Raw genomic sequence first — 113,451 nt, 5'->3', positions numbered from 1 at the left:
CCAAGAGCCACTGGGCCAACTCGGTCGAGAACCAGGAGCACGTCCGCACGTACGTCAAGGTCGAGGTCCGCGACAACAAGCTCGTCGTCGAGAACCTCCGCAGCGGCACGTGCGCCGCGCCCAACGCCGCCGTCGAGCTGAACAAGGTCTCGTGGTGCGGCCCGGACAGCGGCGCCACCCCGGCTCAGCCGGTCGGCTCCGCCGTCGACAAGGTGGTCATCCACCCCTACCGCGGCAACGGCTGGGACAACCGCGCCGACGTGGCCACGACCACGGCGGCCGAGTCCGACTGGCTCCAGTAGCCGGCCGAGGGTGACGCCGGAACGCTCGTGCCGACCGCGCCGAGTTGATCCGGCCCGCTCCACCGGTGGGGTGGGTACCACCAGGTGCCCACCCCACCCCCCGTTCCGCTCCCGCCGCTCCCACTCCGCCCGAGGACCCTCAGATGCGCCCGCCCAGAACGCGTACCACCACCGCCACAGCCCTCGCCCGCTCGGCCGTGGTGGCCCTGCTCGCCGTGCTCGCCTTCCTCGCCACGGGGGCCGGACCCGCGGTGGCGGCGGGCGGCGACGCCTCCTGGACCATCAGCACCGCCTCCAACGACTTCGGGTCCGACCGGCAGAACTACAGCTACACCGTCAACCCCGGCGGGCACGTCGACGACGCCCTCGTCGTCGTCAACCACGGCACCGCGCCGCTCCATCTGGCCGTGTACGCGGCGGACGCGTTCACCGACGAGGCGGGCCGGCTCGACCTGGTCGCCCAGGACGCGAAGTCGACACGCGTGGGTGCCTGGGTCCGTACGGACCGATCCGGCATCACGGTCCAGCCCGGACGGTCGACAGAGGTGCCCTTCACGCTCACGGTCCCGCAAGACGCCGCGCCCGGCGACTACATGGGCGGCGTCGTCACGTCGCCGGCCGAGGCCGGATCGGCAGGCGGGCGTCTCGGCATCCGGATCCGGCTGCGGGTGGGCGGAGCGCTCGAGCCGAAGCTGTCGGTGCAGGACCTGCGCCTGCGGTACTCGGGTACGGCGAACCCCTTCGGCAAGGGGGACGCCACCGTCACCTACACGATCCACAACACGGGCAACGCCATTCTGGCGGCACGTCAGTCGGTGTCCCTGTCCGGCCCCTTCGGGCTCGTGGATGCCCGTGCGGGCCACATCGGCGACTCGCCCGCGCTGCTCCCCGGCGAGACCTGGAAGGTCACCGTGCCGGTCCACGGAGTTGCTCCCGCACTGCGAGCCACGGCTACGGCAGCCCTCGTTCCGCTCCTGACCGACGCGTCGGGCTCGGTCGCGCCGCTCGCCACCGTGAAGACCGCGACCTCAGCCTGGGCCGTTCCCTGGACGCTGCTGCTCTGCCTCGTCGTCCTGTGCGGAATGGCGGCCGCCGGATCGGTCACCTGGAGCCGCCGTCGCCGTCGCCGTCGGGCCAAGGGATCAACCGCGGAAGCCTCAGCCGAGGCTGAAAGCGATCACGGCCCGGGCCGGGACGCGGAAGACGCCCCCGGGCACGTCGGAGCATTCGACCATGACGCCGAGACCGGAGCCCGTGCCCGTGGAACCCTGTGAGCCGTAGATCCTGACAGGGCCCCGCAGGGCGGATCCGCACAGGCCGTCCGGCAGCGGGATCTCGGGGCCGGCGACCGCCTTGGTGCCGTACCGCTGGTCGAACGGGTCCGCGCCGTCGGGCAGCAGGCCCGTGCGGTGCAGATACTCCGGGACCAGGCCGCTCACGAAGGTCACCTCGGCGGTGCCGTTCCGGGTGAGGTAGTGAACGTCCTCGGCGTCGGCGGGAATCGGCACGCCTCCGGCACGGATCGCGTCCGGCAACCGCAGATCGCTGCCCCGGCATGCCCGGTCGTCGCCGAACGGCTGGAACAGATCGTCCCGGAACACCCAGGCGCTGCCTCCGGCCGACACCGCGAGGACGAGGACGGCGATCCCGAGACAGGACAGCCGACGCCGCGCCCTGGACGCAGTTTCGGCGACGGTGAGCAAGCGTCGGTGGCGTCGAACCAGGAACCGCCGAACGAAGTACCCGCCGCTTTGCGGGTCTTGGTGTCCACGGCCGTCTGCCCGGCGCTCTTCGGCGGGCCGCGCCCCGGCCTCCGTCTTCGGCAGGTGCAGCTCCCGCTGCGTCGCGGAGAGCAGACTGGCGCTTGTGGGATGTGACGCGTCGGGTCGGCCAGGTGCCGCAGGCCCCACAAGGCGGCCCGAGCGGCACACCTCCCGTCGTGGTCCCCCCTGTCGTCCCGTCCGGATGTCGTCGTACGGATCCCGTACGACCAAGGAGGCCGTGCCCTGCCCGAACCACCACGAAGTCAGGCGTGAGCCCCCAACTCGGCCCAGACAACGTTGCCCTGGGCTCGTGTCGAGCGGGCGCTGCCCCAGCGCTCCGCGATCTGCTGGACGAGGAACAGGCCCCGCCCGCTCTCCTCGCCCGGCCCGGGCCGGCGCTCCGACGGACGCAGCGGGGCGTGGTCGTCGTCGTGCACCTCGATACGCAGGTGCTCTTCACCGGTCAGGGTGAGGCCGCACAGGACATGACCGCTGCGCGTGTGGATCACGACGTTCGTCGACAACTCGGAGACGAGCAGCACGGCGTCGCAGCAGAGATCGCCGGGCACCTCCCAGGCGCACAGCCGGTCGCGCACGATGTCGCGGGCGGCCTTCACGCTGGTGCGCAGGGCGGGCAGGCCGAACCAGTACTCCCGGTGCGGCGCGGCAGTGACTAAGGCCTGGGCGGAGGTCGTGTGGGGGGTCACGGTGGTCGCCTTCCAAGGGGGACGGGCGCGGGGAGAGGGCGGGGGGCCACCAGAAGCCCTGGTGGGAGAGGCGCGTTCGCGGGCGGCCCGTGGGATGGAACCGTCGGCGGCACCAACCTCACTCGTGTCAAGCAGAGTTGATGCTGCGTCATGGCTGCGGCGTGATCGCTCACGGGGTCAACTATGCTCGTGATCGTGTTCATGCTGCAACCGGCTCCCTGATAATTTCAGCAGGACGGTATCGGCCTGGCGCGTTCATCAAGTCGCTGTCAGACTCGGGTTGGTGACAGTCCCTCAGGAGGTTGGGCGTGAGTGAAGCCCGTTCCGGCACCAGCGCACCCACGGTTCTGCGCATGATCCTCGGCCGCCGGTTGCAGGACATGCGGCAGAACGCGGGTGCCTCGCTGGAGGACGCGGCCAAGGCACTGCGCGTGAAGGTCCTGACGATCCGCCGGCTGGAGAAGGCCGAGGTCGCGCTGAAGCCTCTCTACGTCGAGAAGCTTCTGGAGACCTACGGTGCGGACCAGCAGGAGATCGACGAGTTCGTCGCCCTGGCCGAGCGGGCCAACGAGCCCGGCTGGTGGCACGCCTACCGCGACGTCGTCCCGGGCTGGTTCACCGCGTACGTGAGCCTGGAGACCGGCGCCAAGACCCTGCGCACCTACGAGCCCCACTACGTCACGGGCCTCCTGCAGACCCACGACTACGCGCGCGGTGTGCTGTGCGGCGGCTTCCCGAACGGCAGCGAGGAGGAGCTGGAGCGGCGCGTGGAGCTGCGGCTGCGTCGCCAGAGCCTGTTGGAGAGAGCGGACGCCCCCACGTTATGGGTCGTCATGGAGGAAGCCGTACTGCACCGGGCGGTGGGCGGCCCCCAAGTGATGCGGGAGCAGATCGACCGGCTCCTGGAGGCGTCCGAGCTCGAGCACGTCAGCCTCGACATCGTGCCCTTCTCCGCGGGCGCCCATGTCGGGGCGTGTGCCCCCTTCACCTATTTCCGGTTCGAGGAACCGGAGCTGCCCGACATCGTCTACAGCGAACTCCTGTCCGCCTCGGTCTACCTGGACGAGCGTGCGGACGTGGCCGCCCATCTCGAGGCGCACTCCCGCATGGCGCTGCTGACGTCGTCCCAGGACAGCAAGGTGCTCTTGAACCGCATGCGCAAGGAGTACTCATGACCACCACCGACGAGAGCGTCTACAACGGGATGCCCGCCTCGGAGCTCGGGGAGCAGGGCTGGGAGTGCCCGTGGAGCGGGCCGAACGGCGGTCAGTGCGTGGAGACGAAGCAGCTCGCCGACGGCCGCGTGGCCGTACGGCAGTCGACGGACCCGGCCGGACCCGCGCTGATCTACACGCCCGAGGAGATCACCGCTTTCGTCCGTGGGGTCAAACAAGGACTGGCCGACCATCTCACGGCCGGATGAACCGACGGCGAGCGGGAGGGACCGCACCGGTCCCGTACCCGGCCTGCGGGCAGACAGATGAACACCTCTGAAGGGGAAAGAATGACCAACAGCCAGGCCGGCCGGGACCTCGACACGAGCAGGCCGCACTCGGCCCGGATGTACGACTACTACCTCGGCGGCAAGGACCACTTCGAAGTCGACAAGCAGGCGGCCGAGGCCGTCGCCGGCGCCTACCCCGGCATCTTCGTGTGCGCCCGCGAGAACCGGGCGTTCATGCACCGGGCCACCCGGATCCTGGCGCAGGAGTACGGCATCCGGCAGTGGCTCGACGTCGGCACCGGCATCCCGACCGAGCCCAACCTGCATCAGGTCGCCCAGTCCGTGGTGCCCGAGGCGCGGGTCGTCTACGCCGACAACGACCCGCTCGTCCTCAAGTACGCCGAGCGCCTCATGCGCAGCACGCCGCAGGGGCGTACGACGTACATCGAGGCCGACGTCAACGACCCCGAGTCGCTCCTGACCGCCGTGGCGGCGTCCGAGGTCCTCGACTTCGACCGCCCGGTCGCCCTGTCCCTGAACGCGCTCATGCACTTCATCACCGACGCGCAGGACCCGTACGGCATCGTCGGCCGGCTCCTCGACGCCCTCCCCACCGGCAGCGCCCTCGCCCTGAGCCACTGCACGCCCGACTTCGACCCCGCGACCTGGGACAAGGTCACCGCGATCTACACCGACGCCGGGACTCCGGTGCAGTTCCGCGCGCAGAAGGACGTCGCTCGGTTCTTCGCCGGGCTCGACCTGATCGACCCGGGCGTCTCCGTCGGCCACCGCTGGCGGCCGGCCGCTCACGGCAGCGACGGGGCGGAGCCCACGGACGCCCAGGTCAGCCTGTGGACGGGCGTGGGCATCAAGCGGTAGCCCGCCCCGGCAGACCGGTGCCCCTACGACCGCCACGGGTGATCGCCGTCGATCCGTGGCGGCAGGGGACGCCGGTCGTGAGGCATGGTGGAGGGGTGATCGTCCTCGCCGTCCTCTGCGCCGTTCTGGGAGCCGCCAGCAATGCCGTGGGCACGGCGTTCCAGCGCAAGGCCGCCTCGACGGTCGCGCGGGGCGGTGGTCTGCGCCTGCTGGCCGCTCTCGTACGGCGGCCCGCCTGGGTGATCGGCATCCTGGGTGTCATGGGCGCCGCCCTGTTCCAGGCGCTGGCCCTGGTGAACGGGCCCATGGCGCTGGTCCAGCCGCTGTTCATCCTGGAGCTGCCGTTCGCCCTGCTCATCGCCGCACCCCTGCTGCACCGCCGGATGCCCACGGAGGCCTGGTGGGCGGTCGCGGGAGTGGTCACCGGACTCGCCATGGTGCTTGCCGCGGCGGCCCCCTCCGGAACCCGGAACCAGGCGAGCATGGAGCGCTGGGTGCCGGTGCTCGCGATCTCGCTGGGCGCGATGGCCGTGGCCGTCGTCCTCGCCCACCCCGCTCGCTCTGCCCCGTTCCGCGCTGCCGCGCTCGCCGCCGCCGCCGCGCTGGGCAACGCCCTGACCGCGGCCCTCATGAAGTCGGCCACGGGGCGGCTCGCCGACGCCGGCCTTCCCGCGTTCCTCACCGCGTGGCAGACGTACGGATTCGCCGCCGTCGGTGTCGGGGCGCTCCTGCTGCTCGAGAACGCCCTGCAGGCCGGCCCGCTGGTCGCGTCGCAGCCCGCGCTGACCATCGGCGACGCCTCCGCGAGCCTGCTGCTGGGCGTGGCCCTGTTCGGCGAGGAGATCCGCACCGGCTGGTGGCTGCTGCCGGAGCTGGCCGGTGCGCTGCTGATCCTGTGGGGCGTCCTGCGGCTGACCCGCGTGGTGCCCCACATCATCAAGCCCGGTCAGCAGGGCGCGCGTTCGGGGCGTGCCGGCGGCGCGTGCCAGTAACGGGTGGGAGTGGCCTGGAGCAGAGTAGAGACCACGGTCCGCCGTCCGTCCACCGTCGCCCCGGCGAACGCGAGCATCGGCGCGAGCGTCCTGTTGTTCTCGGCGGGGAAGTCCAGAGCGGGCGCGGACACCGCGTCGAGCCTCGCCCGCTGGGCGTCGGTCAGGGTGACGGAGAAGGCCTCCAGGTTGGCCTCCAGCTGAGCGAGCCGCCGCGCACCCACCAGCGTCGAGGTGATGCCGGGGCGGTGGGCCACCCGGTTCAGAGCCACCGCGTCCGGACTGGCGCCGACCTCGCCGGCGATGTCGTTCAGCGCGTCGATGACGACGTAGTCGCTCTCGCTCGGCGCACCGACCAGGGCCGTGCGCGTGGTGTCGACCGGTCCGGTGCGGGCGCTGGAGTACTTGGCCGGGAGAAAGCCGCTCTTGAGCGGGCTCCACGGCAGGACGCCCATACCCTTGGCCCGGGCCAGCGGGATCAGTTCGCCCTCCGAGGAGCGCTCCAGCGGCGAGTACTCCAGCTGGAGGCCGACGACGGGCGCCCAGCCGCGGAACTCGGCGACGGTGGCCGCCTCGGCCGTCCGCCACGCCGGTACGTCGGAGAAGCCGACGTAGTGGATCTTGCCCGCGGCGACCAGGTCGTCCAGGGTCCGCAGGGTCTCCTCGACCGGTGTGGTGGGCTCGAAGTTGTGCAGCCAGTAGAGGTCGACGTAGTCCGTCCGCAGCCGTCGCAGCGAGTTCTCCAGCTGCTGCACGATCGCCTTGCGGCCGGGTAGCCGTGGCCGTCCGCGTCCGGGTCGCCGGTGGTCCGGCAGTCGACCTCCAGCCACTGGCCGTTGCCGTGGCGGGCCACCGCCGCCGCGCCGTACCGGGGTGCCGTACGCATGACCGGGGCGGGGCCCGGGTCGATGCCGATCACCTGGGCGCAGCGCGCCCGGTCGCCGGGCCCCGCACCGGGACACGGGCGTGGGGCGGCCTGGGCGGGGGTCGCCGAGAACAGCCCGGCCCCGGCCGGCAGGGCGGCGGCCGTTCCCGCGGTGGCCGCCGTCCGCCGGGACCTGAGCGGTCGTGACATCGGTTCCTCCGTTCGCCTGCCGATCGTCATCGACCCTGGCAGCGAACGGAGTCGGGCACATCCTGTGATGTGTCAGGGTGCCGCCCGGTGTTGAGCGTCTCGAGACCGCAACGGACCCAGCCACAGGGGCCGTTGATGATCGCTTGGTGAGCTAATGTGCAGCCATCGGCACACTCGAGTGACTAGGACCCAGCGATGAGCGAGCGATCGATCGGCGGCACGGCTTCCTTCAACTCCTCCGTGGCACACCCCGCCCGGGTCTACAACGCGTGGCTCGGCGGCAAGGACAACTACCCGGTCGACGAGGAGGCGGCCCGCCTCGCGTCCTCGGTGAACCCGCAGATCATCCCCGCCGTACGCGCCAACCGCGCTTTCCTCGGCCGGGCCGTGCGCGAGCTGAGCCGCGCCGGCATCCGCCAGTTCCTGGACATCGGCACCGGCATACCCGCCGCCGACAACACCCACGAGGTGGCGCAGCGGGCCGATCCCGGCGCGCGCGTGGTGTACGTCGACAACGACCCGGTCGTGCTCGCCCACGCCCAGGCCCTGCTCGTCAGCACACCCGAGGGTGCGACCGACTATCTGCAGGCGGACCTGCGGGACGTCGACCGCATCCTGGAGCAGGCGAGCACGACGCTCGATCTGTCCCAGCCGGTGGGCCTGATGCTCGTCGCGATCCTCCAGTACATCCCGGACGCCGACGACCCGTACGGGATCGCCCGTCGCCTCGTCGACGGGCTCGCGCCCGGCAGTTACCTGGTGCTGTCGCATCCGGCGTCGGACATCGGCGCGGAGAAGGTCTCGGAGTCCATGCGGGTCTACAACGAGCGCGCCGCGGAGCAGGCGACGCCGCGCCTGCACGACGAGGTCGTCCGCTTCTTCGACGGAACGCGCATCCTCGAGCCGGGTGTTGTGGAACTGCCTCAGTGGCGCCCCGACATGGAGGACGTCCCCGTGGGCGATCCGCTGCCGATGTGGTGCGGTGTGGGGCAGAAGGAGCCGGTGAGCCAGTAGCCGGTCCGCCGCCTACGGTGACGGCATCCGGGCGGAGCTGCCCGCTTCGGCCGACCGGGGCGGCGGCACGGGTGACGACCGGTGAGCAGGGCGCGGTGTGTCGGCATGGCCGTCCCGCACCGCGCCCGCCGTTCCGCGTGGCTTCCCGAGTGTGTCCAGGGCGTGTTGCAGCGCCAGCTCCACGGCGGCGGGCACGAACAGGGAGCCGCGGCCGTCGGGCGGCACCAGCCAGCACAGCGGGCCCGCCGAGCGGTACGGCGGGGGCAGGGCTATGCGTGCGCCGGTGGTGAGGTACTCGATGTCCGAGCCGATCCAGCGGCTCGTGGGATCGGGCGGCAGGAAGAAACTCACGCTGCGCGAGGCGACGTTGGCCAGCGCGGGGCCCGGCGGCTGCGGAATGCACAGGAGCATGTCGAGCGCGGGCACGCCCAAGGATTCAGGGACGCTGAGCACGTCCCAGAACCGGCCGCATGTCAACTCGGCTATCCCTGTGGGTCCATGCCACTGTCGCTTGCAGGCGCGCGGATCCGTCGCCGCCGCGGCCAGCCATTCGGTCGCCTGCCTCGGAGTGCTCCGCATGCCGACCCTCTTCCTCCGGAACCCACCCACCCCGTGTGCCCGCCAGACAAGCCGCGCTTGGCATATTCATGGTGATGGATATTTCTATGAGAGGGAAGAGGGGCGAACAATGCCGCTCGAATCCGAACACTTGGCCCCTGAACGGACGTGTCCTCGAAGCGAGTTGAGCTGAGGGGGCGTTCTGCTCAGATCCTGCTCAGGGAGGCCGCGTCGGCGCTCTCCGCCGTGATCCGCTCGGCCGCGCGTCGCGCGCGTCCGCTGATCCGCCAGGCGGCCATGCGCAGGGCGGTGGCGGGGGCCGGCGGGAACACGCCGAGCTGGCCGAGCATGGCGACGTCGTCGCGTACCGCCTCATGTCGCACGACCTTCCCGTCGGCGAGGGAGAGGACATGGATCTGCTCGAAGTCGATCTCGCGCCCGGTCGGGGGGACGGCCTGATCCAGGGCGCCGTCGCGGAAGCGGACGAAGGGGCCCGTGTGGCGGCCCTGCATGCGCAGCCGTATCCAGACCTGGTCGTGGCCCACGGCGGTCGCGAGGACGGGGAAGCGCAGATCGCTGAACGCAGACCGCATCCAGACGCCGGAGGCGAGGACCCCGGCCGGTCCCGGCGTGGAGCACGCCGGAGGCGAGACGGCCGCCTCACGATTGCGGAAGCCGGGGCCGATGACCTCGGCGGCCAGTTCCGGGTCCCCCGTCTCCAGTACCTGAAAGAGCCCGCGTGCAAGTTCCGTGGCGTCCATGGTGCGCTGCCTGTCGAAGTCGGTGATCGTGAGTGTGAGGAGTTGAGGTTATAGCGCGCCTAATGAATAGTTCAACCATGGACTGAAGTCGCCTAGGATGGTGCCGTGTCCACCAAACGCTCGTACGTCTCGCCCCTGCGTGAACAGGCCGCCGCACGGACGCGTGCGGCGATCCTGCTGGCGGCGACGGAGCTGTTCGCCGCGCGTGGCTACGGGCGGGTGACCGTGGCCGACGTCGCGGCGGCGGCCGGCGTCTCCCCGAAGACCGTCTTCGCGAGCGTCGGCAGCAAGAGCGACATCCTCGACCGGATCGTGGACGAGGCCGTCACGGCGTCCGGCTACGCCGCGGTCATGCGCCAGGTGCTCGCCCTGCGCACACCGCGCGAGGTCCTGGAAGCGCTCGCGCGCGGCACGCGGGCGGGCAACGAGGGCCTGTTCACCGTGCACGAGGCCATCCACAAGGCCCTGCCCGTCCACGAGAACGGCGAGGCACTGCGGGAACGCGCCACCGCGGCCTACCGCGACGCGCTGCGCGCCGCCGCTCGTCATCTGCACGCCCTGCCCGCACCGCCCTCCCTCACGCAGGAGGAGACGGCCGACGCGCTCTGGTTCTGGTTCGGCCCCACGAGCTGGCGCACGCTGGTCGTCGACAACGGCTGGTCGTGGGACCGGGCCCAGGACTTCCTGCGCCGCACGGCGGTCGCCACGCTCGCGTGACGGGCCCCGGCGCCGGTGGCGCCGGGGCCCGCACACATGTACTGCGGGATCAGGACCGCGGACTCACCTCGGCCATCTCCGACCAGCCGTTCGCGCCCGGGATCTCCACGTTGACGATCTGCGGCGTCGCCGCGACGTAGTCCGGCATCCACTCCATGGCGGATTTGAAGTGCGCGGACTGCACATGCGCGGCCCCCGCGTCGGCGTCGGCGAACGCCTCGACGAGCGTGTAGACCGTCGGGTCGTCCGCGTTGCGGTTCCATTCGAAGAAGAGGTTCCCCGCCTCGGCGCGGGTGGCCTGCGTGAAGTCCGCAGCGAGCGACAGCCAGTTGTCGCTGTGCTCGGGGCGGATCTTCCACTTGACGACGATGAAGATCATCGAGTTCCTCGCTCTTGTCGGTCAGGGAATCAGGATCGCCCGCCCGCGGACCCGGCCTGCGGAGAGGTCGTCGAGGGCGGTCTGGAAGTCGCCGAGGGCGTACTTCTCGGTGTGCAGCCGCACGTGCCCCTGCGCGGCCAGCACCATCAGCTCACTGAGGTCCGTGTACGAACCGACCAGGTTGCCGATGAAGTTGATCTCGGTGGAGATGATGTCGATGGTGGGCACGTCGATGTTCTCGCCGTAACCGACGACGTGGTAGTCCCCGGCGCGGCGCAGCATCCGCACGCCGTCGTGGGTCGCGCCGCCCTCGCCGACGAAGTCGATGACCGTCTCGGCGCCCTTCCCGTCGGTCAGGTCCAGCACGGCGTCCACGTGCCCGCCGTCGGCCACGATCCCGTGGTGGGCGCCGATGTCGGAGGCGAGCTTGACCGCGTCCGGGTTGCGGTCGACGACGACGATCTCGGCCGCCGTGAGCGCGCGCAGCACCTGCACGCCGATGTGGCCGAGCCCGCCCGCGCCGATGACGACGCACCGATGGCCGGGCCGCAGCCTGCGCGCCGCCTTCGCGGCCGCGTGGTACGCGGTCAGACCGGCGTCGGCCAGCGCGGCCACGTCGGACGGCTCGAGCGAGTCGTCGATGCGCACCACACTGCGCGCCGAGGTCTTCAGGTACTCGGCATAGCCGCCGGCCGTGTCGATCCCGGGGAACCGGCTCTGCTCGCAGTGGACGTCGTCGCCCGCCCGGCAGGCCCGGCACAGCCCGCAGGTGACCAGCGGATGCACGATGACCTTGTCGCCCTCCGACACGTTCGTGACGGCGCTGCCGACGGCGTGCACCCAGCCGGCGTTCTCGTGCCCGATGGTGTACGGCAACGTGACCCCGCTCTTCTCGGCCCACTGCCCCTCGAGGATGTGGATGTCGGTACGGCACACTCCGGCGCCGCCGATCCTGACGATCACGTCGAACGGGCCGGTCACCTCGGGGGCCGGCACGTCGGTCATCTCGAGGTTCTGGTGGTAGCCGACGACCTGGACTGCTTTCACGAGACGTTCTCCTTCAGCGAGTTGACTGGGTCGACGGGACGGGTGGCGTCCCAGGGGCGGGGCGCCTGGTCGGTCGTCGAGTCCGGATAGCGTGTGCGCAGCAGGCCCCGGCAGAAGTGCGCGTTGCCGTCGATGGAGATGCGGACGGCACGGGCGAAGCGCAGCCGAACCGGGATGTCCTCGGGCGGGAGGGGACGCCCGTCGTCGTCCACGAGGACGGGGTCCGTCGGGGCGAGGCCGAGACCGTACGCCGCGCGTCGGCGCAGGAGCGCGCGCGTCGCGTCGTCGTCGGGCAGATCGGCAAGGACGACGTCGTGCAGGGCCACCTCCGGCAGGTCGGGGCGGGCCCGCAGCAGCCGGGTCAGGGCCCGCTCCATCGCGGCGGCGTGCGCCTTGCGCCGGAACGTGCGGCGCAGCTCCTCCAGATCACGCTCGGCCTCGGCGCCGAACGTGCCGCGGTACCCGGCGTCCGCGGCCAGGCCGCGGTTGATGATCTCCGAGTCGTGATGGTCGTCGAGCACCACCACGACCGCCGTCGCACCCGGCAGGGACGACAGCGCGTCCTTGGCGTCCGACGCCATCAGATAGGCGAAGTTGGGCGAGCAGAACGAGGTCGGCAGCCGCAGATGGACGGTCAACCGCCGTGCCGCGTCGGCCTCGACGCTGCGTACGAACCCCAAGTCGGTGATGGGTTCGTCGAGTTCGGGGTCGTACACACCGTCCAGGGCCCGGCGTGCGGCGTCCGTCAGCGGGTCGGGGGTCATGTCAGGCCGCCGCGGGCTCGGTGACGGCGCACCGGGCCGGCACCGGGATGTCGTACATGGCTGCCGCGTTCAGCCCGAGGATCTTCTTCTTCTGCGCGACGGTGAGCGGTGCGTACTCCGTCATGTCCTCGGGGATCTGGAAGTCGACGAACCGCTCCACCAGCCACCGTGGTGTCCACAGCGCGTAGTCGCTGGAGAACTGGATGCGGTTCTCGTCCAGCCAGTACAGCAACTCGCCGATGATCTGGGCGAAGTAGCGCGGCCGGGTGTGGATGAAGGGCATGGCGACGGCCAGTCCCGCGTGCACGTTCGGCTCCTGCGTGGCGATCCAGCAGAAGTCCTCGAGCCGGGGCAGCCCGCAGTGCTCCACCACGAAGTTCAGGTCGGTGAAGTCGGTCGCCACCTTGTCGACGTCGGCCACGTCGAACGCGTCCCGGTCCAGCGGGCGGATCGTCGGGCCCTTGTGGATGTGGATGTTCTTGATGCCCAGCTCCTGCGCGGCCTCCAGATAGCGGTACGACCACGGGTCGTCGAGCTTGTAACCGCGGGAGTCGCCGTGCCACTCCGCGGTGTAGAGCTTGACGCCCTTGAGCTGGAACCGCTCGGCGTCCCGGCGCAGTCGGTCCAGGCCCGCCTGCTCGAAGCGCGGGTCCCAGCAGTGGTTGTAGGTGAGCTTGTCGGGGTGCTTCGACGCGAGCGCGAAGGCCTCCTCCGTCTGCCCGAAGCCGTTGCGGTAGAAGGCGCCGAGCCGGGCGGGCTGGAAGATCGCGTGATCGACGTGTCCCTCGTCGAACAGGTCCTTCATCAGTCGCTCGCCGCCGTAGTACAAATATTCCTCGTAGGACCACAGCTCCGACTCGGGACTGAGGTTGCGGTGGTAGTCGTAGAAGCAGTCGATGAACTGCTTGCCGTGGATGTTGAGCTGGTTCTCCGGCCGGGCGTCCCAGAGCGCGATGTGCGCGTCGACGATGAAGTACGACTCGCCGTCCTTGGTGTACATGTGCGGCCTCCATGTCCGTCACCGACGAGGTGTCTGTCCTCGGACGGTAGGCAGCGGGCGCGTCCACGGGGAGTCACCGGGTGTCTCACTTTGAGACACCCCTGCTGTGGCGCCCCGGCTCGGCGGACTTACGCTGACCCGGTCGGCGCAATGACGCGTCCCCTGGGAGGCCACGGTGGACAACGATCAGAACCCGCCACACCTCGACGGCGCCCGCCCCCGCGACGACGGCGCGATCACCACCTTCGCCCCACGGCTGCGGGCCTCCTGGCAGCGCAGCCGCGGCTACGGCGTGGCCCCCGACCACGTCGAGCCCGTCTTCACGGGCGCCGTCGACCGCGAGTCGCTGCTGTACGAGTGCGGCCGCGAGGTCCTCCAGGGCCTGCGCTCGACGCTCGCCAACGAACCGGTCAGCATGATGATCACCGGTAGTGACGGACTGGTGTTGTGCCGGATGTCGGACGACGCCTCGGTCGACCGCGCGCTGGACCGTGTCCATCTGGCCCCGGGTTTCTACTTCGCCGAGCAGAACGTGGGCACCAACGGCCTCGGGCTCGCCCTCGCGGATCGCGCCCCCTCCCTCGTACGGGCCGACGAGCATTACTGCTCCGACCTGCGCGGATTCACCTGCGCCGCTGTCCCCGTACTCGACCCGGTCACCAGCGGCCTCGCGGGCAGCGTCAATCTGACCACCTGGTCCGACGCCTCCTCGTCCCTGTTGCTGGCCCTCGCCCAGGCCGCGGCGGGCAACACCAGCGCCCTCATGCTGGCCCGGGGTCACGGCGGCCGGATGTCACCCTCCGTGCCCAGGGGTGAGGTGTTCCGGGTCCAGGCCGGGAGCCTCGCGGACCAGGACCTGCCCGAGCCGCTCTCCCCGCGCTGGACCCAGGCCCTCGACCGGGCCCACACCGCGATGCTCCACGGTGACGTCCTGGCCGTCGTGGGCGAACCCGGAGCGGGCAAGACCGCCCTGGCCTGCCTCGCCCGCCGCGCGGCACGCCCCCGGGTACGGCTCCTCGGCGCCCGCCCGCCGAGCGACACCGACGTCGGGCCCTGGCTCAGCCTGTGGAGTCCCGAGCTGGCCAAGGACGACACGTGCGTGGTGCTGGAGACGATGGACGCGCTCTCCACGCGGGTGGCCGCCCGCCTCGCCGAGGTGCTGTCCGCCGCGCGCCGCCCGGTGCGGCCCTGGGCTCCGCCCCCGCTCCAGCCGTTCGTCATCACCGCGGAACGCTACGACGCGCTGCCCGAGGCGCTGCGCGCGCAGGTGGACGCGGTGGTGGAGGTACCGCCATTGCGTCTGCGCCCCGACGACATCCTCCCGCTGGCCGACCTGTTCGCCCGCCGCCACCGTGGCCGGCCCATCACCTTCACACCGCCCGCGGCACGCGCCCTGACCGACCACGCCTGGCCGGAGAACGCCCGCCAGCTGGAGCGCGTCGTTCGTGAGGCGGCTTCCCGGACGGACACGATCGACGTCCAGCACCTCCCGGCGGAGGTCTTCACGGACACCACACGCCGCCTGACCCGCATCGAGCAACTGGAACGGGACGAGATAGTCCGCTGCCTGACCGAACCCGCCACCACGATGACCCGAGCAGCGGAACGCCTCGGCATGAGCCGCGCCACGATCTACCGCAAGATCGCCCATTACGGCATCCGGACACCGGGGCGCGGACGCGGACGCGAGTGAACGCGCCCGCGCCGGGTCTCGGACAGCGTCAGCGTGTCCGACGTCGTCGTAGCCGCTCGGCACACCGCCGCATCTGAAGACGGTCCTCAGCGAACCAGCCCTGCCAAGCCCGGTCCAGTCTCCACCACAGAGCCGGCTGCTCCGCCTCGGGCGCCAACCGCGTCCGCTGACCGATGACCGCCACATAGGAAATCCCCACGGTGGCCGCCAGTCGGGGCGGTAGGAACGTACGGTGGCGGCCGCCGGGGTGCCACGGACTTCGCTCCGCACCCCGGTCTCTTGGAACAGCTCCCGCCGGGCCGCCTCGCGAGGGGTCTCGCCGGGGTCCACCTTGCCGCTCGGAGCCACCCATCCTCGCCAGCGGTGGCGCACCAGCAGGACGTGGGTGAAAGTCAGGTCGAAGACCCACACCTCGGCTGCGAGCGGCCCGTCGAGGGACGCCTCCGGGCGGCTCAGCCACTGCACGGCGGTGTCGTGTCCGGCCGGCGCCCGACGCGCATCGCGGATCGTGGCCTCGAGGGTGCGTCGTTCCATCGGACGGTGCGTCATACGCCGGACGTTACGGCGGACCACTGACAGCCGGGATGCCACGCCTTCCACGGGGCAGGCCCGCGCGAACCCGCGCGTGAGACATGAGTCGAACAGCTTCCGCCGGGGCCGTTCGGCCCTTGTTGGGGGTCGGGCGTGCTGACTTCACTGATCACGCGGGGCGGCGTTCGTGCGCCCGCGTCACCCACGTCCACCACCGGCTAGGCGGATTCCGTTCGATGAGCGACACGACCTCCACCGTGCATGACCTCACCTCCCAGTCCCGGGTGGGCCGGCGTGAGCGGGTGATCACGGCGACGGGCGCGACCGGTGCCTCCCGTGCCTTCGCCTGGCTGCTGATCGTGACCGGTGCACTCGGGAGCCTGGCGTCGTTCGTGATCACCGTCGACAAGTTCGAACTGCTCGTGAACCCCCGCTTCAGCCCGTCGTGCAATCTGAGCCCGGTGCTGTCCTGTTCGAACGTGATGCTCAGCGACCAGGCATCCGTGTTCGGCTTCCCCAACCCGCTGATCGGCCTCCTCGCCTATCCGGTCGTCGTCGCGGCCGGCTTCGCCCTGCTCGCCGGGGCCCGCTTCCGCCGCTGATTCTGGCTCGGGCTCAACGCGGGCACGTTGCTCGGCGTGGGCTTCTGCATGTGGCTGATGAGCCAGGCGCTGTACGAGATCGGTGCCCTGTGCCTGTGGTGCAGCCTGGCCTGGGCGGCCACCATCGCGATGTTCTGGTACACGACCGCGCACAACCTGAGGCACGGCGTGCTCCGAGCCCCGGACGCCCTGGTGGCCGGGGTGCGGGAGTTCCACTGGGTGGTCCCGGTCACCTGGTATCTGAGCATCGTGATGCTGATCGCCACCCGCTGGTGGGCCTACTGGCAGACGCTGCTCTGAGCGCGCCCGTCCGGCGGCCGAGGGGGGATGAGGGCCGTTGGGCCCCAGCCTGCGGGACCCACAGGGCTGTTCGGCCCTATCGGGACCAGGTACCCCTCCGACGATCATGTGGCGACGACCGGGAGGGTCACGGGTGTCCGTTTCCCCCCACCTCACCCATGCCACTTCCCGGTCCGTCGGACGACATGAGCACAGGGGAAGGACGCGGTCCGGTGGACCAGGCGCAGGAACAGCAGACAGACAACATACGGCCGTGGGCCGCCGCCGACGCGGTAGCGGGACCGGATACGGCACCGCCTGCGGCACGCAGGGCGAGCAGGCCGGCGTGGGTGGAGTGGCTGACGACCACCGACCACAAGAAGATCGGGACGATGTACCTGGTCAGCGCGTTCGTGTTCTTCATCGTCGGTGGCCTGATGGCGCTGATGATGCGCGCCGAACTCGCCCGCCCGGGACTGCAGATCATGTCGAACGAGCAGTTCAACCAGGCTTTCACGATGCACGGTTCGATCATGCTGCTGATGTTCGCGATGCCGTTGTTCACCGGCTTCGCCAACTGGATCATGCCGCTGCAGATCGGCGCCCCGGACGTCGCCTTCCCCCGCCTGAACATGCTGGCCTTCTGGCTGTTCCTGTTCGGCTCCTCGATCGCCGCGTTCGGCTTCCTCACCCCGGACGGGGCCGCGGACTTCGGCTGGTTCCTGTACGCGCCGCTCTCGGACGCGGTGCACTCGCCGGGCCTCGGCGCCGACCTGTGGATCATGGGCGTCGCCCTGTCCGGCTTCGGCTCCATCCTGGGCGCCGTCAACTTCATCACCACGATCGTCTGCATGCGCGCCCCCGGCATGACCATGTTCCGTATGCCGATCTTCGTGTGGAACGTGCTGCTGACCGCGCTGCTGGTGCTGATCGTCTTCCCGGTGCTGGCCGCCGCGCTGTTCGCGCTCGAGTGCGACCGCAAGTTCGGCAGCCACATCTTCGACGCCGCCAACGGTGGGGCCCTGTTGTGGCAGCACCTGTTCTGGTTCTTCGGCCATCCCGAGGTGTACATCCTGGCGCTGCCGTTCTTCGGGATCGTCTCCGAGGTGATCCCGGTCTTCAGCCGTAAGCCGATGTTCGGCTACATGGGCCTGATCGCGGCCACCGTTGCCATCGCGGGCCTGTCCGTGACGGTGTGGGCGCACCATATGTACGTCACCGGCGGGGTGTTGCTCCCCTTCTTCTCCTTCATGACCTTCCTCATAGCGGTGCCGACCGGCGTGAAGTTCTTCAACTGGATCGGCACCATGTGGAAGGGCTCGCTGTCCTTCGAGACACCGATGCTGTGGACCGTCGGCTTCCTCATCACCTTCGTCTTCGGCGGCCTGACCGGCGTGATCCTGGCCTCCCCGCCGATGGACTTCCACCTGTCCGACTCGTACTTCGTCGTCGCGCACTTCCACTACACGGTCTTCGGCACGGTCGTGTACGCGATGTTCGCCGGATTCCACTTCTGGTGGCCGAAGTTCACCGGCAAGATGCTCGACGAGCGCCTCGGCAAGATCACCTTCTGGACGCTCACGGTCGGCTTCCATCTCACCTTCCTGGTCCAGCACTGGCTCGGCGTCGAGGGCATGCCCCGCCGCTACGCCGACTACCTGGCCGCCGACGGCTTCACCGCACTCAACACCCTGTCCACCATCGGGGCGTTCCTGCTGGGCCTGTCGATCCTGCCGTTCTTCTACAACGTCTGGAAGACCGCCAAGTACGGCAAGCCCGTCGAGACCGACGACCCGTGGGGCTACGGCCGTTCGCTCGAGTGGGCCACCTCCTGCCCGCCCCCGCGGCACAACTTCGCACGTCTACCGCTGATCCGGTCCGAGTCCCCGGCGTTCGACCTGCACCACCCGGAGATCGCCGAGCTCGAGGCCGCGGCGAGGTAGTCGATGTCGCAACCCGTCCTCGCCCTGGGAGCCGCGGCGGTCACGGTGGCCGGCGGCGTCTGGTACCTGCCCGCCCTGGCCGACCTGCGCGCCGGAGCCGACCGCCCTCTCTCCCGTCGTACGGCGGCCGCGGCCTGCCTCAGCGGCTGGGGCACCGCCGGAGTCGTCGCCGTACTGCTGCTCGTGACCGGGCCATGGTGGATACCGGTGGCCACCGCGGCGGCCGGAGCGGTGCTCGCGGCGGGCCTCCGGATCGGCGCGACGGTGCAGCACCGCCGCGAGGTCCGCGAAACGGCCCGCCACTGGGCGGAGTTGCGCCGCGGCTCGAGCCAGGCCGGCACGGGCCGCACGCGCAACGTCGTCGCCGTCCTCGTCGGTGCCGGACTCTTCACCGCCGTGGCCACGGCGATCCTCAAGCTGGCCGCGGGCCCCGGGGACGGCGAAGACTGGCTGGCGGCAGCCGCCGCACCCGCCCTGATCGTCGCCGTGTTCGTCACCCTCGCGCTCACACACTCGCGCGCGGTCCGTCGCCGTGCGGGATGGAACAGCCCACGGCCCCCGCGATAGGGGGATTTCGCCCGAGTGACAGGGCCATGGTCCCCACCGGCACCGGGCCGTGCGCCCCACCGGCCCAGATCCTCCACCGCCTATTGGAGATCGCTGTCGCGGGGGGCCTGCCCGGCGGGCGCGGTGGTACGGCCGTGGGGTGGCCGGAGCGTGTCCGGTCGCCCCGGTCGTGGAGCCGGTGTCAGGCCTTCGCGGGCCGTACGTCCAGGAGGTCGGCGAGGTCGACTCGGGTCAAGAAGTCGCGGCGGATGCGGTCGGCGACGTTCGAGACCTCTTCCGAGCCGTCGTCGGCCGGGTCGATGTGGACGCGATAGGGGCGCTCACCGGCGGGGAGGGCGACGATGCGGGCGATCTCGTCGGAGACGAGGGAGGCGTCCGCGCCCTCCGGTGCCAGCGCGGCCAGCTTCTGCCCGACCTGGTCCATGAGACCGGGGTACTTCGACTCGTACTCAGCCTCCACGGCCGTGCCGGCCGGGTGGCCGGAGTGGGCGAAGTGGTTGGTGCCTCTGGTGAAGGAGCCCGGGACCACGATCGACGTCTTGACGCCCCAACGGGCCAGCTCAGCTGCGTAACTGACGGCCAGTGAGTCCATGGCGGCCTTGGCGGCGAAGTACGGCGCCAGATAGGGCGGGGTGCCGCCCTTGACGCTGGAACTCGACACCCAGATCACCAGGCCACGGCCGGCCTTGCGCAGATGCGGGAGCGCGGCGCGGTTGACCCGCTGCGTGGAGAGGACGTTGACGTTGTACAGCTCGGCGAGCTGCTCGGGGGTGAACGCCTCCGCCGGGCCGGTGACCATGTGACCGGCGTTGTGGACCAGTACGTCGATCCTGCCGTGCTCCGCCATGACGCGGTCGATCGCGGCGTCGACCGATGCCTGGTCGTTGACGTCCAGTTCGACGGAGCGCAGGTCGACACCGTGCTCCGTGCCGTAGTCGGCGGCAGCCCGGACCTGCGGGGCGTTGCGGGTGGCCGTCTGGCGCATGCCCGCGTAGACGGTGTGCCCGGCGTCGGCGAGGGTGCGGGCGGTGAGGGCTCCGAAACCGCTGGAGGCGCCCGTGATCACGACGATGCTGCTCATGGCTTCTTCTCCTTGTGTACGAGGCCGGTACGAGGCCGGTGCGTGAGGTCGTCTCGGGAAGTGAAGGCAGGCGCGGGGGTCAGGCGACGCCGCCGTTGGTGTAGAGGACCTGGCCGTTGACCCAGCGCGCCGGGCCGGCGAGGAAGGCGACCGACTCGGCGACGTCCTCCGGCGTGCCCAGCCGCTCCAGCGGGGCGGCCTTGGCGAGGGTGTCGATGGCCGCCTGGTCCTTGCCGTCGAGGAACAGCTCCGTGGCGGTGGGGCCGGGGGCCACGGCGTTCACGGTGATGTCCTTGCCGCGCAGCTCGCGGGCCAGAATCAGCGTCATCGCCTCGACCGCGCCCTTGCTCGCCGCGTAGGCGCCGTACGCCGGGAACTGCAGCCGGGTCACCGAGGTGGAGAAGTTGATGATCGCGCCACCGCGGCGCACGCGCCGTGCCGCCTGCTGGGAGACCACGAAGGTGCCGCGGATGTTGGTGCGGTGCATGCGGTCCAGGTCGTCGAGGTCGAGCGTCGCGATCGGCGAGAGGAGCATGATTCCGGCCGTGTTCACCACCACGTCGAGACCGCCGAACTCCCGCTCCACGGTGTCGAAGGCGTCGGACATGGCGTGCTCGTCGGCGACGTCACCGCTGACCGCGACGGCCCGGCCGCCCAGCGCCTGGACAGCGGCGACCGTCTCCTCCGCGCGGGCCTTGTTGCCGGCGTAGTGGACGCCGACGGCCATGCCGTCACGGGCCAACCGCTCCACCACGGTCCGGCCGATGCCGCCGGAACCGCCGGTGACCAGGGCGACGCGCGGGGTGTTGTTCGTCATGATGCTGCTTCCTTGGGGGTCCGAAGGGGAGCGAACCGGCGGGGCCGGCCCGGTTTTTGGGCGTGTTCGAGCGACGCCGGGAGCCACGGGCGCTGCCGGCGGTGCGGGGACGGGGGGTCTCAGTCGGTCGGGTCGGACTTCGAGATCTGGGTCAGCCACTGCTCCAGCAGCCCCGACTCGGCGGGGGTGAAGGGCTGCGGCGTCAGCTCGTCGAGGGAGGACAGCAGCGTGGTGGCGGCCGCCGTCCGTGCGTCGTGCGCCGTGGTGTCCGCGACGGGGTCCAGCAGGATGGCCCGGTGGATCGCGTCGCGGACCAGCACGGAGAGGCTCGCGTCCGGGTACAGCGTGGGACGGGTGATCAGTGAGAGCGCGACTCCGGTGTTCGCCGTCATGACCATGCGCGCGGCCGCGTCGGGCGCCATCCGCAGACGTCCCTGCGCGGCCAGTCGTTCGAGGACCTCACGTAGGATGCGCAGCGCCTCCTCCGCGGCCTCGGGCACGGAGCGCAGGGCCGGGGCGAACATCAGCTTGTAGGCGTTGGGGTGGGCCAGGGCGAACGCCGTGTGGCTGTCCCAGCCCGCTCGCAGGTCCCGCAGCGGATCCTCCGACTTCTCGGCGGCCCGCTTGGCTCCCAGGTACTGGTCCCAGACGTGGTCGACGGTCGCCGTGAGCAGTCCGTCCTTGTCACCGAACAGCCGGTACAGCACGGGTTGCTGCACACCGGCCGCCTCGCACACCGCTCGGGTGGAGACGTCGCCGCTCGGTGACTGCGCGAGGAGGGTGGCCGCCGCTTCGATTATCGCCGATCTCGTATCCATGTAAGCGACGATAACAGGACTCCTTAGTGATGACAACAACTTGGTGTTATCGCTGATTCGCGGGGTCGGTATCGGCTGTACGGCGTGCGGCTCGAAGGTGCTCGAAAATACCCCCCGGGGTACTCGTGCTACTGTCGGAGATATACCCCCGGGGGTAATTCTTCACTGGGAAGGGAGTACCTCGTGTTCTTCGTCGACACCATCGAGGTGGCGGGGCTCGGCAACCGCGGTTATCTGGCGGGCGGCGGACGGACGGCCGTGGCGGTGGACCCGCCGCGCGACATCGATCACGTGCTCGCGGCGGCGGCCCGTCGCGGAGTGCGCCTCACTCACGTCGTCGAGACGCACATCCACAACGACTACGTCACCGGCGGCCTGGAACTCGCCCTCGTCACGGGCGCCGCGTACCTCGTTCCGGCCGCGGCCCGCGTCTCCTTCGAGCGCGTGCCGGTGCGCGACGGCGACCGTACGGACGTCGACACCGCCGCCGGACTGGCCCTGCGCGCACTGGCGACGCCCGGCCACACCCCGCACCACACCTCCTACGTCCTGGAGGAGAACGGCACGGCGGTCGCGGTGTTCACCGGCGGCTCGCTGCTGATCGGCACGGTCGGCCGCCCCGACCTGGTCGAACCCCGGCTGACCGAGCGGCTCGCCCGCGACCAGCACGCCTCCGCGCACCGGCTGGCCGCCGACCTGCCCGACGACACGGCAGTGTTGCCCACGCACGGCTTCGGCAGCTTCTGCTCCGCGAGTCAGGCGGCGGGGCAGTCCACCACCATCGGCAAGGAGAAGGCGTCCAACGAGGCGCTCACCCGGGACGTGGACTCCTTCGTCGCCGACCTGCTGGCCGGCCTGGACGACATCCCGGCGTACTACGCGCACATGGGCCCGGCCAACGCAGCCGGACCGGCCCCGCTCGACCTGACGGCGCCCGCCGCGGCCGACGCCGACGAGATCGCGGCGCGGCTGGCCGCGGGGGAGTGGGTGGTGGACCTGCGCAACCGCGTCGCCTTCGCCGCGGGCCATGTGTCGGGCTCGTTCAACTTCGAGGCCGAGGGGCAGCTCGCCACGTATCTCGCCTGGCTGATCCCGTGGGGCAGGCCGGTCACGCTGCTCGCCGAGTCCGCCGAGCAACTCGCCGCGGCTCGGCGTGAGCTGACGCGGGTCGGCATCGACCGCCCGGCCGCCGCGGCCACCGGGGAACCGGACGGCTGGGTGCGCGAGGGCGAGGCGTTGGCCTCCTTCCGGCGGGCCACGTTCGCCGACCTCGCCGGACAGCGTGGCAAGGACGGCGTCGTCGTGCTGGACGTCCGGCGGGCGTCCGAACGGGCCGGCGCCCACATCGAGGGCTCGGTCCACATTCCGATCCACACGCTGCGCGACCGGCTGCGCGAGGTCCCCGACGGCGAGGTGTGGGTGCACTGCGCCGGCGGCGCCCGGGCGGCCATCGCCGCGTCCTTGCTGGACGCGGTGGGCCGGGACGTCGTCGCCGTGGACGACTCCTTCGACGCGGCGGAGCTGGCCGGACTCACCGTCCGCACCGTCTGACCGGGCCGGCCCGCGCCGAAGGCCGCGCCGGCCCGGCGAAAGCGAAGGCCGCGTTGGCCGGGCGAGAGCGAAGAGTGCGTTGGCCGGGCGAGAGCGAAGAGTGCGTTGGCCGGGCGAGAGCGAAGAGTGCGTTGGCCGGGCGAGAGCGAAGAGTGCGTTGGCCGGGCGAGAGCGAAGAGCGCGTTGGCCCGGCGAAAGCGAAGAGCGCGTCGGCCGGGCGAGGCCGAAGAGCCCGTGCGCCGGGTGAGGCCGAGAGGGCCCGCCGGCAGGACGCGGGGAGGAGTCCGTCGGCAGGACGAGGCGGGAGAACAATCCGTCGGCTCGTGCGGCCCCGAGAACCCACCGGCGCGCGCCGCAGCACTCACCGACACGAGGAACAGGAGCGAAGAGCCACGATGAGCGTCTTTCGACGAGGTCGGGGCGGCCCGGGTCGGGTGACCACCCAGGTGGCGGCCGCCCGTACCGGCCACGTGGACGGGGGCAGCGGCGGTGACGCCGTGCTGCTCGACGTCCGCGAACCGAACGAGTGGCAGGCCGGACACGCACCCCACGCCGTACACCTGTCGCTGTCCGCGCTGGCGGCCGGCGCCGGGCTGCCGGAGGAGGCGTGGGCCCGGCCGCTGGTCGTGATATGCCGCTCCGGCCACCGCTCCCGGCACGCCGCTGAGCTGCTGGTCGCCCGGGGCGCCGACGCCGTGGACGTGATCGGCGGGATGCGGAACTGGTCCGCGGCCGGGCTGCCGGTGGTGGACTCCCGCGGCGGGAACGGCACCGTCGCGTGAGCGCTCTCCTCCTCGCCCTGGCCGCCGGGGCCGTCATCGGTGTGGCCCTCGGCGCCCTCGGGGGCGGCGGCAGCGTCCTGACCGTCCCGGCCCTGATCTACCTGCTCGGCTTCACTCCGGTCGCGGCCACCACCGCGAGCCTGGTCATCGTGGCGGTCACCTCGGCGACCGCGCTGTCCGCGCACGCCCGAGACGGTCACGTCCGCTGGCGTACGGGACTGTTGTTCGCGGCGGCCGGGACCGGCCCGGCGATGCTGGGCGGCGCGCTCGCCGGGCGGCTTCCAGAGGCCGCGTTGACGGCCGCGTTCGCCGTGGTCGCCGCGCTGGCGGCGATACGGATGCTGCGCTCGCGCCCGGCGTCGGACACTGCCCTGCCGGTACGGCCGGGACGCGCGGCGGCGGTCGGTGCCGGACTCGGCGCGGTCACCGGCGTCCTGGGTGTCGGCGGAGGCTTCCTCGCCGTACCGGCGCTGGTGGGGGCGCTCGGCCTGCGGATGCGGGCGGCCGTGGGGACGAGTCTGCTGGTCATCACCCTCAACTCGCTGGCCGCGCTGGCGCTGCGCGCGGGCACGGTCGACGGCCTGGACTGGACGGTCATCGGCCCGTTCGCCGGGGCGGCGGTGCTCGGCGCGTGGGACGGCAAGCGCCTCGCCGCCAAGCTGTCCGGCCCCGCGCTCCAGCGGATCTTCGCACTCGCCCTGCTGGTGGTGGCCGTCGCCATGCTGACCGACGCGGCCGTGTGATGCGTGCCGGGACGCGAAGTCGCGCGGGCCCTCAGGCCAGCGAGAGGAACAGTTTCTCCATGCGTGCACGCACGGCGGCCGTGTCCTCACCGTTCCTCCGGCCGGACTCGATGTCGGTCACGCACTGCTCGAGGCCCGTCGCGATGATGGCGAAACCGGCGCGGTCGAGCGCCCGGGACGCGGCGGCGAGCTGCGTCACGACGTCCTCGCAGTCCCGGCCCTCCTCGATCATCCGGATCACACCGGAGATCTGACCCTGCGCACGCCGCAGCCGGTTCAGCACCGCCTTCAGATCCGTACCCTCGAGCTCCAGCTCCACGATCACTCCTCGTAAAATACCCCTAGGGGTAATGTACGTCCCGGTTCGAGACCCCGTCGACCGTTAAGGATCACATCTGTCATGACCGCCCCCGCCACCCTCGGCACCGACCAGGCCCGCGCCCGACTCGACGAGCTGACCGTCATCGACGTACGCACACCCGGCGAGTACGCCTCCGGTCATCTGCCCGGCGCCCTGAACATCCCCCTCGACCAGCTCCGGCGGGCGCTGCCGGAGATACGGCACGCCGCCGAGCGCGGTGAGGTGCTCGTGGTGTGCGCGTCCGGCGCACGCTCGGAGAACGCCTGCAAGCTGCTGGCGGAGCAGGGCGTCACCGCCGCCACCCTCGCGGGCGGTACCGGGGCCTGGGCCGCCGGCGGGCACGAGCTGCACCAGCCGGCCGCGTGCGACACGCGCGCCGGCTGGAGCATGGAGCGGCAGGTGCGCTTCACGGCCGGGACGCTCGTCCTGGTCGGACTCGTCCTCGGCCTGCTCGTGCACCCGGCGTTCCAGTTCCTCTCGGCGGCCGTCGCCGGCGGCCTCGTCTTCTCCGCCCTCACCAACACCTGCGGCATGGCCGTCCTGCTCGGCAAGCTGCCGCACAACCGCCCCCGCAGGGCCGACCTCGACACCGCGCTGGCGGCGCTGCGCAGTCGCTGACAGGTGGCTCCGGGCCGCGCGTTCGCTCCATGAGTACGTCAACTCGTGCGCGCGGCACGGGACCTGAGGGCACGACGCCGGAACGGTCCTAGGGTCGCCTGCCCTGCTCGGCGAGGCCGACCTGATCGAGCAGCAGTCGGGCCAGTCGGCGTGCCTCGTCCGGCGTGAGCGCCGCCCACGTTCCCGGTACGCCGCCCCGCACCTGGCTCACGTCCAGCGTGACCCGGGTGATGGGGTGGTCCGGCGACACGAGATGCATGCATCGCACCTTGATCGTCCGCCCGCACCTGGTCACCACGGACGTGTCGTCGGCCATGTCCGTCCGGTCCGTTCCTGCCGTCGCCATCGGTCTCACACCCTTCCTCGCACACGACTACCGCCCCGGCCGGTCGTCGGCCCGGCCCCGGCATACCCAACGGGGTATGCCATGGCCAACAGCGGACGGACCGTCATTGTTCCCCGCCCGCCCCCGCGCAGGGCCCGTCGGCCCAGGTGGGGGGACATGCGGCCCATGCCCGTCGCCCGGGGCGATGACGACCATGAACGCAGGCAGTTCGAGAAGGGTGGCACCGGTCATGTCCGTCGTCTGTACAGTCCCGCGCTACGCGTCCGGCCATCTGGTCCGCGCGGCCGTCACCGCGCCGTCCGTGTACAACACGCAGCCCTGGCTCTTCGTCGCCGAGGATCACGACAGGGGAGTCGAACTGCACGCGGACCCGTCCCGCCGGCTCCCGCTCACCGATCCGGACGGCCGCGAGATGGTCATCAGCTGCGGGGCCGCCCTCTTCAACGTCCGCCTCGCCATGCGGCACCTGGGCTTCAAGCCGGTCGTCGAGTACCTCCCGCACCGGGCGGACCCGGACTTCCTCGCCCGGGTGACATGGGGCGCGTACGAGCTGACCACCCCGGACGAGGGGCGCGTGTACCGCGCGCTGCGCCGCCGCCACACCATACGGGGCCCCTTCCTGCCGGACCCGATGCCCCGGACCCTGACCCACACACTGCGCGAGGCGGCCCGGCGCGAGGGCGCCACGCTGCACTGGATCGACCGGAGCGCGGGCCGGCGGGAGCTGGCCGAGCTGGTCCGGGAGGCCGAACAGACGCACCGGCGTGATCCGGGGTACCTGGCCGAGCAGGCCGGATGGACGTGGCGCCTGGCCGAGCACCGGGTCGACGGCATCCCGGTCGACGCGGACGTGCAGCACCCCGACTCGACCTCCCTGCCCGGACGGGACTACGCGGGCATCGCGCGCATGTTTCCCGTGCCCCCGCACCGCTGGAGCCCCCGCAGCGGACGGGTCGCCGTACTGAGCACGGACCGCGACGACCGACGGGCGTGGCTCAGGGCCGGACAGGCGCTGCAGCGGGTCCTGTTGGAGGCGGCGGCGCAGGACGTGATGGCGGCCTTCCACACGCAGCCCCTGGAGATCCCGCCCCTGCGCACCCGCATCCTGCAGACGCTCAGCGGCGGCGAGCACCCCCAGACGATCCTCCGCCTCGGCCGCGTCCCGTCCGTCCAGCCACTGCCGAGACGTTCGCCGACGGAGGTGCTGGGCTCGGAGCCCATCGGGGCGCGTGTACGCCCCCCGGGAATCCCCGCGTTGTCGCAGCCGCGCCACTGCTGAACGAGCGGCACGCCTGTGACCCGTTGGGGCCTGTCCCACATCTCGCGAGTATCGTTCCGGGGCACGCGGAGGGCCGGAGGGGTCATGGGGCGTCTGCTCGGTTTCGCGATGGTCCGGGCCGCCGTCATGGGGTCGATCACCCTCGGGCGGGGCGAGTCCGGCGGAGACCGGGTGACGAGTGCGGTCGCCGCGCTCCCGGCGTTGGGGTACATCGGCTTCCGCTGCGCGCGGGAGATCCGGGGGATCAGCGAAGACGGCAGGCATGCCCGTCTGCGCAGGGAGGCGTGGAAGGCCATGGGGCCGGATGAACTCCTCTACGCCGTAACGGTGTTGGTGGGTCGCGAGCGGCGGTCGCTGGAGTGCGGCGGGGCAGGGCACGGGGCGGGGCACGTGTGTCTTGCCGTGTCCTAGGAGGCCGCCCTGGCTGATCTGGTCGAGGGGATCGGCGGGCGGTACGGGCGCTCGCACAACCTCGCCCTGGGCGGCTACGCCGATCCGACCGTGGACGCGACCACAGGACTGCCCCTGCTCACCCCATTCGGCGGGTACGTCGTGTACATGCGGGCGTGGGCGCACAGGAGTTGGCGGATCGGGGCCGGGACCGTGGAGACGGGGGACGGCGTACGGCGCGTGGTGCTGGTCGCCGAGCGGCCCGAGCCGGTGGTGGAGGGATTGCCGGCCGACGCCTCGTGGGTGGACCGTGTCGTCGCCGTGACCGGGTGGGACGCGGGTGGACGGACACGGACGATCGACTGGGCCGCCGTCGAGGAGCGCCTGGGCACGCCCCTGCCCGGCGATTACAAGCGGCTCGCCGAGATCTTCGGCGAGGGGGTCTTCGGCGGTTTCCTCAGCCTGTACGTTCCCGGACCCGTCGTCCCCGGCATGGACTTCGCCGACCATGCCGACGGGCCGGCGCAGTCCGCCTCGCGCGAGGGCGTGGACCTGTGGCCGCCGTACGACATGCACCCCGCTCCGGGCGGGCTCCTTCAGTGGGGCGGCTCCGAGCAGGAGGGCCAGTTCTGCTGGCTCACCGAGGGCGACGACCCGGACGCGTGGCCCGTCCTCTCGTGCGACGCCGTCCCCGGCTCCTGGCACCGTTTCGACGGCTCGGCGGCCGAGTTCGTCTTCCGTTTGCTGACCGAGCGCGGGCACCCCTTCTCGACCGCCCGGTACTTCGACGCGCACTGGTTCGAGAGCCACGAATCCTGAGCCGCTCCGGTACCGATCGCCAGACGGGGCGCGGACGGCCGTCGTCAGGCCGTGGCCTCCCTGATGCGGGCCAGCAGGGTGCGGAGTTGAGCCCGGTCCTTCGGGTCCAGTTCGGCCGTCGCCTCGGCGAGTGCCAGGCGGTCCACCTTCTCCGCGTCGCGGTGACGGCGCAGCCCCTCCTCGGTGAGGCGCAGCAAGAACGCCCGCCGGTCGTGCGGGTGCCGTAGCCGCTCCACGAGGCCGTCGCGTTCCAGGCCGTCGACGATGCTGGTCGTGGTCCGGGCCGCGACGCCCGTCAACTCGCTCAGGTCCCGCATCCGCAGGGGCTGTTCCGCGCGCGCCAGCGTCCGCATGGCCCGCAGCCGGGCCACCGACGCCCCGTTGGCCCGCAGCCGCACCTCCACGAACCGGCGCAGCTGTTGTGTCGTCTCGAACAACTCGTCGACCAGGATGTCGCTGCTGTCCTGTACGGCCATGCGCTGTTCCTCGATTCCCCGCTGAAATCCAATTCCATGAGCATCCTCATAGTGAGTATGCTCAGTATGTGCCATCGTCCCTACGCCGCCTCATCCTGCCGTCTTCCTCCGTCCGCCTGAGTCAGCGTGTGGTGGTCCCGGTCGTGTGCGTCGCCGTGACCTTCATCGCGATCGTCGACGGGGCCATCACCACCGTCGCGCTTCCCTCGATCGCCCGTCAGTTCCAGCTGACCACGGCTGCCCTGGACGGGGTCGTCGTGGTGTACCCGGTCTGTCTGGCCATGGCCATCCCCGCGTCCGCCTGGCTGGTCGAGCGGTTCGGCGCCAAGCGCGTCCTGCTCGTTGCCCTCGCAGGCTTCCTCGGCTCGTCGGTGCTGTGCGGCGCCGCGGCCGACCTCGGTCAGCTCGTCGTCTACCGCGCGATGCAGGGAATGTCCGCCGGCGTGCTCTTCCCGGCCTCGGCCGCCCTGCTGTTCAGCACCTTCAACTCCTCCGACCAGGTCCGGATCTCCCGGCACATGATCATCCCCCAGCAGATCGCCCCGGCCGCCGCGCCGATCCTGGGCGGGCTGCTGGTGGACCACCTGTCCTGGCGCTGGGTCTTCTACGTCAATGTGCCGGTGGGCCTGCCGGCCCTGCTGTTCGGGCTCGTGTTCCTGGCCGAGCAGCGCGGCCGGCGCCCCGGTCGCTTCGACCTGCCGGGCCTGCTGCTGAGCGCGGCGGCAATGGCAGGCCTGATGTTCGGCATCAGCGAAGGCCCGAACCGGGGCTGGTCCTCCGTCTCCGTGCTCGCCTCCCTGTCCGTCGGTACGGCGTTGCTGGCGGCCGCCGTACTCGTCGAACTGCGCACCACCGAGCCGCTGTTGAAGCTCCGGCTGTTCGCGGACCGGCTCTTCCGGGACACCAATCTGATCAACCTGGTCGGCCTCGTCCCCATGCTGGGCGCCATGTACCTGGGCCCGCTCTTCCTCCAGCAGGGTCTGGGCCGCACCGCCCTGGAGTCGGGAACCAGCACCTTCCCCGAGGCTTTCGGTGTCCTGCTGACCGTCCAGATCGCCGGTGTTCTCTACGTCAGGGTCGGCCCGCGGATCATCATCGGCTGCGGCATGGCCGGTGTCGGCGCCGTCCTGCTGCTCCTCGCGACCTGCGATGCCCACACCAGCCTGTGGACCTTCCGCGTCTACATGTTCCTGTTCGGGATCGCCATGGGCGGAGTGTTCATGCCGACGACGGTGGCCTCCATCGCCCGCATCGGCCGCCAGGACCTCGCACAGGCCTCCACACTCAACACCGTCGTGCGCCAGACCGGCGGCGCACTCGCCCCGGCCGCGGTCACCACCGCCCTGGTCCTCAGCACGCCCGCGGCGGCCGCCGAGGCCCCGCCCGTCGCCGCGTATCAGCACGCCTATCTGGTCCTTGCCGCCATCGCCGCGGTGACGTCGGTGTTCGCCTTCCTGCTCCCCGACGGCCCGGCGCGCGCCGCGGCACGCGGCACCACCGCGGCGTCCGGGCCGGTCCAGGCCGAGCGGCGCGCGGGCGCCCACCACTGACGCTCACGCCGGCGGCAGCGTCACGTCCGTCACACCGGTCGGTGCGTGCAGGAGCTGGTCCTGGAACAGCACCGACCGGAGGACCGGACACGTCGAACGGCGCGACATGGCCGTGCGCGACTTCGTCGGAGGCGCCGGGCCCGCCCATCCTCCTGGCCACCCACCCCGGCTCGACCGCGTTGCTGAGCACGTCCGGACCGCGGCGCGCGACGGCGGCGCCGAGGACGGTGTCGTACAGCTTGCCCGTGGCGAAGACACGGGACATGAGCCCGTTCCTTCCCCGGCGCGGGGCGCCTCGGTGATACTGCGCGAACGAGCGTGGTCACGCACCCGGCAGGGCCGGTTCGTGGCGAGGACCTGGCCGCCCAGGCCCACGTCGGCGCCCGTCACGGCACAGACCTGGCGTGCCGCCTCGCGCAGGGCGGTCCTGCGGTCGAGCAGCGCGACGAGAGGGGCCGGCTCCCCGCCCGCCCCTTGACGTTCCTCACTGCTCATTTGAAGGCTCCCCTCCCTGAAGGGAGGGGTTCTCCACCCTCCAGGGCTGATGTGGGGATTCACGGCTCAGGCCGCCACCTGAGCCGGCGGCTCAGGTGGTCTTACGCCCTCGGCACCGTCCGGGTTCCTGCCCGGACCAGCATCACACGGGCGGAGTTCTTGTCCCTGGGCGAGACGGCTCCGCACGCGGTGCAGGCATAGGTTCTCATCGAGAGAGGTAGTGCGTGCTTGGTTCTCGCTCCGCACCGCGCACAGTCCATCGTGGTGTGCGCCGGGTGCACGAGACGGACGTCCCGTGCGTGCTTGCGCCCCATCTCGACCAGAGCGCGTTTGGTTGTGCCGATGGCGGCATCGGCCGCCTTGCGGGCCATCGTGGTCTTCGCGAGGAACTTCGGCCGGAAGTCCTCCACCGCCACCCCGTCGTGATCACGCATCACGGACTTGGCCCACTTGCGGCCGGTGTCCTCCCGCTGCCGCGCGACCTTCTTGTGCAGCTTCGCGGCTTGTACCTGCGCCTTCCGGTAGCCCTTCGATGCGGGCCGGCCCTTCGGGCGCCGGCGCCGGGCCATCATCCGCTGGTAGCGGGCGAGCCCCTGCGCGGCCCGCTTGCCGTGCTCGGCCTGCGGGAGATCGTAGGCGTCATCCGTGGTGATGGCCGTCTCCTTCACACCCCAGTCCACCCCGAGCACACGCCCCGTGAGGGCAAGCGGTTCGGTCCGCGCGGGGGCAACGAAGGACACATACCAGTGCCCGAGCGTGTCCTGGTACACGCGCACACTCGACGGCTTGGCCGGAAGGTCCCGCGACCACACCACCGTCAGCACGATCTGGCCCGCAAGGTGCAGACGACCGTCCTTCAGGCGGAAACCGCGCCGCGTGTAGTTCAGGCTCGGGCGGCTGTCCCGCTTGCGCTTGAAGCGGGGCATCCCCGCCCGGCGGTGCACCGGAAGCCGGTCCTTGATGTCCTTCAACGCCTTCGCCCTCGACTTGGCGAAGTCCCGAATCACCTGCTGCTGCGGCACCGACGCACCCTCAGCCAGCCACGGCGTCACCCCGCGGGCCTCGGTCAGCATCCTGTCCAACTGCGCCGGACCACACGTCAGCTTCTCACCTGTGGCCTTGCCGAGCTGGTGGATCTGCTTCGATTTGGCCACGCATTCGTTCCAGATCCAGCGGCAGCGGTCCCACTCGGCTTCGAGCGCGCGCCGCGCGGTAGCAGACAGGCGCACACGGAAGGAGTACCGGGCATGCCCGGCCCCCTCCGTGGTCGCGTCTGGCGTCATGCATCCGAACCTATATGGGAGGACTGACAGTTGAGGCCTCTTGATCGCCACGGGCTCGCTCACCTCGTCGCGGGTGGACGGTCTTTCTCCCTGGAGGCGAAACCCCTATTTCCTGTCCTGCTCCGCAGGAGTCCGATTCCTCCCCGGCCTGAAGGCCGGGGCATCCTCGGAGGAACCCGGTGAACACCGTCCCACTCAGTGGCGAAAATGCGAGGAGGGGTCTCCATCCGGAGGTGGTACTTGCTGCCCGGCGGCACGATGATGCCTGTCACACGCCGTCGTCCGGGCACGACGTAGAGCCGCGGAAGGCCCGGACCGGCGTGGTTGCGCTCCCTCGCAGGACAGGCGGGCTGTCCCACGCAGTGCTACCCGAAGGAGTGAAGACGCAGATGGGCGTCTACAGCGAGCACCACCGGCGGAGCATCACCGACCCCGAGGGTTTCTGGGGCGCCGCCGCCACCAAGCTGACCTGGTACGACGATCCGGTGCGCGTCCTGGACAGCGCACGGCCGCCGTTCCACCGCTGGTTCCCGGACGGACGGATCAACACCTGCTTCAACGCGCTGGACCGGCACGTCGCGGCCGGCCACGGCGACCGGACCGCCCTCATCCACGACAGCCCCGTCACGGGCACCCACGCCACCCGCACCTATGCCCAACTCCGCGACGAGACTGCCCGGTTCGCGGGCGCGCTGCGCGATCTGGGGGTCGGCCGGGGCGACCGCGTGGTGATCTACATGCCGATGGTCCCCGAGGCGGTCGTCGCGATGCTGGCCTGCGCGCGCCTGGGCGCCGTCCACTCCGTGGTGTTCGGTGGATTCGCGCCCCGGGAACTCGCCCTGCGGATCGACGACGCGCGGCCCAAGGTCGTGGTGTCCGCCTCGTGCGGCATCGAGACGGCTCGCGTCATCCCGTACAAGCCACTCCTCGACGAGGCGCTCGGGCTGGCCGAGCACACGCCGGACGCCTGCGTGGTCCTCCAACGCCCCCAGGCCCGCGCCGAGTTGTCCTCGATCGACGTCGACTGGGACGCCGTGACGGAAACCGCCGTTCCGGCCGAGTGCGTGCCGGTCGCGGCCACCGACCCGCTCTACGTCCTCTACACGTCGGGCACCACGGGTCGTCCCAAGGGAGTGGTGCGGGACAACGGCGGTCACGCGGTCGCGCTGGTCTGGAGCATGACGCACGTCTACGACATCGGACCGGGCGACGTGTGGTGGGCCGCGTCCGACGTGGGCTGGGTCGTCGGCCACTCCTACATCGTCTACGCGCCCCTCCTCGTCGGCGCCACGACCGTCCTCTACGAAGGCAAGCCGGTCGGTACGCCGGACGCGGGGGCGTTCTGGCGGGTCATCGCCGACCACGGGGTGAAGGCCCTGCTCACGGCGCCCACCGCGATGCGCGCCATCAAGAAGGCGGACCCGGACGCGCAACTGCTCGCCGGACACGACCTGAAGACGTTCCGCTGTCTGTTCCTGGCCGGCGAACGTCTCGACCCGGACACCTACGACTGGGCCCGCACGGTCCTCGGAGTGCCGGTGATCGACAACTGGTGGCAGACCGAGACGGGCTGGCCCATCGCCGCAAACCCGCGGGGACTGGAGCCGATGGCCGTCAAGCCGGGCTCGCCCACCGTGCCCATGCCGGGATACGACCTGCGCATCCTCGACCCCAGCGGACGCGAGTGCGCCCCGGGCCAGGAGGGCGCCATCGCCCTGCGGCTGCCGCTGCCGCCCGGCACGCTGCCGACGTTGTGGGAGGACGACGACCGCTACGAGGAGTCGTATCTGTCCCGGTTCCCCGGCCATTACCTCACCGGGGACGGCGGATACGTCGACGAGGACGGCTATGTGTTCGTCATGGGCCGCACGGACGACGTGATCAACGTCGCCGGGCACCGGCTGTCCACCGGTGCGATGGAGGTCGTGGCCTCCCATCCCGATGTCGCCGAATGCGCGGTCATCGCGGTGCGCGACGCCCTGAAGGGCCATGTCCCGCGGGCCTTCGTGGTGCTCAAGTCCACGGCGTCCACCGACGCCGACCGGCTGCGGGAGGAGATCGTCCGCGACGTCCGCACCAGGATAGGGGCGATCGCCTCGCTCAAGGACGTCACGGTCGTCGAAGCCCTGCCCAAGACCCGTTCCGGAAAGATCCTGCGCGGCTCCATGCGCGACATCGCCAACGGCGGCGAGGGGAAACCGCCCGCCACCATCGACGACCCCGCCGTCCTGGAGAAACTGCGCCAAGTCCTGCGCAAGGAGACGGCATGCTGAGAAACCCCGACGCACCCTGATCTCAGGCCCGCGCTCGAGCCACCACGAGCGTGCCCTGCAGCCGGAGTACGGGCGGCCGCCCCGCGCCTGCTGCAGGCGGCCCTCTCCTGGCTCCTGGCACACCCGGTTCCTGGAAGACCGGATCGATGCGCTGAGGAGCTGGGTCAGGGCAGACCCTGGGGCTCCGTACCGTAGATCGGGACCGCGGACGGAGGCCCGGGAGGCTCCTCGAGGATGCTCCACGCCACCGGCCCCAGCAGGTCCGCGAGGCGCTGGAAGACGTCCAGGAGCAGGTCGTCGATGGTCAGGACACCGACGACCTGCCGTCCGTCGAGCACCGGCAGGCGGCGCACCCCGGCGCGGCGGAACGTCCGGTACGCCACGTGGAGGTCGTCGCTCACGTCGACCGTGACGAGCTGCGGCGACATCACGTCCTCCGCCCGGGCGCCCGGGCCGAGGCCCTCGCCGAGCCCGCGCACGGCGAGATCCCGGTCGGTGACGATGCCGCGCGGCTTTCCCTCCTCGGCGACGACCACGGAACCCACTCCGAAGTCGCCCATCTCCCGGATCACCTCGGCGAGGGAGGCGTGCGGGGCGACGCTCACGGCCGGAGCGCTCATCACGTCGGAGACCTTCATGGGTCCACTCCTTGCGGTTGCCGGGGCACGACGTCGTCGTCGGTGCGGCCGAGCGACTGGTGTACGGCCACCACGCCGTCGACCGTGCGATACAGGCGTAGGCGTTCGCACCCTTCCGTGCGTGCTCCAGGGTCGGTGTCCGCTGTCACGACTGCGCCCTCCTCAGACGATCTCCAGCAGGTCGGTCACGGGGCGACGCGGCGTGGGGTGCCCCTGGGGGCCGTAGCCGAGACGGATCACCATCTGTACGCAGCCCATGTCCGAGACGGGGTCGCGAAGGGCCCAGCGCAGTTCGGGCCATTCGAGGGGCTGCGAGGTCACGGAGGCGACGAGGCCGTCCACGGTGGCCCGCAGCAGCACCCGCTCGAGCGCCTGTCCCGCGCGCAGCCAGTCCGCAGGCCGGTCGTGGGCCGTGCCCAGCAGGGCGATCTGCGGACGCTTCTCGAAGCGCGCCCAGGTACGGCCGGGCATCGGGCGGTGGAGGGAGAAGTCCCGCACCGGAGCGGCGGCACCGTGCCGGGCGGGGCCGAACGCCTCGACCGGGATGCCGTCGTTCGCTTCCGCCGCGGGGTCCGTACGGGCCCAGCGCGCCGTCTCGTCGCGCATCGCGACATCCGTGCTCTCCCGGCCCTCGGCGTCCCGCACCAGCTCCAGGACCGAGCCCACGTGCCAGGGCCCGGGGAAGACCAGCCCCGCTCCCTCCAGACGGGCCGCCTCGCAGAGCCGGTCCCGCACGGGCTCCGGGATGTCGTCCTCGCGGAAGGGGTTGCGGCTGGTGCGGCGGCACCGGATCGCCGGCTGGAGCGCGGCGAGGGCCTCGTCGGGGTGCGCGGTGCGGGTGAGGTCGACCTCGGCCAGCAGCTCCGCCTCGGCGGGGTCCGGCAGCAGCCGGGTCACGGGCTCACGCCCCGCCGCCGTCGCGGCGACCCGCAGATTGAACAGCGCGGCACCGCAGCCCAGGTGCAGTTCGCGGTCGTCGGGGTCGGTCCTCGGCAGGGTGCGCTCGGGATCGGCGTACAGCCGCAGAATCCCGGTGTCGCGCACGAAGCGGAACTTCCAGGGCTGGGCGTTGTGCAGCGACGGTGCCGCCGTGGCGTCCGCGACGAACGCGGTGACGGCGGACACATCCAGGGCCGGCGTGCTCACCGGGACCTCCCTTCGGAGCCGGATCACCCACTTCCAGTCTGCGGGTCTCGCGGCGACACGGCAGGGGGACGTCCGGCCCTTTCGGGGGCCGAGTGGCCCGTCGTTCGCGCAGGTGCCCCGCGTATCGGCGAACGCCGGGCGGGGGAACGGGAGCATGGGCCGGATTCGGACACAAGAGGCCGAAGCGCCCATCGGTTCGTGCCCGTGACCCGTGTGAGGGTGAAACCGGAACGCAGTGTTTTCATCCGCAGCGGGCGGAAGGCGGTGGTCGTGATGCGGCTTCCCCTGGTCGTGGGCGTCGACGGCTCGCGCTTCAGCCTCCACGCGGTCGACTGGGCCATCGACGAGGCCGCACGGCACGGGCTGCCACTGCGGCTCGTGAACGCTTCCCTCTGGGAGCACTACGAGGGACGACCGACGGCGGACGACATCGTCGACGCCGCCGCGGAACGGGTTCGGCGCCGCAATCCGGACGTGAAGGTCGACACCGAGGTCCTCCCCGCGGACCCGGTGGACGCGCTGCTGCACGAGGGCCGGAACGCCACCATCGTGGTGACGGGCTCCCGGGGCCGCGGCGGGCTCAAGGGCATGCTCCTGGGCTCGGTGAGCCTGGCCGTGGCAGGACGCGCGTCCGGACCGGTCGTCGTGGTCCGCGGCGAGCGCACCGAGGGCGACGGCGCGGAACCGGACGGAGCGCGCCGGCCCGTTGTACTCGGCGCCGGCGACCCCGGCACGAGCGGCGCGGCCACGTGGTTCGCCTTCCGCGAGGCCGCGGCACGCGGGTGCGGCCTGGAGATCGTGCGCGCCTGGCGGCGCCCCGCCCACGTGACCGCCGAACATCCCCTCATCGCCGGCGACCCGGCACACGGCCACCAGGAGCGGGCGTCCCTGCTGATCGACGCGCTGCTCCGGGGCCCCGTCACCGAGTACCCGGACGTCAGGGTGCACCGGTCCGTCGTCGAGGGCCTGACCCGCCAGGTCCTGCTGCAGCGATCGGCCACCGCGGACCTCCTGGTCCTGGGCGTACGGCGCTCCCACAGCCGCGGCGGGCTCCAACTGGGCCGGGTGGCACACGCGGTGCTGCACCACGCCGAATGCCCGGTGGCCGTCGTACCCGAACTCCCCTGAGAGCGGGGGCGGTTGGCGTGCGGCTCAGTCGCCCGGCTTTGGTACGACGACGACGGGGCAGCGGGCGTGGTGCAGTACGCCCTGGCTGACCGAACCCAGCAGCATGCCGGTGAAGCCGCCGTGCCCGCGGGTCCCGACGACCAGCCCCAGCGCGTGGGCGGAGGCCTCGGTGAGCACCCGTACCGGATGGCCGACGACCAGATCGTGGTGCAGCTTCACCTCCGGGTAGCGCGCTCCGTGTCCGGCCACCGTCTCGGAGAGCACCCGCCGTCCCTCCTGCTGCGACGCGTGCTCGTCGTAGACACCGAGCGGTCCGGCCTGCCACACGTACAGCGCGTGGAGTTCCGCACCGCGCAGCGCGGCCGCCTCGAAGGCGAAGTCGACGGCGGCGGTGGACCGCTCGCTGCCGTCCACGCCGACGACGAGGTACGCGGACTCCTGCGTGACGTGCTCGGGTTCCGGCACGACGACGACCGGGCAGCGGGCGTGTGCCACGACCGGCAGGGCCACCGAGGCCCCGCCGAACACCTCCTTGGCCCGGCTCAGATGCCGTGACCCCAGCACGACCGCCGCGGCGTCCCGGCTCTGCTCCCGCAGGACCCACACGGGGCTGCCCTCGGCGAGCAGTGTGTCGGTCTCCACCTGCGGATGCCGGGTCCCTACGAAGGCCAAGGCGTCCGTGAGGACCTTCTCCCCGGCCTGGTGCAGCGCCGCGTTCCACTTCTCCCACGAGGGCCGGACCTCACCGGTCCGGTAACCGCCGGTCGGAGTTCCCTCGGCATGGACGAGACGCAGGGGCAGCCGGCGCCGCGCGGCCTCGTCGGCCGCCCAGGCCAGTGCCGTCCGCTCGGCGGGATCGGGATCGACACCCACCACGATCCATCGGCGCTCCTTCGGTGCGGACATGGTCGCCTCCCTCGCATGGTGTCCGGTGCGTCGACGGACCGTCAGGACGGTGCCGTGCCGGGATTTGGAGTGTGCGTCGAGCAGCGGACATCGGCGTCGGGTCCGGGGAAGCAGAGCGTCACCCTTTCGTCGTCCGCCCTGCGCACGTCGTAGGGCGGGCTGCCGTTCCGGTGGTGCACCTCGACGACCTCGCCGTCCCGGGTGACGGCTCCGCTCGTGGTGGCGTGCACGACGATCTCGCCGCCGACCCGGGCGCGCGTCCCGGTGCCCGTCGCCTCCACCCGGGGCCGCCCGGCGGTCCGGTCACTCTTCCGTGCCGGTGCGGATGAGGCCATCGTCCTCGCCTCCTCGACGCGGCAACACAAAGGCCTATTTCCATCGTTTTCATAAAAAAACCGATTGGGCGCGTTCGCATCGGGGCCGATGGTCCCCCGGCGCGACCCCGCCCGGTCCTCGCATCACGGGAGCACGCGCAGGCGGTCCTCGATCTCCGCCCGCACCCTGCGCGTCAGCTCCTCCAATGCCGCCGAGCGCACGGGCCGCGGGGGCTCAGGATCACGGATTCTGCGGGCCGGGGCGGGGAGGTCCCCGAGGTCACGGGCGAACCGGGCCGCCGCGGCCTCCCGGCGGTCCGGTTCGCCCGTGCGCAGGCCGTCCCGCATGACCGTGCGCAGCAAGGGCCGGGCGGGGTCCGGCGCAGCCTCCTCCCACAGGCCGATCACGTCCGAGCATCCGGGCCGGCGGAAGACCTGCTTGCGGCCCGGGGCCGTGGCCTTCGTGGACGACAGCTTCATCACCGGGCGGCCGCCGTACTCGACGAGCTTGTACGCGGCGTCCAGATACGGTGCGTCCGCCGCTACGCCGACGCGTGTGCCCACGGCGTACGTGTCGATCGGCGCGCCGCTCCCCACGAGTTCGGCGACCGCGTACTCGTCGAGCCCGCCGCTCGCCACGATCCGTACGTCGATCAGCCCGGCGGCGTCGAGCGTGGCCCGCACCCGCCGCGCCTCCGCCCCTAGATCGCCGCTGTCCAGGCGGACGGCACAGCCGGGACCGCGGTGCAGCTCCGCCAGGACCCGTGCGGCGGTCCGCACGCCCGCGTCGGTGTCGTACGTGTCGACGAGGAAGGTCACCGGGCCGGGGTGGGCGCGCGCGAAGGCGCGGAAGGCCGCCTCCTCGTCGGCGAACGCCTCCACGTACGAGTGGGCCATGGTCCCGGCCGCCGGAATGCCCAGCGCGGTGGCCGCGGCCACGTTGCTGGTGGCCGAGAACCCCACCAGGGCGCCGAGCCGCGCGGCCTGCAGGCCGGCCCAGGGACCGTGGGTGCGGCGCAGCGAGAAGTCCACCAACGGCCTTCCCTCCGCGGCCAGGACGCAGCGGGCCGCCTTGGAGGCGACCGCCGTCTGGTGGCACAGCTGATTGAGGAGGTACGTCTCGACGAGCTGCGCCTGCGGCAGCGGAGCGGTCACCTCCAGCAGCGGTTCGCCGCCGAACACCACGTGACCTTCCGGTACGGCCCGGACCTCGCCTCCGAAGGTCATTCCGAGGAGTGGCTCGAGGTCCCGTGCCGGGCGGTGGAGCGCGTCCGCGAAGTCCTGGACGTCCCGCGGTCCGACGCGGAAGTCCGCCAGGAAGTCCAGCGCGGGTTCCAGCCCGGCGGCGACCAGGAAGCCCCGGCCGGGCGGCAGGTCGCGCACGAAGAGGCTGAAGGTCGCGGGCGCCCGCATGTCCTCCCGCAGGTAGGACAGGGCCATCGTGACCTCGTACAGATCGGTGGTCGTGACGTCGGACATGGTGGTCGCCGATGAGTGAGACGGACCCGTTGCCACCAGTCTGACTCCGGATATAGCGGGTAAAAGGGACTTTGAGGACCTGGGTGTGGGCTGATCGGCCTCGGCGCGCCGTGCGGCGTCGCGGTGGACCGGAGGCGTCAGCAGCCGCAACCACGGCCGAGGAGGTACGGCGATGGCAACACTGACACGCAGGCAGAGATTCTCCTTCCCGGAGATACCCGAGTGGTTCGAGACCTTCCCCGCGCGGTTCGCGATGCCCACCATGGGCGACCTGTACACGATCCGCATCGAGGACTACATGCAGGACGACCGCTATGTCGTACGGGCGGAGCTGCCCGGCATGTCCCCGCAGGACATCGACGTCGTCGTCGGCGACGGCATGCTGACGATCAACGCCGAGCGCGCCGAGACGGACACGCAGAAGAGCCGCAGCGAGATCCGGTACGGCTCCATGAGCCGCAGCACGACGCTGCCGCCCGGGGCCGACGAGAACGACATCACGGCCGACTACAGCGACGGCATGCTCACCGTCAGCGTGGGCATGGGCCGCGACAAGACGGAACCCAAGCACATCGAGATCCAGCACACCGTCTGATCCCGATTCCGGCGGGCCGGTCCGGGCCCGCCGGGGACCACCTGCCCGCCGCGGCGCTCGCACCGGGTGCGCCCGCCGCCAGGAAGGGGCACCGAACCATGAGGCATCGCAGTGTGGGCGATCTGATGACGCCCGCCGCAGTCACCGTGCGGACGCACACGACGTCCGAGGACATCGCGCGCCTCCTCGACGAGTACGACATCACGGCAGTCCCGGTGGTCGACGGCGACGACCGCCCCTTGGGAGTCGTGTCCGGAACCGACCTGCTGCGCCGCCAGATGTACGGCGGCGGCTCCGGGGGCACCGCCGCTGACCTCATGACGAGCCCAGCCGTGGTCGCGGAGCGGGACTGGAACGCGGTCCGGGCCGCACGGACCATGGAGCGGCACGGCATCAGGCGCCTGCCGGTCGTGGACGGTGCCGGCCGGCTGATCGGCGTGCTCAGCCGGAGCGACCTGGTGCACCTCTTCGTCCGCAGGGACCACGCGATCCAGGAGGAGATCATCGAGGACGTCGTCGTCCGCACCCTCGGACTACCGCCCTCGGCCCTCACCGTCGAGGTCACGGAGGGGCGGGTCACGCTGAGCGGCAGCATCGGACGGCGGAACCTGGTCCCGGTCCTGGTACGGCTGTGCGAGGACGTCGACGGCGTGGTGGACGTGGTCGACCGCCTGGAGGCCGGCCAGGACGAGACGGCGCCTCGCGCTCCGCACACGACGACCGCGGGCTGACCCGGAGACGAGGCAGATCCCGCCGTACGCCCGGCTCGGCAGACTCGCGTGACCCATGGCCTGCGCCGGCGCTGAGCGCGTTCGGCGCGGACGAGAGCGGTGTTCGGCGGCGTACCTTCCGCCCATGAGCGTGTGCAGTCCGTCCAGGACACTGTCGCGGGGTGCCCGTACGCCCATCAGCACGGTCCACTCCACGTCGGCGCCCGGGCCCGGGCGCCCGGTGCCGCCCCGGCCTGCCCTCACTCGCCCCCCAGCAGTACCCCGCGGACCAGCCAGGTACCGGCGAGCCGTGCCGGCCCGTCGAGCAGGCGGCTCGGCGTTCTCCCGGCGGACCGCCCGTCACCGGGACGAAACCGTCGGCCACGACAGGGCACGGGTGATGTCGGCGAGGCTGACGATACCGACGAGACGGTCCTCGTCCAGCACCAGGGCCCGGTGGACGTCGCTCTCCTGCAAGCGGGGCAGAAGATCCACGACCGGGTCGCCAGGAGCCACCGTCACGACATCCGTGAGCGGCCGCATCACATCACCGACCGTCGTGCGCGAGCGGCCCTGCTGCGGTGTCCGGTTGACGATCCCCATGGTGATCAGCCCCGCGACCGCGCCGTCGGGCAGCACCACGGGGAAGGCCGAGTGACGGTACGGGCCGAACGGACCCTCGCCGAGGAACTCGGACACGGTCGTCCAGGACGGGACGGTGACCGGGGCGGGGGTCATGACCCGGCTGACCGGCACGCCCTTCAGCACGCCCTGGACCTCGGCCTGACGGGCCTCCGCGGTCGCCGCCGCGATCAGGAACCAGCCGATCAGCGCGGACCACAGTCCGGACAGGTTCCCGGCGAACAGGACGGCGCCGAAACCGGTCACCACCATGAACCAGCCCAGCGCCTTGCCTGCGGCCGAGGCGCCCTGGGTGGCCCGCAGACGGTCGCCGCTGCGGTGCCACAGGAAGGCCCGCAGCAGCCGGCCGCCGTCCAGCGGGGCGGCCGGCAGGGCGTTGAAGACGGCCAGCACGATGTTGATCGCGGCGAGCCAGGCGACCGCCTCGACCCACAGCCCCGACACGTGCAGGGCGTCCAGCCACACCGCGAGCCCCGCCATCAGACCGCCGACCACCACACTCATGAGCGGACCCACCCCCGCGATGCGCAGCTCCGTGCCCGGTGTGGGCGCCTCACCGCGCAGCCGGGCGGCTCCGCCGAGCATCCACAGCGTGATGCCCTCGACCTCGACGCCGTTGCGCCGCGCGACCACCGCGTGCGCCAGCTCGTGGGCCAGCAGCGAGGCGAGGAAGGCGACGGCGGTGAGCAGGGCGAGCGCCCAGTAGACCGTGGGGGAGTGCCCGGGGTGCGCCTCGGGGAAGCGCCCGCGCGCCAGGGCGAGCGTCACCAGGACGACGATGACGAGCACGCTCCAGTGCAGGCCGACACGTACGCCGGCGATCCGGCCGAGGGACAGCGTCTCCTTCATGAACCTCTCGCCTCGCCCTCCGGCTCGAAGTCCGCGAGCCGATCAGCGGGCCGGGGGTGATCCGCGCACCGCGGAGTGCCCCGGGGCTCCTTCCATTGTCCGGCGCGAACGCGTCCCTGGGGGAGGGGCAGGACGGCTCTTCCCCACGGACGCGAGGCCCGCCGGGACACGTGGACGGAGCAGCCGCTTCCCGCCGAGTCCGGCTGACCGTGACCGGGCGGAGCGCCATGTGCCTTCCGTGGCGGTCCCCTCCCCGGCCGCCCGGACCGGACCCCCTTGGAACCAGGGTCTGGGCCACTTGGAACCAGGGTCTGGGCCACTCGGCCCATGACCGGCTACGGAGGGCCGACCGAGCCTGGTGACTGACGGACGCCGGCACCTCGGCACCAGGGAGGTCGCCATGAACGGCGCACCGCACGTCGTGAACGACGTCATGACACGGACCGTCGTCGCCCTGCACACCGGTGCGGCGTTCAAGGACATCGTCCGGACCATGCGGAAGTGGCACGTCAGCGCGCTCCCGGTGCTGGACGAGGCCGGCCGGGTCGTCGGTGTGGTCTCCGAGGCGGACCTGCTGCACAAGGAGGAGGTCCACGACGGCGCCCCGGACCGGGCCACCCCGCGGCGCGGTTCGACCGACGTGGCCAAGGCCGCCGCGGCGACCGCCGGGGACCTGATGACCGCGCCGCCCGTGACCGTGCACGCCGGCACCCCGCTCGCCCGGGCCGCGCGTGCCATGGCCCGGGCGCGGGTGAAGCGGCTGCCCGTGGTCGGCCGCGACGGCGCGCTCGTGGGCATCGTCAGCCGTTCCGACCTGCTCAAGGTGTTCCTGCGGGACGACGGGGACATCGCCGAGGAGATACGCCGCGAGGTCGTCCCGCACCTCTTCGCAGCCCCCGTCGAGCCGATCCTGGTCGAGGTGTCCGACGGAGTCGTGACGCTCACCGGCCGGATCCGCGACACCTCGCTCGTACCCGTCGCCGTCCGGCTGATCAGGGCCGTCGAGGGTGTGGTGGACGTGGACTGCGCGCTCCTGGGACCGCTGGGCCGCGGCACGGCCCCCGGCCTCTGCCGCCAGGACGACGAACGCGCCCGTACGACGTGACGGAGCCGAACCCGATCTCCCGTCCGTCACCCGCCGGCGACAGGGCGTCGCGGCCCACCGCGACGACGGTGTGCGGCGTCACGTCGCTCACGCGGTGCGGGCCGGCGTCGATGGTCTCCTCCTCGGCGGATCAGATGCGGACACGGGTCGGCGGCGCGCGCGGACGGCACAGGTAATGCGGTGAGAGCAGCGGTACCGGCCGCCGTGGCCAGCACGGCACGTCGGGGAACGCTCGTAGACATCCGTCCCTCCAACTCGACCTCGTCACTGGAAAGTTGACGAAGTTGTACACCGGCGACCACATCCATGTGCATCCATCTGAATGATATTCATGAACGTGAATACCACCTCGCTGGCGCCGCCCTGTCCGCCCGTTGCTCGCAGGACCGCCACAGGTCCGTTCCTGGCCTGCCTGCCCACTTTCACGGTCGAAGGTCGTTGGATGCCGAGCGCGAGGGCGAGTCGAACGTGACGCCTCCCGGACACGCCTTCGCGTCGATGTCCCAGCCGGCGTGCTGTGCGCCGGCGCGGAAGGCACTCTCGAAGAATTCCAGCACGGTCTCCCGCGGCTTCGGGTCGGTACGGACGTCGTCGTAGCGCAGCACGGCCAGATGACTGCCCCGCAGGGGAACCCAGGACGCCTGGGGCGGGCTGATCTTCTCGTGCTCCAGCCCCTTCGGCTCGGGCGCTGTGTAGGAGTAGAACGCGGGCTCGGGGAAGGTGGGGTCGCCGAACCAGAAGCCGGCGCTGACCACTTCCCGCGAGTAGGCCTCCCGGGTGACCTCGTCGACCGACGCGGGCAGGATCGTCTTCTTGTCCGAGAAGCGGGTGACCGCGATGTCGAAGGTGTGCCAGAAGTGATGAACGGGGCTTGTTTTCCCCGACCATTGGGCCGCGTACTGCTCGAGGACCAGATTGACCTGTGAAAGGACGATCCAGTAGGTGTGCGCGTGCTCGGTGTCGTACGTGATGTGCTCGGTGTCGTCGGCGAACGGCCGCTCGGCGTCCGGGAGGTCATAGGGGAAGGGGCGCGGGAGGTCGCAGGGCACGCCCAGTTGATCGAGCGCCCCCGCGAGACGCCGGTAGAACGCGCCGACGCTCAGACCCTGCAGTGGGAAACTCAGGGAAGCGCCGCTGGAATGCGTGATCCTGAGCGAGTGGTCGACGAAGTCGAAGTCCACGCAGAAGAATTCACCGCTGTCCGTGAGCCCCATGGGACGCGTCGTGATCCCGCGCCCGGTGAGATGATAGGGCACGTTCCACCAGTGGTTGCGGCGCTGCGAGAAGGCCAGCCGCACCTTCCCCACGATCTGGGCGAACCGGTGGATCGTCTCCTTGGTCGGATTCCATGACGCGTAAGGTACGGCCGGAAAGAGCTCCATTATCAACTACCGTTCCGGTACTCGGCCTTGCCGCTTCCGCAGCGCTTGCCGTCCGTCGAAGTCAGCCGCGCAGCCGCTCCGCGATCTCCACCAGGTGGCGCCCCTGGTAGTTGGCCGCGTCCTGGGCCGCCTGGTCGGGACCCTCGCCGCCACCGCTCGGCCAGCTCGTCCCGTAGGGGTTGCCACCGGCCGCGAACAGGAGCGGGTCGGTGTAGCCAGTCGGAACGATGATGCAACCCCAGTGGTAGAAGACGTTGTTGAGCGACAGCAACGTCGACTCCTGACCGCCGTGCCGGTTCATCGCCGAGGTGAAGCTGGTGACGGGCTTGTCGTGGAACACGCCCGCCTGCCACAGGCCCCCGGTGGAGTCGATGAACTGCTTGGGCTGGGCCGACACGTTGCCGTACCGGGTCGGGGTGCCGAACGCGTAGGCCGTCGCCCATTCCAGGTCGTCCAGGGTCGCCTCGCGGACCGAGTTCTTCGTGGCGTCGACGTGGGCGCGCCAGGCCGGGTTGGAGTCGATCGTCGTGTCCGGCGCCAGTTCCGCTGCACGCAGCAGACGGACCTCGGCGTCTCGCCCTTCCGCACCCTTGGCGAGCGCTTCGGCCAGCTGATGGACGTTCCCGGTGGCGCTGTAGTAGACGACGGCGAGGCGTACAGCCATGGGCTAGCTCCTGTTCTCCACGGGTCATGGGTACGTTACGCCCGATTTGCTGGTCTTTCGCCTTGTGTATCCCGTCCCTGACGGCGTCCCAGCCCGAATCCGGCCGTGACCGATGTCAGCCACCGCTCCCGGGCGGAAACTGGTGCTGCACCTTCGGCGTGCCCTCGGCCGGTTCCTCAGCCGCCTGTTCGTATCCGCGGTCGGCGCCGGTCAGCCGGTCGGAGTGCTGGCGCAGTGCTCCTCCCAGGGGGCACCAGGAACTGCTCCACACAGGTGTCCGTGTCCTCGCTGTCGCAGTACAGATCCCAGCGCATCGCTCCGGTACGGCGCCGTGAGCGGCCGACTCACTCCATGGCGGCGAGGGACCGCGCCACGTTCTCCTTCGGCACCCGGTAGGTCGTCATGACCTCCACCGGCCCGTCCTCGGGCAGCGGTTCGGACGCCGGCGCGGGCACGGGCCAGTAGCTCACCGGCGTACGGTCCAGCCGCCCCGTGGCGGGATGCAGCGGCCACCACCGCACCGTGACCGCGCAGAGCGCGAGCAGCGCCGCCCCGACCAGCAGAGCGGTCTGCGCGCCCGGCCCCGGCGACGAGTGCCCAGACCACGGAACCCAGCGCCTGCCCGCCCATGAAGAACAGCACGTAGACGGCCGGCGCACGCGCCCGCACCCAGGCGGGGAGGCTGAGCTGCATCGCCGAGTTCGCGGTGGACAGCATCATCAGCCAGGCCGCCCCTACGAGCAGCAGGACCACCCGGCCGCCCCGGACACGGCTGGCGGTCGGCGCGTCAGTCCCGCCCGACAGCCGTCCGCGTGTCACCGTCGGCCTTCTCGAGGCGTTGGCGGGCCTCCTCGGCCGTGCAGTGGGCCAGGAGCATGACGATGGCGGTCTTGGCGTGGCCGGCGGCCGCGCGGAGGGCCTCGGCGGCGGTGTCCGGATCGGCTCCCGTGGCCTGGACGACCATGCGGCGGGCGCGGTCGACGAGCTTGTCGTTGCTCGCCCGGACGTCGACCATCAGGTTGCCGTAGACCTTGCCCACCCGCACCATCGAGGCCGTCGACAGCATGTTGCAGACCATCTTCTCGGCGGTGCCGCCCTTGAGCCGGGTCGACCCGGTGAGGACCTCGGGACCGGTGGGGACCTCGATCGGGATGTCGGCGTAGCGGCTGACGACCGCGTCGCGGTTGCAGGCGACCGACACCGTCACGGCACCCCGGGCGGCGGCGTGCCGCAGGCCGCCGACGACGTACGGCGTGCGGCCGCTGGCGGCGAGTCCGACGACCGTGTCCTTGTCGTTCACACCGATCTCGTCGAGGTCGGCGACCGCCCGCTCGGGCTCGTCCTCGGCCCCTTCGACCGCCACGACGAAGGCGCCCGGACCGCCGGAGAGCAGGCCCACGACCTGCTCGGGGGAAGTGCCGAAGGTCGGTGGGCACTCGACCGCGTCGAGCAGGCCGATACGGCCGCTGGTGCCGGCGCCGAGGTAGATCAGGCGTCCGCCGCGCCGCAGTGACTCGGTGATCGCCTCGACGGCGGTCCCGATCTCGGGGAGGGCGTCGCGTACGGCGAGGGCCACGGTCTGGTCCTCGGCGTTCATGACCGAGAGCAGTTCGGAGACCGGCATGCGGTCCAGTTCGGCGGTCCGCTCGTTGGGAGTCTCGGTGCCGAGAGTGCCGAGAGTGCCGAGAGCGGCGGAGGTGCCGAGTGTGCCAGGTGCGGTGAGGTCCACGGCGCGGTCGTCCTTTCGGGGTGGTGCTCAGGGGCGGTGCTCGGGAGTGGGGTACGGGGAACTGGGGCGGCGCTCAGTTGTCGGCCGGCAGCCGGCGCTGGGACTGCGGGCGCCTGCGGCGCTGGACGGCGCCGTACGTCTTCTCCAGGGCCGCCGTCGTGGCGTCGAAGGAACGCTGGGCGACACCGACGAACAGGCAGTCGATGAGCGCGAGTTGGGCGATGCGGCTGACGGTCGCGCCGGAGCGGAAGGGCGTCTCCCGGGCGCAGGTCGTCAGCACGAGGTCCGCGCTCTCCGCGAGGGTGGAGCGCGGCACGTTGGTGAGGGCGATGGTGGTGGCGCCGCGCTCGGCGGCGGCCTGGAGGGGCTCGACGGTGTCCTCGGTCTCGCCGGAGTGCGAGATGGCCAGGGCGACATCGCCGGGACCGAGCAGGGCGGTGGCCGTGAGTGCGGCGTGCCGGTCGGTCCAGACGAAGGCCATATGGCCGATGCGGTGCAGCTTCTGGTGCAGGTCCTGGCCGACGAACGCGCTGGCGCCGACGCCGAAGATGTCGATCCGGCGGGCCCCCGCCACGGCGTCGACCGCGCGGCCCAGCACCTCGATGTCCAGCTCGGACCCGGAGTCCTCCAGTGCGCGCACCTCGTTGTAGATGATCTTGCCGACTATCTCGCCCAGGGTGTCGGTGGCGCTGATGTCGGTGGTCGGTGCCGGGCGCTCACCGCCCAGCGCGTTCTCGCGAGCCGCGGCGGCGGCCAGGGCGAGGCGCAGCTGCGGATAGTTGGGGACCCCCACCGTCCGGCAGAACCGCATCACGGTGGCCACCGAGGTGTCGGCCCGCCCGGCGAGCGCACTGATGGACAGCTCCGCCGCCTGCGCGGGATCGGCCAGGACGGCGTCGGCCACCCGCCGCTCCGAGGGCGGCAGTGACGGCAGTGCCGCGCGGATGCGTGCCAGGGTCGCGGCGGGGGAGGCGTCGTCCGCCGACCGGGCCGGTGTGCGGGGTGGTTCCTGGCGGGCCATGGCCGTTCCCTTCAGAGTGGCTGGGCGACACGTTAATCACGCGTCGGCAGGACGTCAAAAAGTTACGAAGTGAATTGCTCGAAGTTACTTATTGACATACGGACGTTTGCCTTCTGATACTCGCTGCACCGCGATCCGCGGCGGTCCCCGGCCCTTCGGCCGTCCCGTGACCGCCCGACGTGACGGATCCCCGACGACACGAAGGCGTGCCGCATGACAGCAGCAGTGGCGGTGGACCTGGGCAAGACCGGCTGCCGCGCCGTGCTCTGGAGCGACGGCGCCGGTCCCGCCCAGGACGTCCACGAGGTGCCCGGTGCCCCCGGGCTCGCCGCCGACAACGGCGTGGCCCTGGCCCGTACCGCCGTACGAGCAGCCGTGCTCCCGCTCCTGGCACGCCAGCCCTCGCTCCGGCTCGCCGCCGTCTGCGTGGGCGCGGCCGGCGCGGCCTCGGCACCGGACGCGGCCCGGGAACTCGCCGGACTGCTCCTCGAGGACCTGCCCGCGGACGAGGTGGCCGTCACCAGCGACGCCGTCACCGCCCACGCGGGCGCCCTCGGCGGCCGTACCGGTGTGGTGCTCGCGATCGGCACCGGCTCCGTCGCCATCGGCATCGGCGACGACGGTTCGTACGCCCGCGTCGACGGCTGGGGCCCCTGGCTCGGCGACGAGGGCAGCGGCGCCTGGATCGGTGCCGCCGGACTGCGGGCCGCGCTGCGCGCCCACGACGGACGCGGACCGGACACCGCACTGCTGGCCGCCGCCGTCGCACGCTTCGGCGACCCCGACCGGCTGCCCTCGGCCGTCGGCCGGGACGGCAACCCCGCCCGCACCGCCGCGACCTTCGCCCCGGACGTGGCCCGCGCCGCAGCCGAGGGAGACGCCGCCGCTTCCACGATCGTCCGGGACGCGGCCACCGCACTCGGCGAGGCCGTCCTCGCCGCCGCCCGCCGCATCGGGGGCGACGACTCCCTCCCCGTCACCGTCACCGGCGGGCTCACCGGCCTCGGCGAACCACTCCTCGGCCCGCTGCGGTCGGCCCTCACCGACTCCCCGCGCCCCCTCCGGCTGCGGCCCCCGCTCGGGGACCCGCTGGACGGCGCACGCCTGCTGGCGCTCGACGCGTCGGCACCGCATGAACCCCATGTCGCCCGCGTACGGCGGACGACATCCCTGCCCAACGTCCCCACCCCGCCGGCGACCCCGCCGGCCCTTGCCTAGGAGTGAGCGTGCGCCAACTCGACCTCGTGGTGGTCGTCGTCTATCTGGTGGCGATCGCCTGGATCGGACTGCGCCTGGCCGGACGCCAGAAGACGGCGAAGGACTACTTCGTCGGCGAAGGCCACATGCCGTGGTGGACGGTCTCGTTCTCCGTGGTGGCCACCGAGACCAGCGTGCTCACCGTGATCAGCGTCCCCGGCGGCGCGTACAGCGGGCAGGGCTTCGGCAACGTCGAACTGGCCCTCGGCTACGTCATCGGCCGCGTCGTGGTGGCCACCGTACTGATCCCCCTGTACAAGCGCGGCGGCTTCGTCAGCGCCTACCAGTACCTGGGCACCAGATTCGGGCTGAAACTCCAGGGGCTCGCGTCGGTGACGTTCGTCTTCACCCGGCTCCTCGCCGAGGGCGTCCGGCTGTTCGCCTCGGCGATCCCGATCAAGCTGCTGCTCGACGAGTTCGGCGTGCACGCCGGTTACCGCCTCATCATCATCGTCCTCACGGTGATCACCGTCGTCTACACCTACCTCGGCGGCATCAAGGCGGTCATCTGGACCGACGCCATCCAGATGGGCCTGTACCTGGGCGGTGCCATCCTCGCCATCGCGGTGCTGTCGGGCCACGTCGGCGGCAGCGGCTTCTCCGACGCCCTGCACTCGGGCCACTTCAAGCTGTTCGACAACAACTTCGACCTGGCGCACATCCTCACCAGCCCGTTCGCCCTGCCCACCGCGATCATCGGCGGCGCGATCTTCGCCATGGCCAGCCACGGTTCGGACCAGCTGATCGTCCAGCGCGTCCTGGCCACCCGCTCGCTGCGCGACGGCCAGAAGGCCATGATCGCCTCCGGTGTCTTCGTCACCCTCCAGTTCGCCGCCTTCTCCCTCGTCGGCGCGCTGCTGTGGTCGTACAACCAGGGCAAGAGCTTCTCGGACCTGGGTCTGTCCAGCTCCGACAACCTCTACCCGAACTTCATCCTGCACGGGCTGCCCGTGGTGGTCTCCGGACTGCTCGTGGCCGGCATCCTCGGCGCCGCGATGGGCTCCCTGTCCTCAGCGCTGAACTCCATGTCGAACTCGACGGTCTCGGACATCATCCACAGCTTCTTCCGCAGCACCCCGTCGGAGGAGACGCTGCTCAAGCTCGCCCGTGTGATGACGCTGGTGTGGGCGGTGCTGATGGCCGTCTTCGCCTGCGCCTTCAGCACCAGCACCGGCAACGTGTACCTCACCGGCCTGACCATCGCGGGCTACACCTACGGCGCACTGCTCGGCGCCTTCCTGCTCGGCAGGATCGTCCGGCGGGCCAACGAGGTCGACTCCATCGTGGCGTTCCTGGTGACCGTCGGCCTGATGACGTACGTCGTGCGCGGCGTCAAGATCGACGTCACCGTCGCCGGCGCCACCGTCCCGACGGCGATCGCCGCCCAGTGGCTGGTGCCGATCGGCGTCATCGTCACCCTGGTCGTCGGTGGTCTGATGAGCCTGTTCCACCGCGCCCCCGAGCCCGTCGAACTCCCGGCGGGCGACGGTGAGACGGGCTCCGGCCCCGACCGCGTCGCCGTGGCCACCGGCCAGGACTGACCACCCGGGGCGGGGCCGCCGCTGCGGCTCCGCCCCGCCATGTCGAACGCCGGCCCCGCCCCGCCGTATCGAGGAAGAATCCGTGCCACAACCCACCCCGCCCGCACCGGGCAACGTGACTTGGGAGATGCCGTGCGTGTGATCGGCCTGATGTCGGGCACCTCGTACGACGCCATCGAGGCCGCCGCCGGGGATCTCACCCTGGACGGCGACACCCTGTTCCTGCGGCCCCTGGGCCATCTCTCCGTCCCCTACCCGGACGACCTGCGGGACCTGATCACCGCCACCCTGCCCCCGGCCGCCACGACCGTCCAGGCCGTCTGCGCCCTGGACACCGGCATCGGCCAGGCCTTCGCCGGTGCCGCCGAACGCGCCCTGCGCGAACTGTGCGACGGCGCCGCCGACCTCGTGGTCTCCCACGGCCAGACCATGTACCACTGGGTCGAGGACGGCACCGTGCGCGGCACGCTCCAGCTCGGCCGGCCCGCCTGGATCGCCGAGGCCACCGGGCTCCCGGTCGTCTCCGACCTGCGCAGCAGGGACGTGGCCGCCGGCGGACAGGGCGCCCCGCTGGTCGGCATGACCGACACCCTGCTGCTGCGCGCCCTGCCCGGTACGCCCGCGGCGCTCAACCTCGGCGGCATCGCCAACGTCACGGTCCTCGCGCCCGGCGCCGAGCCGCTGGCCTTCGACACCGGCCCCGCCAACGCCCTGCTGGACGCGGCCGTACGGTACTTCACCGACGGCGCCGCCGCGTACGACGAGGACGGACGCAGAGCCGCCGCCGGCCACACCCACCCCGAACTGCTGCGCATCCTCCTCGACGACCCCTACTACCGCAGGCCCGCACCGAAGAGCACCGGCAAGGAACACTTCCACCTGCCCTATCTGCAACGGGCGTTGGACGCGCTGCCCACGCCGGCGCCCGCCCCCGACGACGTGCTGGCCACCCTGACCCGGCTGACCGCCGTCACCGTGGCCGGCGCCTGCCGCACCCACGGGGTCACCGAGCTGGTCGTCTCCGGCGGCGGTGCCCGCAACCCGGTGCTGATGGGCATGATCGCCGAGGAACTGCCTGGCGTACTGCTGCGCCCCAGCGACGAGCTGGGCCTGCTGTCCGACGCCAAGGAGGCCCTGGCCTTCGCGATCCTGGGCTTCCTCACGGTCCACGGTCTGCCCGGCACCCTGCCGTCCGGCACCGGGGCACGCCGGGCCACGCTGCTGGGCAGCATCACCCCGGGCCTGACACCGCTGCGCCTGCCCGAGCCCGTGGCACAGCCGCCGCGCCTGCTGCGGGTCACCCCCTGACACCCCACTTCGGCATCGAGGACCCATGAGCCGCACCGCCGCCACACCACCCGCCCCGGCTTCGACCGCTCGCCTCGCCGAGCTCCTGGCCGCGTGCGTGGACGACCCGGCCCGGGTGAGCACCGACCTGCCCCGCCGTATTGCGTCCGCGCACGACGCGTCGCCGTACCTCTTCACGCCGCAGGCCGTCGTGCGCGCCGCGTCCGCGGCCGAGGTCGGCGCCCTGATGGCGGGGGCACGCGCGGCCGGACTCCCACTGACCCTGCGCTCCGGCGGCACCAGCCTGGCGGGGCAGGCGGGCGGGGACGGCATCCTCGTGGACGTCCGCAGCCACTGGCGCACCGCCGAGGTCCTCGACGAGGGACGGTGCATCCGGCTGCAACCGGGCCTGACGGTACGCCAGGCCAACGCGCGGCTCGCCCGGTTCGGCCGCCGGCTCGGCCCCGACCCGGCGAGCGAATCCGCCTGCACCATCGGCGGACTGGTCGCCAACAACTCCAGCGGCATGAACTGCGGCACCCAGGACAACGCCTACCGGACTATGGAGTCCCTGCAGTTCGTGCTGCCGTCCGGCACCGTGGTCGACACCGCCGCCCCCGACGCGGACCAGGCGCTGCGCGCCCGCGAGCCCGAACTGCACGCGGGACTGCTGCGGTTGCGCGACCGCATCCGCGCCTCGGCCGCCTCGCGTGCCACCGTCGAGCGGCTGTTCGCCATGAAGAACACCATGGGCTACGGCCTCAACTCGTTCCTGGACCACACCCATCCGGCCGACATCCTCGCCCACCTCATGATCGGCAGCGAGGGCACCCTCGGCTTCGTCGGTGAGGCCGTCTTCCGCACCGTACCCCTCCTGCCGCACACCGCCACCGGCCTGCTCATCCTGCCCGGCCTCGCCGAGGCCACCGACGCGCTGCCCGCACTGCTGACCGCCGGAGCGCGCACCGCCGAACTCCTGGACGCCGCGTCGCTGCGCGTGGCGCAACACTCCCCGAACCCGGTGGACGAGGTGCGCGGTCTGCGCGTGGAGCGGCACGCCGCGCTGCTGGTGGAGTTCGCCGAGGACACGGCCGAGGCGCTGGCGGAGAGGGTGGCCGCCGCGCAGCCGGTCCTGGACCGGCTGCCCGCCGTCACCGGAACCACGCTCGTCCGCGACCCGCGCGTCCGGGCCCGGCTGTGGCACCTGCGCAAGGGCCTCTACACGGCGGTCGCGGGCGCGCGCCGTCCCGGCACCACCGCGCTGCTCGAGGACATCGCGGTGCCGATGGAACGGCTGACCGGCACCTGCGAGGGGCTCATCGACCTCTTCGAGACGCACGGCTACCAGGACGCGGTGATCTTCGGTCACGCCCGCGACGGCAACCTGCACTTCATGCTCACCCAGGACTTCGACTCGGCCCGCGAGACCGAGCGCTACGCCCGGTTCACCGACGCCATGGTCGACCTCGTCCTGGACAACGGCGGCACGTTGAAGGCCGAGCACGGCACCGGCCGGGCGATGGCACCCTTCGTCCGGCGCCAGTACGGCGACGAACTGTACGACGTCATGCGCGAGTTGAAGCGGCTGTGCGACCCGCACGGCGTCCTCAACCCGGGTGTGCTGCTGGAGGACGACCCGGCCGCACACCTGCGCAGCCTCAAGAGCGTCCCGCAGGTCGACCCCGCCGTGGACGCGTGCGTCGAGTGCGGCTACTGCGAGCCCGTCTGCCCCACAGCCGACGCTACCACGACCCCCCGTCAACGCATCGCCCTGCAACGGGAGATCGCGCTGGCCCGCGCGGCGGGCGACGACGAACGCCGCCGCGCCCTGGAGGCCGACTACACCTACGCGGCCGTCGACAGCTGCGCGGCCGACAGCCTGTGCGTCACCGCGTGCCCGGTCACCATCGACACGGGCGCGGTCATGAAGCGCCTGCGCGCCGAGCGCCACAGCGCGACCGCGCAGCGCGCCGGGAACGCGGCGGCGCGGCACTGGGGTACGGCAGTGAAGGGCGTACGCGCCGCGCTGAACACCGCGCACGTGGTTCCCACCCCGGTGCTGCGGGCGGCCACCGGCGCGGTACGTCGGCTGGGGGCGGGGGAGTTGGTCCCGGCGTGGTCCGACGACATTCCGCGGGGCGGGTCGGCGCGTCCGGCGGCCCGGCAACAGGCGGGGGCACAGGCGGTGTTCTTCGCCGCCTGCATCGGGAGCGTGTTCGCGCCGGAGGGAGGTTCGCCGGAGGGAGGTTCCGAGGGGGTGGCGCCCGCTATGGGGGGCGCTGCCGGTTCGGTGTCCGGGGAGGGGGCATCCGGCTCGGTGGCCGCGTTTCTCCGGCTGTGCGAGCGGGCTGGAGTCCCGGTCACCGTGCCCGACCGGCTGGCGGGCCTGTGCTGTGGCACCCCGTGGCAGTCCAAGGGCTACACCGCCGGGCACCACACCATGGCGGCTCGCACGCTGGAGGCGCTGTGGGAGGCCAGCGACCAAGGCCGGCTTCCGGTGGTCTGCGACGCCTCCTCGTGCACGCACGGCCTGGAGCAACTCCCCGACGCCCTGCCGGAGTCGGACCGCGCCCGCTTCGCGTCCCTGCGCTTCGTCGACAGCGTGGCGTTCACGGCCGAGCACCTGCTGCCCGCTCTGCCCGAGCCCCGCCGCACCGGCAGCCTCGCCCTGCACCCCACGTGTTCCACCGTGCACCTCGGCATCGACGACGCCCTGCGCACCGTGGCCGAGGCCGTCAGCGACGAGGTCACCGTGCCCGACAACTGGGGCTGCTGCGCTTTCGCCGGCGACCGCGGCCTGCTGCACCCGGAGATCACGGCGGCGGCGACCGCAGCCCAGGCCGCCGAGATCACGTCGCGCACGTACGACGCGTACGCCTCGTGCAACCGCACCTGCGAGCTGGGCATGACACGCGCCACGGGCCGCCCCTACCGCCACGTACTGGAACTCCTGGACGAGGCCACCACCTGAGGCGGGAGGGCGACCGGTTCCGGGTTCGGACCGGCACATCGACGGTGCCGAGGGCCAGCCCCGCTTCCTTGGCCCGCAGGATGACGGCGGCACGCGTGAGGTCGGCTGTGGTGTAGCGCCGGCGTCCCGCGGGGTCCCGTGCGGGAGTCAGCAGCCCCATGGCCTCCCAGTGACGCAGGACGTGCGGGGCGCCGCGTTCCGCGAGGGCGCCGATGTCGAGGAAGCCGTCCTCGCTCGACTCGCTCGACTTCATGTCGACATCAACTCGCAGTCTGGCGCCCATGATCAAGAAGGCGGAACGTGCGCGGCAGTCGGCGGACGACCTCGTAGCCCGCCCGGACGCGGCCGACGATCTGCCGGGCGTGCGCGAACTACGGTTCCTTTCCTACGAGTTGCTCAGCGTCCAGCCCGGAACACACGGAACGTCCGTGGTGGACGTCGGCTGCGGAGCCGGCCGCGCCGTGGCGGAGCCGGCCGAACGGGGCGCCACGGCCGCGGGCGTTGACCCGGACGAACGTATGATCGGGGTCGCCGGTGGAGGCCGGCCCGACGGGGACTACCGGATCGCCGACGCCTGCGCGCTGCCGTTCGCGGACGCCTCGCTGGACGGCTACCGCGCGGACGAGGTGTTCCACGAACCGGCCGACCCCGAGCGGACGTCGGCGGAGGCCCGGCACGTCCTGACGCCGGGCGGGCGGATCGTGCTGATCGGCCAGGACCGGGACAGCTTCGTGATCGACTCCGACGATCCGGCTCTCACCCGCACCCTCGTGCACGCCCGCGCGGACCTGACGCACGGCCCGCGAGCCGCTGGTCGGGCTGGCCGAAGGCGCCTGCGCGCCCGGTGCCATCACGCGCGCCCGGACGGACGCATGGATCACCGAGCAACGTACCCGAGCCGACGCCGACCGACTGTTTCTGGCCCTGCCGATGTTCGTGGCCGCCGCGACAGCGCCCCCGCTCGGAGAGAAGCAACAGCGTCGACGCGACCACGAGGGGTACCCGGAGCAGGCAGAAGACGGCGTACGGACCGCGGAAATCCGGTGAAAGGATGAATCGAGGAGCAGGCAATGGGCACGAAGACGCACAGGCCCGCCGGGAAGACCGCGGGCACGACGCAGAACGAGAAGGCCGTGGTGCGCGAGTTGCTCGAGCGGCAGGAGCGCACTTACCCGGCCCAGGCCGGGATCCGGCTGCGCAACACCCCGGCACCGCTGTACCAGACCCTCGTCCTGGCGACCCTTCTCAGCGCCCCCATCAGGGCCGACACGGCGGTGGCGGCGGCGCGGGCGCTGTTCGAGGCCGGACTGCGTGACGCGCGGTCGATGGCCGACGCTACCTGGCAGCAGCGCGTCGACGCGCTGGGGGAGGGCGGCTACCGGCGCTACGACGAGCGCACCGCCACGATCCTCGGCAAGGCCGCCGAGCTGCTCCTCGAACGGTACGACGGTGATCTGCGCCGACTGCGCGAGGAACCCGACCCGAAGCAGGCCCTGCTGGACATCCCCGGGATCGGGCCGACGGGGGCGGACATCTTCCTGCGCGATGTGCAGGGAATCTGGCCGGAGTTCGTACCGTACATCGATCGCAAGGCCCTGGACGGCGCGCGTCGGCTCGGCCTGCCCGACTCGCCGGACGAACTCGGCGGTTTCGTCCCGGGACGTGACATGCCGCGGCTGGCAGACGCGCTGGTCCACGCGGCCCTCGACAAGCCCTTGGCCGAAGAGGTGCTCACGGCGGCTGGGGCGAACCGGTCGCCGGGAGGTGGTAGCCACTGACAGTCGCAGCTGACCCACCTCGATGCGCAGTGTTCGTCCACGGCCTGGCGTGCGCATGCGCCGGCATGACTGTCTCTCTGCGAGAACTCGTCCTTCAGGTTCTTCCAGGTTCACGATCGGGTGAGTGACATGTGAAGCGTTACATGAATTATTTCTCGTGCTTTTGGGCGCATGAATAGCTAGCCGTAGGATTCCGACATGGGTGGAGTGCCTGAGCCGCACATCGGATGGACGTTCTTGACCAACCATGCCCGCGTGCTCGCGGCCATCGCCGACGATCACACCGCGCGCATCCGTGACATCGCTGCGTACTGCAGGCTGACCGAACGTGCCGTACAGAAGATCATTTCCGATCTGGAGCACGACGGCTACCTCTCGCACAGCCGGGAGGGCCGCAGCAACACGTATCGGATCGAGTCGAACAGGATCCTGCGCCATCCTGCTGAAGCCGGCCTGACGGTGGCGTCGCTCCTGTCGTGGCTCGTCAGGGACGAAGCGGACCGCAACCGCACCCTCCAGGAGCCCCGACAGGAGCAGTGAAGCAGGGGGAGGGGCAGCCGCACGTCTCAGGACGCCCGCCCGCCCAACTGCCAGTCGTGAACAGCGCGGTGGTAACGGAAGAGCTCCATGCCGACAGACTCTCGCCAACGCGCGGCAACAACTCAACGGGATGTGGCACGACTCCCTGAGTGACCGTGATCATCGGCCGAGCCGCCGCAGATGCTCAACACCCAGCCGGGCAACCGTTCCGATGACGGAATCGCCGTACGGCACCCGAGGACCGGGCGGCCCGATCGGGCGGGTGAACACCGCCACCGCGAACCGAGAACCGTCCGGGAAGTGCACCACCCCGACATCGTTGCTCACACACCCGGGAACACTGCCCGACTTGGCCGACACCCGCACCTCGTCACCGAATCCGGCCGCGATCTTACGAGTGAGCCGCTGTTGACCGAGGAGGGACCGCACCGCGGCGCAGGCCTCACCCGGCCCCGCCTCGTCGCGCCAGATCATCCTCAACAGGCGGGCCATCTGCCCGGTCGTCGCGCTGGTGATGCGCCCGGGCCGAAGGGACGGGGCGGACAGGGCCCGCTCCCAGATGAGTTCCGCATCCCGAGGCGAGCCCGCTCCGCGCATCGCCCGCTCCATCTCCGCCCACCCGGCGAACCCCGCGTCGAGGCCGATCGCGTCGAACTCCTGCCGGATCGTGCCCGCCAACCGGATCCTATCCAGCCCCAATTCGGCCAGACGCGCATGAATCCGCGGCACCGACACCCGGCGGATCAACACGTCGGTCGCGGTGTTGTCGCTGATGGTCACCATCATCCGGGCAACATCACGGAGCGAGACCTCAACGTCGTCGTCGAAGATGCAGAAGCCCTGACCACCCGGAGTCGCCTGCGACGGCGAGAGGCGCACCCGCTCGGTCAGGTCCAGTTCCCCCTCGGTGGCCTGACAGAACAACTCCAACGCCACCGCGATCTTGAACGTCGACGCAGCGACCGTCGACAAGCCGTCGTTCACAGTGACCCGCCCGGGCCGGTCGATGTCCAACACCGCCACGCTGCCCCGACACCCCGCCTCGGCGAACGCCTGCTCCACCCTCTCCTCGATCACCCACCTACGGTGACACACATCCACACACGGTGTCCGCGACGCCGCGAATTCCCGGCGACAGTGGCGGGACGACGCGTCGGGGCGTCATCGCTGGCCGTTTAAATCGAACACGTGATTGAATTTAGCCATGCAAGCGATCCCTGACGACCTCGCCCAAGCCCTTGAGGAGTGGCACACCGCCTACCGCCGGCTCGCCGTCCAGCCGTGCTCGTCCTTGCGGCGCAAACTCGTCCGGCTGTCGGCCCAGGTGTTGTTCCATCCGTACTGGCAAACCGGCCAGAGGACGCCCGCGCGGTCGGCCCTGTATGTCGCACAGCGGGGAGCGAGGAGCTGACCATGTGCGTTGTCCCGTACGGGGACGCCGCTCGTCATGTCCCAGCTGCCACCTGACCCGGCCCGGCTGCGGGTGATCCTGGCCCATCTCGAGCGGCAGATCGCGGAGAACGAAACCGTGGGCCTCTATCTGCGCCTCCAGCGGGACGCCGTGGTCGCCGCACTCGCCGACCTCGATCGGCTTCCCCGGGGCCGTTCGCGGCGCGTCGCCAAGGGCGGCGGATCGCTGCCCGGCTTCGTTCCGCCACCCGTCCAGACCGGATACGTCGTCCAACGGGAGCGCACACCGAGCGAGCCGGCGCCCGCCCTGATCCACGTGGCCGACTGCGGCCTGGTGGTCGGTGCGTGCCGTCCGATCAGGGCCGACGAGGCCCGCGCCGCGCTCACCGACTCGACTGTCGAGCCATGTCCGTCCTGCCGACCGGACACCGAGCTGGGCATCGACGTGGCCTGAGCGACGCCACCGCGCTCGGCCTGCCCGGACAAGCCGTCGACCCACCGCTGGACGTGCCGCGGCTTAGCGCCCGACGTACCGTCGGACCCATGAACCCGGTGCCCCAGCGCATCGCCCCCTCGACGGACCGGGCCGTCGCCGCGATCCTGCTCGGTTGCCCACCGGAAGAGGTCGGCTTCTGCCCGCGCTGCCAGGGGCTCACCCGCCGCTACGGCCGCCGGGCCCAGGTCATCTGCCCCGCCTGCCGGGCGGCTGACGCCGAGGCCGGAGAGCGTGCCGCCCGCTGATCGAACGAACGGAACGGGCGCTCGTCCCACGTGCACAGCCGCTACGGTGCCTTGACCGGCTGGTCGACAACGCGGCGCTCTTCCACCGCCTGCCCGGATTCGACCCGCGCGAGCGCGACGACGAGCAGCAGGCGCCCCAAGGCGCCTCCCGTCCGTACGCGTCGGCTCACGGCCACACCGGGCCTTCCGGTCCGGTCCCTGCGGAACTCCCGACCCACAGGACCGAACTCGGCGGAGGTCAGCCGCGGGTGAGGGCGGTCCGCCAGGCCCTGACGCCCTCCGGGTCGGTGGTGATGTCGATGGTGACCGGTTCGATGGCGTCGACCCGCCAGCCGTCGGCGAACGACGCCTCGATCTCGGCGCGCGACACCCGCCGCGGGCCCTGGTCGCCGGGCTGCCGATCGCTGAAGCAGAGCATGAAGTAGCGGCCGCCGGGCCCTACGACGGCGCGCAGGCTGTCGACGAAGGCGACGCGGTCGTCGTCGCCGAATATATGGAACAGCCCGCAGTCGAGCACGGTGTCGAAGGACTCCTCGAGGCCGCCGAGATTCCTGGCGTCGTGCCGGAGGAATCGCGCCGTGAGTCCGCGGTCGCGTGCCTTCTTCCTCGCGGTCTCAAGGGCGTTGGACGCGAGGTCGACGCCGGTGGCGTCCAGGCCGAGGGCGGCGCACATGAGCACGTGCTCACCGGTGCCGCAGCCGACGTCCAGCACGCGGCCTCGGAGTTCTCCAGCGTCGGCCAGCGCGCGGAACGCCGGCTGGGGTCGGCCGATGTCCCACGGTGGCCGGCTCACGTACATGTCGTCGGGCCGGTGCCAGTGATTGCGGGTGCCTGGGTCGGGGTGCGGGCCGGCCATGCAGAGTCCTCCATCGGCCTCGGTCGTCCGGATCGGCGTCCGGCTTGCCTGACGCCCAGGTCTATCGATCCACGGTGTCCAGGTCAATCGAGCCGGAGTGTCATATGGATCGGCGGCATGAAGTCCGTCTGCCCGCAGGTCAGGTCGCCGATCCGTCCGGGGGCGAGGGTTCCGAGGCCGCGGGCAGCATCGTCAGCAGCATGATGGTCGGTTCGAGGGCGTGCACCGTGTGCGGCAGGCGAGCGGGAAGATGGATCCAACTGCCCGGCGTCGCCTCCGTCTTCTCCTCGCCGAGGACCAGCGCGAGCCGGCCTCGGACCACCTGGATGACCACCGGGAGGGCCGAGGTGTGTTCGGTGAGTTCCTGGCCGGCGGCGAAGGAGAAGCCGACCACGCGCAGCCGGTCGTCGCGGTACAGGACGCGACTGAGAGTGCCGTCCTCCGAGAGCGGCAGCTCGGCGGCCAGGTCGGCGATGACGGTGGCGGACATGCGATCCCTCCTCAGGGAGCGGCGGGTGCGTGGGGGACGGCGATCAGGCTGATCGCGCCGAGGTGCGCCTGGTGGCGACGGAAGACGCGGCGCATCTCCAGGACCCGGCGCCGGGCGGCCGGGTCCCGCAGGGCGCGGCCGGTGATGCGCGCGGCGCCGACCAGACCCTCGTCGGCGGTCAGCCGGCGCGGTTCGAGCAGGGCCATGGGAGCCGTACGGCGGGCGGTCACGGTGAAGCCCTCGGCGGACAGGAGCCGGTTCCAGCCGCTCGGGGTCAGCGGTCGTGCGCCGACATGGACGGCGGCGGCCAGATCGGCGGAGATCCGGGTGGCCAGGGCCGGGTCGAGGTCGTCGGACAGCAGGCACAGCTCGTGGATGCCGTACCGACCGGAGGTGCGTCCGGCTCCGGAGGGGTCGGTGAGCAGCCGGTGTGCCTCTCGTACGATGCGCCGCTTGGCGGGGTCGGGCTGCATGGAGAGCATCGCCTCGCCGTACACCACCGTGGCGCTGCCGTCGGGCAGGCCGGTGTCCGAGGCGTCGGCCCGTATCGCGAGGACCGCGGTCGTCCCGGAGGCGGCGAGGTTGCTCAAGGCCGCCACCGCTACGGGATCGCGGTCGACAGCCGTGTAGGCGGCCGGGCCCCGTGAGAGTGTCAGGCGGGCCGTGGCGCCCAGCCCGGCGGCCAGCTCCACGACGCGGTCCCCGGGGCCGACGGCCAGGGCGTCGAGCATCCAGCGGGTCAGCTCCGCACCGCCGGGACGCAGGACCCGCTTGCCCAGCCGGGCCAGCAGCCAGTGGCCCGGGACGCGGGAGGCGCCCAGACCCTCGCCCGGTACGGGCATGTCCTCGTGGTCCGTGGTCACCATCGCGGTGCCTCGCTCTCCGGGCTCCTGCCGCCCGCCCCCACTGCCGACGTTACTCAGGTGAGCCTAATTCTTTGCTTCTGCTCGTGTATGGGCCGAACGTCCCGTCCTGCCGGGCCGGGCGTCGCCCATGGGGGAGTTCCGCTGCACCCCCACCACGCGCCGTCGATAGACCAGGTAGGGGCGGGCGAGATAGCCGATCGGGGCGCTCCACACGTGGACGAGGCGGGTGAACGGCCAGGCGGCGAAGAGGAGGCAGGCGGTGAGAGCGTGCAGCTGGAACAGCAGCGGCGCCTCCGCGATGGCCTCGGGCCGGGGGTGGAGGGTGAAGATGCCGCGGAACCAGACCGAGACGGTCGCACGATAGTCGTAGCCGCCGCCGAAGACGTTGTGGGCAGCGGTGGCGGTGATGCCGAGCAGGACGGTGGCGGACAGCAGCGGGAAGAGGATCTTGTCGCTGCGGTCGGTGCCCAGGCGAATCCGGCGGGTCAGCAGTCGGCGGGCGCACAGCATGCCGAGTCCGGTGACCATGGTGACGCCCGCGACGGAGCCCGCCCAGACGGCCGTGGTGTGGTAGGTGTGTTCGCCGATGCCGGCGGCGTCGGTCCACGAGGCCGGGACGGCGAGGCCCACCACGTGGCCGGCGATGACCATGAAGGCACCGAGGTGGAACAGCGGGCTGCCCCAGTGCAGCCAGCGGTGTTCGAGGAGCTGGCTCGTACGGGAGGTCCAGCCGAACTGGTCGTGCCGATAGCGCCAGACGTGCCCGACGGCGAACACGGCCAGGCAGATGTAGGGCACGGCGACCCAGAGGAGGAGATCGGCACCGCTCGCTGCGGCGAGCGGGGTGGCTGCGGCGCTCATCGGCGGCCTTCCGGGGGCGAAAGGGGCGGTGTCAGGGTGGTCGGGGCCTGCTCGGGCGGTACGAAGGTGCCGGGCGGCGCGAACTCGCCCGCGCCGTAGCTGCCGGACCGCGTGAACGTTCCTGCGCCGTGGCCGCCGGCCCGCGCGCCCTCTCCCGCGCCATGGTTGCCCGGCGGCGCGAACTCCCCGTCGCCGTGGGCGCCGTACGGGTCGAGCCCCACCTCCTCCTCGGGCGGACCCTGCGCGGCCAGCTCGGCCACGGCCGCCAAGTCGGCCTCGGTGGGCGGGGGAAGGAGCGTGAGCAGCGCGGCCAGCACATTCCGGTAGGGCGAGTCGGCATCGGTCAGCGCGTGGTGGATCAGCTCCAGGCCGCGTCGGTGCTGACGCAGCGGTGCCTCGCCCCTGCCCGGCCCGGTGAGCGCCGCGAACTCCAGGACGACCGGGAGGTGGTCCGGGAGTTCGCCGCCGTCGATGTCCCAGCCCGCGGCCCGGTAGCGCTGGGCCAGGGTGAGCAGGGCCATGCCTCGGCGGCGGGTGTCGCCGTGCAGATAGTAGGTGAGGTAGAGGCTGCTCTTGCGGCGCAGGTCGAACATCTCGACGTAGTGGCGCTCGAGGGCCTCCGGCTCCTGCTCGGTGAACCAGCGGGTGAAGGCGGTCAGATGGTCGGCTGCGGGCGAGGGTGCCATGGCCTCGACGGTGGCCGTCAACACCGGTCGGGCGGCGGCGAGCTCGGTGTCCGGGTACTGCAGCAGCAGTGACAGCAGCCGCAGCAGTACGGCGCGTGCCTCGGCCTCCTGCGGGGTGAGCGGGGCCGCTCTGCGCGTGCGGTCGGTTCGACGTGCGGCCGCCTTCACACGGCTGCGGACGATCGCCGGGATGGTGGTGGGCAACGGGGTCACGGACGGCCTCCTGCCGGGGATTCGGGTGCGCGGCGGCGCAGGGTGGGGAGGCCGAGCATCACGCGCCGGCCCTCCGCGGGTCGCTGTTCACCGGAGGACTCCACCGGGCAGCGGTTCTCGAGCGCGGTCAGCGCGGCGGCGTCCTCCTTGTGGGCGGCGGGGACCGCATAGCGGTCGGCGTACTTGGCGACGGCGAGCAGTCGGTGCAGGTCCTCGGCGTCGCGGGCGGTGAGGCCGACCGCCTCGAGGACGGTCTCGTCGTCCGTCTCGCCGAGGGCCCGGGCGCGCATGAACGAGCGCAACGCGGTGAGTTTCATCAGCACCCCGGCCACCACGTCGGTGTCCCCGGCCGTGAACAGTTCGGCCAGGTACTCCAGCGGGATGCGCAGCCGGGTGACGGCGGCGAAGACGTGGTCGGGGTCGTCCTGATTCCCGCCCGCCGCGTCGACGGCGTCGAGGACGGGGGAGAGCGGGGGCACGTACCAGACCATCGGCAGGGTGCGGTACTCCGGGTGCAGCGGCAGCGCCACCCGGTAGCGGGAGACCAGCGCGTACACCGGGGAGCGGCGGGCGGCGTCCAGCCAGTCCTCCGGAATCCCGGACTCCCTTGCCGCGGCCAGGACTTCGGGATCGTTCGGGTCGAGGAACACATCGCGCTGCGCGTCGAGCAGGTCCCGCTCGTCTGGGGTGGCCGCCGCCTCGCCGACCCGGTCGGCGTCGTAGAGCAGCAGGCCGAGATAGCGCAGGCGGCCGACGCAGGTCTCGGAGCAGACGGTGGGCTGTCCGGCCTCGATGCGCGGGAAGCAGAACGTGCACTTCTCGGCCTTGCCGGTGGCGTGGTTGACGTACACCTTCTTGTACGGGCACGCCGTCACGCACATCCGCCAGCCGCGGCAGCGGTTCTGGTCGACCAGGACGATGCCGTCCTCGACCCGCTTGTACATCGCGCCGGACGGACAGGCCGACACACAGGCCGGGTTGAGGCAGTGCTCGCACAGGCGGGGCAGGTGGAACAGGAAGGTCTGCTCGAACTCGAACCTCACCTTCTCGGCCCACTCGCCGGTCAGGTTGGGGTCGCCGCCCGCGTGCTCGGGCGCACCGCCGAGGCCGTCCTCCCAGTTGGCGCCCCAGGTGACGGCGGTGGGCTTACCGGTGAGGACGGAGCGGGGGCGGGCGACCGGGACGTCCTGGCCTGCCGGGGCGCTGACCAGGTTGTCGTAGTCGTAGGTGACCGGCTCGTAGTAGTCCTCGATCGAGGGCAGGTCCGGGTTGGAGAACAGCGACAGGAGCCGCTTCACCCGGCCCCCGGAGCGCAGCACCAGACGGCCGCGCTTGTCGAGCATCCAGCCGCCCTTCCACTGCTCCTGGTCCTCGTAGCGGCGCGGGTAGCCGACACCCGGTTTGGTCTCGACGTTGTTGAACCAGGCGTACTCGACCCCGGTGCGGTTCGTCCACGTCTGCTTGCAGGTGACCGAGCAGGTGTGGCAGCCGATGCACTTGTCGAGGTTCATCACCATCGCCACTTGGGCCATGACGCGTCCGATGGTGGCTTCGCCACGGGGCATATCAGTACTCCACGTCCTGCGAGCGGCGACGGATGACGGTGACCTCGTCACGCTGGTTTCCGGTCGGTCCGTAGTAGTTGAAGGCGTACGTGAACTGGGCGTAACCGCCCGCGAGATGGGAGGGCTTGATCAGCAGCCGGGTCAGCGAGTTGTGGATGCCGCCGCGCTTTCCGCTGACCTCGGTCTTCGGGACGTTCACCGTGCGGTCCTTGGCGTGGTACATGTACACCGTGCCCTCCGGCATGCGGTGGGAGACCACGGCGCGGGCGGCGACGACACCGTTGCGGTTGTACGCCTCGATCCACTCGTTGTCCTTGACGCCGATCTTCTCGGCGTCGGAGGTGGACATCCAGATCACCGGGCCGCCGCGGGACAGGGCGAGCATGTACGCGTTGTCCTGGTACTCCGAGTGGATGGACCACTTCGAGTGCGGGGTCAGATAGCGGACGGTGACCTCCGCCCGGCCGGCGTCGTGCAACTGCTCGTCGCCGTAGTGCCTGGACATGTTCAACGGTGGTCGGTAGACCGGGAGTTGCTCGCCCAGCTCGGCCATCCAGTCGTGCTGCACGAAGAAGTGCTGGCGTCCGGTGAGGGTGTGCCAGGGCTTCTTGTGCTCGACGTTGATGACGAACGGGGAATAGCGGCGACCGCCGGTCTCGCTGCCCGACCACTCGTACGACGTCATGACGGCGCGGGGCTGGGTGCGGGTGTCGGCGAAGGTGATCCGTTCCGCCTCCCGCTCCGCGGCGAGTTCGACGAGCCCCTCGCTGCCGGTCTGCCGTTCCAGTTCCCGGAAACCCTCTGTGGCCAGGCGGCCGTTGGTGGTGCCGGACAGGGCGAGGATGGCCTCGCACATCGCGGTGGCGGTGGCCAGTGAGGGACGTCCGGCCGCCACTCCGTCGCGGACCGTGCCGCAGCGGTGGCGCAGCTCCTCGATCTCCTGGTCGGGGTGGACGGTGATGCCCTTGGTGGTGGTGCCGAGGGTGTCGAGGAGCGGGCCGACCGCGCGGATCTTCTCGGCGACGGCCGCGTAGTCCCGTTCGACGACGATCAGTTTCGGCATGGTCCGTCCTGGCACCGGCTCGCACTCCCCGGTCTTCCAGTCCCGCACCACCCCGCCGGGCTGGGCCAGTTCGTCGGGCGTGTCGTGCAGCAGCGGCACCGCGAGGACGTCCGTGCGCGTGCCCAGGTGCTCGGCGGCCAGCTCACTGAACCTGTCGGCGACGGTCAGGAACGTGTCGTAGTCGGTGCGGGCCTGCCAGGGCGGGGCGATGGCCGGGGTGAAGGCGTGGACGAAGGGGTGCATGTCCGTGCTGGACAGGTCGTCCTTCTCGTACCAGGTCGCGGCCGGCAGGACCACGTCGGCCAGCAGCCCGGTGGACGTCATCCGGAAGTCCATGGAGACCAGCAGGTCGAGCTTGCCCTCGGGGGCCTCCTCCCGCCACACCACCTCCTTCGGCCGGCTCTCGACGGGCGTCTCCTCGGAGCGGACCGCCGCGTCCGTGCCCAGCAGGTGGCGCAGGAAGTACTCGTTGCCCTTCCCGGAGGAGCCGAGCAGGTTGGCCCGCCACACGGTCAGGACGCGCGGGAAGTTGGCCGGGTCGTCCGGGTCCTCGGCCGCGAACCGCAGCCGTCCGGCGGCGAGTTCGCCGGCAATGTGATCGGCGACGGGCCGTCCGGCCGCAGCGGCCTCGTCGGCCAGGTCGAGCGGGTTGCGGTTGAAGCCGGGGTGGCCGGGGGTCCAGCCCAGACGTATCGCCTGGGCGAGGCAGTCGGCGGTGGCCCTGCCCGTGAAGCGGCCCTCGCCGAGCGGGGAGGCCAGTTCGTCGGGGCCGAAGGCTTCGTAGCGCCACTGGTCGGTGTTCAGGTACCAGTAGGAGGTGCCCGCCATGTGGCGGGTGGGCCGCTGCCAGTCGAAGGCGAAGGCCAGGTGCTGCAGGCCGGTGAGCGGACGGATCTTCTCCTGCCCGACGTAGTGCGCCCAGCCGCCGCCGTTGACACCCTGGCAGCCGGTCATGGTCGTCAGGGCGAGGAAGGCCCGGTAGATCGTGTCCGAGTGGAACCAGTGGTTGGTGCCGGCACCCATCGCGATCATCGAACGGCCCTGCGTCCGCTCGGCGTTGCGCGCGAACTCCCGCCCGATGCGCGCCGCCTGCTCGGCCGGAACCGAGGTGATGGTCTCCTGCCAGGCCGGGGTGTACGGCTGCGACGCGTCCTCGTACGAGGCAGGCCAGCTGCCCGGGAGGCCCGGCCGGGCGACTCCGTACTGCGCGAGCATCAGATCGAAGACGGTGGTCACGCGCCGTCCGCCGATCCGGCACACCGGCACGCCGCGCACCATGACCGAACCGCCCTCGGTGGCGCCCTCGTCGAAGCGGGTCAGGGCTACCGTCGCCGTCTCCTGCGCTCGCTCCATCAGGCTCAACTCGGGTACGACGTCACCCAGTTCGAGATTCCATCGCCCGGGTGAGTCCTTGCTCCACCGGAAGCCGAGCGAACCGTTCGGCACCACGGGTTCGCCCGTGGACCGGTCGAGCAGAACGGTCTTGGACCCGGCGTGTTCCACGTCGCTGCCCAGGTCGTCGGCGGTCAGGAACCCGTCCGGCACGAGGTCGTCGCCCCGCTCCCGCAGCGTGACGAGGAACGGTGCGTCGGTGAACTTCCGCAAGTAGTCCCGGAAGTAGGGCACTTCGCGGTCGACGAGGAACTCGCGCAGGATCACATGCCCCATGGCCATCGCCAGCGCCCCGTCCGTGCCCGGATGCGGGGCCAGCCACTCGTCGGCGAACTTCACGTTGTCCGCGTAGTCGGGACTGACCGCGACGACCTTGGTGCCGTTGTAGCGGGTCTCGGTGAGGAAATGCGCGTCGGGCGTGCGGGTGACGGGGATGTTGGAGCCCCACATCACCAGGTAGCCGGCGTTCCACCAGTCGGCCGCCTCCGGTACGTCCGTCTGGTCGCCGAAGACCTGCGGCGAGGCGATCGGCAGGTCCGCGTACCAGTCGTAGAAGGACAGCAGGGTGCCGCCGATCAGCGACATGAACCGCGCACCGGCGGCGAAGGACGCCATCGACATCGCCGGGATGGGCGAGAAGCCGGCGACGCGGTCGGGGCCGTACGCCTTGATGGTGTGCACATGAGCGGCGGCGACCAGCTCGCTCACCTCGTCCCAGTCGGCACGCACCAGACCGCCCTTGCCGCGGGCCCGCTTGTACGCGCGCGCCTTCGCGGGGTCGGAGGTGATCTCGGCCCAGGCCGCCACCGGGTCCCCCAGGCGCCGGCGCGCCTCGCGCCACAGTTTCAGCAACGCGCCGCGCACATACGGATAGCGGACCCGGCTCGGCGAGTAGGTGTACCAGGAGAACGACGCCCCGCGCGGGCAGCCGCGCGGCTCGTACTCGGGGCAGTCCGCGCCGATCGACGGGTAGTCGGTGGCCTGATGCTCCCAGGTGATGATGCCGTCCTTGACGTACACCATCCACGAGCAGGAACCGGTGCAGTTGACCCCGTGGGTGGAGCGCACCACCTTGTCGTGCGCCCAGCGGTCCCGGTAGAAGCTCTCCCACTCGCCGTCGGCCGCGCCGAAGACGGCACGTCCGTCGGCCGACACCTCGCGGCGCGTGAGCAGCCGGCGGGCGGCCAGCGGCCAGCCCTGGGCGGCGCGCGACGGTCCCTGTCGTGCGTTCTGATCGTTCTCCATGGCCAGGAACGCTAGGTGCGGCCCGCGGCCCGGTCCTGGGGCCGAACGGCCCTCGTAGTACGACTGTCCGGCCCGAACTCGCCCGCCTCTATGGGGACCAGGGGCCTGGCGGGGCGGGGGAGTCCGGGGTGGGGAACGGCCGCTCGCGCGGCCTCGGCCGACGGACAGGCACGGACGATCGCGCGGACTTCATCGACGGACAGCACGCCGCCCCACGCCGAAGAGGGACTCTCGGCCCATGGGTGAGGGACTGTCGGCCGGGGTGCGCGCCAGGTGCGGCATCGCATGCTGGGGGCGATCGAACCGGAGGTACTCACGATGTACGACCGCACCGGGCGCCCGCCCGGCCCATTCCCCCGTCCCTGGGCCCGGCGGACGCGTCGTGCGGCCCGGTCCGATCACCGTCCGGTCGCCCCTCACGTCTGCCCTGACACACGGGCGGCCGGACGAACGACGCGCGAGTGCCCCGTACGGCGCGACCGGTGAGGGCGCCCCGGGTGCTGCGCCGACCGCGCCAGGACGTGGCGGACCGGCCGTTCATCGTGATCTGGGAGTCCACCCGGGCCTGCCCCCTGGCCTGTCTGCACTGCCGCGCCGAGGCCGTACCGGACCGTGATCCCCGCGAACTGGACACGGCTGCCGCCAAGGACCTGATGGACCAGGTGGCCGCGTTCGGGCATCCCGCGCCGCTCTTCGTCATCACCGGCGGCGACCCCTTCCAGCGGCCGGACCTGCTGGAGCTGATCGCCCACGGCGAGACGGCGGGCGTCCGTGTCGCCGTGTCTCCCTCGGGCACCCCCACGCTGACCCCGGACCGGCTGCGGGAGGTGCGTGAGGCGGGTGCGGTCGGGCTCTCGCTCAGCCTGGACGGCTCCACCGCCGAACTGCACGACGGATTCCGCGGCGTGCCCGGCGTCTACCGCTGGACCCTCGACGCCTGGGACGCCGCTCGCGGCCTGGGCATGAAGGTGCAGATCAACACGACCGTCGCCCGGCACAACCTGAACGACCTTCCGGACATCGTCCGCCTCGTCCACGACCACGGGGCGGTGCTGTGGAGCACGTTCTTCCTGGTGCCCACCGGGCGCGGCCGGCAGCTCGGCGTGCTCACCCCGGCCGAGACCGAGGACGTCCTGAACTTCGTCCACGACGTGGGCCTCACCGTGCCCGCCAAGACCACCGAGGCGCACCACTTCCGCCGGGTCGCGCTCCAGCGCAGGGTGCTGGCGGACCTCGGCGAGGACCACGTCACGGCGCTCGGCCTCGGACCGCTGTACCGGCAACTTCGCGAGCGCATGGTCGAGTTGGGTCTGGATGCGGGTGGGCGGCGGGTGCGGCGTCCGCCGCTGGACGTGAACGCGGGACGCGGGTTCGTCTTCGTCTCGCACACCGGCACCGTCCATCCCAGCGGATTCCTGCCGCTGGGCGCCGGCACTGTGCGCGAGACGCCGCTGACGGAGATCTACCGGTCCTCGGAGCTGTTCACCGGCCTGCGGGACCCCGACCGGCTGGGCGGCCGGTGCGGTCGGTGCGAGTTCCGTCGCGTCTGCGGCGGCTCGCGGTCGAGAGCGTACGGCGTCACGGGCGATCCGTACGCCGAAGAACCGTGGTGCGGCTATCGGCCCGGCTCCTTTCCGCACCGGCGGGAGCTGGCCGCTTTGCTGGCCGACGACCAGGAGCGGACGGAGAGTCGCCGGTCAGGGCGCGGAGGAGCGGCGACATGACCAGTTCGTACGACAGTCCCGCACGCGCCGAGGGCCACGGCATACCGTTGCGGTCCGCCGGACCGGGCCGATCCCGGGCATCGGGGCTGAAGAGGCGTCACCTACGAGCGCATGGCGTGGTCGTCGCGTGGGCGGCTCTGGCACTGGTGGCCGCTACCGCGCAGCAGTCCCTGCCGGTGGCGCGCTGGCTGGCGATCCATCTGTTCCTGCTCGGTGCCGTCACCACGGCGATCGTGGTGTGGAGCGAGCACTTCGCGGTGGCCCTGCTGCACGCGCGGGTGCCCGACGAGCGGTGGAGCGACGCCCGACTGGCCGGCGTCAACGTCGCCGTGCTCGGTGTGCTCGTCGGCGTATGGGCGCAGTGGCCGCTGCTGACGGGCGCGGCCTGTGCGCTGCTGGTCGTGGCGGTGGCGGCTCATCTGGTCGTGCTGGTCCGCATGGGGCGGGGCGCCCTCGGAGGGCGGCTCGCGCCGGCCGTCGGCTACTACCGGGCCGCGGCGGTTGCGCTGATCGTGGCCGCTGTCCTGGGCTGGCTGCTGGCCACCGGCCGAACAGGTGCCGACGGCTACGCCGGAGTGTGGCTGGCGCACCTTCATGTGACGCTGCTCGGCTGGATCGGACTGCCGGTCCTGGGCACGCTGTTCATGCTCTGGCCCACGGTGCTGGGTGTACGGATGGCGGAGCACACCACCAGGATCGCGCCCCGGGTGCTCGCGCTGACCGGCGGCGGCCTGCTGGCCGCTGTCGCCGCGCTGGCCCTCGGCCTGCGGTGGGTGGCTGTGGCCGGTGTCGCCGTGTACGCGGCCGGGGTGGCCGTTGCTCTGGAGCTGTTCGCCCGTACGCTGCGCCGGCGACGCCCGGTCTCGGCGGCGGCCGCCTGGATGCTGGGGGTTGCCGCGGGCTGGCTGTTCGCCGGGGTCGTGGTGGATCTGGGCACCCTGGCGGGCGGGCCGCTCGACCGGGCGCAGGAGGGCGTGGGGTCCTTGGTCCCGGTGCTGCTCATCGGCTTCGTCGCCCAGGTGCTGATCGGGGCACTGACCTATCTGCTGCCCGTCGTTCTCGCGCGTGGTCCGAAGGAGCGGGCCGTGCTGCGGGCGGTGCTGGAGCGCGGCTGGGTGGTCAGGCTGGTCGTGCTCGATGTGGGCGTCGCGCTCGTCGTGCTGCCGCTCGACGAGCCCGCCGCAACAACGGGCATGGTGCTCGCCGGAGTTGCCGCGACGGCCTTCCTCGCTCTCGCCGTGTCCGTGCTTGCCCGCAGGGACGGCGAGGGCGGTGCTGCACGGCGGCCGATGCTTTTCGGTACGACGGCCGGAGTCGTGGTGACCGTGCTGGCGGTGCTCCTCGCGAACAGCGGAGGGGACACGAAGGGAACGCCCGCCGCCGTCGGCAGCGGCACCGCCGCCACCACCCGCACCGTCGACGTCACGCTGACCGGCATGCGGGTGCGGCCGTCCCGGATCGAGGTATCCGCGGGCACCGCGCTGCGGCTGAAGGTGACCAACAAGGACGCCCAGCGCCACGACCTCAAGGTCGACGGCGGCCCGGGCACGCCGCTGCTCGCCCGGGGCGGCAGCCATGTGCTCGACGTCGGGACCGTCACCGAGAACCTCGAGGCGTGGTGCACGCTGTCCGGGCACCGCGCCGCCGGGATGACCCTGGACATCGTCGTGCGGGACGGCGCGAGCGGGCATCCCGACGGACACTCCGCCCTCGCCGACAGCGGCGGCCCGGACCACTCCGCCCCCTTCTCCACCGGCTGGCGGGCCCGCGACGCCGCACTGGCCCCCGCCCCCGGCGGAACGGTGCACAAGGTCGAGCTGCACGCCGCCCACACCGAGGCCGAGGTGGCTCCGGGCGTGAAGCAGCAGTTGTGGACCTTCGGCGGCACCGCACCCGGTCCCACCCTGCACGGCAGGATCGGCGACGTTTTCGAAGTCACGCTCGTCAACGACGACCACGGCATGGGACACGGCATCGACTTCCACGCCGGTTCCCTCGCGCCCGACCGGCCGATGCGGACCATCCAGCCGGGCGAGCGCCTGGTCTACCGCTTCCGCGCCGAGCGGGTCGGAGCGTGGCTGTACCACTGCAGCACCGCACCGATGCTGCAGCACATGGGCAACGGCATGTACGGGGCGGTGATCATCGATCCGCCGGGTCTGAGGAAGGTGGACCACGAGTACGCGCTGGTCTCCTCCGAGCTGTACCTCGGCACCCCCGGCAGTGCGGCCCAGGTGGCGAAGATGCGTCAGGACACGCCGGACGCCTGGGCGTTCAACGGCGTCGCCGCCCAGTACGCCAAGCAGCCGCTCAAGGTGAAGGCGGGGGAGCGGGCCCGGTTCTGGGTGGTGGCCGCCGGCCCGAGCGACGGGATCGCCTTCCACATCGTCGGCACCGTCTTCGACACGGTCTACAAGGAGGGCGCGTACCTGCTGAAACCCGGCGACCCGGGCGGCGCTCAGGTGCTCGATCTCGCACCGGCCCAGGGCGGCTTCGTCGAGACGGCGTTCCCGCAAGCCGGTCACTACTCCTTCGTCGACCACGACATGCGCCACGCCGAGGCCGGCGCGCACGGCGTCGTGGAGGTGACGAAGTGACGGACACCGTCGGCTGGTGGTCCCTGGTGCGCTTCCTGCATGTGGCCGGTGCCGCCCTGTGGGTCGGCGGACAACTGGCCCTGTCGCTGGTGATCCTGCCGCTGGCCCGCCGCATGCTCACCCCCGAGGCCAAGGACCGGTTCGTCACACAGGCAGGCCGCCGCTTCGGGATGCTGACCGGGGCGGTGTTCCTGCCGGTACAACTGACCACCGGCTGGGCCATGGCCTGGCACAAGGGCGTCACCTGGGCCTCGCTCGCCGACCCCGGCTACGGCCGCACCCTGGCCGCCAAACTCGGCCTGTTCGCCGTGGTGATGCTGGCGGCGGCCGGACACGGAATCGCCCAGTCCAAGGGCCGTGCCGACCTGGCGAGGTCCCTCGCGGTCGTGTCCCTCGTCGGCTCGCTGGGCGTCGTCCTGCTGGCCACCGCACTGCCCGCGACATGAGCCGCGACCGATCCGTCCGCCCCGACGGGCTCCCCGGCGCGTCGGCAGGCATGTCCCGACGTGCCGAACGAGAAGGGAGACCCGGTGCCCATCCCGGTCCTGGACGGGACCGCCCTGGAGACGCTGCTGACCGCGGCGGTGGCGGCCCCGTCGATCCACAACACCCAGCCCTGGCGCTTCCGCCTGGATCCGCGCCACCAGGTTCTGAAGGTCCACGGCACAGCCGAGCGGTCCCTGCCGCTGGCCGACCCGGAAGGTCGCGCTCGCCATCTGTCGGTCGGCGCGGCGCTGTTCAACCTCCGCGTCGTGGCCACGCATTGGGACCGGCAACCACGGGTGCGGCTGCTGCCGGCCCCGGCCGAACCCGACCTGCCGGCCACCGTCCATCTCACAGGGTCACCCGACCCGGATCACTGCCGACGAGGTGACACTCGGACCTGTACGAGGCCGTCGCGCGACGCCACACCAGCCGCATGCCGTTCACCGGCCGACCCGTGCCGGAGACGATCCTGACCGAGATGGCCGCGGCCGCGCACGCCGAGGGCGCCCGGCTGCACGTGCCGGACATCCCCGGAACGCGCAGGCTGCTCGGGCTGACCGCGGTGGCGGAGGCACGCAACCAGGCCGGCCCCGAGCGCGTCGCGGAAGCCCGCGCCTGGATCACCGCCTCCGGCACGGACACCTCGTACGGCATCCCCGTCGGCACGCTCGGGCCGCTCGACGCGGCCGGGCGGATGCCGATGCTGGACTTCACCGGCGGTCTGCCGGCCCTGCGACCGCCCGCACTCCGCTTCGAGCGCCACGCCCAGGTCGGCCTGCTGTGGGGGGCGTACGACCGGCGGGAGGACTGGCTGCGCGCGGGACAGACCCTGCAGCGCGTGCTGCTCACGGCAACGGTGCACGGGGTGCGCACCTCGCTGCTGCACCAGGCCATGCAACGGCCGGACTTGAGGGCGGCCGCCGGCCTGCCCCGCCGCCGCTGCCGCCCGTACCTGCTGATCCGGTTCGGCTACGGCCGCGAGGACGGCCGTACTCCGCGCGCCACCGGACAGACGGACGGCGGCCACCGATGATTCCGCCGTCGCGGTGGTCGGGTCAACGCGTCCGTACAGGGGGCCAGTTGGTGCGGCGGCAGACGGGCCGTTCGGCCCGGTCGGGTCCCGGGACCGAGGACCGCCGGGCCCGGTGAGGGGGACCGATGGCCCCCGGCACCGCGTCGCCCCCGGGCAGATAGTGGCTCCGGGTCTCCGGCACGCTCAGTGCGGTCGGCGGACCCGCGGGCCCGGCACGATCACCGGGGCCGTACCACTTCGAACGGAAGGAACGGACGGCATGCTCCAGCCGTCGAGGAAGCACACCGAGGCACCGCCGCCAGTCGCGTCCGTCCCCGGCCGGGCGTGGTTGATGCTGGCGCTCGCCATGCTCGGCTTCGCCGTCAACTTCTGGGCCTGGGCGCTGCTCAGCCCGCTCGGCCCGCGCTTCAAGGACAGCCTGCACCTGACCTCGTTCCAGCAGTCGCTGCTGGTCGCGGTGCCGGTCGTGGTTGGCTCGCTCGGGCGGATCCCGGTGGGTGCCCTGACCGACCGGTTCGGCGGGCGGGTGATGTTCCCGCTGGTGTCCGCGGCCACGATCGTGCCCGTGCTGTATCTCGGCCTGGCCGGCCACTCCTCCGTCGCAACCCTGCTGGTGGGCGGCTTCTTCCTCGGCGTCGGCGGCACGGCCTTCGCTGTCGGCGTGCCGTTCGTCAGCGTCTGGTTCCCGCCCGAGCGGCGCGGGTTGGCGATCGGGATCTTCGGAGCCGGCATGGGCGGTACCGCGATCAGCGCCCTGACGACGGTCAAGCTGGTCGACGCGTACGGCGTGGCGAGCCCGTTCCTGATCACGGCGGGCGTGCTGGCGGTGTACGCCGTGGTGGCCGCGCTGGTCCTCCGGGACGCACCCGGTCGCACCGTGCCCACCGAGCCGCTGACCCGCCGCCTGGCCGACACCTTGAAGCTCGGGATCACCTGGCAGGCCTCCGCCCTGTATGCGGTGGCGTTCGGCGGCTACGTGGCCTTCTCCGTCTACCTGCCCACCTACCTGAAGACCGGCTATGCCCTGCCCCAGGCCGACGCGGCCAACCGGATGGCCGGGTTCGTGCTGCTGGCCGTGGCGATGCGCCCGATCGGCGGCTGGCTGTCGGACCGCGTCGGCGCGGTGCGGGTGCTGACCGGGGCGCTGGCCGCGGTGTTCGCCGGTGCCTTCGTCCAGGCGTTCACGCCGCCCCTGGCGCCGATGGGCACGCTGGCGTTCCTGTTGCTGGCCGCTGCCCTCGGCGCGGCCAGCGGCGCGGTGTTCGCCCTGGTCGCGCTGCTGGCCCCGGCGAACAAGGTCGGCTCGGTCACCGGCGTCGTCGGCGCCGCGGGCGGCCTGGGCGGGTTCGTTCCGCCGCTGCTGATGGGCTCGTTGTACGGCGCCTACGGCTCGTACGCCTTCGGTCTGGCCCTGCTCGCCGTGGTGGCCGCCGCGGCGCTGGCCTTCACCGGCACGGGCGTACGTCACGCGGTGACCCGGCGGTTCCTTGCGGCCCAGGCGCACTGAACTGCCTGTTCCGGCGCGGTCAGCAGCCGTTCGGTGACAGCGGCACAGCCCACTCCAGGACTGTGCCGCTGGGCACGTTGGGGAACAGGCTGAAGGTGCCGCCGAGTTCCTCGGCGCGGCACTGGAGATTGGCCAGTCCGCTGCGCCGGGTGACGGCCGGCGCGAGGCCCCGTCCGTTGTCGGCGACCCGCAGACGCAACGTGGCGTCGGTGACCTCGACGTGGACGTCCACCGCGGTGGCACCGGCGTGCCGGGCCACGTTCGAGAGGGCCTCGCCGAGCACGGCCGGCAGATGCTCGGCGCATGCCGCCGGGACGTCGGTGTCGAGGAGACCCGTCATACGCAACGCCGGGGTGAAGCCGAGGAGTTGGGCGGCCCGGTCGACAGCGGTGACCACATGGGCACGCACCCCGCCGAGCGCACGCCTCTCGTCGCTCTCGCGCAGGCCGTAGATGGTGGAACGGATGATCTTGATGGTGTCGTCCAGGTCGTCCACGACCCGTTGCACCCGCTCGCTCACCTGCGGCCGGTCGGCGACCCGGCCCAGCGTCGACTGCAGGGACAGCGCTCCGGCGAACAACCGCTGGATGACCAGATCGTGCAGATCGCGGGCGATGCGGTCACGGTCGGCGAGGATCAGCATGCGCTCGGTGTCCCGCCGGTGCTCGGCGACGTCCATGGTCAGGGCCACCTGGTTGCCGAACCCGGTGATCATGTCGACGGCCGCCTCCGGGAACACCGGGCGGTCGGGCAGGTTCGCCACCATCAGGATCCCGCGCACGTGGTCCCGCGTACCGAGCGGCACGAAGAAGGCCGGCCCCAGCTCCGGCGCGGACGCGCCGCCGCCGACGCGCGGCTCCGCGCCGGCCCTGTCACTGGTGATCGTCTCTCCGGAGGCGAAGACCTTCGCGGCCAGCGTGGCGCCGGACAGCACCAGGCCACGCACCTCGTCGGCCTGTGCTCCGGAGGCGACCTCGACGACCAACTCCCCGCTGTCGCCGACCGGTACGGCCAGGGTGACCAGGTCCGCCTTTACCAGCTCCCGCGCCGTGGTGACGACGGTTTCCAGCACCGAGGCCGGCTCCTCGCCCGACAACAGGCTCCGGGTCAGTTCGTCGCTCGCCGCCAGCCACCGCTGCTTGCGTCGCGCGTCGTCGTACAGCCGGGCGTTGTCGATCGCCACACCGGCTGCCGCGGCAAGGGTCCGCAGCACCGCCTCGTCGTCGGCGTCGAACTCTGCGGCGCCCTGCTTGTCGGTCAGATAGAGATTGCCGAAAACCCGGTCGCGTACCTGGATCGGAGCGCCCAGGAAGCTGGTCATCGGAGGATGCCCCGGCGGGAAGCCGGAGGACGCCGGATGCTCCGCGAGGTTCGCCAGGCGCAAAGGCTCCGGACGGCGGACGAGCAGTCCCAGGATGCCCTCGCCCCGTGGGTAGTGCCCGATCCGGGAAACGGCCTCCTCGTCGACGCCGACGGTCAGGAACTGCTTGATCGTCCCCTCTTCGCCCAGCACGCCGAGCGCCCCGTACTTCGCGTCGACCAGGGAGGCGGCGGACTCCACGATGCGCTGCAGGACGACCGCCAGATCCAGGTCGGAGCCGATGGCGAGCACCGCGTCCAGCAGTGTGTGGATCCGGTCCCGCGCCGCACGCACCTGTACCACCTGCTGCTGCAGGTCCTCCAGAAGCTCGTCCATGCGCAGCTGAGGCAAGGTCCTGTCCGCCCCGGCCCGGCCGGGGTCCTGAGTCCGCTCGTCCACCACAGCTCCCCTCACTCCTGACCCTGTCCAGGATGCCCGACGTGCCCTGCCGCGCCGACAGCGCCCCGGCGCCGGGGGCCCGGCCGACGGTTCGCCGCCATGCCCGGCCGGCTGCGGGGAGGCGCCTGCCCGCTTGTCGTCCCTTCCGGCACCGCACTACCGTGCCGATGTGGATCTCTTCTCACCCTCCTGGGCAGCGTTGCGCCGGGCGGTCGCCGGACTCGCGGATCACGACTTCCAGCAGCCGTCGGGGTGCACGGGCTGGCTCGTGCGGGATCTGGTGTGCCACCTGATCATCGACGCGCAGGACGTCCTGATCACCCTCGTCACTCCCGCCGATACGGAGCCGACCCGGGATGCGGTGACCTACTGGGACCTCGTCGAAGCCCCGACCGGCGAGGACCCGCTCGACGCGCTGACCGTCCGGCTGGCCGCGGCGTACGAGGACCCCGAGCTGCTGAAGTTCCACCTGGACGACGTGGGCTCCGCGGCCGGGCGCGCCGCCCAACTCGCCGATCCCGCCGCCCGGGTGAGCACCCGGGGCGAGGTTCTCACGGCGGGGGACTACCTTTCCGCGTACGTCGTGGAATGGACACTGCATCACCTGGACCTGGTGGCGCACCTCCCCGACGTGCCGGGTCCGCCCGCCGGGGGCCTGTCCCACTCCCGGGCGACGCTGGAGAAGATCGCCGGGACCGCCTTCCCGCCGACGTTCCGCGACGAGGACGCCCTGCTGATCGGTACCGGGCGCCGGGCCCCGAGCAGCGTGGAGAGGGACGAAATCGGTGAGCGGGCCGCGAGTCTCCCGTTCGTCCTGGGCTGACGTGCCAGGTGGTCGCCGCGACCACACAGACGGGTAGGGGAGGAATTCGTTCATGGCGTTGACGACGGCGTTCACGGAACTGTTCGGTGTGGAGCACCCCATCGCCCTGGCACCGATGGGCGGTTCGGCCGGTGGCGCTCTCACGGCTGCCGTCTCACGCGGCGGCGGGCTCGGACTGCTGGGCAGCGGGTTCGGCGACGAGGAGTGGCTGGCCCGCGAACTGCCCGTCCTCGCCGACGAGGGCGCCGGTAAGCCCTGGGGCATCGGGTTTCTGACCTGGGCGATCGACGTCGACGTGGTGGCGCGGGCGCTGGAGCACGAGCCGTCGGCGGTGATGCTGTCCTTCGGCGACCCCGGTCCGTTCGTGGAGCGCATCCACGCCGCGGGCACGAAGCTGATCCTCCAAGTCACGGACCTCGAAGAGGCCCGGCGGGCGGTCGGACTGGGCGCCGACGTGATCGTGGCGCAGGGCACGGAAGCAGGTGGGCACGGGGCCCGGCACGGGCGGTCCACGCTGCCGTTCGTGCCCGTCGTGGTGGACCTGGCGGCGCCGGTGCCGGTGCTGGCGGCAGGCGGGATCGCCGACGGCCGGGGCCTGGCGGCCGCGTTGGCGCTGGGGGCCGCCGGCGCATTGCTCGGCACCCGCTTCCAGGCCACGGCCGAGGCGCTCGTCGCGCCCGCGACCGCCAAGGCGATCGTCGAGGGACGCGGGGAGGACACCGAGCGCAGCAGGGTGCTGGACATCGCCCGTGGCTCGCGCTGGCCGGCGCAGTACACCGCGCGCACCCTCGGCCACCCCTTCCTCGACGCATGGCGGGGCCGGGAGGACGACCTCGCGGCCGACCCCCACGCCCGGCCGGCGTACCAGGACGCCGTGGCGCGCGGCGAGATTCCCGCCCTTCCGGAGTGGGCCGGTGAGGCCGTCGACCTCATCGACGACCTGCCGTCCGCCGCCGACCTCGTCGGCACCTTGGCGGCGCAGGCCGAGACCGCGCTGGCACGAGCCGGGAGACGCTGACCGCGCCCGCCGGGAAGCAGCGGCCACGAAACCGGGTAGCGGAGCCGCGAAACGCGAAATACGAAGAAATGCGAAAGGCAAGGAGGTCACCCGCTCCTTGCCACTCTCAACTTATAGCGCACCGGGGGGCTTGCGGCAAGGCCCGGGTCGTGGCGCAGAATCATCGGCCGAAGCCACGACCTGCGGAAACGGGGATTTTCATGATCGACGTGATCATTGCCGGCGGCGGACCGACCGGCCTGATGCTGGCCTCCGAGCTGAGGCTGCACGGCGTGCACGCGCTCGTGCTGGAGAAGGAGACGGAGCCGGCTCCGTATGTGCGCGCGCTCGGCCTGCACGTGCGCAGCATCGAGGTGATGGACCAGCGCGGTCTGCTGGAGCGCTTCCTCGAGCTCGGCAAGCAGTACCCGCTCAGCGGGTTCTTCGCCGCTATCGGCAAACCGTCGCCCGTCCGTCTGGACAGCGCCCATTCCTACGTACTCGGCATCCGGCAGACCGTCACCGATCGCCTGCTGGCCGAGCACGCCGCCGAGCTCGGCACCGAGATCCGGCGCGGGCCCGGCTGCGAACTGGTCGGGCTGAGCCAGGACGAGCACGGGGTGACGGCCGAGCTGGCCGACGGCACCGAACTGCGCTCGCGCTACCTCGTCGGCTGCGACGGCGGCCGCAGCACGGTGCGCAGGCTGCTCGGCGTGGGCTTCCCCGGTGAGCCCAGCAGGGTCGAGACACTGCTGGGCGAGATGGAGGTGGCCGTGCCGGCGGAGACGGTGGCCGCCGTGGTGGCCGAAGTCCGCAAGACCCAGCTGAGGTTCGGCGCCGGGCCCTTCGGGGAGGGGGTGTACCGCGTCGTCGTGCCTGCCGACGGGCTGGCCGAGGACCGCTCGGTCCCGCCGACCCTCGAGGAGTTCAGGCGACAGCTGCGGGCGGTCGCCGGCACCGACTTCGGCGTGCACTCACCGCGTTGGCTCTCCCGCTTCGGCGACGCCACCCGGCAGGCCGAGCGCTACCGGGTCGGCCGGGTACTGCTGGCCGGAGACGCGGCGCATATCCACCCGCCGACCGGTGGCCAGGGGCTCAACCTCGGCATCCAGGACGCGTTCAACCTCGGCTGGAAACTGGCCGCCGAGGTGAGCGGCTGGGCACCGGAAGGGCTCCTGGACAGCTACCACAGCGAGCGGCACCCGGTGGCCGCCGACGTACTGCTCAACACCCGTGCGCAGATGGAGCTGCTGTCCACCGAACCGGGGCCCCGGGCAGTGCGCCACCTGCTGTCGGAACTGATGGACTTCGAGGACGTGCACCGCTACCTGATGGAGAAGATCGCCGCCATCGGTATCCGCTACGACTTCGGCGAGGGGCATGAGCTGCTCGGCCGGCGGCTGCGGGACGTGGGCCTGAAGCGGGGCCGCCTCTACGAGTTGATGCACGGCGGCCGCGGACTGCTGCTCGACCAGACCGGCGGGCTCTCGGTTGCGGGCTGGGCTGACCGGGTGGACCACGTCGTCGACGTCAGCGAGGAACTGGACGCGCCCGCGGTGCTGCTGCGGCCGGACGGCCATGTGGCGTGGGTCGGTGAGGACCAGCAGGATCTGCTGGCCCACCTGCCGAAGTGGTTCGGCGCTGCCGCGGTCTGAGCGCCTACACCTGTGGCGTGGTCTGCCCCATCTGCCAGAGGTACATGCACGCGGTCGACCGCCAGGGGCGCCACGGCTCCCCGATCTTCCCGACCTCGGCGGGGCGCGGCGGTCCCGGTAGCTCGTACACCTTCTGCACGGCGTGCCGGATGCCGAGGTCGCCGACCGGCAGCACGTCCGGCCGGTGCAGATGGAAGATCATGAACATGTCGGCGGTCCACGTTCCGATGCCCTTCACGGCGACCAGCTGTGCGACCACCGCGTCGTCGGCCAGCCGGTGCAGTCGCGCCAGTTCGAGCTCGCCGGAGAGGATGCGCTCGGAGAGCGACAGCAGCGTGGTCGTCTTGGCCCTGGACAGGCCCGTGGCCGTGCGCAGTTCGTCCGGATCCTGGCGGAGGATGTCCTCCGGCGACGGCGGGTGGCCGCCGCAGCGCTCCTTGAGCCGGCGGTAGATCGCGCGTGCGGCGTTGTTCGAGATGTTCTGCGCGACGATCGCGCGCAGCAGCATGCCGTAGTGGTCACGCGGGATGTCCGGATCGGGTGGATGCGCGGAGTCGGGTTCGACGGTCGGCCGTTCGCCGCCGTCGCGCAGGACGCCGTCGATGACCGCGCCCAGGACGTGATCGGCCCGGCGCAGATGGTCCTCTGGAGTCCGCACACGGTGCGTCGCCATGCGTTCGATCGTACGACGGGGTCGAGGGGGAGGCCCGTCGGGCCTTGCGCGGGCGGACTGTCGCTGCCTTGCGCGGGCATGTTCTCAGGCACCGGTACACGGCCACGGCCGGAACCGTGACGGTCCCGGCCGTGGCCGCTTCTGTGCTCACGGAAGAGGCAGGTGCGCCCCCGCGTCACCGCAGCCCGAAGGCCCTGGTGATCGTCTGGGAGACAGAGTTCCCCGCGTCGTCCCGGGCGGTGACCCGGAGCGTGGCGAAGGCTGCCGGCCCCGGAGCGGCCAGCCTCGTGCGCCAGCCGTCACCGCCGCGCGACAGCTCGCTGCGGTGCCAGGTCTTGCCGTCGTCGTACGACACCTCGACGGAGGGCTTGCCGATGGCGGCGGTCGTACCCGGCAGATGCGAGGCCGCGACCGTCAGCTCCGTGCGCCGATCCGCCCGGCCGCCCTTGTCCGTGTCGACGCCGTAGTCGAGCTGGATGAGCGGCAGAGGCTCGCTCGACTCGGTCCCGGTGGCCGCGGAGGTGAAGTTCCACTCGGTCAGGGTGTGCGTCGAGTAGGGGTTGCCCCAGGCCCCGCGGTCGTTGTCGACCACCAGCCGGTACGGCAGCCGTTCCGCGGCGAGCCCGGCGACGGGCAGGTACTCGGAGTTGCCCCAGCGGAGCTGGTTGTCGCCCTGGTAGAGCGCCATCCAGTCCTTGACGTCGTAGTTGCCGCCTGCCTCGCCCACGTGCCCGGCACCGGAGTCTCCCCAGCCGGGAGCGGGGATGTACATCGTGTCCAGGTAGCGCACCGGCTGATAGCCGAGCGGTCCCATCCGGGGCCGCTGGATCGGCCCGAACCAGCTGACCTCGGCGGTCTTCCGCGCGGGGTAGCGCAGGACGTCGAGGGAGTGCTGTCCCGTCTCGCCCTGGATGAAGGCGTCGTCCAGCCAGGTGACGTCGGAGGTGACCCAGTCCGTGCGCTCGCCCTGGGCGGGAGCGGTGAGCTGGTTGCCGACCGCCCATCCTCGCCAGACGTCGGGGCGGAACTCCATCGCCTTGCCGGGCCGGTGGTTGCGGAAGGAGACGTCCACCCTGCCCAGGTCCTTCGGCTCCTCGCGCCAGGTCGGGTCGGCCGGAACGGCGCCGGTCCAGTGGTGCACGACGTCGTAGAGATAGCCGGTGGTCGGATGCGAGGTGACCTTCAGCTCGACCGGTCCGTGCCGGAGGGAGTCGAGCAGGTCGGCGCCCTGGTCCGCGTTGAGGGTCGCCACGGTCAGCGGCGCCGGGCTCTCCGGACTCCACGGAGTCTCGTCCCACGGCTGCAGTCGGCCGACGCCGTCGTTGACGACCAGGAGCAGCCGAGCGCCCCCGGCCGCGGCGGCCTCCGCCTGGGCCGCGATCGCGGAGGTGTCACCGGCGCGGACCACGACCGCCCTGCCGCGCACGTCATGGCGGGCGATTTCGGCGGCGGACACGGCGGAGACAGCGGTGAGCGTGCGGGTGCCGGCCGGCAGTGGCTCGGCCCCCCGTTTGACCAGCGGATCGGCGTACGTCCGCGATGTCGTGCCCACGGTCAGCGCGGGCTGCTCCAGGCGGAATCGGGCACCGAACTCGAACTCCCCGGTGGTGACCTTCTTGCCGGTCGGCAGCGCCCAGACGCTGTCATAGGAGTTGTCGGGCAGCACGGACGACGCGACCAGGCTGTCGGTGAACGACCGGAGGACGTCCACCCGCGGAGCGACGGCGGTGGTCTCCCGCGGCACGCGCGCCAGGACCTGCCGGGCCTTCCGGGCGTCCAGGGAGACGGTACGGTCCTGATCCAGCCGCACGTCGTTGAAGGCGAGCAGGGCCATGCCGAGCGAGTGCGGCCCGCCTGCGCCGCGCACGTCGGCGGAGAGCCATCCGCTGTAGGTGCCGACGGGCAGCCGTATCGTGCCGGTACCGGACTCGTCGAGGTCGATCACCGAGAAGAGATGCTCGGCGGCCAGGACGGCGCGGCCGGCCAGCGGCTTGCCGGACCTGTCCTTCGCGACGACGGTCAGGTTCTGCCGCTGCCCCTCCCTGGCGGCGCCGATCAGAGTCCGGGCCCGGACCGAACCGGCTTCGTCCGTACCGGTGATCATGGCGCTCACGGGCTGATCGGCCGTCAGACGGTCGAGCTGTGCCGTCAGTTCGACCGAGGCCGTGCCGTGCGCGGGTACGGTGATCCGGTCTTCCGAGAGCGTGAACAGCCCTGCGGGGACGGTGCCGTCGACCGCCAGACCGAGACTGACCGGAGCCTCACCGACATTGGTGTACGTCACCTTCCGGACGTCCGTCTCGCCCGGCTTCGGCGGCCAGGTGTGGAAGCCGGAGTAGGCGCTCGCGGTGGCGAAGACCGTGGCGTGGACCGCCTTCAGCGCGTCGAGGCGTCCGGCGCCCGCCTGGTACGGCGTGTACGACGGCGTCGCCTTGACGCTGCTGACCAGCGCCTCCTTCAGCTGCGCGCCGGTCCAGTCGGGGTGTTCGGCGGCGAGCAGCGCGGCTGCGCCCGCGACGTGCGGCGTCGCCATCGACGTACCGCTCATGGTGGTGTAGTCGCCGGAGCCCCGCTTGTAGCGCGAGCGCGCGGCGAGGATGTCGACGCCGGGCGCGGTGAGTTCGGGCTTCAGCCCCGCGTCACCGCCGCGCGGCCCCTGGCTGGAGAAGTCGGCCAGCTGGTCCGAGGCGTCGACGGCGCCGACGGTCAGCGCCTCGTCCGCGGCACCTGGGCTGCTGATGGAGTTCGGGCCCCCGTTGCCCGCCGCGATGACGAACAGTGCGCCGGTCTCCCGGCTGAGCTGATCGACCGTCTGGCTTACTGGGTCGGTGGCGTCACCACCGCCGCCCAGGCTCATGCTGATGACCTTGGCGTGCTGGTCGCGGGCCGCCCACTCCATGCCCGCGATGATCCAGGACTCCTGGCCCCGGCCCTCGGAGTCCAGCACCTTGCCGACGGTCAGCCGCACTCCGGGGGCGACGCCCCGCTCCACGCCGCCGGAGGCACTGCCGGTACCGGCGATGGTCGAGGCGACGTGCGTGCCGTGACCGTTGTAGTCGGCGACGTCCTCCTCGTACGGCACGAAGCTGCTGCTGGTGTCCACCTGCCCGGCCAGGTCGGGGTGTTCGGCGTCGATGCCGCTGTCGAGCACCGCGACCTTCACGCCCTTGCCGGTGTTCCCCTCCGCCCAGACCTGCTGGGCGCCGATCTGGGCCGTCGACTCGGCGAGGTCGGCCCGCACCTTCCCGTCGAGCCACACCTTGGCGATACCGTCCGCGAAGGACGGCTTGGCCGACCGGGCCGAAGCCGCCGAACCGCCGGTGAGCGCCGACCAGAACGCCGGGGCCTGCTTGCGGTTCTGGGCGAGGGCCGCGCCCCGGATGCTCTCCAGCCGTCGTACGACGTGCGAGCCGGTCGGCTCGGCAGGCGCGGTTCGTGCGCTTGCGGCGGCGTCTGTGTAGCGCACGATGAGCGGCAGCCGGGCGGCGTGCGCGTCGTCGTAGCCGTCGGCGATCAGCCCCGTCACGTTGAAGAGTTGCTTGTCCAGTTTCCCGGCGCTGACGTACGGCAGCACGGCGTCGGGATACACATACGTCGCCCCGTCGACGACGACACGGTGGAAGCCGGCGGTGGCGCCGTTCGCGGCCTCGAAGGACCGGACGACGGTGCCGTCGGCGGCTGTGCCGATCGTGACCTTGTCGCCGGTGATCAGAGTGACGGTGTGTGTGCCGCTGCTGCCGGGGGACCGGTGCGCGGCTGTGGCCGGCGCCGGATTGCCCGGATCCGCGGGCCCGGCGGCGGAGGCGGGTACGACCCCGAGTGCCAGGGCGAAGACCGCGCCGAGCGCGATCAACCGTGCTCTGGGCACGGGCGAGTTCGGCATGGAGGACCTCGGAAGGGTGTGAGGAACGTGAGTTGATCCGGATCATCGGGGTCCCCAGAGCGGCCAGCAATGGCTGGGACTGTCGCATGTGTGCCATGGCGCACATGCGCAACTGCGAGGTGTATCATATTCACCAAGCGATGAATTACTTCTCTCCCGAGAGGTGGAGTCGTGATGGAGCGGACGACATGCTGTGTGGTGGGAGGCGGTCCGGCCGGAATGGTGCTGGCGCTGCTGCTGGCCCGGTCCGGGATCGACGTGACGGTGCTCGAGAAGCACGGTGACTTCCTGCGCGACTTCCGCGGCGACACGGTGCATCCCTCGACGCTGGCCCTGCTGGACGATCTCGGTCTGGCGGAGGGGTTCGCCCGGTTGCCGCAACGGCGGGTGCGTACGGTCCAACTGCCGGTGGGACCAAACCGGTCGGCGGTCACGGTCGCCGATCTCGCCGCACTGCCCGGCCCGTACAACTACGTGGCGATGGTGCCCCAGTGGGACCTGCTGGACTTCCTGGCCGACGAGGCGCGGCGTGAGCCGTCCTTCCATCTGCGGATGAACACCGAAGCGACCTCCTTCCTGGTCGAGCGAGGAAGGGTGGCGGGCGTGCGCTACCGCACGTCGGACGGCCGTACCGGCGAACTGCGCGCCGTGCTGACGGTCGCCTGCGACGGCCGGGGATCACTGGCGCGCCGCCGGCCGGAACTGCGCCTGCGGAGTTTCGTCTGCCCCATGGACGCCTGGTGGCTGCGCCTGCCGCGGAACGAGGGGGATCCGCGGGGGCTGGTGGGCGCCGCCGGAGACCGCTTCCTGACCGCGATGATCGACCGGGGGAACTACTGGCAGTGCGCGGTGCTGATTCCGAAGGGCACCGACGCCGAGCGCCGCGCCGCAGGTCTCGACCACTTCCGGGCGGAGTTCGCGGCCGCCGTTTCCTGGATGGCGGACCGCACGGAGCACCTCCGCTCCTGGGAGGAGGTCAAACTCCTCGACGTACGCCTGGAACGACTGCGGCGCTGGCATCGCCCCGGACTGCTCTGCATCGGGGACGCGGCCCACGCGATGTCCCCCGTCTTCGGCATCGGCATCAACCTCGCGGTCCAGGACGCCGTCGCCGCGGCCCGGCACCTGGTGGGGCCGCTCGGCCGGGGGAGCGTGGGCCTGCGAGACGTGCGCGCGGTGCAGCGCCGCCGCCTCCCCACGACGGTGGCCACGCAGACCCTGCAGCGGATGGCCCACGCCGGCTTCATCGCCCCCGTCCTGCGCGGCCGGCCGCCCCTGGGCAGCGTGGACAGAGCCAGGCGCCTGGCGGGCCTGCTGGCCGGATCCGGACGGCTGCGCCGCCTTCCCACGTACTTCGTCGGCTACGGCGCGCTGCGCGAACGACCGCCGGCCGCGGCGCTGCGCAAGGCGCCGCGCGCACGACCCCGGCAGGCCGACGCCCACCACTAGCGCTCGTGTGACCGGCCCGCACCGCCGGGCCGTGAGGCGGAGTCACGACTCGTGGCAGGCCGTGGCCCGGGTGAACCTGGAGGTGGGTCCTCGGCGTCCGGAGGTGGAAGCCCGATGAGCGGTGTCGTGGTCGTGGGCGTGGACGGAGCGCCCTCGAGCCTTGCGGCCGTGGCAGAGGCGGCGCGGGAGGCGCGATGGCGTGGTGCGGGATTGAGGGTGGTGCACGCCTTCCTCTGGCCCGCCATGCACGTACCGATGGGACCCTCGCCGCTCGGCCCGAAGGAGGGGGGACTCCGCAACATGGTCCAGCGCCTGATCGCCGAGGCGGTGGAACGCGCGCGGACCGTGGCACCCGACGTCGACGTCACGCATGCCGTGGTGACCGGCGAACCGCTGACGGTGCTGACGGCCGAGTCGCGTGCCGCGGAACTGGTCGTGGTCGGATCCCGCGGCATGGGGGGTTTCGTCGGGCTGCTGATCGGGTCGACGGCCGTACACCTGGCGGCGCACGGTCGGTGTCCGGTGCTGGTGGTGCGGGAGGAGCCGCACGCCGATGGTCCCGTCGTGCTCGGCGTCGACGGCTCGGTCGCGGGCGAGAAGGCCGTGGACTTCGCCTTCGCCGAGGCCGCCCGGCGCGAGGTGCCGTTGGTGGCGCTGCACGCCTGGACCACGTGGAACGCGCCGATGCAGGAGCCGCAGGACGCATCGGTGCCGTACGCGAACCCGCCGGGCGTGCTCGCCGAGGAGGAGCGGCGACTGTTGTCCGAGGCACTCGCCGGGCGCCAGGAGCGGTACCCGGGTGTGGTGGTGGAGCAGAAGACGGTCCGGGGCGGGGCTCGGGAGGCACTGATCGAGGCGAGCCGGTCCGCCCAGTTGGTGGTGGTCGGCGCGCGGGGTCGCGGCGGCCTCACCGGACTGCTTCTGGGCTCGGTCAGTCAGGCTCTGCTGCATCACGCGCAGTGTCCGGTGGCGGTGGTACGCGGAACCGGCGAGCGCGCCTGACAGTCGAGATCGGTGAGCGGGGCGGCCGACAGCTCGTACGGCAACCCGGCATATCCCTTGACGTCTCCGTCCGTTCACACGACGGTGGTGTGAAATGCACTGTCCACGCCAAAAATTGTGGCATGAGCGAATCCGAGGGGTCCCACCACCATCCCGGCGTCCGCGGCATCGTCGAGCGGATCGCCGAGCATCACGAGCAGGCGGTGCAGCGCCGCGAGGAGGAGGCCCTCTCCGAGGCCGCCGAGAACGCCGCCTTCGATCTCGCCACGGACATCGCCCACTCCACACCGGGACACGACCCGGTGGGCTACGACGTCGAGACCGACCTGGGCTTCGACGAGGAACCCCCGGAACTCCGGCCGTAGGCCGCCTGCTGCTGCGGTTTCTCAGGACCCCGGGCAGGCGTCCGGACCGCCCTCGGCGAAGGCTTCCTTCGTGCAGTAGGTGACGGTCGGGAACTACGCGCCCATCACCTTCGCCGGGTCCTGGCCCTTCGCCACGTTCTGGATGGCGTTGGGGAAGTCCTGCGCCGGACGCACGTTCCGGAAGAGCAGCAGGCTCTTCACATCGGTGGGCCCCAGTCGATCCAGGTAATCCCGTTCGCCGCGGTCGCGTTGGCGGGGCGGTCCTGCTGGGTGGACACCACGTAGGTGTCGTTCCCCTGCTTGTCCAGGGCCGTCTGGAAGTCGGCGGCGCAGGAGCTTGCCGGGTAGGGGAGTTGCCACTGGTTCTGGCAGATCGACCAGTACCGGACCTGGGTCGTGGTCAACACCGATTGCCCTTCACGGGTGTTGGGGAAGCTCGGCGCCTTGCCGCGGACGACGGCAATACGGCCCGGCTCGTGAGCGAGCGGCGTACACAGGTATTGGTTGTACGGGTTGGGGAACAGCCCACCGGCCTTGTCGGGCACCGCGAAGCCCGGAGCGCTCGGAGTGGGGTTCCCGCAGCCCTCGAAGCCGCCCGCGGGGGCGTTCTCCTTCACCAGCTTCCTCAGCTCTCCGACCAGCGGGCCCGCGGGACCTTGCCTCGATCCGGCCCGGGGCAGGTCGGCAGGGAGTTGCGGCTGCCACCCCTGCGCTGGATCGACAGGGCCGGCAGCGGGACCTCGCCGGACGGGACGGACGCCTGGGCCGGCACGTAGACCCTCAGGACCAGGAAGCCAGATCCGGAAGAGGCGCTGTTCGCCGTGGCGGCGAAGGTGCTGCCGCTGGTGCCGGCAGCGATCCCGGCCCGCATCGTGGCCTCGTAGCGCTTCTGCGCCGGGTTCGTGCTCGCATCCGGAACGGCGAACGGGTTCTTGCTGCCGGGACTCGGCCGGATCGCATAGGCCGCCGCTGCCGTTCCCACTCATGCCGGGACCGAGACCTGCGCATGGCCTGCCGTCGTCAGCCCCACAAGACTGAACGTCGCCTTCCCCGAGAAGGACTGCGCCGCCAGGCGCGTGGCCGAGTCGAAGATGTTCACGGACACCATGCGGTCCGCGAGACGGGTTACCACCGGAAACCGGGTCTCCGCACGCTGGTGCGCGGATCGGGCGGAGGCGACCAGCCGTCGAGCCCGTTCCCGCCACCGCGACGCACCGGCGGCCCGACGGCGCGAACGGAGTCTGTCCACGGACGGCGCCCTTCCGGTACTCGTCGTCACGGAGCTTCCTTCCTGCCACCAGGGTGGAGGACGGGGCGGTCCGCGGCACGGCAGGCCCGTCCCACCAACCGAGGACAGCACGGATCACGAGATGTGAGGCCCACCCTTCCTGCCTACTCTCGTGACGTCCCGACACCTGGGGGTGGCAGCTCTCGTGATGACACGCGGGGGACGTGCCCCGGGCACGGTGGTGAGTGATTCTGAAGGGGTGTGTGGTGTGCGAGCCGGTGGCTTCCCGAAGGCTTACGCCGCCTCGGGCCGCCGGGCGGTACGCGTGACACTGGTCGCCGCGGCCGGTTTCTACCTCTTCCGCTACGGCCTGGACAACCCCGTCGCGGCCACCTACGCCCTCTTCGCCGCCGTGGCGCTGGCCGGCCTGTCGAAGATCCCGGGCACCGGGCGGCAGCGAGCCGTGGTGGTGCTCCGTCTGGTGCCGGTGTGCTGGCTGCTGGTGGTCGTCGGCACCTATCTGTCGGTACGGACGTGGAGCGCCGTCGTCGGCATGCTGGTGGTCGGCTTCTCGCTGGCGTTCGCCGCCGTGGGCGGCCCGCGCCCGGCAGGAGCGGCGCCGGGCCTGCAACTCCTGTACATGCTGCCGTCCTTCCCGCCGTACGATCCCTCCCAGCTCGACGATCGACTGGTCGGCACGACCACCGGGCTGGCCCTGCTCATCGCCGCCGAGGCGCTGATCTTTCCCGAGCCCGCCCCGCCGACGTACCGGGAGCGGGTCGCCGGGGCCGCGACGGCCGCCGCGCGTTGCGCGACGCTGCTGGCCACGCCTCCGTATGCCGTCACCGGTGCGGACATCCAGGCGGCCCGTGAGGCCGCGCACGCGCTGCGGTCCCTGACGGTGCCCGAGGCGGAACGCCCGGCGGGAGCCGGGCTGCGCGACCGCGCCCTCTCCCACGCGGGTCTGACCACCCGTACCCTGCTCGGCCGGCTGGCGCTGCTGCAGCCCGCGCCGGGCGGCCGTCCGGGAGCCGAAGTCAGTGCCGTACTGGAGGCGGTGGCGGCACTGGCCACCGCGACCGCCACATGCCTGCGGGCGGGCCGGTCCCCCGTATCCGAGTCCGACGAGCTGGCCGTGGCACGCGCGGACCTGTCGGCCCTGTCCGCGGGCCCCGTCCCCGACGGCGCATCAGCCTCCGTCGCCCCGGACGGCGCCGCTCCCGCGACCGACTTCCCACCGGCCGTCCTGCGCCGGCACGCCGCCGTCCTGGAGATCGCCGACGGAGCGCTGGCCATGGGCACCGCGGCCGATCTCGCGGTGCACGGCCGCAAGGCGCGGGCCGAGGTGGCGCCGGGACGCTTCTGGTACGCCCGGACCCGGGCGCCGTTCCTGTGGTGGCACCGGGTGCGCGGTCACTCCGGGCGCCGCTCGGTGTTCTTCCAGAACGCGGTGCGCATCGCCCTGGCCCTGACCGCGGCCCGGCTCGTGGCAGGGGTGGACACACTGCCGCACGGATTCTGGGCCACGCTGGCGACACTCACCCTCACCCGGACCACCATGGACGAGACATGGAGCACCATCCGCCGGGCGCTCGCGGGCACGCTGGCCGGGGCGCTGCTGACCGTCGGGACGCTGCTCCTGGTGGGGACGGAGACCTGGGTCTACGCCGTCGTACTGCCCGTCTGGTTGCTGTTCGCCTTCACGGTGGGGCCGGTCAAGGGCGTCGGCTGGGCGCAGGGCCTGTTCACCGTGCTCGTGGCTCTGGTCTTCGCCCAGCTGGCGACGCCGACGTGGCATCTGGCGGAGGCGCGGGTGCTCGACGTGCTGATCGGCAGCGCGATCGGCGCCGTCTTCGGTCTGCTGGCCTGGCCCCGCGGCGCCCACGACGAGCTGCGCCGTGCGGCGGCGGAACTGCTCCGCAGGGCGGCCGAGATCGTCGTGGCGACCAGTGCCTCGGTGGCGGGTGACGGGGCGGCGGCCGCGCCGCCCGGGGTGACGGGCCACCGGTCGCTGCGGAGCGCGGTCGTGCTGGCGGAGTCCGCGTACGCGCAGTTCCAGAGCGAGCCGATGCCCTTCGGCGGCCGGGGACGTGCCGTGACGCCCCCCGGTGTGGACTGGCAGGCGACTCTGATGGCCGGTCACCACACCCTGTGGGGGTCGGAGCGGCTGCTGAAGCCGCCGGTCGGCGAGCTTGGGCCGGTGGCGGCCGAGTCGGTCGGCGGCCTGGGGGACCGGGTGGCCGGACGGATGCTGCTGGTCTCGGCGGCACTGGATCCCGGCGGCGACACCCCGACCGCGCCGGTGCCGTCGATCGATCCGGCACCGCAGGCGTTCACGCAGGAGCCACCCGGCGCACCGCGCCTGTACTACGCGTCCGTGTCCTGGCTGGAGGCCCTGATGACGGACCTGGCACGGATCGCACGCGGGGGAGCGGACACCGAACGGGGCAACGCGGGCGGCCCCTGAGGCCGGCGGGTCAGCATCCCTGATCTTCCGGGGGAAGCCCGACGTAGGCGCGCAGCCCGCCGGCCGCTTCTGCGTGACGGGCGAACGTCGCTACATCCTCGCCCTGCCGGCCGCTTTCGGCGAGCGCGCCGCGCGGCCGCAGGACCCGGGCCACATCCTGGGCCGAAGCGGTTCCGTGGCTGTGGGAACCAGACCGTGCGACGGCGGCCGACTTCCCGTCGGGGCCGGCCCGCGGGAGGACCGGCCCCGACGGCGCTGCCGTGGTCGCGGGCGTCAGCAGAACCAGCCGTCCTGGACCAACCCGCCGTCGCGGCCGCGGTGAGCGCCGGTGCTGATCGGCGCCGGGCCGGCGGCACGGCGAAGGGTCACACGGTGCCGCTCTCCCACCACCAGGAACCGGAGCCGTAGGAGGGGTACTGGACGCGGCTGTCCACGTGCTGCCAGGAGTGGGTGTAGGCCTCGAGGCCGGAGAATCCGCAGGTCTCGGCGATCTTGTAGACCTGGAGGGTGGTGTGTCCGGAGACCACGATGTCCGCGGCGTCGCCGTAGACGTGCATGCTGTTGGAGGCACCGCCCACCGAGGCGTTGTAGGAGGTGCTGCGGAAGCCGGAGTTGATGGTGATCGGGCTGTCGCCGGACTTCTTGCGCACGGCCTCGAGCTTGTACATCAGCCGGCGCACGTTCTCCTTCACCTCGGCGGAGCCCACCTTGCCGCCGCTGAAGCCGGAGCCGTCGTGGGAGTAGAACTCGCTCCACTCGAAGTGTGCGGTGGAACCGTCGGAGCTCTCAAGGCTGTTGAGCGCGCTCTGGGTCTGCGGGCCGACGATGCCGTCCGCGGTGAGACCGTACGCGGACTGGAACCGTCTGGCCGCGTTGTAGGTGGCCGGGCCGAAGTCGCCGTCCCACGCGATGTAGGTCTGCTGGGCGCTGGGAGCTGCCCAGCCGCCGATACGGATCTGCAGTTCTTTCACGTCGGCACCGGTGGAGCCCTGCTGAAGGGTGCGGGTCCAGCCGTAGGCCGAGGCGCGGGAGGCCGACCCCAGGTCGACGGCCGCCGCCGCACCGAGCGCGGCGCTGAGCCCGAGCGCACCACGGAGAATGCTGCGCCGGTCAGGTCCCCGGCCGGCGTCTGCTGCAGTGTTCATGAGCCTTCTCTCCTCGATTCCGGAAGTCCTGGCGGTGAGGCGGGGGTCGGCATGCGTCCTCCCGGTGACTCCAGTGGTGGTGAACGCAGCTGACGGTCGGGTTCATGACAACGCATGGAGAGGCTACGCGGGTAGAGATTCGCCGGTGAATTCGCGGTAAAGGGCTTGGCACCTGGGCCGAACGGTCCAGGTGCCAGGGCGGCGCGAGGCTCGAGCGTGCTCCGTGGCTCCGGGAGACGGGGCCTCGGCCGCAGGCGCTCAGAAGCGGACCAGGGCCAGCGCCTTCTTGAGGTTGTGACCGGCGATTACCGCCATGACGGTCCGGTGGGGGAAGTCGCCGTCGAGCAGCCGCAGCGGGCCCGTCGTCAGTGACAGACGCTGTGCGAGCAGGTAGAGCGCGAGCCGGTGCTCGTCCAGTCCGTCCGCCAAGCGGCCGGTAGGGGTCGTCGTCCAGACGGATGCGCAGAAAGACGTGCTCCCACTCGACGTCGAAGTACATCAAGCCCTCGATGTCGATCACCACCGGGTTCCGGTTCACGTCCACCAACACATGGTCGGGCCCCAGTTCGCCGTGCACGGCCGCGTACTCCGCGCGCGGCCGTACCGTCGCCGCCAGATCGAGCAGCCGCTCCTCCAGCCGGTCGCGGGCGGCCGCGATCCGCGGATCACGCGACGCCGCCTCGGCGAGGTCCCGCAGGGCACGGTCCAGGACGACCCCCTCGCACGACGTCCCGCGCGACATGCCTCCTCCGTCGACCACGGCCACCTTGCCGTACGTGGACTCCCGATGACGCCGCATCGCCTCCAGCGCCTCCCGGAGCCGGGCCATGACCGGGGCCGCCGCGCTCGGGTCGCGCGTGAGAAGCCGCTCGAGGTTCTCGCCCGGCACGTCCTCGACGATCGCGAGATCGGCCGGCCGCTTCCCCGGTGACACCACGCGGATGCATGTGACGTACTACAACGTCAACAAGCCGCACGGCGAGCTGAGCGTCTTCGAGCAGTTCACCCTGCACCGCAAGCGGTCCGACGGCCGCCGCTGAACATTCCGGGGGGGGCGGGGGCGGCGCCCACCGAGCGCCGCCCCCGCCCCCGGGCCACCCTCCGGTTGCCTCGCCCCGGCAATCCTGTGCGGTCGTCCACTGCCGGTGGCGCACGTGGACGATGATCGCGCCGCGTGGTCGAATACACGGACGGGGGAACGGTGGGAAAGGCGGGGGCCGCGGTGAGGTCGGGAAGGGACGAGTCGGCAGGGAGCGTGGTGTGGCTGCTGCTCGCCCTCATCGCTCTCGGCGGCGGTGTGGCGACGGCCTCCGAGATGCGCGGTGCGCTGGAGCGGGAACGCGAGTTCCGCGCCGCGCCGGTGTGCGCCTCGGTGCCGGTGAAGGCCTCGGGGTGCCTGTGGGAGCAGGACTTCACGGTTCGGAAAGCCGCTCTCCACCGCGGCAGCAAGCGGCTGGCGCCGGAGGCGGAGCTGTTGCTGCCGTCCGGCAAGTCGTGGCAGGTGACATTCCGTCAAACTGATCCGGTGGTCTCGGGGTTGGAACCGGGCGACAAGGTCGTCGGCCTGATCTGGCACGGTCGGGTCGTCGAGGTACGGGACACGCACGGACAGCGGCAGGAGACGTCCTCCGGGCCCCTGGAGTGGCCCGAGGACCGCCTCGGCGGGACGCTCGCCTGTCTCTCGTTCGGACTGACAGCTCTGGTCGGCTCTCTCTGGCCACTGTTCGCGCGAGGGAACCGGCGTCAGGCCAAGGCAGCGACCGTGGTGCGGTGGCACGGGGTCGGCCTGGGAGGCGCGGCCATCCTCACGCTCTGGGCGCAGGCGGCCAACGACTGGCCGATGTGGTCGATCCCGGCGATCTGGGGGCCGATCGCGCTCCTCCTCCTGGCCTCCATGGTGGCCTTCGCCATCGCCGCCCTCCGCGGGGATCTGGACGACGACCCCTCCACCCGGCAGGTGCACCCGCCACTTCCCCCACCGCCGACGGGCCTGCGGGACGAGAGCGCCCACTCCTGACCCCGATCCGGCCGGCGATCACGCCTCGAGACCTGGGCGGCCGGGAAGTTCATGACCGCTGTACGGCCGGCGCACCCGTCGAACGAGTTCGCAAAGTAATGCCGGGCTTGACGACTCGTACATGCCATGTTCAGGCGCGGCGATTACTCAAGGCGGCATGCCCGGATGCGATTTCACCCGCAGAGACCTCCTGCGCTGGTCGGCGGTGGCCGCCGCCGCGCCCGTCACCGCCACGGCGTTCCACGGCGTCGCCTCGGCCGCGACCAGCGGCGACGACATCTCTCCCGCCAACCTCGAACTGGTCACGCTCACCGAGGACCGTGCCATCATCACCTGGTACACCGGCTACACCGGTACCGACGACGGACTCGGCCGCATGGTGCCGGCACCCGCCGACGGTGAGGTGCGCTGGGGGACCCACCCCGGCCGCCTGAACCGCGTCGCTGCCGGTCTGTCCTCCCACACGCCCTACCACTACGTCGAGTTGACCGGCCTCGAGCCGGGCCGGACCTACTACTACCAGGCCACCTCGCGCGGCAAGCCCGTCCCTCCGACGGCCTTCACCCTGATCAGCGGCAACGCCGTCGGCACCTCCGACCACGGCCTCGACGGCACCGGCCCCTACAGCTTCACCACGCCCCAACCCCCGCCCGGGCGCCATCTGTTCACCATCGCCCTGTGCAACGACCTCCATATGGGAGAGACCCAGGCCGGACTCGTCGGCGGGCAGCCCCAGTACATAGGCATCCAGCAGGAGCCGGGCCTGCCGCCGTACCCGGAGGTCATGCTGGAATCCCTGGTGCGGGACGTGTCGGCGCTCGGCGCCGACTACCTGCTCGCCGCGGGCGACATCTCCGCCGAGGCCGTACCCGTCGACCTCAGCAAGGCCCATCAACTGCTGGGCAGGTTCGGCGCGTACCTGGACGACTACTTCGTCACCCGCGGCAACCACGACCGGGCGCACCTGGGCGATCCGTACGCGACGTGCCGCGCCGGCCAGTGGCAGGGCAACGACTGCTTCGCGGACCGGTTCTTCCCCGCGCAAGCGGAACGCACCTACTTCACCCGGACGCTGAACGGGCTGCGCGTCATCGGGATCGACACCTATGACAAGCCGGGCAACGGCGGTGACGCCGGATCCCTTTCCCCCGACCAACTGGCATGGTTCCGCGATCAGTTGCACCGCGACCAGGACCGTCCGACGATCGTCTTCGGCCACCATCCGCTCGTCGTGCAGGACTCGGCGTTCCCCATCAGCCCGAGCAACTCGCTGGACGCCGCACAGGCGGCCACGATCCTGCAGGACTACTCCCGCATGCCCGGTCTCTTCCTGCACCACGCGGGTCACACGCACCGCAACAAGCGCACGATCAGCCCGCTCGCCCTGCACGTCACCCACCAGGAGATCGCCGCCGCCAAGGAGTATCCCGGCGGGTTCTCCCTGCTGCGCCTGCACACGGGCGGCTACGCGCTCAACTTCTACAAGAGCCGCAGCGAGCCGGCCCGTCGGTGGAGCGAGCGCAGCCGCATGGAGATCCTGGGGTACTGGCCGCAGTTCGCACTCGGCGCGAGCGTCGCCGACCGCAACACGGTCGTACGGCACGACCTGTCCGGGCTGCGCCCCGTCCGCCACGGACACGGATCGCAGGGGCACGGCAGGGAGCCGCACAGCCTCGTCTGACGTGTCGGCGCGGGCCGGGCGCAGCCGGCCCCGCGCCGGGATGTTCATGTTCCGCATCGCTGATGGTCACTCAAAGCACGGCGCGGCAACACCAACGGCGCATCCACTGAGCGCCGTCCACGACTCCCGTACGGAAAGAAGCCCGCTCGTGCCGCTTACCTCCGCCCCCAGCGCCCCGGGACCGCGCCACGCGGCACGGCGTGGTGCCGCTGTCCTCGCCCTGGCCACGGCGTTCTGCATCGGCGCCGGCATGATGACGACGGCCCAGGCGCTCACACCCGGACAGTTCGTGTCGGCCCCCGTCGAGGCGCCCCGGCCCGGCGGCTCCGGGCAGGGGCTGATCCCGAGCACTCCCGGACAGTCGATCGTCACGCGAGAGACGCGCACGCCGATCGCACCCGGCCTGAACCTCACCCGCTTCGACCGCTTCGAGGCCGGCGGCTGGGTGCGAGGGCAGGTACTCGTCGCGGACCTCGCCGACGACCGGCTCAGCGTGGATTACATCTCCTCCGGCACGGTCACCGGGAAGTCCCGGGTGACCGAGCAGGCGGAGCGTACGGGTGCGGTCGCCGCGATCAACGGCGACTACTTCGACATGAACGACACCGAGGCCCCGGTCGGCGCCGCGGTCTCGCGCGCGGACGGCCTGCTGAACTCGCCCACCCCGGGCCGCAATCAGACCGTCGCCATCGGCGCGGACGGCCTCGGCTGGCTCGCCCAGGTGTTCCTGGAGGGCGAGGCGACGGTCGGCGGCACGCAGCACCTGAAGCTGTCCGGCGTCAATTCCCCGGTCCTGGCGGCCGGCGGCATCGGCCTGTTCACCGACCAGTGGGGGCCGTCCCCGCGGACCAAGCCGGTGAGCGGCGCGGACCGGGTCACCGAGGTGTGGCTGCGCGACGGCAAGGTCACCGAGGTGCACACGTCCGTCAGCGACGGCCCGATCCCAGCGGGCACCAGCGTGCTGCTGGGCCGCGAGGCGGGCGCCGACGCCCTGGCCGGACTCGTCCCCGGGGACGCGGTCACCGTCGCCTACCGTCCGCGCGCCGACTTCGGCGACGTGGCGGTCGCCGTCGGCGGCGGCCAGGTCCTGGTCGCGGACGGCGAGGTGAAGCACTTCACCGACGGCGACACCGTCACCGCCACCTCGCGCACCAGCGTGGGCTTCTCCGCCGACGGCCGCACCATGTACCTGGTCGCGATCGACGGCAAGCAGACCGACAGCCGTGGCATGGACCTCAACGAACTGGGCGACTTCATGAAGGGCCTCGGCGCCCGGAACGCCCTGAACATGGACGGCGGCGGCTCCACCACCATGGCCGCCCGGCTGCCCGGCGAGAGCGTGACGGGCCTCATCAACAGCCCCTCGGACGGCTCGGAGAGGCAGGTCGCCAACGGCCTCGGCCTGTTCGCGGCGCCCGGCTCCGGCACGGTGCGCGGCTTCCGCGTCGTTCCCGCACTCACCGCGGACCGCTCCGACAAGGTCTTCCCGGGACTGCACCGCACCGTGCGGGCACTCGCCCACGACGAGACGTACGCGCCCGTGCCCGCAGGCCGGGTGCACTGGCGCGGCGACGACCAGGTGTCGGTCCTCTCCGGACAGGACGCCACCGCCGTCGTCACCGGAAAGCACTCCGGCACCACCCGCCTGATGGCGTCCTCCGCCCACGGTGCCACCGGATCGGCGGAGCTGACCGTCCTCGCGCCCGCGGTCCGGATCGCCCCGACCAGCAGCCTCGTGGCGCTGGACGGCGTCGACGACACCGCCCGTCTGACGGTCACCGGCTACGACGCCCTCGGCGACACCGCCCCGATCGAGGCGTCCGACGTCAAGGTCACCGGCGGCGAGGGCGTCGTCTCGGTGCAGCCCGCCGACGACGCCACGTTCACCGTACGCGGCCTCGCCGACGGCGCCTCCGCCACGCTGCACCTGACGGTCGGCAAGATGACCACCGACGTGGCCGTCACTGTAGGCCTGGCCGAGAAGACCTTCGCGGACCTCTCCGACGCCGCCTCCTGGACCTCGGCCAACGACCGTGCCCCCGGCGGCTCGGTCACCCCGGCCCCCGGCCACGACGGCTCGCCCGGCCTGAAGCTGACGTACGACTTCACCAAGTCCACCGCCACGCGTGGTCAGTACGCCGTGCCGCCGCAGCAGATCCAGCTGCCCGGCCAGCCGCAGTCCGTCACCATGTGGATCAACGGCGACGGCAACGGCGAGTGGCCCCGCCTGCAGTACCGCACGGGCGCGGGCGTGACCGCCAACCTCGACGGCCCCCTGATCACCTGGACCGGCTGGCGCAAGGTCGAGTTCCCGGTGCCCGTGGGCACCCCCTACCCGATCACGTTCCAGCGGGTACGGCTGCTGGAGACCAGCGCGGCACGCTCGTACACCGGCCAGGTCACCGTCAGCGACCTCAAGGTCAAGGTCGCCCCCGACGTGGAGCTGCCCGCCCAGCCGAAGGTCGCCGACCCGGTGGTGGTGACCGACGGCACCGTGGACGGCCGTCCGCTGCGCGTCGCCGTCATGTCCGATGCCCAGTTCGTCGCCCGTGACCCCGACAGCCCGCAGGTCCAGGCGGCCCGCCGGACCCTTGCGGAGATCGCCGATGCCAAGCCGGACCTGCTGGTCATCGACGGCGACCTCGTCGACGAGGGATCGCCGGAGGACTTCGCGCTCGCACGCACGCTCCTCGACGAGTTCGACGCCCGCACCGGCGGCACCGTCCCGTGGCACTACGTCCCCGGCAACCACGAGGTGATGGGCCTCGGAACCACCGTCAACTTCAAGGCCGCCTTCGGCGACACGACGTCGGTCTTCGACGTCCAGGGCACCCGCTTCATCACCCTCGACACCTCCAGCGGCACCCTGCGCGGCGGCGGCTTCGCCCAGCTCCAGCTGCTGCACGACCAGCTCGCTTCGGCAGCCACCGACCGCTCGGTCAGCGGTGTCGTGGTGCTCGAGCATCACCCGACCGAGGACCCCCTGACGGACAAGGCCAGCCAGCTCGGCGACCGCAAGGAGGCCGCGCTGGTCGAGCAGTGGCTCGCCGGCTTCCGGACCGAGGGCCACAAGTCCGCCGCGTTCGTCGCCGGCCACGTCGGAGCGTTCTCCGCGACATCGATCGACGGCGTGCCGTACCTGGTGAACGGCAACTCCGGCAAGAATCCCGCCAGTACGCCCGACAACGGCGGCTTCACCGGCTGGACGATGCTGGGCATCGACCCGGCGGACGGACGTATCAAGGACCCGTTCGACGTGCCGTCCGGCGACTCCGAGACCTGGCTGCGGGCGGAGGTGCACACTCGCGCCGACGCGGTGAACCTCAGCGCGCCGGACACCCTGGCCGTCGGTGACCTGGCGGACGCGTCCGCGACGGTCGTCCAGGACGGTACCCGCACCGTCCCGGTGGCCTGGCCGGTCAGCGCGATCTGGTCCGGCACGCGCGTCCAGGTGGCGGACCCGGACGGGGCGGGAGGCGACCACCACGGCAACCAAGTGGTCTCCTACGACCCGGCGACGGGGCGGCTGACCGCGCTGCGCGCCGGCACCGCGCTACTGCGCGTGACGGTCAACGGCGTCACCACAGAGCGGACGATCACGGTACGCCACCCGTGAACGTGCATCGAAGTCCAGTGCAGGCAACGGCAGTCGGCGGCCGTTCCGCACAGTCCCCCTCGCCGTGGAATCGAGAGGAAACCATGATCCACAAGTACACCACCCGGTCCGCAGCGCGGGCACGGCTCCTGCTGAGCACCGCAGCCGTGCTGGCCGTCGTCACCTCGGGCGGGATCTGGGAGACGGCGCAGGCCGCCCCGCCCGTCGCCACGACGGCCACCCCGGCCCTGAACACCCCCGCGTGGACGACGCAGACGGTCGCGCCCGGCGTGCAGGTGCGCAGTGCCACCATCGACAACGCTGCTGCCAAGCCGTTCTGGACGGTCACCGTTCAGGCCCCGGCCACCGGCCGCCTCAGCGGCGCCGCGACCTGGGCGGCGGTGGGCCCGCAGTCCTGGGCCGACACCACGGCGCAGCAGCTGCGCGCCGGCGGCTTCGAACCGCGGGTGGAGACGGTGCGCTGGCCCGACTACGCCGACACCCCGCGCGGTGTCATGGGCGTGCGGGTGAGGATCGGTTCGTACGCCACCCAGGCGGACGCCCAGACCGCCGCCCGGGCGGTCACGGCGGCGGGCTTCCACACCTCGGCCGACTGGACCGGCTACGACGCCGAGCAGCCCGCCGACCGGGAGAACGTGCACGTCGCGGTCATCGATCCGCACGCCTTCACCGGCACGGTCGAGGGCACCCACGACGGCAACGTCGCGCAGCGGGTGACCACGTCGTCGGTCGCGGCGAAGCTCGGCTCCCTGGTCGGCGTCAACGCCGGGTTCTTCGTCACCTCCAACGCCGACGGCGTGCAGGGCACGCAGTCGGGCCTCAGCGCGGACCGCGGGCGGCTGGAGTCGATGGCAGCCGGATCGCGGGCGTCGCTGATCATCGGCGACGGCGGCCGGCACGTGCGGGTGGCGGACCTGACGACGACCGTCACGGTGCGTGCGGGCGCGGCCCGCTACCAGGCCCAGGGCATCAACCGGGTGCCCGGGCTCATCCGGGACTGCGGACGTCCGGGCGGGACCCCGAGCGAGCTGCCCTGGCAGGACGTCACGTGCAAGGCGACGGACGATCTGGTGCTGTTCACCGACGCGTTCGAGGAGCCGCTGCCCACCGGACCCGGCACGCAGGTCGTGCTGGACGGCGCCGGCCGTGTGGTGTCGGCGGGTGCGCGCGGGGGCACGGTCCCGGTCGGTGGAACGGTGCTCCAGGGCATCGGATCGGCTGCCGACTGGCTGACCGCTCACGCCGGGACCGGACAGCGGATCGGCGTGTCGGAGGTCGTCCGCGACACGGAGGGCGGGCGTGTGCCCCTCGACGGCGACGACAGCATCGTCAGCGCCGCCCCCACCCTCGTGCGTGACGGCCGCATCAGCATCGACGCGGCGGCCGAGGGCGTGGTCGACCCGCAGGACCTTTCCTTCGGCTACGCCTGGGCGAACACCCGGCAGCCGCGCACCATGGCCGGCGTCGACGCCCGGGGCCGGCTGATCCTGGCCACGGTGGACGGCCGTCAGTCCGGCGGCAGCGAGGGCTTCACCCTCCAGGAGGCCGCGGCCTTCATGCGCTCGCTCGGCGCCGTGGATGCACTCAACCTCGACGGTGGCGGCTCGACCGCCATGGCTGTGGGCGGCGTCCTGGTCAACAAGCCTTCGGACGCGACGGGCGAGCGGGCGGTCGGCGGCACCATCCAGGTGCTGCCCGCCCAGGCCCACTGACGGGTCTCAACGACGGCTCCCCGCAATACTCGCCACGATTGCGGGGAGCCCTCCGTCGACTCCGCGCGAGGCATCTCAGGCCGATGGGCCGGCAGGGTCCTCGGTGGGGTGCGTGATGCGGAGGACACGGCGCCCGGTGTGCCGTTCGCGTACCTCCGGTGTCGTCCAGTGCCTGGGCGCGAACCCTGTACCGAACCGGCCGTCCCGCAGGCTTGGTGCGCACGCTGAACCGCATCCCGGCGTTCCACGACTCCACCGACCTGATCGTGGGCAGGCGCTTGTGGGGCACGCCGCTTGGCGGCTCAGTCCCCCGCGTCGGGAGTGACGCGAGGTCGCTCGTCGTGGACGAAGAACGTGACCATGTCGGGACGGTAGCGGTCGTCGGCGAACTCGAACGAACTCCCCTCGGTCGACGTGCTCGTCGCAGCCGCGGAGCACGACCGGACCCTGCCGTCGATCGCCAACGCGATCCCGGCCGCCGGGAAGCAGGCGCTGCCGGTGCCGCCGTCCGGTCGTCTGAAGGTGCGGCCCGTTCCCTACCAGCAGCACGCCACCGTGACCGTCGACCGCTCCAGCGGGAAGGTCACCGCGGCCCTCACCAACGAGGGCTCGCAGGGCGTGAGCATGCAGGTGTTCCCGGACGCGTACCGGGAATTCGCGGGGACGCCGTTCACCGTCACCAAGGACGGCGCGAAGAGCTACGTGTGGGACACCGCGACGACGGACGGGAAGTACTCCTTCAGCGTCTACGGCCCGGACCGCTTCGTACGGTCCTTCGCCGGAACCGTCGTCCCGGGCGGCCGGAACGCCGGTGCCGTCCCGCAGGTCAAGGCCGGACTCGTGCCCGGCCACCGCACGTTGCGGCTGCAGCTGTCCAACGGCGGCCGCGACCAGGTCCGCTTCACCCTCACCGCCAACGACTTCGAGGGCGGTCACAAGACGGTGTACGCCGACCAGGGCGCGCCCACCGTCGTGGAGTGGCCGACGAACGGCGACGGCTACTACGACGTGATCGTCACCGCCGCCGACGGCTACCGCTACGCGGGCCGGATCAGCTGACCCGCACTCCACAACCCCCGGCGGGCTCGCGAAAGGTGCGCGAGCCCGCCGGGGGCGTTTCAGCACGGGCGGGGCCCCGAAGGTGAGCACCTCACAGTTGGCCGGTGTCGCATGTCCGTCGTGCTCGCCTTGGCCGGCCCCCGCTGTCGGCGTTCTGTGGACCAGTGGGGAAGGGCGATCAGGGGGAGGGAAAGGATGGGCGGGGTGCCGACCCGGCCGGTGCTTTGTCGCGACTCGGGACGCGCCCCCGTGCTGTCGCCCGGGGTCGGCGGTCTGGGCGACCGTCGGCGCGCAGATTCCGGTGCCCGCTCGGCGTGCCCCACGGCGTCAGCGAAAGAGCGCGGGACCGGGTCCGCGGAGGCGGCGCCTCCCCGATCGCCGAGCCGCCGATCCTCGCGCCCGGGCCCGCGAGTTCGGCTCGCCCGGCCAACGCCCCGGCAATGGCAGGGAGTTGTCAATCCGGGCGGGCGTCTCGAAGTTGGCTCCGCACAGCACGGAGACGAACGGATCGTCGGGCGCGGAGCCGTACGGGTAGCGGGAAGCCGACCGTGCCGAGCTGCTCTTCGGTGATGGTGGCGACGTGGTCGCGCCGGCGGTCGATCAGCGCCCAGGACCGCTCGAGCGCCAGGTCCGCGGAAGGGGTGAAGTCGACCAACAGCTTCGGCTCCTGCCGCCGCTCACCGAAGGTCCACTCCCATTCGCCCGCGAAACAGAAGTGCAGGTGCCGCCGCCACGCGATGGTCGTGACCGGTACCTCGTCGGGCTCTGGCGCACCCGTGTGGGCGAGGACCTGCTCGACCCGCTCGGCGCTCACGCTCCAGTCCTCGGCGATCCTGGCGACGGTCATGCCGTCGGCGGCCTGCCGGGCGACCTCTGCGTACTCGCCTGCCGGGATCTCCGGGGCGCCTTGATCGAGCACCCAGACGTCCGGCCCGAACGCCCTGGGCGTCGTCACCTCGTTCCGGCGCCGGATCGACCAGCAACCGGGCACGGCTCCCACAGGTATTCCTCGTCGCTGAGGCCGGTCAGCCGTACCTGCCGTCTCCCTGGCCTTGTCGAACTGGTCGAGCAGCAGGCCCAGACGGTCCGTCCGCACGCGGTGTCTCCATGCCCGCCCCCCTTCGCGGTCACGTACCTCGCTCCGCTCAGCCGGAGGCCAACGGCTCGCCCTCACGAGGCGCGACACATTTCCGGCGCCGGCTCCTTGATCCGTCGCCCCCGGAAAACGTGCGTGCGCACGGAATCGCGGCCGTGCCACGATGGCGTCGGGAAGCGAGGTCTCGTGGACGAGTTGAGGCGATTCCGCCTGGCGTTGGTCGCGTGGGCGGCCGGCGGGGCGGGGGCGGATACGGCCGCCGCAGTGGCGCGGGAGCTGGCCGGCGGCGGTGTGCGGACGATCGTGCTGGTCGAGGGGAGCAGTGATCAGTTCGCGCTCGAAGCACTGGGCACGCGATACGGCCGCGACCTCGGAGCGGAGGGTGTGGCCGTGGTACCGCTCGGAGGTGCGACGAGCATCGGGCGCTTCCTGGACGTGTGCGGTCCTCCGGGGCTGGACCTCCCGCTGGCCGGTCTCTGCGACATCGGCGAGGAACGGCATTTCCGGCGTCATCTGGAGCGGGTCGGCCTCGGGTCCGGACTCACCCGCGCCGGACTGGAGACACTGGGCTTCCACGTGTGCGTCGCCGACCTCGAGGACGAGCTGATACGCGCTCTGGGCGCCGAGGGCGTGCAGCGCGTGATCGATGCCCAGGGCGAGACGCGCCCCTTCCGCACCTTCCAGGGCCAGCCGGCCCAGCGGGAACGGCCCGTGGAGCACCAGCTGCGGCGCTTCATGGGCACGCACAGCGGTCGCAAGGCCCTCTACGCCCAGGCTCTGGTCGCGCACCTGGACCTCGAGCGCGTTCCCCGGCCGCTGGAGCGCCTCCTCGCACACGTCTGACATGACCGCCGCCGGGCGACGCCGTTGGTGAGGCTCCACTCGGCCGCCTTGGCGGCGCTGTGGGCGTTGGCTCCGGCTATGTGGCCGTCGTGCCTGCTGACTTGGCCGACCGGTGCTGTCGGCGTTCCGTGGTCCAGTAGAGAAGGCCGATCAGGGGGAGGACGGCGCCCAGGACGGTGAGGCCGGTCCAGCCTTCCATGTGGTACACGACGGATCCGAACTGGGCTCCGAGCGCGCCGCCGACGAAGAACGTGGCGATGAAGGCGCTGTTGAGGCGGGCGCGGGCGGCGGGGTCGAGCTGGTAGACGGTGTGCTGGCCGAGGATGAGTGTGGTCTGTACGGCCATGTCGATGAAGATCGCGGCCAGGGCGATCAGGATGATGCTGTGCCGGCCGAATCCCGCGACCGTGAAGGCGAGCGCGGCGACGGCGAGGGCGACGCCCGTCATGGGCCGTACGAGTCCTCGGTCGGCCCAGTGCCCGGCGAACGGGGCGATGGCGGCACCGGCCGCGCCGACGAGGGCGAAGATGCCGACTCCGATCGGCGAGTAGTGGAAGCCGGGACCGGTCAGCAGGAAAGAGACGGTGGTCCAGAAGGCGCTGAACGCGCCGAACATCGCTGCCTGGTAGAGGCCGCGGCGCACCAGGGCGGGATGCGTACGCATCAGCCGCACGGTGGAGCGCAGCACGAGATGGTAGGGGATGGCGGTGGTCGGTGCCTGCCGCGGCAGGGCCGCGCGCAGGGCCACGGCGAGGGCCGCCATGAGGGCGGCGGAGCCGAGGAAGACGACGCGCCAGCCGGCGAGGTCGGAGACCAGGCTGCTGAGTGTGCGGGAGAGGAGGATGCCGGCGAGGAGGCCGCTCATCACCCGGCCGACCACGCGGCCGCGAGTGTGGTCGGGAGCGAGGCTCGCGGCGAACGGCACCAGGATCTGGGCGACCACCGAGGTGGCGCCGCTGATGAGTGAGGCGATCAGCAGCATGGGGAAGCCGGTGGCCAGTCCGGCCGCCACCAGGGCGAGCGTGGTGATGGTCAGAAGGGCGGTGATCAGACTGCGCTTCTCCAGCCGGTCGCCCAGCGGGACCAGAAAGACCATGCCGATCACGTACCCGACCTGGGTGAACGTGATCAGGGTGCCCGCCGTGGCCGCGCTGACGTGAAAGACGACGCTCAGCGAGGACAGCAGTGGCTGGGCGTAGTACAGGTTGGCGACCGTCATACCGGAGGCGACGGCGAAGAGTGCGACCAGTCTGCCCGGCACGTCGTGCGAGGTCTTCGCCATCGAGGGCATACGGAGGCTTCGGATTTTTGACGATGCGGACAAGAGCGCCTTCTTGATCGGCCGAACCGAGAGGTCGGCTCGAGCGGAAGCAGGGTGCGGTGGCCGGCAGCGTCCTCGATGCGGTCACGAAGTGTGCAGCGTCGAGCCGCCGCGTGTGCTTCCCCGCCTGAGGCGATGATTGGGAATGTCGCTCATCTCGATCAGAGATAAGTTCCGGCCGTGTCACCCGACACGGATTCCGCCGTGGCCGACGCCTCCGTGTCGAGGACGTCGTCGCCGTACAGGTCCTGCACCCAGTTGGCCTGGTGGATGGTCTCCAGACAGCGCTCACCGAGATCCGGGGCGACGGCCACCACGGTCAGTTCCATCGCCGTCGGCAAATACGTCCACGACGAAACCGCCGGCTCCGGACGACTCCACGTCATCGAGGACTTCTTCCACGACCTGAGCCGCCACGGGTGAGGACTGGAAACGAGAGCGTCCAACCAGTGGGACCTACCATGGCGCCATGGCCGTCGACCTCTTCGCAGGCATTCCAGTGAACGACTACGCAGTGGCGCTGGCCTGGTACGAGCGGCTGCTCGGCTCCCCACCGGCGTTCGTCCCGAACGACACCGAGGCCGTGTGGGAGCTGGCCGAGCATCGGTATGTGTACATCGAGCATCGGCCCGGGCACGCCGGTCATGCCATACACACGGTCTTCGTCGACGACCTCGACGCCCGCGTCACCGGGATCGCTGATCGGGGCCTGCGGCCCAGGAGCCGCGAGACCTATTCGAATGGCGTGCGCAAGATCACGTACCAGGACCCGGACGGAAACGAGATCGGTTTCGGCGGCGCTCCGCTCTGACTCGACCAGTCTCCCGGCAGGTGGGTCCGCGGGTTCTGGAGCCCAGGCACGTCGTCGCCGCGACCGTCACCGCTTCCTCGGTCGGGTGCCCGCGATGCCGTGATCGGTTCGAGCAGCCTTCGGAGTGTGTTGATCGTGCTGGACACCGGATCGTGCCCGGTGTCCGCCGACTGGAATCCGGGCCCCGGTTCTGAGCCGGATGTCCGGGACCAGGACGACGGCGCGGGTCGCGCCTGCGCAGGATCCGGTGCGCAGCTCGTCCGGCCCGGGCGATGGCGTTGCGCATGGGGAACCCCACGGGGTGCTTCCCATGGGCCGGTCGGTGTGGGCTCGGGGCGTGTGTGGTGAGGGGGTTGTGGGCTGTTTACCCTGGAGTGATGGGCGAGGGGCTGGTCACCTTGTCCCTGTGCGGCGACGTGATGCTGGGCCGGGGTGTGGATCAGGTCCTTCCGCATCCGGGTGACCCGGAGTTGCGGGAGGCCTATCTCCACGATGCCCGTGCCTATGTCGGCCTGGCCGAAGCGGTGAACGGACCGATTCCACGGCCGGTGGCGATGTGCTGGCCGTGGGGCGAGGCGCTTGCGGCCATGGAGGAGGCCGCGCCCGACGCTCGGATCGTCAACCTGGAGACCAGCGTCACGCGGGACGGCTCCTTCATGCCCGGCAAGGGCGTTCACTACCGCATGAACCCAGCCAACCTGCCGTGTCTCGCCGTCGCTCGCCCGGATGTCTGCGTGCTGGCCAACAACCACGTTCTGGACTTCGGCCGCACCGGACTCGAGGAGACGCTCGCCGCGTTGGCGGACGCAGGGCTGCGGACGGCGGGCGCGGGCCGGAACGCGGAGGAGGCGAGGGCGCCGGCGATCGTTCCGGTGGAGGGCGGCGGGCGCGTGCTGGTCTTCTCCTGCGGGATGTCGTCCAGCGGCATACCGCACGTGTGGGCCGCGTGTGGCCGGCGGAGCGGGGTGGCTTTCGTGGCCGGGCCGTCCGTCGCCGCGGCCACCGAGCTGACCGGCCGCCTGCAGGAGGCGAAGCGGCCGGGCGACGTCGTGGTCGTGTCGATCCACTGGGGCGCCAACTGGGGCTTCAGCGTCTCCCGTGACGAGGTCCGCTTCGCGCACGCGCTGGTCGACGGCGGCGCGGACGTGGTGCATGGGCATTCCTCGCACCATCCACGCCCGGTCGAGGTGTACCGGGGAAAACTCATCCTGTACGGGTGCGGCGACTTCGTCGACGACTACGAGGGGATCCGGGGCTACGAGCGCTACCGGGACGATCTGCGGCTGCTGTACCTGGTGACGCTTGCCGCAGCGGAGCCGGGCGCCGGCGTGCCGGTCGGCGTGCGCATGGTGCCCTTCCAGGCGCGGCGGATGCGACTGGAGCGCGCTTCGGCCGAGGACGCCGAGTGGCTGCGGGCCACTGTGGACAGGGCCGGCCGCCGCTTCGGCTCACGGGTCGACCGCGGTCCGGACGACATCCTCACCGTCCGGCCATCGCGCGACGGCCGACAGCGAACGTGACAAAAGCGACTGCTCCGGGCGTGCGCGCTGCCGCCGCGCATGCCCGGCCTCGCAAACTCATCGTGGCGGTGGGCCGACCCGAGTGCTCGTACGTGTCGGAGGGTGGCGGATTGCCGCCGATGGTTTGAAAGCAGCGAGCCCCGGCTACCCCTCGATCGTCGGGGTCATCGTCCTATACGTGGACGTGCGGGAAGGGCGGGAAATCGCGCTCACGGACCGTCGGCGGTCTCCGACGCCGTGCGCCGAAGCACACTCTTGAGGAGGCCGGTATGGGACGCGCCACTGCTGACGCGTACGCCGCCCCGTCCACCCCGCTGTCAGGCACAGAGCCCACGACGGGCGTGGCGCTCGTGACGGGAGCCTCATCGGGTATCGGGGCGTCTGTGGCCCGCTCCCTGGCGAAGGAGGGGTGGACCCTTCTGGTGTCAGGACGCGACCGTGCCCGGCTGGACACGGTGGCGCGAGAGACGTCGGGTGTCGCGATTCCCTGCGACCTCGCCGACTCCGACGGCCCCCGGCAACTGGTCGACCAGGCTCTGCGGCACGTGCCGGGCATCGACCTGCTCGTCGCCGCGGCCGGAGTGGGCTGGGCCGGGCCCTTCACCTCGATGCCGAACAGCGAGGTGGACCGCGTGCTCACCGTGGACCTGACTTCGGTGGTGCATCTGGTCAGGCAGATCCTGCCCCACATGGTTGCGCGGGGCCGAGGCCGACTGGTGCTGATCGGATCCGTCGCGGGTTGCGTCGGTGTTCGGGAGGAGGCGGTGTACTCCGGGGCGAAGGCGGGCCTCGGGGCGTTCGCCGATGCGCTGCGGTACGAGTTGGACGGCACCGGCGTGCGGCTGACACACGTCGTGCCGGGCGCGGTGGACACTTCCTTCTTCGAGCGGAGAGGCGTGCCCTACCGACGAACTCACCCGCGGCCGATCGCCCCCGAAAGGGTGGCTGCCGAGGTCGTTGCGGCGATCCACCGGGAACGGCACGAGGTGTTCGTACCCGGCTGGCTACGGGTGCCCACCGGGATGCGCGTCCTCGCGCCCTCTTTGTACCGGAGGCTGGCGGCTCGCTTCGGCTGAGGGGGTGGCCGTCAACGGCGCAGCCGCGCCGGACGGGTGGACGCTTCCGAGCGGGAAGTCCGAGCGGGAAGGGAGACGCACATGCGGGGTGGAGGCGAACGGGGCCGGTTGCCCGCCGCGGGCGTGGCCGCCCTCCCGGCGCTCGCCGCCGCAGCTCACATCGTTTCCGCCGCGAGCTGGCTGGCGGGCCCGCGGCGGGCCTGGCTGCCGGCCCTGTCCGGTGTCGGCAGCCCCGACCACGTGGCCCTCACCTTCGACGACGGGCCCGATCCCCGCTCGACCCCCGCTTTCCTGGCCGCACTCGACGAACTGGGGGTCCGTGCCACGTTCTTCCTCGTGGGCGAGCAGGTCGTGTGCCACCGTCGGCTGAGCGACGACATCGCCCGCGGTGGTCACGAACTGGCGGTCCACGGCTGGACGCACAACCGCCCCTGGCGGCCGGCGCCGGTCAGGGAGACCCGCAGGCTGGCGCGCGCCGCGCTTGCGGTGGCGGAGGTGTCCGGTGGCGCCCCCACCTGGTACCGGCCTCCGTACGGCATCCTGACCGGCGATCGGCTGCTGGCCGCGCGACGCACCGGTCTGCGCCCCGTCCTGTGGACGGCTTGGGGCCGCGACTGGACGGCTCACGCCACAGCGGAGTCCGTGGCGGCGACCGTCCTGCCGGACCTGCGGGGCGGCGGCACGGTGCTGCTGCACGACACCGATCTCCACGCGACGCCGGGCTGCTGGCGGGCGGCGCTGGCCGCCCTGCCCCTGCTGGTGGGTGCGTGCCGCTCGGCCGGCCTGACAGTCGGGCCACTCGGTGAGCACGGCGTCGCGAGCCGGGCGGCAGGGGCACGCGGCGTCCGCGCCGTTGCGGCAGGTGTCACAAGCAGGTGGTCGGGCGTCGGCCTCCCCTGATCCGGCACAGGGTGGCGAGCAGCCGGGGGGCTCAACCGCCCGGTATCGCCGTCACACCGTCAGATTCTGCTTCCGGCAGCCAGTTGTTCCAGGGGACCTACCACATCGCCCTGGAAGAGACGGCGGTCGGCGGCGGGAAGGTGGCAGGGTGCCGGGCCGCCCGACGTGAGGCGGTCCAGGCACTGCACCAGCTGCCACGAGCCGGTCGCGTGATCGGTCAGACCGAGCGACGCCATCCGGCGTACGCCGTCGGCGCCGTGGCCGGGAATGGGACGGTACCCGACGACCGGGACGCCGACGGCGAGCGCTTCGAGCGCCGTCTGGCCCGCGGCGTTGTCGATCAGCGCGGAGCAGGCCGAGATCAGGCCCGGCATGTCGTCCACCCAGCCCAGGGCGAGGGTTCCCGGCACCTTCGACATCCGGCGGTGCAGACGCTCGTTCCTCCCGCACAGGGTGACCGGCAGGTAGCCGGCGCCGGACAACAGCCGGGCCGTCGCACCGAGCCGGCTTCCCACGCCCCAGGCGCCCGCGGACAGGAGGACGGGCGTCCGCCCGTCCTCGGCCGTGAGCCGTTGCCGCCAGTACGACTCACCGGCTGGGTGCGGCCCGAAGCGGCCGGGCAGAAGCGGACCGCACGCGAGTGCCGGCCGTCCCGAACGATGCCGCACTTCGCGGGCGATCTCCGGGGTGAGGCACAGGTTGAGGTCGTTCCCGGGGTGCAGCCACTGCCGGTGGACGGCGAAGTCGGTGACGACCACGGCACTCGGCACCGGTAGCCGCCCGCGTGCCCGCATTCGGCCGGTCAGCTGGGCGGCGAGGTGGAAGACGGAGACGACCGCGTCGGCGCGCCCGTCCGACACCTCCGCACGCAGTCGGTCCTCGGCGAGCGCCGCGAGTGGCGCGCTGCCCGGCCGCAGGCCAGGACCGTCGCGGAAGAAGGCGGCGTAGATTCCCGCATACAGCAGGGGGACATGCCGCACTGTCTGGGAGTAGAAGCCGCGCAGTCCGGCCCCGATGGCTCCGGGCAGCATCTTCAGCACGTCCACGCGTACTGCCTCGTGTCCGGCGGCACGCAGGCGCCGGGCCAGTTCGTCGGCCACCGCGTCATGCCCCGATCCCATGCTCGCGCTGACCACCAGCAGACGGCTCACAGCGGGCGCTGCAACGGCACGGTGGAACTCCGCGCGACCATGGCGGTGCGTGGCATCGGACAAGGAGCCGGGAGGCACGGGCAGCGGCA

General features: G+C 71.7%; 103 protein-coding genes and 6 pseudogenes (1 of these 109 cut by a window edge). 58 read left to right on the top strand and 51 right to left on the bottom strand.

Annotated elements, in window-relative coordinates; all coding sequences use genetic code 11:
* Together IEZ19_RS00790 and IEZ19_RS00785 are read left to right on the top strand one after the other, a co-directional pair.
* Positions 1-302: the final stretch of a purple acid phosphatase family protein gene (locus IEZ19_RS00790; protein ID WP_308428919.1), read on the top strand. 1,195 nt of this gene lie to the left of the window's left edge; the window shows 302 of its 1,497 coding nt (coding positions 1,196-1,497); its start codon lies beyond the left edge, outside the window; it ends in the stop codon at positions 300-302.
* Between the two features lie 143 nt (positions 303-445).
* The gene (locus IEZ19_RS00785) at positions 446-1,576 is read left to right on the top strand and encodes a COG1470 family protein (RefSeq protein WP_189308981.1); all 1,131 of its coding nucleotides are present in this window, start codon (positions 446-448) and stop codon (positions 1,574-1,576) included.
* On the opposite strand, the gene IEZ19_RS00780 is transcribed toward IEZ19_RS00785, so the two are convergent.
* Entirely contained in the window at positions 1,460-2,005 is a 546-nt protein-coding gene (locus tag IEZ19_RS00780) for a hypothetical protein (RefSeq protein WP_229839838.1), read from the bottom strand. The genes IEZ19_RS00785 and IEZ19_RS00780 overlap by 117 nt on opposite strands.
* Before the next feature lie 323 nt (positions 2,006-2,328).
* Entirely contained in the window at positions 2,329-2,772 is a 444-nt protein-coding gene (locus IEZ19_RS00775) for an ATP-binding protein (RefSeq protein ID WP_189308980.1), read from the bottom strand.
* 308 nt (positions 2,773-3,080) lie between these two features.
* Between IEZ19_RS00775 and IEZ19_RS00770 the strand changes: the two genes are divergently transcribed.
* The 4 genes from IEZ19_RS00770 (at position 3,081) to IEZ19_RS00755 (ending at position 6,087) form a co-directional block, all read left to right on the top strand.
* Positions 3,081-3,947, top strand: coding sequence for a Sco1979 family transcriptional regulator (locus IEZ19_RS00770; RefSeq protein WP_189308979.1), 867 nt, complete (start codon positions 3,081-3,083; stop codon positions 3,945-3,947).
* Positions 3,944-4,195: a DUF397 domain-containing protein gene (locus tag IEZ19_RS00765; RefSeq protein ID WP_189308978.1), complete on the top strand. Its 252-nt coding sequence runs from the start codon at positions 3,944-3,946 to the stop codon at positions 4,193-4,195. The genes IEZ19_RS00770 and IEZ19_RS00765 overlap by 4 nt, the downstream gene beginning before the upstream one ends.
* An 81-nt stretch (positions 4,196-4,276) precedes the next feature.
* Entirely contained in the window at positions 4,277-5,095 is an 819-nt protein-coding gene (locus IEZ19_RS00760; protein ID WP_189308977.1) for an SAM-dependent methyltransferase, read from the top strand.
* 95 nt (positions 5,096-5,190) lie between these two features.
* Positions 5,191-6,087, top strand: coding sequence for a DMT family transporter (locus IEZ19_RS00755; RefSeq protein WP_189308976.1), 897 nt, complete (start codon positions 5,191-5,193; stop codon positions 6,085-6,087).
* Here IEZ19_RS00755 and IEZ19_RS00750 read toward each other — a convergent pair.
* Positions 6,042-6,839 carry an aldo/keto reductase gene (locus IEZ19_RS00750; protein WP_229839837.1) on the bottom strand — a complete coding sequence of 266 codons (798 nt, stop codon included), beginning with the start codon at positions 6,837-6,839 and terminating at the stop codon, positions 6,042-6,044. The genes IEZ19_RS00755 and IEZ19_RS00750 overlap by 46 nt on opposite strands.
* A 515-nt stretch (positions 6,840-7,354) precedes the next feature.
* Here IEZ19_RS00750 and IEZ19_RS00745 point away from each other — a divergent pair.
* Positions 7,355-8,173 (top strand): SAM-dependent methyltransferase, encoded by an 819-nt coding sequence (locus IEZ19_RS00745; RefSeq protein ID WP_189308974.1) that lies wholly within the window; start codon positions 7,355-7,357, stop codon positions 8,171-8,173.
* Between the two features lie 12 nt (positions 8,174-8,185).
* Here the strand turns inward: IEZ19_RS00745 and IEZ19_RS00740 are convergent, their stop codons facing one another.
* A complete protein-coding gene (locus IEZ19_RS00740) occupies positions 8,186-8,752 on the bottom strand; it encodes a hypothetical protein (protein WP_229839836.1) in 567 nt (188 codons plus the stop codon).
* Between the two features lie 185 nt (positions 8,753-8,937).
* Positions 8,938-9,492, bottom strand: a complete 555-nt coding sequence (locus IEZ19_RS00735; protein ID WP_189308973.1) for an ester cyclase — start codon at positions 9,490-9,492, stop codon at positions 8,938-8,940.
* A 105-nt stretch (positions 9,493-9,597) separates the two neighbouring features.
* Between IEZ19_RS00735 and IEZ19_RS00730 the strand changes: the two genes are divergently transcribed.
* Complete coding sequence (locus tag IEZ19_RS00730; protein WP_189308972.1) at positions 9,598-10,209, top strand: TetR/AcrR family transcriptional regulator; 612 nt, start codon at positions 9,598-9,600, stop codon at positions 10,207-10,209.
* Positions 10,210-10,258: 49 nt separating this feature from the next.
* On the opposite strand, the gene IEZ19_RS00725 is transcribed toward IEZ19_RS00730, so the two are convergent.
* The 4 genes from IEZ19_RS00725 to IEZ19_RS00710 are packed head-to-tail and all read right to left on the bottom strand — an operon-like array spanning position 10,259 to position 13,399.
* Positions 10,259-10,588, bottom strand: a complete 330-nt coding sequence (locus IEZ19_RS00725) for a putative quinol monooxygenase (protein ID WP_189308971.1) — start codon at positions 10,586-10,588, stop codon at positions 10,259-10,261.
* Positions 10,589-10,609: 21 nt separating this feature from the next.
* Positions 10,610-11,635: an NAD(P)-dependent alcohol dehydrogenase gene (locus IEZ19_RS00720; protein ID WP_189308970.1), complete on the bottom strand. Its 1,026-nt coding sequence runs from the start codon at positions 11,633-11,635 to the stop codon at positions 10,610-10,612.
* Positions 11,632-12,399, bottom strand: a complete 768-nt coding sequence (locus IEZ19_RS00715) for a metal-sulfur cluster assembly factor (protein WP_189308969.1) — start codon at positions 12,397-12,399, stop codon at positions 11,632-11,634. Before IEZ19_RS00715 ends, IEZ19_RS00720 begins: the two co-directional genes overlap by 4 nt.
* A 1-nt stretch (position 12,400) precedes the next feature.
* A complete protein-coding gene (locus IEZ19_RS00710; RefSeq protein WP_189308968.1) occupies positions 12,401-13,399 on the bottom strand; it encodes an amidohydrolase family protein in 999 nt (332 codons plus the stop codon).
* Positions 13,400-13,574: 175 nt separating this feature from the next.
* On the opposite strand from IEZ19_RS00710, the gene IEZ19_RS00705 reads away from it, so the two are divergent.
* Positions 13,575-15,092, top strand: coding sequence for an AAA-type ATPase lid domain-containing protein (locus IEZ19_RS00705; RefSeq protein ID WP_189308967.1), 1,518 nt, complete (start codon positions 13,575-13,577; stop codon positions 15,090-15,092).
* A gap of 309 nt (positions 15,093-15,401) precedes the next feature.
* On the opposite strand, the pseudogene IEZ19_RS50265 reads toward IEZ19_RS00705, so the two are convergent.
* Positions 15,402-15,626 (bottom strand): annotated as a pseudogene (locus IEZ19_RS50265) (DNA mismatch repair protein MutT); the annotation flags it as partial.
* 233 nt (positions 15,627-15,859) lie between these two features.
* Here IEZ19_RS50265 and IEZ19_RS00695 point away from each other — a divergent pair.
* From IEZ19_RS00695 to IEZ19_RS00685, 3 genes and pseudogenes are all read left to right on the top strand, one after another.
* Positions 15,860-16,525 (top strand): annotated as a pseudogene (locus IEZ19_RS00695) (vitamin K epoxide reductase family protein).
* Between the two features lie 245 nt (positions 16,526-16,770).
* Positions 16,771-18,447, top strand: coding sequence for an aa3-type cytochrome oxidase subunit I (gene ctaD, locus IEZ19_RS00690; protein WP_444545184.1), 1,677 nt, complete (start codon positions 16,771-16,773; stop codon positions 18,445-18,447).
* Positions 18,448-18,450: 3 nt separating this feature from the next.
* Positions 18,451-19,014, top strand: a complete 564-nt coding sequence (locus IEZ19_RS00685) for a hypothetical protein (RefSeq protein WP_189308965.1) — start codon at positions 18,451-18,453, stop codon at positions 19,012-19,014.
* A gap of 181 nt (positions 19,015-19,195) precedes the next feature.
* On the opposite strand, the gene IEZ19_RS00680 is transcribed toward IEZ19_RS00685, so the two are convergent.
* From IEZ19_RS00680 to IEZ19_RS00670, 3 genes are all read right to left on the bottom strand, one after another.
* On the bottom strand, positions 19,196-20,095 hold the full coding sequence (locus tag IEZ19_RS00680; protein WP_189308964.1) for an SDR family oxidoreductase: 900 nt from the start codon (positions 20,093-20,095) through the stop codon (positions 19,196-19,198).
* A gap of 79 nt (positions 20,096-20,174) precedes the next feature.
* Entirely contained in the window at positions 20,175-20,912 is a 738-nt protein-coding gene (locus IEZ19_RS00675) for an SDR family oxidoreductase (protein ID WP_189308963.1), read from the bottom strand.
* A gap of 119 nt (positions 20,913-21,031) precedes the next feature.
* Entirely contained in the window at positions 21,032-21,730 is a 699-nt protein-coding gene (locus tag IEZ19_RS00670; RefSeq protein ID WP_189308962.1) for a TetR/AcrR family transcriptional regulator, read from the bottom strand.
* Between the two features lie 183 nt (positions 21,731-21,913).
* Between IEZ19_RS00670 and IEZ19_RS00665 the strand changes: the two genes are divergently transcribed.
* The 3 genes from IEZ19_RS00665 (at position 21,914) to IEZ19_RS00655 (ending at position 24,806) form a co-directional block, all read left to right on the top strand.
* Positions 21,914-23,281 (top strand): MBL fold metallo-hydrolase, encoded by a 1,368-nt coding sequence (locus IEZ19_RS00665; protein WP_189308961.1) that lies wholly within the window; start codon positions 21,914-21,916, stop codon positions 23,279-23,281.
* 395 nt (positions 23,282-23,676) lie between these two features.
* Positions 23,677-24,063 (top strand): rhodanese-like domain-containing protein, encoded by a 387-nt coding sequence (locus IEZ19_RS00660; protein ID WP_189308960.1) that lies wholly within the window; start codon positions 23,677-23,679, stop codon positions 24,061-24,063.
* Complete coding sequence (locus IEZ19_RS00655; protein WP_189308959.1) at positions 24,060-24,806, top strand: sulfite exporter TauE/SafE family protein; 747 nt, start codon at positions 24,060-24,062, stop codon at positions 24,804-24,806. The genes IEZ19_RS00660 and IEZ19_RS00655 overlap by 4 nt, the downstream gene beginning before the upstream one ends.
* A 31-nt stretch (positions 24,807-24,837) precedes the next feature.
* Here IEZ19_RS00655 and IEZ19_RS00650 read toward each other — a convergent pair whose 3' ends face one another.
* Complete coding sequence (locus IEZ19_RS00650; protein WP_189308958.1) at positions 24,838-25,125, bottom strand: metal-sensitive transcriptional regulator; 288 nt, start codon at positions 25,123-25,125, stop codon at positions 24,838-24,840.
* 81 nt (positions 25,126-25,206) lie between these two features.
* On the opposite strand from IEZ19_RS00650, the gene IEZ19_RS00645 reads away from it, so the two are divergent.
* Complete coding sequence (locus IEZ19_RS00645; RefSeq protein ID WP_189308957.1) at positions 25,207-25,785, top strand: rhodanese-like domain-containing protein; 579 nt, start codon at positions 25,207-25,209, stop codon at positions 25,783-25,785.
* An 88-nt stretch (positions 25,786-25,873) separates the two neighbouring features.
* Here IEZ19_RS00645 and IEZ19_RS00640 read toward each other — a convergent pair whose 3' ends face one another.
* Positions 25,874-26,131 carry a hypothetical protein gene (locus IEZ19_RS00640; protein WP_189308956.1) on the bottom strand — a complete coding sequence of 86 codons (258 nt, stop codon included), beginning with the start codon at positions 26,129-26,131 and terminating at the stop codon, positions 25,874-25,876.
* Between the two features lie 229 nt (positions 26,132-26,360).
* On the opposite strand from IEZ19_RS00640, the gene IEZ19_RS00635 reads away from it, so the two are divergent.
* The 3 genes from IEZ19_RS00635 to IEZ19_RS00625 all read left to right on the top strand — a co-directional run bounded on the left by IEZ19_RS00635 (position 26,361) and on the right by IEZ19_RS00625 (position 28,619).
* Positions 26,361-27,410: an Acg family FMN-binding oxidoreductase gene (locus IEZ19_RS00635; protein WP_189308955.1), complete on the top strand. Its 1,050-nt coding sequence runs from the start codon at positions 26,361-26,363 to the stop codon at positions 27,408-27,410.
* Positions 27,411-27,494: 84 nt separating this feature from the next.
* Positions 27,495-27,821 carry a hypothetical protein gene (locus IEZ19_RS00630; protein ID WP_189308954.1) on the top strand — a complete coding sequence of 109 codons (327 nt, stop codon included), beginning with the start codon at positions 27,495-27,497 and terminating at the stop codon, positions 27,819-27,821.
* 90 nt (positions 27,822-27,911) lie between these two features.
* Positions 27,912-28,619: an SMI1/KNR4 family protein gene (locus IEZ19_RS00625; protein WP_189308953.1), complete on the top strand. Its 708-nt coding sequence runs from the start codon at positions 27,912-27,914 to the stop codon at positions 28,617-28,619.
* Between the two features lie 44 nt (positions 28,620-28,663).
* Here IEZ19_RS00625 and IEZ19_RS00620 read toward each other — a convergent pair whose 3' ends face one another.
* A complete protein-coding gene (locus tag IEZ19_RS00620) occupies positions 28,664-29,095 on the bottom strand; it encodes a MarR family winged helix-turn-helix transcriptional regulator (protein WP_189308952.1) in 432 nt (143 codons plus the stop codon).
* A 128-nt stretch (positions 29,096-29,223) separates the two neighbouring features.
* On the opposite strand from IEZ19_RS00620, the gene IEZ19_RS00615 reads away from it, so the two are divergent.
* Positions 29,224-30,645, top strand: coding sequence for a DHA2 family efflux MFS transporter permease subunit (locus IEZ19_RS00615; RefSeq protein ID WP_268248599.1), 1,422 nt, complete (start codon positions 29,224-29,226; stop codon positions 30,643-30,645).
* A gap of 596 nt (positions 30,646-31,241) precedes the next feature.
* Here the strand turns inward: IEZ19_RS00615 and IEZ19_RS00610 are convergent.
* Positions 31,242-32,423: an RNA-guided endonuclease InsQ/TnpB family protein gene (locus IEZ19_RS00610; protein ID WP_189308951.1), complete on the bottom strand. Its 1,182-nt coding sequence runs from the start codon at positions 32,421-32,423 to the stop codon at positions 31,242-31,244.
* A gap of 389 nt (positions 32,424-32,812) precedes the next feature.
* Here IEZ19_RS00610 and IEZ19_RS00605 point away from each other — a divergent pair, with 389 nt between their 5' ends.
* A complete protein-coding gene (locus IEZ19_RS00605) occupies positions 32,813-34,696 on the top strand; it encodes a propionyl-CoA synthetase (RefSeq protein WP_189308950.1) in 1,884 nt (627 codons plus the stop codon).
* 164 nt (positions 34,697-34,860) lie between these two features.
* Here IEZ19_RS00605 and IEZ19_RS00600 read toward each other — a convergent pair whose 3' ends face one another.
* From IEZ19_RS00600 to IEZ19_RS00590, 3 genes are read right to left on the bottom strand one after another with little or no spacing between them, the layout of a single operon-like run.
* Positions 34,861-35,334, bottom strand: coding sequence for a CBS domain-containing protein (locus IEZ19_RS00600; RefSeq protein ID WP_189308949.1), 474 nt, complete (start codon positions 35,332-35,334; stop codon positions 34,861-34,863).
* Positions 35,331-35,483 (bottom strand): hypothetical protein, encoded by a 153-nt coding sequence (locus IEZ19_RS00595; protein WP_189308948.1) that lies wholly within the window; start codon positions 35,481-35,483, stop codon positions 35,331-35,333. The genes IEZ19_RS00600 and IEZ19_RS00595 overlap by 4 nt, the downstream gene beginning before the upstream one ends.
* A 13-nt stretch (positions 35,484-35,496) precedes the next feature.
* Entirely contained in the window at positions 35,497-36,480 is a 984-nt protein-coding gene (locus tag IEZ19_RS00590) for an Acg family FMN-binding oxidoreductase (RefSeq protein WP_189308947.1), read from the bottom strand.
* A gap of 273 nt (positions 36,481-36,753) precedes the next feature.
* On the opposite strand from IEZ19_RS00590, the gene IEZ19_RS00585 reads away from it, so the two are divergent.
* Positions 36,754-37,608: a universal stress protein gene (locus IEZ19_RS00585; RefSeq protein ID WP_189309466.1), complete on the top strand. Its 855-nt coding sequence runs from the start codon at positions 36,754-36,756 to the stop codon at positions 37,606-37,608.
* Positions 37,609-37,632: 24 nt separating this feature from the next.
* Here the strand turns inward: IEZ19_RS00585 and IEZ19_RS00580 are convergent, their stop codons facing one another.
* From IEZ19_RS00580 to IEZ19_RS00570, 3 genes are all read right to left on the bottom strand, one after another.
* Positions 37,633-38,514 carry a universal stress protein gene (locus tag IEZ19_RS00580; protein WP_189308946.1) on the bottom strand — a complete coding sequence of 294 codons (882 nt, stop codon included), beginning with the start codon at positions 38,512-38,514 and terminating at the stop codon, positions 37,633-37,635.
* A gap of 41 nt (positions 38,515-38,555) precedes the next feature.
* Positions 38,556-38,849, bottom strand: coding sequence for a DUF1918 domain-containing protein (locus tag IEZ19_RS00575; RefSeq protein WP_189308945.1), 294 nt, complete (start codon positions 38,847-38,849; stop codon positions 38,556-38,558).
* Positions 38,850-38,972: 123 nt separating this feature from the next.
* Positions 38,973-40,307 carry a nicotinate phosphoribosyltransferase gene (locus IEZ19_RS00570; protein WP_189308944.1) on the bottom strand — a complete coding sequence of 445 codons (1,335 nt, stop codon included), beginning with the start codon at positions 40,305-40,307 and terminating at the stop codon, positions 38,973-38,975.
* A 172-nt stretch (positions 40,308-40,479) separates the two neighbouring features.
* Between IEZ19_RS00570 and IEZ19_RS00565 the strand changes: the two genes are divergently transcribed.
* Positions 40,480-40,902, top strand: a complete 423-nt coding sequence (locus IEZ19_RS00565) for an Hsp20/alpha crystallin family protein (RefSeq protein WP_189308943.1) — start codon at positions 40,480-40,482, stop codon at positions 40,900-40,902.
* Positions 40,903-41,000: 98 nt separating this feature from the next.
* Positions 41,001-41,633, top strand: a complete 633-nt coding sequence (locus IEZ19_RS00560; protein WP_189308942.1) for a CBS domain-containing protein — start codon at positions 41,001-41,003, stop codon at positions 41,631-41,633.
* 339 nt (positions 41,634-41,972) lie between these two features.
* Here the strand turns inward: IEZ19_RS00560 and IEZ19_RS00555 are convergent, their stop codons facing one another.
* Complete coding sequence (locus IEZ19_RS00555; protein WP_189308941.1) at positions 41,973-43,103, bottom strand: site-2 protease family protein; 1,131 nt, start codon at positions 43,101-43,103, stop codon at positions 41,973-41,975.
* A gap of 400 nt (positions 43,104-43,503) precedes the next feature.
* On the opposite strand from IEZ19_RS00555, the gene IEZ19_RS00550 reads away from it, so the two are divergent.
* Positions 43,504-44,208, top strand: coding sequence for a CBS domain-containing protein (locus IEZ19_RS00550; protein WP_189308940.1), 705 nt, complete (start codon positions 43,504-43,506; stop codon positions 44,206-44,208).
* Between the two features lie 422 nt (positions 44,209-44,630).
* Here the strand turns inward: IEZ19_RS00550 and IEZ19_RS00545 are convergent, their stop codons facing one another.
* From IEZ19_RS00545 to IEZ19_RS00525, 6 genes and pseudogenes are all read right to left on the bottom strand, one after another.
* Positions 44,631-45,590 (bottom strand): DUF5996 family protein, encoded by a 960-nt coding sequence (locus IEZ19_RS00545; protein ID WP_189308939.1) that lies wholly within the window; start codon positions 45,588-45,590, stop codon positions 44,631-44,633.
* Between the two features lie 61 nt (positions 45,591-45,651).
* Positions 45,652-46,254: an NAD(P)H:quinone oxidoreductase gene (gene wrbA / locus IEZ19_RS00540; protein ID WP_189308938.1), complete on the bottom strand. Its 603-nt coding sequence runs from the start codon at positions 46,252-46,254 to the stop codon at positions 45,652-45,654.
* 344 nt (positions 46,255-46,598) lie between these two features.
* Positions 46,599-46,724, bottom strand: coding sequence for an MFS transporter (locus IEZ19_RS50260; protein ID WP_229839835.1), 126 nt, complete (start codon positions 46,722-46,724; stop codon positions 46,599-46,601).
* A 121-nt stretch (positions 46,725-46,845) separates the two neighbouring features.
* A pseudogene (locus tag IEZ19_RS53345) lies at positions 46,846-47,007 on the bottom strand (MFS transporter); the annotation flags it as partial.
* Between the two features lie 34 nt (positions 47,008-47,041).
* Entirely contained in the window at positions 47,042-47,983 is a 942-nt protein-coding gene (gene murQ, locus IEZ19_RS00530; RefSeq protein WP_189308936.1) for an N-acetylmuramic acid 6-phosphate etherase, read from the bottom strand.
* Positions 47,984-48,056: 73 nt separating this feature from the next.
* A complete protein-coding gene (locus IEZ19_RS00525; protein WP_189308935.1) occupies positions 48,057-49,004 on the bottom strand; it encodes a MurR/RpiR family transcriptional regulator in 948 nt (315 codons plus the stop codon).
* Between the two features lie 213 nt (positions 49,005-49,217).
* On the opposite strand from IEZ19_RS00525, the gene IEZ19_RS00520 reads away from it, so the two are divergent.
* The 4 genes from IEZ19_RS00520 to IEZ19_RS00505 all read left to right on the top strand — a co-directional run bounded on the left by IEZ19_RS00520 (position 49,218) and on the right by IEZ19_RS00505 (position 56,060).
* Positions 49,218-50,222, top strand: coding sequence for an N-acetylglucosamine kinase (locus IEZ19_RS00520; protein WP_189308934.1), 1,005 nt, complete (start codon positions 49,218-49,220; stop codon positions 50,220-50,222).
* 8 nt (positions 50,223-50,230) lie between these two features.
* A complete protein-coding gene (locus tag IEZ19_RS00515) occupies positions 50,231-51,802 on the top strand; it encodes a sodium:solute symporter (RefSeq protein WP_189308933.1) in 1,572 nt (523 codons plus the stop codon).
* Between the two features lie 132 nt (positions 51,803-51,934).
* The gene (locus IEZ19_RS00510; RefSeq protein ID WP_189308932.1) at positions 51,935-53,110 is read left to right on the top strand and encodes an anhydro-N-acetylmuramic acid kinase; all 1,176 of its coding nucleotides are present in this window, start codon (positions 51,935-51,937) and stop codon (positions 53,108-53,110) included.
* A gap of 25 nt (positions 53,111-53,135) precedes the next feature.
* On the top strand, positions 53,136-56,060 hold the full coding sequence (locus IEZ19_RS00505; RefSeq protein WP_189308931.1) for an FAD-binding and (Fe-S)-binding domain-containing protein: 2,925 nt from the start codon (positions 53,136-53,138) through the stop codon (positions 56,058-56,060).
* 52 nt (positions 56,061-56,112) lie between these two features.
* Here IEZ19_RS00505 and IEZ19_RS50255 read toward each other — a convergent pair.
* Positions 56,113-56,313, bottom strand: a pseudogene (locus tag IEZ19_RS50255) (MerR family transcriptional regulator); the annotation flags it as partial.
* On the opposite strand from IEZ19_RS50255, the gene IEZ19_RS00500 reads away from it, so the two are divergent.
* The 3 genes from IEZ19_RS00500 to IEZ19_RS00490 all read left to right on the top strand — a co-directional run bounded on the left by IEZ19_RS00500 (position 56,273) and on the right by IEZ19_RS00490 (position 58,378).
* Complete coding sequence (locus IEZ19_RS00500) at positions 56,273-57,115, top strand: methyltransferase domain-containing protein (protein ID WP_308428918.1); 843 nt, start codon at positions 56,273-56,275, stop codon at positions 57,113-57,115. The pseudogene IEZ19_RS50255 and the gene IEZ19_RS00500 overlap by 41 nt on opposite strands.
* Before the next feature lie 15 nt (positions 57,116-57,130).
* Entirely contained in the window at positions 57,131-57,838 is a 708-nt protein-coding gene (locus IEZ19_RS00495; RefSeq protein ID WP_189308930.1) for an endonuclease, read from the top strand.
* A gap of 198 nt (positions 57,839-58,036) precedes the next feature.
* Entirely contained in the window at positions 58,037-58,378 is a 342-nt protein-coding gene (locus IEZ19_RS00490; protein ID WP_189308929.1) for a MarR family transcriptional regulator, read from the top strand.
* Positions 58,379-58,537: 159 nt separating this feature from the next.
* Here IEZ19_RS00490 and IEZ19_RS00485 read toward each other — a convergent pair whose 3' ends face one another.
* Positions 58,538-59,455 (bottom strand): serine hydrolase, encoded by a 918-nt coding sequence (locus tag IEZ19_RS00485; RefSeq protein WP_189308928.1) that lies wholly within the window; start codon positions 59,453-59,455, stop codon positions 58,538-58,540.
* 127 nt (positions 59,456-59,582) lie between these two features.
* Between IEZ19_RS00485 and IEZ19_RS00480 the strand changes: the two genes are divergently transcribed.
* The 3 genes from IEZ19_RS00480 to IEZ19_RS00470 all read left to right on the top strand — a co-directional run bounded on the left by IEZ19_RS00480 (position 59,583) and on the right by IEZ19_RS00470 (position 60,529).
* On the top strand, positions 59,583-59,789 hold the full coding sequence (locus IEZ19_RS00480; protein WP_189308927.1) for a DUF8825 domain-containing protein: 207 nt from the start codon (positions 59,583-59,585) through the stop codon (positions 59,787-59,789).
* A gap of 36 nt (positions 59,790-59,825) precedes the next feature.
* Positions 59,826-60,242, top strand: coding sequence for a DUF6233 domain-containing protein (locus IEZ19_RS00475; protein WP_189308926.1), 417 nt, complete (start codon positions 59,826-59,828; stop codon positions 60,240-60,242).
* An 89-nt stretch (positions 60,243-60,331) separates the two neighbouring features.
* Positions 60,332-60,529, top strand: coding sequence for a hypothetical protein (locus IEZ19_RS00470; protein ID WP_189308925.1), 198 nt, complete (start codon positions 60,332-60,334; stop codon positions 60,527-60,529).
* A 238-nt stretch (positions 60,530-60,767) separates the two neighbouring features.
* On the opposite strand, the gene IEZ19_RS00465 is transcribed toward IEZ19_RS00470, so the two are convergent.
* The 7 genes from IEZ19_RS00465 to IEZ19_RS00435 all read right to left on the bottom strand — a co-directional run bounded on the left by IEZ19_RS00465 (position 60,768) and on the right by IEZ19_RS00435 (position 69,766).
* Complete coding sequence (locus tag IEZ19_RS00465; protein ID WP_189308924.1) at positions 60,768-61,385, bottom strand: class I SAM-dependent methyltransferase; 618 nt, start codon at positions 61,383-61,385, stop codon at positions 60,768-60,770.
* A 139-nt stretch (positions 61,386-61,524) separates the two neighbouring features.
* On the bottom strand, positions 61,525-61,875 hold the full coding sequence (locus IEZ19_RS00460; RefSeq protein WP_189308923.1) for a cupin domain-containing protein: 351 nt from the start codon (positions 61,873-61,875) through the stop codon (positions 61,525-61,527).
* Positions 61,876-61,886: 11 nt separating this feature from the next.
* Positions 61,887-62,741, bottom strand: a complete 855-nt coding sequence (locus IEZ19_RS00455) for a class I SAM-dependent methyltransferase (protein ID WP_229839834.1) — start codon at positions 62,739-62,741, stop codon at positions 61,887-61,889.
* 63 nt (positions 62,742-62,804) lie between these two features.
* Positions 62,805-63,602: a respiratory nitrate reductase subunit gamma gene (narI, locus tag IEZ19_RS00450; RefSeq protein ID WP_189308922.1), complete on the bottom strand. Its 798-nt coding sequence runs from the start codon at positions 63,600-63,602 to the stop codon at positions 62,805-62,807.
* Positions 63,599-64,501: a nitrate reductase molybdenum cofactor assembly chaperone gene (narJ, locus tag IEZ19_RS00445; RefSeq protein WP_189308921.1), complete on the bottom strand. Its 903-nt coding sequence runs from the start codon at positions 64,499-64,501 to the stop codon at positions 63,599-63,601. Before narJ ends, narI begins: the two co-directional genes overlap by 4 nt.
* Positions 64,498-66,066 carry a nitrate reductase subunit beta gene (narH, locus tag IEZ19_RS00440; RefSeq protein WP_189308920.1) on the bottom strand — a complete coding sequence of 523 codons (1,569 nt, stop codon included), beginning with the start codon at positions 66,064-66,066 and terminating at the stop codon, positions 64,498-64,500. Before narH ends, narJ begins: the two co-directional genes overlap by 4 nt.
* A gap of 1 nt (position 66,067) precedes the next feature.
* A complete protein-coding gene (locus IEZ19_RS00435) occupies positions 66,068-69,766 on the bottom strand; it encodes a nitrate reductase subunit alpha (RefSeq protein ID WP_189308919.1) in 3,699 nt (1,232 codons plus the stop codon).
* Positions 69,767-70,248: 482 nt separating this feature from the next.
* Between IEZ19_RS00435 and IEZ19_RS00430 the strand changes: the two genes are divergently transcribed.
* The 6 genes from IEZ19_RS00430 to IEZ19_RS00410 all read left to right on the top strand — a co-directional run bounded on the left by IEZ19_RS00430 (position 70,249) and on the right by IEZ19_RS00410 (position 77,113).
* On the top strand, positions 70,249-71,490 hold the full coding sequence (locus IEZ19_RS00430) for a TIGR04053 family radical SAM/SPASM domain-containing protein (protein WP_229839833.1): 1,242 nt from the start codon (positions 70,249-70,251) through the stop codon (positions 71,488-71,490).
* On the top strand, positions 71,487-74,087 hold the full coding sequence (locus IEZ19_RS00425; RefSeq protein ID WP_189308918.1) for a multicopper oxidase domain-containing protein: 2,601 nt from the start codon (positions 71,487-71,489) through the stop codon (positions 74,085-74,087). The genes IEZ19_RS00430 and IEZ19_RS00425 overlap by 4 nt, the downstream gene beginning before the upstream one ends.
* The gene (locus IEZ19_RS00420; RefSeq protein WP_189308917.1) at positions 74,084-74,533 is read left to right on the top strand and encodes a hypothetical protein; all 450 of its coding nucleotides are present in this window, start codon (positions 74,084-74,086) and stop codon (positions 74,531-74,533) included. The genes IEZ19_RS00425 and IEZ19_RS00420 overlap by 4 nt, the downstream gene beginning before the upstream one ends.
* Before the next feature lie 84 nt (positions 74,534-74,617).
* The gene (locus IEZ19_RS52965) at positions 74,618-75,046 is read left to right on the top strand and encodes a hypothetical protein (RefSeq protein ID WP_308428917.1); all 429 of its coding nucleotides are present in this window, start codon (positions 74,618-74,620) and stop codon (positions 75,044-75,046) included.
* Complete coding sequence (locus IEZ19_RS52960; RefSeq protein WP_308428916.1) at positions 75,007-75,606, top strand: nitroreductase family protein; 600 nt, start codon at positions 75,007-75,009, stop codon at positions 75,604-75,606. Before IEZ19_RS52965 ends, IEZ19_RS52960 begins: the two co-directional genes overlap by 40 nt.
* Positions 75,607-75,865: 259 nt before the next feature.
* The gene (locus tag IEZ19_RS00410) at positions 75,866-77,113 is read left to right on the top strand and encodes an MFS transporter (RefSeq protein ID WP_189308916.1); all 1,248 of its coding nucleotides are present in this window, start codon (positions 75,866-75,868) and stop codon (positions 77,111-77,113) included.
* 19 nt (positions 77,114-77,132) lie between these two features.
* On the opposite strand, the gene IEZ19_RS00405 is transcribed toward IEZ19_RS00410, so the two are convergent.
* A complete protein-coding gene (locus IEZ19_RS00405) occupies positions 77,133-78,872 on the bottom strand; it encodes a sensor histidine kinase (protein WP_373296883.1) in 1,740 nt (579 codons plus the stop codon).
* A 169-nt stretch (positions 78,873-79,041) separates the two neighbouring features.
* On the opposite strand from IEZ19_RS00405, the gene IEZ19_RS00400 reads away from it, so the two are divergent.
* From IEZ19_RS00400 to rox, 3 genes are all read left to right on the top strand, one after another.
* On the top strand, positions 79,042-79,695 hold the full coding sequence (locus IEZ19_RS00400; RefSeq protein WP_189308915.1) for a maleylpyruvate isomerase N-terminal domain-containing protein: 654 nt from the start codon (positions 79,042-79,044) through the stop codon (positions 79,693-79,695).
* 52 nt (positions 79,696-79,747) lie between these two features.
* Positions 79,748-80,713 carry an NAD(P)H-dependent flavin oxidoreductase gene (locus IEZ19_RS00395; protein WP_189308914.1) on the top strand — a complete coding sequence of 322 codons (966 nt, stop codon included), beginning with the start codon at positions 79,748-79,750 and terminating at the stop codon, positions 80,711-80,713.
* 200 nt (positions 80,714-80,913) lie between these two features.
* Entirely contained in the window at positions 80,914-82,347 is a 1,434-nt protein-coding gene (gene rox, locus IEZ19_RS00390; protein WP_189308913.1) for a rifampin monooxygenase, read from the top strand.
* Positions 82,348-82,351: 4 nt separating this feature from the next.
* Here the strand turns inward: rox and IEZ19_RS00385 are convergent, their stop codons facing one another.
* Together IEZ19_RS00385 and IEZ19_RS00380 are read right to left on the bottom strand one after the other, a co-directional pair.
* Positions 82,352-83,020, bottom strand: a complete 669-nt coding sequence (locus IEZ19_RS00385) for a DNA-3-methyladenine glycosylase family protein (RefSeq protein ID WP_189308912.1) — start codon at positions 83,018-83,020, stop codon at positions 82,352-82,354.
* Positions 83,021-83,195: 175 nt separating this feature from the next.
* Positions 83,196-86,903, bottom strand: a complete 3,708-nt coding sequence (locus IEZ19_RS00380; RefSeq protein ID WP_189308911.1) for a S8 family serine peptidase — start codon at positions 86,901-86,903, stop codon at positions 83,196-83,198.
* A 174-nt stretch (positions 86,904-87,077) separates the two neighbouring features.
* Here IEZ19_RS00380 and IEZ19_RS00375 point away from each other — a divergent pair, with 174 nt between their 5' ends.
* The 3 genes from IEZ19_RS00375 to IEZ19_RS00365 all read left to right on the top strand — a co-directional run bounded on the left by IEZ19_RS00375 (position 87,078) and on the right by IEZ19_RS00365 (position 89,719).
* Complete coding sequence (locus IEZ19_RS00375; RefSeq protein ID WP_189308910.1) at positions 87,078-88,352, top strand: FAD-dependent oxidoreductase; 1,275 nt, start codon at positions 87,078-87,080, stop codon at positions 88,350-88,352.
* A 114-nt stretch (positions 88,353-88,466) separates the two neighbouring features.
* Positions 88,467-89,354, top strand: a complete 888-nt coding sequence (locus IEZ19_RS00370) for a universal stress protein (RefSeq protein ID WP_189308909.1) — start codon at positions 88,467-88,469, stop codon at positions 89,352-89,354.
* Positions 89,355-89,476: 122 nt separating this feature from the next.
* Positions 89,477-89,719, top strand: a complete 243-nt coding sequence (locus IEZ19_RS00365) for a hypothetical protein (protein WP_189308908.1) — start codon at positions 89,477-89,479, stop codon at positions 89,717-89,719.
* 197 nt (positions 89,720-89,916) lie between these two features.
* Here IEZ19_RS00365 and IEZ19_RS00360 read toward each other — a convergent pair whose 3' ends face one another.
* Entirely contained in the window at positions 89,917-90,336 is a 420-nt protein-coding gene (locus IEZ19_RS00360) for a hypothetical protein (protein WP_189308907.1), read from the bottom strand.
* An 8-nt stretch (positions 90,337-90,344) separates the two neighbouring features.
* Entirely contained in the window at positions 90,345-90,701 is a 357-nt protein-coding gene (locus tag IEZ19_RS00355; RefSeq protein ID WP_189308906.1) for a hypothetical protein, read from the bottom strand.
* Positions 90,702-91,272: 571 nt separating this feature from the next.
* Between IEZ19_RS00355 and IEZ19_RS00350 the strand changes: the two genes are divergently transcribed.
* The gene (locus IEZ19_RS00350) at positions 91,273-93,414 is read left to right on the top strand and encodes an FUSC family protein (RefSeq protein ID WP_229839832.1); all 2,142 of its coding nucleotides are present in this window, start codon (positions 91,273-91,275) and stop codon (positions 93,412-93,414) included.
* Positions 93,415-93,779: 365 nt separating this feature from the next.
* Here IEZ19_RS00350 and IEZ19_RS52955 read toward each other — a convergent pair whose 3' ends face one another.
* The 3 genes and pseudogenes from IEZ19_RS52955 to IEZ19_RS50235 form a co-directional block, all read right to left on the bottom strand.
* Positions 93,780-94,559, bottom strand: a complete 780-nt coding sequence (locus tag IEZ19_RS52955) for a D-Ala-D-Ala carboxypeptidase family metallohydrolase (RefSeq protein ID WP_189308904.1) — start codon at positions 94,557-94,559, stop codon at positions 93,780-93,782.
* Positions 94,560-94,817: 258 nt separating this feature from the next.
* Positions 94,818-94,988: a hypothetical protein gene (locus tag IEZ19_RS50240; RefSeq protein ID WP_229839913.1), complete on the bottom strand. Its 171-nt coding sequence runs from the start codon at positions 94,986-94,988 to the stop codon at positions 94,818-94,820.
* A gap of 103 nt (positions 94,989-95,091) precedes the next feature.
* A pseudogene (locus tag IEZ19_RS50235) lies at positions 95,092-95,448 on the bottom strand (aminoglycoside phosphotransferase family protein); the annotation flags it as partial.
* A gap of 333 nt (positions 95,449-95,781) precedes the next feature.
* Between IEZ19_RS50235 and IEZ19_RS00335 the strand changes: the two are divergent.
* The 5 genes from IEZ19_RS00335 to IEZ19_RS00315 all read left to right on the top strand — a co-directional run bounded on the left by IEZ19_RS00335 (position 95,782) and on the right by IEZ19_RS00315 (position 104,644).
* Positions 95,782-96,576 carry a hypothetical protein gene (locus IEZ19_RS00335; RefSeq protein ID WP_189308903.1) on the top strand — a complete coding sequence of 265 codons (795 nt, stop codon included), beginning with the start codon at positions 95,782-95,784 and terminating at the stop codon, positions 96,574-96,576.
* Between the two features lie 157 nt (positions 96,577-96,733).
* Complete coding sequence (locus IEZ19_RS00330; protein ID WP_189308902.1) at positions 96,734-98,257, top strand: purple acid phosphatase family protein; 1,524 nt, start codon at positions 96,734-96,736, stop codon at positions 98,255-98,257.
* Between the two features lie 148 nt (positions 98,258-98,405).
* The gene (locus tag IEZ19_RS00325; RefSeq protein ID WP_229839831.1) at positions 98,406-101,873 is read left to right on the top strand and encodes a phosphodiester glycosidase family protein; all 3,468 of its coding nucleotides are present in this window, start codon (positions 98,406-98,408) and stop codon (positions 101,871-101,873) included.
* Between the two features lie 83 nt (positions 101,874-101,956).
* A complete protein-coding gene (locus IEZ19_RS00320) occupies positions 101,957-103,585 on the top strand; it encodes a phosphodiester glycosidase family protein (RefSeq protein WP_189308901.1) in 1,629 nt (542 codons plus the stop codon).
* Positions 103,586-103,999: 414 nt separating this feature from the next.
* On the top strand, positions 104,000-104,644 hold the full coding sequence (locus IEZ19_RS00315; protein ID WP_189308900.1) for a phospholipase domain-containing protein: 645 nt from the start codon (positions 104,000-104,002) through the stop codon (positions 104,642-104,644).
* A 471-nt stretch (positions 104,645-105,115) separates the two neighbouring features.
* Here the strand turns inward: IEZ19_RS00315 and IEZ19_RS00310 are convergent.
* A pseudogene (locus tag IEZ19_RS00310) lies at positions 105,116-105,740 on the bottom strand (DinB family protein); the annotation flags it as partial.
* 186 nt (positions 105,741-105,926) lie between these two features.
* Between IEZ19_RS00310 and IEZ19_RS00305 the strand changes: the two are divergent.
* Positions 105,927-106,583, top strand: coding sequence for a TOPRIM nucleotidyl transferase/hydrolase domain-containing protein (locus tag IEZ19_RS00305; protein WP_189308899.1), 657 nt, complete (start codon positions 105,927-105,929; stop codon positions 106,581-106,583).
* Positions 106,584-106,659: 76 nt separating this feature from the next.
* Here IEZ19_RS00305 and IEZ19_RS00300 read toward each other — a convergent pair whose 3' ends face one another.
* Both IEZ19_RS00300 and IEZ19_RS00295 read right to left on the bottom strand, forming a co-directional pair.
* Positions 106,660-107,865, bottom strand: coding sequence for an MFS transporter (locus tag IEZ19_RS00300; protein WP_189308898.1), 1,206 nt, complete (start codon positions 107,863-107,865; stop codon positions 106,660-106,662).
* 200 nt (positions 107,866-108,065) lie between these two features.
* On the bottom strand, positions 108,066-108,290 hold the full coding sequence (locus IEZ19_RS00295; RefSeq protein ID WP_189308897.1) for a hypothetical protein: 225 nt from the start codon (positions 108,288-108,290) through the stop codon (positions 108,066-108,068).
* A gap of 83 nt (positions 108,291-108,373) precedes the next feature.
* Here IEZ19_RS00295 and IEZ19_RS00290 point away from each other — a divergent pair, with 83 nt between their 5' ends.
* The 4 genes from IEZ19_RS00290 to IEZ19_RS00275 all read left to right on the top strand — a co-directional run bounded on the left by IEZ19_RS00290 (position 108,374) and on the right by IEZ19_RS00275 (position 112,211).
* Complete coding sequence (locus IEZ19_RS00290) at positions 108,374-108,715, top strand: VOC family protein (protein WP_189308896.1); 342 nt, start codon at positions 108,374-108,376, stop codon at positions 108,713-108,715.
* A gap of 377 nt (positions 108,716-109,092) precedes the next feature.
* Entirely contained in the window at positions 109,093-110,235 is a 1,143-nt protein-coding gene (locus tag IEZ19_RS00285; protein ID WP_189308895.1) for a CapA family protein, read from the top strand.
* Positions 110,236-110,504: 269 nt separating this feature from the next.
* The gene (locus IEZ19_RS00280; RefSeq protein ID WP_189308894.1) at positions 110,505-111,311 is read left to right on the top strand and encodes an SDR family NAD(P)-dependent oxidoreductase; all 807 of its coding nucleotides are present in this window, start codon (positions 110,505-110,507) and stop codon (positions 111,309-111,311) included.
* An 81-nt stretch (positions 111,312-111,392) separates the two neighbouring features.
* Positions 111,393-112,211: a polysaccharide deacetylase family protein gene (locus tag IEZ19_RS00275; RefSeq protein ID WP_189308893.1), complete on the top strand. Its 819-nt coding sequence runs from the start codon at positions 111,393-111,395 to the stop codon at positions 112,209-112,211.
* 59 nt (positions 112,212-112,270) lie between these two features.
* On the opposite strand, the gene IEZ19_RS00270 is transcribed toward IEZ19_RS00275, so the two are convergent.
* A complete protein-coding gene (locus tag IEZ19_RS00270) occupies positions 112,271-113,332 on the bottom strand; it encodes an MGDG synthase family glycosyltransferase (RefSeq protein WP_189309461.1) in 1,062 nt (353 codons plus the stop codon).
* Positions 113,333-113,451: the final 119 nt, after the last annotated feature.

This window comes from Streptomyces brasiliensis, assembly GCF_014647875.1.
In the GTDB taxonomy this organism is placed as follows: domain Bacteria; phylum Actinomycetota; class Actinomycetes; order Streptomycetales; family Streptomycetaceae; genus Streptomyces; species Streptomyces brasiliensis.
This window is presented reverse-complemented; position numbering and strand designations above follow the sequence as displayed.

Coding starts and splice junctions, on each gene's coding strand:
- IEZ19_RS00785 (WP_189308981.1), top strand. CDS start 446: ATGCGCCCGCCCAGAACGCGTACCACCACCGCCACAGCCCTCGCCCGC.
- IEZ19_RS00765 (WP_189308978.1), top strand. CDS start 3,944: ATGACCACCACCGACGAGAGCGTCTACAACGGGATGCCCGCCTCGGAG.
- IEZ19_RS00760 (WP_189308977.1), top strand. CDS start 4,277: ATGACCAACAGCCAGGCCGGCCGGGACCTCGACACGAGCAGGCCGCAC.
- IEZ19_RS00745 (WP_189308974.1), top strand. CDS start 7,355: ATGAGCGAGCGATCGATCGGCGGCACGGCTTCCTTCAACTCCTCCGTG.
- IEZ19_RS00740 (WP_229839836.1), bottom strand. CDS start 8,752: ATGCGGAGCACTCCGAGGCAGGCGACCGAATGGCTGGCCGCGGCGGCG.
- IEZ19_RS00735 (WP_189308973.1), bottom strand. CDS start 9,492: ATGGACGCCACGGAACTTGCACGCGGGCTCTTTCAGGTACTGGAGACG.
- IEZ19_RS00725 (WP_189308971.1), bottom strand. CDS start 10,588: ATGATCTTCATCGTCGTCAAGTGGAAGATCCGCCCCGAGCACAGCGAC.
- IEZ19_RS00715 (WP_189308969.1), bottom strand. CDS start 12,399: ATGACCCCCGACCCGCTGACGGACGCCGCACGCCGGGCCCTGGACGGT.
- IEZ19_RS00710 (WP_189308968.1), bottom strand. CDS start 13,399: ATGTACACCAAGGACGGCGAGTCGTACTTCATCGTCGACGCGCACATC.
- IEZ19_RS00685 (WP_189308965.1), top strand. CDS start 18,451: ATGTCGCAACCCGTCCTCGCCCTGGGAGCCGCGGCGGTCACGGTGGCC.
- IEZ19_RS00680 (WP_189308964.1), bottom strand. CDS start 20,095: ATGAGCAGCATCGTCGTGATCACGGGCGCCTCCAGCGGTTTCGGAGCC.
- IEZ19_RS00675 (WP_189308963.1), bottom strand. CDS start 20,912: ATGACGAACAACACCCCGCGCGTCGCCCTGGTCACCGGCGGTTCCGGC.
- IEZ19_RS00670 (WP_189308962.1), bottom strand. CDS start 21,730: ATGGATACGAGATCGGCGATAATCGAAGCGGCGGCCACCCTCCTCGCG.
- IEZ19_RS00660 (WP_189308960.1), top strand. CDS start 23,677: ATGAGCGTCTTTCGACGAGGTCGGGGCGGCCCGGGTCGGGTGACCACC.
- IEZ19_RS00645 (WP_189308957.1), top strand. CDS start 25,207: ATGACCGCCCCCGCCACCCTCGGCACCGACCAGGCCCGCGCCCGACTC.
- IEZ19_RS00640 (WP_189308956.1), bottom strand. CDS start 26,131: ATGGCGACGGCAGGAACGGACCGGACGGACATGGCCGACGACACGTCC.
- IEZ19_RS00635 (WP_189308955.1), top strand. CDS start 26,361: ATGTCCGTCGTCTGTACAGTCCCGCGCTACGCGTCCGGCCATCTGGTC.
- IEZ19_RS00630 (WP_189308954.1), top strand. CDS start 27,495: ATGGGGCGTCTGCTCGGTTTCGCGATGGTCCGGGCCGCCGTCATGGGG.
- IEZ19_RS00620 (WP_189308952.1), bottom strand. CDS start 29,095: ATGGCCGTACAGGACAGCAGCGACATCCTGGTCGACGAGTTGTTCGAG.
- IEZ19_RS00610 (WP_189308951.1), bottom strand. CDS start 32,423: ATGACGCCAGACGCGACCACGGAGGGGGCCGGGCATGCCCGGTACTCC.
- IEZ19_RS00605 (WP_189308950.1), top strand. CDS start 32,813: ATGGGCGTCTACAGCGAGCACCACCGGCGGAGCATCACCGACCCCGAG.
- IEZ19_RS00600 (WP_189308949.1), bottom strand. CDS start 35,334: ATGAAGGTCTCCGACGTGATGAGCGCTCCGGCCGTGAGCGTCGCCCCG.
- IEZ19_RS00585 (WP_189309466.1), top strand. CDS start 36,754: ATGCGGCTTCCCCTGGTCGTGGGCGTCGACGGCTCGCGCTTCAGCCTC.
- IEZ19_RS00580 (WP_189308946.1), bottom strand. CDS start 38,514: ATGTCCGCACCGAAGGAGCGCCGATGGATCGTGGTGGGTGTCGATCCC.
- IEZ19_RS00575 (WP_189308945.1), bottom strand. CDS start 38,849: ATGGCCTCATCCGCACCGGCACGGAAGAGTGACCGGACCGCCGGGCGG.
- IEZ19_RS00570 (WP_189308944.1), bottom strand. CDS start 40,307: ATGTCCGACGTCACGACCACCGATCTGTACGAGGTCACGATGGCCCTG.
- IEZ19_RS00565 (WP_189308943.1), top strand. CDS start 40,480: ATGGCAACACTGACACGCAGGCAGAGATTCTCCTTCCCGGAGATACCC.
- IEZ19_RS00560 (WP_189308942.1), top strand. CDS start 41,001: ATGAGGCATCGCAGTGTGGGCGATCTGATGACGCCCGCCGCAGTCACC.
- IEZ19_RS00555 (WP_189308941.1), bottom strand. CDS start 43,103: ATGAAGGAGACGCTGTCCCTCGGCCGGATCGCCGGCGTACGTGTCGGC.
- IEZ19_RS00550 (WP_189308940.1), top strand. CDS start 43,504: ATGAACGGCGCACCGCACGTCGTGAACGACGTCATGACACGGACCGTC.
- IEZ19_RS00545 (WP_189308939.1), bottom strand. CDS start 45,590: ATGGAGCTCTTTCCGGCCGTACCTTACGCGTCATGGAATCCGACCAAG.
- wrbA (WP_189308938.1), bottom strand. CDS start 46,254: ATGGCTGTACGCCTCGCCGTCGTCTACTACAGCGCCACCGGGAACGTC.
- IEZ19_RS00525 (WP_189308935.1), bottom strand. CDS start 49,004: ATGGCCCGCCAGGAACCACCCCGCACACCGGCCCGGTCGGCGGACGAC.
- IEZ19_RS00520 (WP_189308934.1), top strand. CDS start 49,218: ATGACAGCAGCAGTGGCGGTGGACCTGGGCAAGACCGGCTGCCGCGCC.
- IEZ19_RS00505 (WP_189308931.1), top strand. CDS start 53,136: ATGAGCCGCACCGCCGCCACACCACCCGCCCCGGCTTCGACCGCTCGC.
- IEZ19_RS00500 (WP_308428918.1), top strand. CDS start 56,273: ATGTCGAGGAAGCCGTCCTCGCTCGACTCGCTCGACTTCATGTCGACA.
- IEZ19_RS00495 (WP_189308930.1), top strand. CDS start 57,131: ATGGGCACGAAGACGCACAGGCCCGCCGGGAAGACCGCGGGCACGACG.
- IEZ19_RS00490 (WP_189308929.1), top strand. CDS start 58,037: ATGGGTGGAGTGCCTGAGCCGCACATCGGATGGACGTTCTTGACCAAC.
- IEZ19_RS00480 (WP_189308927.1), top strand. CDS start 59,583: ATGCAAGCGATCCCTGACGACCTCGCCCAAGCCCTTGAGGAGTGGCAC.
- IEZ19_RS00475 (WP_189308926.1), top strand. CDS start 59,826: ATGTCCCAGCTGCCACCTGACCCGGCCCGGCTGCGGGTGATCCTGGCC.
- IEZ19_RS00470 (WP_189308925.1), top strand. CDS start 60,332: ATGAACCCGGTGCCCCAGCGCATCGCCCCCTCGACGGACCGGGCCGTC.
- IEZ19_RS00465 (WP_189308924.1), bottom strand. CDS start 61,385: ATGGCCGGCCCGCACCCCGACCCAGGCACCCGCAATCACTGGCACCGG.
- IEZ19_RS00460 (WP_189308923.1), bottom strand. CDS start 61,875: ATGTCCGCCACCGTCATCGCCGACCTGGCCGCCGAGCTGCCGCTCTCG.
- IEZ19_RS00455 (WP_229839834.1), bottom strand. CDS start 62,741: ATGGTGACCACGGACCACGAGGACATGCCCGTACCGGGCGAGGGTCTG.
- narI (WP_189308922.1), bottom strand. CDS start 63,602: ATGAGCGCCGCAGCCACCCCGCTCGCCGCAGCGAGCGGTGCCGATCTC.
- narH (WP_189308920.1), bottom strand. CDS start 66,066: ATGCCCCGTGGCGAAGCCACCATCGGACGCGTCATGGCCCAAGTGGCG.
- IEZ19_RS00435 (WP_189308919.1), bottom strand. CDS start 69,766: ATGGAGAACGATCAGAACGCACGACAGGGACCGTCGCGCGCCGCCCAG.
- IEZ19_RS00425 (WP_189308918.1), top strand. CDS start 71,487: ATGACCAGTTCGTACGACAGTCCCGCACGCGCCGAGGGCCACGGCATA.
- IEZ19_RS52960 (WP_308428916.1), top strand. CDS start 75,007: ATGCCGTTCACCGGCCGACCCGTGCCGGAGACGATCCTGACCGAGATG.
- IEZ19_RS00410 (WP_189308916.1), top strand. CDS start 75,866: ATGCTCCAGCCGTCGAGGAAGCACACCGAGGCACCGCCGCCAGTCGCG.
- IEZ19_RS00395 (WP_189308914.1), top strand. CDS start 79,748: ATGGCGTTGACGACGGCGTTCACGGAACTGTTCGGTGTGGAGCACCCC.
- rox (WP_189308913.1), top strand. CDS start 80,914: ATGATCGACGTGATCATTGCCGGCGGCGGACCGACCGGCCTGATGCTG.
- IEZ19_RS00385 (WP_189308912.1), bottom strand. CDS start 83,020: ATGGCGACGCACCGTGTGCGGACTCCAGAGGACCATCTGCGCCGGGCC.
- IEZ19_RS00380 (WP_189308911.1), bottom strand. CDS start 86,903: ATGCCGAACTCGCCCGTGCCCAGAGCACGGTTGATCGCGCTCGGCGCG.
- IEZ19_RS00375 (WP_189308910.1), top strand. CDS start 87,078: ATGGAGCGGACGACATGCTGTGTGGTGGGAGGCGGTCCGGCCGGAATG.
- IEZ19_RS00370 (WP_189308909.1), top strand. CDS start 88,467: ATGAGCGGTGTCGTGGTCGTGGGCGTGGACGGAGCGCCCTCGAGCCTT.
- IEZ19_RS00365 (WP_189308908.1), top strand. CDS start 89,477: ATGAGCGAATCCGAGGGGTCCCACCACCATCCCGGCGTCCGCGGCATC.
- IEZ19_RS52955 (WP_189308904.1), bottom strand. CDS start 94,559: ATGAACACTGCAGCAGACGCCGGCCGGGGACCTGACCGGCGCAGCATT.
- IEZ19_RS00330 (WP_189308902.1), top strand. CDS start 96,734: ATGCCCGGATGCGATTTCACCCGCAGAGACCTCCTGCGCTGGTCGGCG.
- IEZ19_RS00320 (WP_189308901.1), top strand. CDS start 101,957: ATGATCCACAAGTACACCACCCGGTCCGCAGCGCGGGCACGGCTCCTG.
- IEZ19_RS00300 (WP_189308898.1), bottom strand. CDS start 107,865: ATGGCGAAGACCTCGCACGACGTGCCGGGCAGACTGGTCGCACTCTTC.
- IEZ19_RS00295 (WP_189308897.1), bottom strand. CDS start 108,290: ATGACGTGGAGTCGTCCGGAGCCGGCGGTTTCGTCGTGGACGTATTTG.
- IEZ19_RS00290 (WP_189308896.1), top strand. CDS start 108,374: ATGGCCGTCGACCTCTTCGCAGGCATTCCAGTGAACGACTACGCAGTG.
- IEZ19_RS00285 (WP_189308895.1), top strand. CDS start 109,093: ATGGGCGAGGGGCTGGTCACCTTGTCCCTGTGCGGCGACGTGATGCTG.
- IEZ19_RS00280 (WP_189308894.1), top strand. CDS start 110,505: ATGGGACGCGCCACTGCTGACGCGTACGCCGCCCCGTCCACCCCGCTG.
- IEZ19_RS00275 (WP_189308893.1), top strand. CDS start 111,393: ATGCGGGGTGGAGGCGAACGGGGCCGGTTGCCCGCCGCGGGCGTGGCC.
- IEZ19_RS00270 (WP_189309461.1), bottom strand. CDS start 113,332: ATGGGATCGGGGCATGACGCGGTGGCCGACGAACTGGCCCGGCGCCTG.